Origin of the sequence: Thalassovita taeanensis (assembly GCF_900110775.1) — a bacterium.
Classification (GTDB): Bacteria; Pseudomonadota; Alphaproteobacteria; order Rhodobacterales; family Rhodobacteraceae; genus Litorimicrobium; species Litorimicrobium taeanense.
This window is the reverse complement of sequence record NZ_FOEP01000003.1, coordinates 288,118-400,138: the sequence shown is the minus strand read 5'-3', so window position 1 is coordinate 400,138 and position 112,021 is coordinate 288,118. Positions and strand designations below refer to the sequence as shown.

117 protein-coding genes, 2 tRNA genes and 1 other RNA gene (1 of these 120 cut by a window edge) are annotated in these 112,021 nt (G+C 61.3%); 58 read left to right on the top strand and 62 right to left on the bottom strand.

From position 1 onward, the window contains the following. From rpoB to pyk, 14 genes are all read right to left on the bottom strand, one after another. On the bottom strand, positions 1–947 hold the 5' end (the start) of the coding sequence (rpoB, locus tag BSF79_RS06695) for a DNA-directed RNA polymerase subunit beta (RefSeq protein WP_090269070.1). The gene continues 3,190 nt to the left of window position 1, outside the view; only the first 947 of its 4,137 coding nucleotides appear in the window; the start codon lies at positions 945–947; its stop codon lies off the left edge, out of view. 239 nt (positions 948–1,186) lie between these two features. Next, entirely contained in the window at positions 1,187–1,564 is a 378-nt protein-coding gene (gene rplL, locus BSF79_RS06690) for a 50S ribosomal protein L7/L12 (protein WP_090269069.1), read from the bottom strand. A 69-nt stretch (positions 1,565–1,633) separates the two neighbouring features. After that, complete coding sequence (gene rplJ / locus BSF79_RS06685; protein ID WP_090269068.1) at positions 1,634–2,149, bottom strand: 50S ribosomal protein L10; 516 nt, start codon at positions 2,147–2,149, stop codon at positions 1,634–1,636. 308 nt (positions 2,150–2,457) lie between these two features. Then, a complete protein-coding gene (gene rplA / locus BSF79_RS06680) occupies positions 2,458–3,156 on the bottom strand; it encodes a 50S ribosomal protein L1 (protein WP_090269067.1) in 699 nt (232 codons plus the stop codon). A gap of 1 nt (position 3,157) precedes the next feature. After that, positions 3,158–3,583 (bottom strand): 50S ribosomal protein L11, encoded by a 426-nt coding sequence (gene rplK / locus BSF79_RS06675; protein ID WP_090269066.1) that lies wholly within the window; start codon positions 3,581–3,583, stop codon positions 3,158–3,160. Between the two features lie 103 nt (positions 3,584–3,686). After that, the gene (gene nusG, locus BSF79_RS06670; protein WP_090269065.1) at positions 3,687–4,220 is read right to left on the bottom strand and encodes a transcription termination/antitermination protein NusG; all 534 of its coding nucleotides are present in this window, start codon (positions 4,218–4,220) and stop codon (positions 3,687–3,689) included. A gap of 216 nt (positions 4,221–4,436) precedes the next feature. After that, positions 4,437–4,634, bottom strand: coding sequence for a preprotein translocase subunit SecE (secE, locus tag BSF79_RS06665; RefSeq protein ID WP_090269064.1), 198 nt, complete (start codon positions 4,632–4,634; stop codon positions 4,437–4,439). 127 nt (positions 4,635–4,761) lie between these two features. Continuing rightward, complete coding sequence (gene pheT / locus BSF79_RS06660) at positions 4,762–7,173, bottom strand: phenylalanine--tRNA ligase subunit beta (RefSeq protein WP_090269063.1); 2,412 nt, start codon at positions 7,171–7,173, stop codon at positions 4,762–4,764. Then, on the bottom strand, positions 7,170–7,646 hold the full coding sequence (locus tag BSF79_RS06655; RefSeq protein ID WP_139246391.1) for a hypothetical protein: 477 nt from the start codon (positions 7,644–7,646) through the stop codon (positions 7,170–7,172). The genes pheT and BSF79_RS06655 overlap by 4 nt, the downstream gene beginning before the upstream one ends. Next, positions 7,643–8,716: a phenylalanine--tRNA ligase subunit alpha gene (pheS, locus tag BSF79_RS06650; RefSeq protein WP_090269061.1), complete on the bottom strand. Its 1,074-nt coding sequence runs from the start codon at positions 8,714–8,716 to the stop codon at positions 7,643–7,645. The genes BSF79_RS06655 and pheS overlap by 4 nt, the downstream gene beginning before the upstream one ends. Before the next feature lie 110 nt (positions 8,717–8,826). After that, entirely contained in the window at positions 8,827–9,189 is a 363-nt protein-coding gene (gene rplT / locus BSF79_RS06645; protein WP_090269060.1) for a 50S ribosomal protein L20, read from the bottom strand. A gap of 12 nt (positions 9,190–9,201) precedes the next feature. Continuing rightward, positions 9,202–9,402: a 50S ribosomal protein L35 gene (gene rpmI, locus BSF79_RS06640; RefSeq protein ID WP_090269059.1), complete on the bottom strand. Its 201-nt coding sequence runs from the start codon at positions 9,400–9,402 to the stop codon at positions 9,202–9,204. Positions 9,403–9,516: 114 nt separating this feature from the next. Beyond that, on the bottom strand, positions 9,517–9,741 hold the full coding sequence (locus tag BSF79_RS06635) for a hypothetical protein (protein ID WP_090269058.1): 225 nt from the start codon (positions 9,739–9,741) through the stop codon (positions 9,517–9,519). Positions 9,742–9,770: 29 nt separating this feature from the next. Then, on the bottom strand, positions 9,771–11,216 hold the full coding sequence (gene pyk, locus BSF79_RS06630; protein ID WP_090269057.1) for a pyruvate kinase: 1,446 nt from the start codon (positions 11,214–11,216) through the stop codon (positions 9,771–9,773). A 119-nt stretch (positions 11,217–11,335) separates the two neighbouring features. On the opposite strand from pyk, the gene BSF79_RS06625 reads away from it, so the two are divergent. The 3 genes from BSF79_RS06625 to BSF79_RS06615 are packed head-to-tail and all read left to right on the top strand — an operon-like array spanning position 11,336 to position 12,762. After that, complete coding sequence (locus tag BSF79_RS06625; RefSeq protein ID WP_090269113.1) at positions 11,336–12,076, top strand: N-formylglutamate amidohydrolase; 741 nt, start codon at positions 11,336–11,338, stop codon at positions 12,074–12,076. Between the two features lie 9 nt (positions 12,077–12,085). Then, positions 12,086–12,430, top strand: coding sequence for a 5-carboxymethyl-2-hydroxymuconate Delta-isomerase (locus BSF79_RS06620; RefSeq protein ID WP_090269056.1), 345 nt, complete (start codon positions 12,086–12,088; stop codon positions 12,428–12,430). Between the two features lie 14 nt (positions 12,431–12,444). Beyond that, on the top strand, positions 12,445–12,762 hold the full coding sequence (locus tag BSF79_RS06615) for a DUF1244 domain-containing protein (protein ID WP_090269055.1): 318 nt from the start codon (positions 12,445–12,447) through the stop codon (positions 12,760–12,762). Between the two features lie 24 nt (positions 12,763–12,786). On the opposite strand, the gene BSF79_RS06610 is transcribed toward BSF79_RS06615, so the two are convergent. The 5 genes from BSF79_RS06610 to dgcN form a co-directional block, all read right to left on the bottom strand. After that, entirely contained in the window at positions 12,787–13,443 is a 657-nt protein-coding gene (locus BSF79_RS06610; protein WP_090269112.1) for an NADH-quinone oxidoreductase subunit E, read from the bottom strand. 39 nt (positions 13,444–13,482) lie between these two features. Beyond that, the gene (locus BSF79_RS20210) at positions 13,483–15,642 is read right to left on the bottom strand and encodes an OmpA family protein (RefSeq protein WP_175545275.1); all 2,160 of its coding nucleotides are present in this window, start codon (positions 15,640–15,642) and stop codon (positions 13,483–13,485) included. Between the two features lie 124 nt (positions 15,643–15,766). Further along, entirely contained in the window at positions 15,767–16,630 is an 864-nt protein-coding gene (locus BSF79_RS06600; protein ID WP_090269053.1) for a D-amino-acid transaminase, read from the bottom strand. 10 nt (positions 16,631–16,640) lie between these two features. After that, positions 16,641–17,606: an N-acetyl-D-Glu racemase DgcA gene (gene dgcA, locus BSF79_RS06595; RefSeq protein WP_090269111.1), complete on the bottom strand. Its 966-nt coding sequence runs from the start codon at positions 17,604–17,606 to the stop codon at positions 16,641–16,643. Positions 17,607–17,682: 76 nt separating this feature from the next. Next, on the bottom strand, positions 17,683–18,684 hold the full coding sequence (dgcN, locus tag BSF79_RS06590; RefSeq protein ID WP_090269110.1) for an N-acetyltransferase DgcN: 1,002 nt from the start codon (positions 18,682–18,684) through the stop codon (positions 17,683–17,685). Positions 18,685–18,960: 276 nt separating this feature from the next. Here dgcN and BSF79_RS06585 point away from each other — a divergent pair, with 276 nt between their 5' ends. Further along, positions 18,961–19,917: an L-malyl-CoA/beta-methylmalyl-CoA lyase gene (locus BSF79_RS06585; RefSeq protein ID WP_090269052.1), complete on the top strand. Its 957-nt coding sequence runs from the start codon at positions 18,961–18,963 to the stop codon at positions 19,915–19,917. Between the two features lie 202 nt (positions 19,918–20,119). Here the strand turns inward: BSF79_RS06585 and BSF79_RS06580 are convergent, their stop codons facing one another. Then, entirely contained in the window at positions 20,120–20,572 is a 453-nt protein-coding gene (locus BSF79_RS06580) for an Lrp/AsnC family transcriptional regulator (protein ID WP_090269109.1), read from the bottom strand. 73 nt (positions 20,573–20,645) lie between these two features. Between BSF79_RS06580 and BSF79_RS06575 the strand changes: the two genes are divergently transcribed. The 3 genes from BSF79_RS06575 (at position 20,646) to BSF79_RS06565 (ending at position 22,393) form a co-directional block, all read left to right on the top strand. Continuing rightward, positions 20,646–21,248: a LysE family translocator gene (locus BSF79_RS06575; protein WP_090269051.1), complete on the top strand. Its 603-nt coding sequence runs from the start codon at positions 20,646–20,648 to the stop codon at positions 21,246–21,248. Further along, positions 21,245–21,871 carry a hypothetical protein gene (locus BSF79_RS06570; protein WP_090269050.1) on the top strand — a complete coding sequence of 209 codons (627 nt, stop codon included), beginning with the start codon at positions 21,245–21,247 and terminating at the stop codon, positions 21,869–21,871. The genes BSF79_RS06575 and BSF79_RS06570 overlap by 4 nt, the downstream gene beginning before the upstream one ends. Before the next feature lie 111 nt (positions 21,872–21,982). Then, positions 21,983–22,393, top strand: coding sequence for a hypothetical protein (locus BSF79_RS06565; protein ID WP_090269049.1), 411 nt, complete (start codon positions 21,983–21,985; stop codon positions 22,391–22,393). Positions 22,394–22,400: 7 nt separating this feature from the next. Here the strand turns inward: BSF79_RS06565 and BSF79_RS06560 are convergent, their stop codons facing one another. Further along, entirely contained in the window at positions 22,401–23,024 is a 624-nt protein-coding gene (locus BSF79_RS06560; RefSeq protein ID WP_090269048.1) for a GyrI-like domain-containing protein, read from the bottom strand. 252 nt (positions 23,025–23,276) lie between these two features. Here BSF79_RS06560 and BSF79_RS06555 point away from each other — a divergent pair, with 252 nt between their 5' ends. From BSF79_RS06555 to BSF79_RS06525, 7 genes are all read left to right on the top strand, one after another. Continuing rightward, positions 23,277–24,239, top strand: a complete 963-nt coding sequence (locus BSF79_RS06555; protein ID WP_090269108.1) for an acetyl-CoA carboxylase carboxyltransferase subunit alpha — start codon at positions 23,277–23,279, stop codon at positions 24,237–24,239. A 124-nt stretch (positions 24,240–24,363) separates the two neighbouring features. Further along, positions 24,364–25,260: a LysR family transcriptional regulator gene (locus tag BSF79_RS06550; protein ID WP_090269047.1), complete on the top strand. Its 897-nt coding sequence runs from the start codon at positions 24,364–24,366 to the stop codon at positions 25,258–25,260. Positions 25,261–25,350: 90 nt separating this feature from the next. Then, positions 25,351–25,827 carry a formate dehydrogenase subunit gamma gene (locus BSF79_RS06545; RefSeq protein ID WP_090269046.1) on the top strand — a complete coding sequence of 159 codons (477 nt, stop codon included), beginning with the start codon at positions 25,351–25,353 and terminating at the stop codon, positions 25,825–25,827. Beyond that, positions 25,824–27,350 carry a formate dehydrogenase beta subunit gene (locus tag BSF79_RS06540; RefSeq protein ID WP_090269045.1) on the top strand — a complete coding sequence of 509 codons (1,527 nt, stop codon included), beginning with the start codon at positions 25,824–25,826 and terminating at the stop codon, positions 27,348–27,350. The genes BSF79_RS06545 and BSF79_RS06540 overlap by 4 nt, the downstream gene beginning before the upstream one ends. A gap of 94 nt (positions 27,351–27,444) precedes the next feature. Continuing rightward, positions 27,445–30,324: a formate dehydrogenase subunit alpha gene (gene fdhF, locus BSF79_RS06535; protein ID WP_090269044.1), complete on the top strand. Its 2,880-nt coding sequence runs from the start codon at positions 27,445–27,447 to the stop codon at positions 30,322–30,324. A 4-nt stretch (positions 30,325–30,328) separates the two neighbouring features. Further along, positions 30,329–31,144, top strand: a complete 816-nt coding sequence (gene fdhD, locus BSF79_RS06530) for a formate dehydrogenase accessory sulfurtransferase FdhD (protein ID WP_425443230.1) — start codon at positions 30,329–30,331, stop codon at positions 31,142–31,144. Then, positions 31,141–31,365, top strand: a complete 225-nt coding sequence (locus BSF79_RS06525; RefSeq protein WP_090269043.1) for a formate dehydrogenase subunit delta — start codon at positions 31,141–31,143, stop codon at positions 31,363–31,365. The genes fdhD and BSF79_RS06525 overlap by 4 nt, the downstream gene beginning before the upstream one ends. 15 nt (positions 31,366–31,380) lie before the next feature. Here BSF79_RS06525 and BSF79_RS06520 read toward each other — a convergent pair whose 3' ends face one another. The 5 genes from BSF79_RS06520 to clpS form a co-directional block, all read right to left on the bottom strand. Then, positions 31,381–32,424 carry a cytochrome-c peroxidase gene (locus BSF79_RS06520; protein ID WP_090269042.1) on the bottom strand — a complete coding sequence of 348 codons (1,044 nt, stop codon included), beginning with the start codon at positions 32,422–32,424 and terminating at the stop codon, positions 31,381–31,383. Between the two features lie 155 nt (positions 32,425–32,579). Further along, the gene (hemF, locus tag BSF79_RS06515) at positions 32,580–33,473 is read right to left on the bottom strand and encodes an oxygen-dependent coproporphyrinogen oxidase (RefSeq protein WP_090269041.1); all 894 of its coding nucleotides are present in this window, start codon (positions 33,471–33,473) and stop codon (positions 32,580–32,582) included. Positions 33,474–33,577: 104 nt separating this feature from the next. Continuing rightward, positions 33,578–34,381 (bottom strand): SDR family NAD(P)-dependent oxidoreductase, encoded by an 804-nt coding sequence (locus BSF79_RS06510; RefSeq protein ID WP_090269040.1) that lies wholly within the window; start codon positions 34,379–34,381, stop codon positions 33,578–33,580. Between the two features lie 40 nt (positions 34,382–34,421). Further along, entirely contained in the window at positions 34,422–35,420 is a 999-nt protein-coding gene (locus BSF79_RS06505) for a class I SAM-dependent methyltransferase (RefSeq protein WP_090269039.1), read from the bottom strand. A gap of 36 nt (positions 35,421–35,456) precedes the next feature. Next, entirely contained in the window at positions 35,457–35,777 is a 321-nt protein-coding gene (clpS, locus tag BSF79_RS06500; RefSeq protein WP_342741847.1) for an ATP-dependent Clp protease adapter ClpS, read from the bottom strand. A 121-nt stretch (positions 35,778–35,898) separates the two neighbouring features. Here clpS and BSF79_RS06495 point away from each other — a divergent pair, with 121 nt between their 5' ends. The 4 genes from BSF79_RS06495 to BSF79_RS06480 all read left to right on the top strand — a co-directional run bounded on the left by BSF79_RS06495 (position 35,899) and on the right by BSF79_RS06480 (position 39,391). After that, positions 35,899–36,597, top strand: a complete 699-nt coding sequence (locus tag BSF79_RS06495; protein WP_090269037.1) for an HAD family hydrolase — start codon at positions 35,899–35,901, stop codon at positions 36,595–36,597. 72 nt (positions 36,598–36,669) lie between these two features. Beyond that, positions 36,670–37,218 (top strand): helix-turn-helix domain-containing protein, encoded by a 549-nt coding sequence (locus tag BSF79_RS06490; protein WP_090269036.1) that lies wholly within the window; start codon positions 36,670–36,672, stop codon positions 37,216–37,218. Between the two features lie 7 nt (positions 37,219–37,225). Beyond that, positions 37,226–37,741, top strand: coding sequence for a GNAT family N-acetyltransferase (locus tag BSF79_RS06485; RefSeq protein WP_090269035.1), 516 nt, complete (start codon positions 37,226–37,228; stop codon positions 37,739–37,741). Positions 37,742–38,056: 315 nt separating this feature from the next. Continuing rightward, positions 38,057–39,391, top strand: coding sequence for a D-alanyl-D-alanine carboxypeptidase family protein (locus BSF79_RS06480; RefSeq protein WP_090269034.1), 1,335 nt, complete (start codon positions 38,057–38,059; stop codon positions 39,389–39,391). A gap of 100 nt (positions 39,392–39,491) precedes the next feature. Here the strand turns inward: BSF79_RS06480 and ccoS are convergent, their stop codons facing one another. The 5 genes from ccoS to BSF79_RS06455 all read right to left on the bottom strand — a co-directional run bounded on the left by ccoS (position 39,492) and on the right by BSF79_RS06455 (position 44,711). Further along, complete coding sequence (ccoS, locus tag BSF79_RS06475) at positions 39,492–39,650, bottom strand: cbb3-type cytochrome oxidase assembly protein CcoS (RefSeq protein WP_090269033.1); 159 nt, start codon at positions 39,648–39,650, stop codon at positions 39,492–39,494. Between the two features lie 7 nt (positions 39,651–39,657). Continuing rightward, entirely contained in the window at positions 39,658–41,844 is a 2,187-nt protein-coding gene (locus BSF79_RS06470; RefSeq protein WP_090269032.1) for a heavy metal translocating P-type ATPase, read from the bottom strand. Positions 41,845–41,850: 6 nt separating this feature from the next. Next, positions 41,851–42,309 carry a FixH family protein gene (locus BSF79_RS06465; protein WP_175545274.1) on the bottom strand — a complete coding sequence of 153 codons (459 nt, stop codon included), beginning with the start codon at positions 42,307–42,309 and terminating at the stop codon, positions 41,851–41,853. Continuing rightward, positions 42,309–43,745, bottom strand: coding sequence for a cytochrome c oxidase accessory protein CcoG (gene ccoG, locus BSF79_RS06460; protein WP_090269030.1), 1,437 nt, complete (start codon positions 43,743–43,745; stop codon positions 42,309–42,311). The genes BSF79_RS06465 and ccoG overlap by 1 nt, the downstream gene beginning before the upstream one ends. Before the next feature lie 93 nt (positions 43,746–43,838). Next, positions 43,839–44,711 carry a LysR family transcriptional regulator gene (locus BSF79_RS06455; protein WP_090269029.1) on the bottom strand — a complete coding sequence of 291 codons (873 nt, stop codon included), beginning with the start codon at positions 44,709–44,711 and terminating at the stop codon, positions 43,839–43,841. A 129-nt stretch (positions 44,712–44,840) separates the two neighbouring features. Between BSF79_RS06455 and BSF79_RS20205 the strand changes: the two genes are divergently transcribed. Further along, a complete protein-coding gene (locus tag BSF79_RS20205) occupies positions 44,841–44,975 on the top strand; it encodes a hypothetical protein (protein ID WP_281248633.1) in 135 nt (44 codons plus the stop codon). Between the two features lie 148 nt (positions 44,976–45,123). Here BSF79_RS20205 and ccoP read toward each other — a convergent pair whose 3' ends face one another. The 4 genes from ccoP to ccoN are packed head-to-tail and all read right to left on the bottom strand — an operon-like array spanning position 45,124 to position 48,544. Next, entirely contained in the window at positions 45,124–45,990 is an 867-nt protein-coding gene (ccoP, locus tag BSF79_RS06450) for a cytochrome-c oxidase, cbb3-type subunit III (protein ID WP_090269028.1), read from the bottom strand. A gap of 4 nt (positions 45,991–45,994) precedes the next feature. Further along, positions 45,995–46,186, bottom strand: a complete 192-nt coding sequence (locus BSF79_RS06445) for a cbb3-type cytochrome c oxidase subunit 3 (protein ID WP_090269027.1) — start codon at positions 46,184–46,186, stop codon at positions 45,995–45,997. A gap of 14 nt (positions 46,187–46,200) precedes the next feature. Then, the gene (gene ccoO, locus BSF79_RS06440) at positions 46,201–46,926 is read right to left on the bottom strand and encodes a cytochrome-c oxidase, cbb3-type subunit II (protein WP_090269026.1); all 726 of its coding nucleotides are present in this window, start codon (positions 46,924–46,926) and stop codon (positions 46,201–46,203) included. Between the two features lie 13 nt (positions 46,927–46,939). Then, positions 46,940–48,544, bottom strand: a complete 1,605-nt coding sequence (gene ccoN / locus BSF79_RS06435; protein WP_090269025.1) for a cytochrome-c oxidase, cbb3-type subunit I — start codon at positions 48,542–48,544, stop codon at positions 46,940–46,942. Between the two features lie 202 nt (positions 48,545–48,746). Between ccoN and BSF79_RS06430 the strand changes: the two genes are divergently transcribed. Next, positions 48,747–49,586, top strand: a complete 840-nt coding sequence (locus tag BSF79_RS06430) for a universal stress protein (protein ID WP_090269106.1) — start codon at positions 48,747–48,749, stop codon at positions 49,584–49,586. A gap of 78 nt (positions 49,587–49,664) precedes the next feature. Beyond that, positions 49,665–49,820: a hypothetical protein gene (locus BSF79_RS19725; protein WP_175545272.1), complete on the top strand. Its 156-nt coding sequence runs from the start codon at positions 49,665–49,667 to the stop codon at positions 49,818–49,820. A gap of 22 nt (positions 49,821–49,842) precedes the next feature. Here the strand turns inward: BSF79_RS19725 and fnrL are convergent, their stop codons facing one another. Then, positions 49,843–50,589, bottom strand: coding sequence for a transcriptional regulator FnrL (fnrL, locus tag BSF79_RS06420; RefSeq protein ID WP_090269023.1), 747 nt, complete (start codon positions 50,587–50,589; stop codon positions 49,843–49,845). 67 nt (positions 50,590–50,656) lie between these two features. On the opposite strand from fnrL, the gene hemN reads away from it, so the two are divergent. Together hemN and BSF79_RS06410 are read left to right on the top strand one after the other, a co-directional pair. After that, positions 50,657–52,012, top strand: coding sequence for an oxygen-independent coproporphyrinogen III oxidase (gene hemN, locus BSF79_RS06415; protein WP_090269022.1), 1,356 nt, complete (start codon positions 50,657–50,659; stop codon positions 52,010–52,012). A gap of 41 nt (positions 52,013–52,053) precedes the next feature. After that, a complete protein-coding gene (locus BSF79_RS06410; protein ID WP_090269021.1) occupies positions 52,054–52,968 on the top strand; it encodes an endonuclease/exonuclease/phosphatase family protein in 915 nt (304 codons plus the stop codon). A 101-nt stretch (positions 52,969–53,069) separates the two neighbouring features. Here the strand turns inward: BSF79_RS06410 and BSF79_RS06405 are convergent, their stop codons facing one another. The 6 genes from BSF79_RS06405 to BSF79_RS06380 form a co-directional block, all read right to left on the bottom strand. Further along, a complete protein-coding gene (locus tag BSF79_RS06405; protein WP_090269020.1) occupies positions 53,070–54,683 on the bottom strand; it encodes an ABC transporter ATP-binding protein in 1,614 nt (537 codons plus the stop codon). Further along, a complete protein-coding gene (locus BSF79_RS06400; protein ID WP_090269019.1) occupies positions 54,680–54,979 on the bottom strand; it encodes a hypothetical protein in 300 nt (99 codons plus the stop codon). The genes BSF79_RS06405 and BSF79_RS06400 overlap by 4 nt, the downstream gene beginning before the upstream one ends. Beyond that, on the bottom strand, positions 54,976–56,085 hold the full coding sequence (locus BSF79_RS06395) for an ABC transporter permease (protein WP_090269018.1): 1,110 nt from the start codon (positions 56,083–56,085) through the stop codon (positions 54,976–54,978). The genes BSF79_RS06400 and BSF79_RS06395 overlap by 4 nt, the downstream gene beginning before the upstream one ends. Then, positions 56,085–57,167: a microcin C ABC transporter permease YejB gene (locus BSF79_RS06390; RefSeq protein ID WP_090269017.1), complete on the bottom strand. Its 1,083-nt coding sequence runs from the start codon at positions 57,165–57,167 to the stop codon at positions 56,085–56,087. The genes BSF79_RS06395 and BSF79_RS06390 overlap by 1 nt, the downstream gene beginning before the upstream one ends. Before the next feature lie 7 nt (positions 57,168–57,174). Further along, on the bottom strand, positions 57,175–59,058 hold the full coding sequence (locus BSF79_RS06385) for an extracellular solute-binding protein (protein ID WP_245776334.1): 1,884 nt from the start codon (positions 59,056–59,058) through the stop codon (positions 57,175–57,177). A gap of 244 nt (positions 59,059–59,302) precedes the next feature. After that, the gene (locus tag BSF79_RS06380) at positions 59,303–59,827 is read right to left on the bottom strand and encodes a c-type cytochrome (RefSeq protein ID WP_090269015.1); all 525 of its coding nucleotides are present in this window, start codon (positions 59,825–59,827) and stop codon (positions 59,303–59,305) included. Between the two features lie 120 nt (positions 59,828–59,947). Here BSF79_RS06380 and BSF79_RS06375 point away from each other — a divergent pair, with 120 nt between their 5' ends. Beyond that, positions 59,948–60,781, top strand: a complete 834-nt coding sequence (locus BSF79_RS06375; protein WP_090269014.1) for a prephenate dehydratase — start codon at positions 59,948–59,950, stop codon at positions 60,779–60,781. 253 nt (positions 60,782–61,034) lie between these two features. Here the strand turns inward: BSF79_RS06375 and BSF79_RS06370 are convergent, their stop codons facing one another. Continuing rightward, positions 61,035–61,502 (bottom strand): SRPBCC family protein, encoded by a 468-nt coding sequence (locus tag BSF79_RS06370; protein ID WP_090269013.1) that lies wholly within the window; start codon positions 61,500–61,502, stop codon positions 61,035–61,037. 51 nt (positions 61,503–61,553) lie between these two features. After that, positions 61,554–62,522 carry an NAD(+) diphosphatase gene (gene nudC, locus BSF79_RS06365; RefSeq protein ID WP_090269012.1) on the bottom strand — a complete coding sequence of 323 codons (969 nt, stop codon included), beginning with the start codon at positions 62,520–62,522 and terminating at the stop codon, positions 61,554–61,556. A 245-nt stretch (positions 62,523–62,767) separates the two neighbouring features. Between nudC and BSF79_RS06360 the strand changes: the two genes are divergently transcribed. The 4 genes from BSF79_RS06360 to BSF79_RS06345 all read left to right on the top strand — a co-directional run bounded on the left by BSF79_RS06360 (position 62,768) and on the right by BSF79_RS06345 (position 67,031). After that, on the top strand, positions 62,768–64,693 hold the full coding sequence (locus tag BSF79_RS06360; RefSeq protein ID WP_090269011.1) for a bifunctional 2',3'-cyclic-nucleotide 2'-phosphodiesterase/3'-nucleotidase: 1,926 nt from the start codon (positions 62,768–62,770) through the stop codon (positions 64,691–64,693). A 46-nt stretch (positions 64,694–64,739) separates the two neighbouring features. Further along, positions 64,740–64,838, top strand: an RNA gene (gene ffs, locus BSF79_RS06355) — signal recognition particle sRNA small type. Between the two features lie 150 nt (positions 64,839–64,988). After that, complete coding sequence (gene rsgA / locus BSF79_RS06350; RefSeq protein ID WP_245776332.1) at positions 64,989–66,053, top strand: ribosome small subunit-dependent GTPase A; 1,065 nt, start codon at positions 64,989–64,991, stop codon at positions 66,051–66,053. Between the two features lie 63 nt (positions 66,054–66,116). Beyond that, positions 66,117–67,031, top strand: coding sequence for an MBL fold metallo-hydrolase (locus tag BSF79_RS06345; protein ID WP_090269009.1), 915 nt, complete (start codon positions 66,117–66,119; stop codon positions 67,029–67,031). Here BSF79_RS06345 and BSF79_RS06340 read toward each other — a convergent pair. Beyond that, positions 67,009–67,503, bottom strand: coding sequence for a protein-tyrosine phosphatase family protein (locus BSF79_RS06340; RefSeq protein WP_090269008.1), 495 nt, complete (start codon positions 67,501–67,503; stop codon positions 67,009–67,011). The genes BSF79_RS06345 and BSF79_RS06340 overlap by 23 nt on opposite strands. Before the next feature lie 3 nt (positions 67,504–67,506). Beyond that, the gene (ypfJ, locus tag BSF79_RS06335; protein ID WP_090269007.1) at positions 67,507–68,340 is read right to left on the bottom strand and encodes a KPN_02809 family neutral zinc metallopeptidase; all 834 of its coding nucleotides are present in this window, start codon (positions 68,338–68,340) and stop codon (positions 67,507–67,509) included. 137 nt (positions 68,341–68,477) lie between these two features. Here ypfJ and BSF79_RS06330 point away from each other — a divergent pair, with 137 nt between their 5' ends. From BSF79_RS06330 to recR, 3 genes are all read left to right on the top strand, one after another. Then, positions 68,478–70,265, top strand: a complete 1,788-nt coding sequence (locus BSF79_RS06330; RefSeq protein WP_090269006.1) for a DNA polymerase III subunit gamma/tau — start codon at positions 68,478–68,480, stop codon at positions 70,263–70,265. A 69-nt stretch (positions 70,266–70,334) separates the two neighbouring features. Further along, positions 70,335–70,679 (top strand): YbaB/EbfC family nucleoid-associated protein, encoded by a 345-nt coding sequence (locus BSF79_RS06325; protein WP_090269005.1) that lies wholly within the window; start codon positions 70,335–70,337, stop codon positions 70,677–70,679. Positions 70,680–70,748: 69 nt separating this feature from the next. Beyond that, the gene (recR, locus tag BSF79_RS06320) at positions 70,749–71,342 is read left to right on the top strand and encodes a recombination mediator RecR (protein WP_090269004.1); all 594 of its coding nucleotides are present in this window, start codon (positions 70,749–70,751) and stop codon (positions 71,340–71,342) included. Between the two features lie 151 nt (positions 71,343–71,493). Here the strand turns inward: recR and BSF79_RS06315 are convergent. From BSF79_RS06315 to BSF79_RS06300, 4 genes are all read right to left on the bottom strand, one after another. After that, a tRNA-Arg gene (locus BSF79_RS06315) sits at positions 71,494–71,570 on the bottom strand. Positions 71,571–71,699: 129 nt separating this feature from the next. Continuing rightward, entirely contained in the window at positions 71,700–73,103 is a 1,404-nt protein-coding gene (locus tag BSF79_RS06310) for a sensor histidine kinase (protein ID WP_090269003.1), read from the bottom strand. Positions 73,104–73,122: 19 nt separating this feature from the next. Then, positions 73,123–74,538 carry a dihydrolipoyl dehydrogenase family protein gene (locus BSF79_RS06305; protein ID WP_090269002.1) on the bottom strand — a complete coding sequence of 472 codons (1,416 nt, stop codon included), beginning with the start codon at positions 74,536–74,538 and terminating at the stop codon, positions 73,123–73,125. Further along, positions 74,535–75,275, bottom strand: coding sequence for a TVP38/TMEM64 family protein (locus BSF79_RS06300; RefSeq protein ID WP_090269001.1), 741 nt, complete (start codon positions 75,273–75,275; stop codon positions 74,535–74,537). The genes BSF79_RS06305 and BSF79_RS06300 overlap by 4 nt, the downstream gene beginning before the upstream one ends. A 275-nt stretch (positions 75,276–75,550) precedes the next feature. Between BSF79_RS06300 and rpmH the strand changes: the two genes are divergently transcribed. The 3 genes from rpmH to yidD are packed head-to-tail and all read left to right on the top strand — an operon-like array spanning position 75,551 to position 76,359. Further along, the gene (gene rpmH / locus BSF79_RS06295; protein WP_090269000.1) at positions 75,551–75,685 is read left to right on the top strand and encodes a 50S ribosomal protein L34; all 135 of its coding nucleotides are present in this window, start codon (positions 75,551–75,553) and stop codon (positions 75,683–75,685) included. Between the two features lie 21 nt (positions 75,686–75,706). Further along, positions 75,707–76,123: a ribonuclease P protein component gene (gene rnpA, locus BSF79_RS06290; protein ID WP_090268999.1), complete on the top strand. Its 417-nt coding sequence runs from the start codon at positions 75,707–75,709 to the stop codon at positions 76,121–76,123. After that, a complete protein-coding gene (gene yidD / locus BSF79_RS06285; protein ID WP_090268998.1) occupies positions 76,123–76,359 on the top strand; it encodes a membrane protein insertion efficiency factor YidD in 237 nt (78 codons plus the stop codon). The genes rnpA and yidD overlap by 1 nt, the downstream gene beginning before the upstream one ends. 17 nt (positions 76,360–76,376) lie before the next feature. On the opposite strand, the gene BSF79_RS06280 is transcribed toward yidD, so the two are convergent. Further along, entirely contained in the window at positions 76,377–78,077 is a 1,701-nt protein-coding gene (locus tag BSF79_RS06280; RefSeq protein WP_090268997.1) for a pentapeptide repeat-containing protein, read from the bottom strand. 139 nt (positions 78,078–78,216) lie between these two features. On the opposite strand from BSF79_RS06280, the gene ttcA reads away from it, so the two are divergent. From ttcA to yihA, 5 genes are all read left to right on the top strand, one after another. Next, on the top strand, positions 78,217–79,086 hold the full coding sequence (ttcA, locus tag BSF79_RS06275; RefSeq protein WP_090268996.1) for a tRNA 2-thiocytidine(32) synthetase TtcA: 870 nt from the start codon (positions 78,217–78,219) through the stop codon (positions 79,084–79,086). Positions 79,087–79,147: 61 nt separating this feature from the next. Further along, positions 79,148–80,674, top strand: coding sequence for a putative bifunctional diguanylate cyclase/phosphodiesterase (locus BSF79_RS06270; protein WP_090268995.1), 1,527 nt, complete (start codon positions 79,148–79,150; stop codon positions 80,672–80,674). A 110-nt stretch (positions 80,675–80,784) separates the two neighbouring features. Beyond that, positions 80,785–82,584 carry a membrane protein insertase YidC gene (gene yidC / locus BSF79_RS06265; RefSeq protein WP_090268994.1) on the top strand — a complete coding sequence of 600 codons (1,800 nt, stop codon included), beginning with the start codon at positions 80,785–80,787 and terminating at the stop codon, positions 82,582–82,584. Beyond that, on the top strand, positions 82,581–83,330 hold the full coding sequence (locus tag BSF79_RS06260; protein ID WP_090268993.1) for an MOSC domain-containing protein: 750 nt from the start codon (positions 82,581–82,583) through the stop codon (positions 83,328–83,330). Before yidC ends, BSF79_RS06260 begins: the two co-directional genes overlap by 4 nt. Further along, positions 83,330–83,980, top strand: coding sequence for a ribosome biogenesis GTP-binding protein YihA/YsxC (gene yihA, locus BSF79_RS06255; RefSeq protein WP_090268992.1), 651 nt, complete (start codon positions 83,330–83,332; stop codon positions 83,978–83,980). Before BSF79_RS06260 ends, yihA begins: the two co-directional genes overlap by 1 nt. A 103-nt stretch (positions 83,981–84,083) precedes the next feature. Here yihA and fliP read toward each other — a convergent pair whose 3' ends face one another. From fliP to fliF, 4 genes are read right to left on the bottom strand one after another with little or no spacing between them, the layout of a single operon-like run. After that, entirely contained in the window at positions 84,084–84,821 is a 738-nt protein-coding gene (gene fliP / locus BSF79_RS06250) for a flagellar type III secretion system pore protein FliP (protein WP_090268991.1), read from the bottom strand. Beyond that, positions 84,818–85,117, bottom strand: coding sequence for a FliM/FliN family flagellar motor switch protein (locus BSF79_RS06245; protein WP_090268990.1), 300 nt, complete (start codon positions 85,115–85,117; stop codon positions 84,818–84,820). Before BSF79_RS06245 ends, fliP begins: the two co-directional genes overlap by 4 nt. After that, positions 85,110–85,706 carry a FliH/SctL family protein gene (locus BSF79_RS06240; RefSeq protein ID WP_090268989.1) on the bottom strand — a complete coding sequence of 199 codons (597 nt, stop codon included), beginning with the start codon at positions 85,704–85,706 and terminating at the stop codon, positions 85,110–85,112. The genes BSF79_RS06245 and BSF79_RS06240 overlap by 8 nt, the downstream gene beginning before the upstream one ends. After that, positions 85,706–87,325 (bottom strand): flagellar basal-body MS-ring/collar protein FliF, encoded by a 1,620-nt coding sequence (gene fliF, locus BSF79_RS06235; RefSeq protein WP_090268988.1) that lies wholly within the window; start codon positions 87,323–87,325, stop codon positions 85,706–85,708. The genes BSF79_RS06240 and fliF overlap by 1 nt, the downstream gene beginning before the upstream one ends. A gap of 124 nt (positions 87,326–87,449) precedes the next feature. Here fliF and BSF79_RS06230 point away from each other — a divergent pair, with 124 nt between their 5' ends. The 10 genes from BSF79_RS06230 to BSF79_RS06185 all read left to right on the top strand — a co-directional run bounded on the left by BSF79_RS06230 (position 87,450) and on the right by BSF79_RS06185 (position 97,313). Further along, positions 87,450–88,022 (top strand): flagellar basal body-associated FliL family protein, encoded by a 573-nt coding sequence (locus tag BSF79_RS06230; protein ID WP_090268987.1) that lies wholly within the window; start codon positions 87,450–87,452, stop codon positions 88,020–88,022. 12 nt (positions 88,023–88,034) lie between these two features. Further along, a complete protein-coding gene (locus BSF79_RS06225; protein WP_090268986.1) occupies positions 88,035–88,385 on the top strand; it encodes a hypothetical protein in 351 nt (116 codons plus the stop codon). Continuing rightward, entirely contained in the window at positions 88,382–88,978 is a 597-nt protein-coding gene (locus tag BSF79_RS06220; RefSeq protein WP_090268985.1) for a MotE family protein, read from the top strand. The genes BSF79_RS06225 and BSF79_RS06220 overlap by 4 nt, the downstream gene beginning before the upstream one ends. Positions 88,979–89,047: 69 nt before the next feature. Further along, entirely contained in the window at positions 89,048–89,917 is an 870-nt protein-coding gene (gene motA / locus BSF79_RS06215) for a flagellar motor stator protein MotA (RefSeq protein WP_090268984.1), read from the top strand. Next, a complete protein-coding gene (locus BSF79_RS06210; protein WP_090268983.1) occupies positions 89,914–92,154 on the top strand; it encodes a hypothetical protein in 2,241 nt (746 codons plus the stop codon). Before motA ends, BSF79_RS06210 begins: the two co-directional genes overlap by 4 nt. 72 nt (positions 92,155–92,226) lie before the next feature. Next, positions 92,227–93,009, top strand: a complete 783-nt coding sequence (locus BSF79_RS06205; protein ID WP_090268982.1) for a transglycosylase SLT domain-containing protein — start codon at positions 92,227–92,229, stop codon at positions 93,007–93,009. An 8-nt stretch (positions 93,010–93,017) separates the two neighbouring features. Beyond that, positions 93,018–95,096, top strand: coding sequence for a flagellar biosynthesis protein FlhA (gene flhA, locus BSF79_RS06200; RefSeq protein ID WP_090268981.1), 2,079 nt, complete (start codon positions 93,018–93,020; stop codon positions 95,094–95,096). Beyond that, positions 95,093–95,866, top strand: coding sequence for a flagellar biosynthetic protein FliR (locus tag BSF79_RS06195; RefSeq protein WP_090268980.1), 774 nt, complete (start codon positions 95,093–95,095; stop codon positions 95,864–95,866). The genes flhA and BSF79_RS06195 overlap by 4 nt, the downstream gene beginning before the upstream one ends. Next, on the top strand, positions 95,863–96,942 hold the full coding sequence (locus BSF79_RS06190) for an EscU/YscU/HrcU family type III secretion system export apparatus switch protein (protein WP_090268979.1): 1,080 nt from the start codon (positions 95,863–95,865) through the stop codon (positions 96,940–96,942). The genes BSF79_RS06195 and BSF79_RS06190 overlap by 4 nt, the downstream gene beginning before the upstream one ends. Next, positions 96,942–97,313 carry a hypothetical protein gene (locus BSF79_RS06185; protein ID WP_139246389.1) on the top strand — a complete coding sequence of 124 codons (372 nt, stop codon included), beginning with the start codon at positions 96,942–96,944 and terminating at the stop codon, positions 97,311–97,313. Before BSF79_RS06190 ends, BSF79_RS06185 begins: the two co-directional genes overlap by 1 nt. 68 nt (positions 97,314–97,381) lie before the next feature. On the opposite strand, the gene BSF79_RS06180 is transcribed toward BSF79_RS06185, so the two are convergent. Continuing rightward, positions 97,382–97,458: transfer RNA gene (locus BSF79_RS06180), tRNA-Arg, on the bottom strand. A 92-nt stretch (positions 97,459–97,550) separates the two neighbouring features. On the opposite strand from BSF79_RS06180, the gene BSF79_RS06175 reads away from it, so the two are divergent. Together BSF79_RS06175 and BSF79_RS06170 are read left to right on the top strand one after the other, a co-directional pair. Beyond that, positions 97,551–98,576 carry a LacI family DNA-binding transcriptional regulator gene (locus BSF79_RS06175; RefSeq protein ID WP_090268977.1) on the top strand — a complete coding sequence of 342 codons (1,026 nt, stop codon included), beginning with the start codon at positions 97,551–97,553 and terminating at the stop codon, positions 98,574–98,576. A gap of 4 nt (positions 98,577–98,580) precedes the next feature. Next, complete coding sequence (locus tag BSF79_RS06170; protein WP_425443229.1) at positions 98,581–99,792, top strand: winged helix-turn-helix domain-containing protein; 1,212 nt, start codon at positions 98,581–98,583, stop codon at positions 99,790–99,792. A 6-nt stretch (positions 99,793–99,798) separates the two neighbouring features. On the opposite strand, the gene BSF79_RS06165 is transcribed toward BSF79_RS06170, so the two are convergent. Continuing rightward, positions 99,799–100,473, bottom strand: coding sequence for a winged helix-turn-helix domain-containing protein (locus BSF79_RS06165; protein ID WP_090268975.1), 675 nt, complete (start codon positions 100,471–100,473; stop codon positions 99,799–99,801). Between the two features lies 1 nt (position 100,474). After that, on the bottom strand, positions 100,475–100,765 hold the full coding sequence (locus BSF79_RS06160) for a hypothetical protein (protein WP_090268974.1): 291 nt from the start codon (positions 100,763–100,765) through the stop codon (positions 100,475–100,477). Positions 100,766–100,949: 184 nt separating this feature from the next. Between BSF79_RS06160 and BSF79_RS06155 the strand changes: the two genes are divergently transcribed. The 3 genes from BSF79_RS06155 (at position 100,950) to BSF79_RS06145 (ending at position 103,356) form a co-directional block, all read left to right on the top strand. After that, complete coding sequence (locus tag BSF79_RS06155; RefSeq protein WP_090268973.1) at positions 100,950–101,426, top strand: hypothetical protein; 477 nt, start codon at positions 100,950–100,952, stop codon at positions 101,424–101,426. 99 nt (positions 101,427–101,525) lie between these two features. Then, complete coding sequence (locus tag BSF79_RS06150) at positions 101,526–102,158, top strand: ribonuclease HII (RefSeq protein WP_090268972.1); 633 nt, start codon at positions 101,526–101,528, stop codon at positions 102,156–102,158. A gap of 91 nt (positions 102,159–102,249) precedes the next feature. Then, positions 102,250–103,356, top strand: coding sequence for a site-specific DNA-methyltransferase (locus BSF79_RS06145; protein ID WP_090268971.1), 1,107 nt, complete (start codon positions 102,250–102,252; stop codon positions 103,354–103,356). 159 nt (positions 103,357–103,515) lie between these two features. On the opposite strand, the gene BSF79_RS06140 is transcribed toward BSF79_RS06145, so the two are convergent. Both BSF79_RS06140 and mutY read right to left on the bottom strand, forming a co-directional pair. Next, positions 103,516–104,652 carry an alkane 1-monooxygenase gene (locus BSF79_RS06140; RefSeq protein WP_090268970.1) on the bottom strand — a complete coding sequence of 379 codons (1,137 nt, stop codon included), beginning with the start codon at positions 104,650–104,652 and terminating at the stop codon, positions 103,516–103,518. 52 nt (positions 104,653–104,704) lie between these two features. Then, positions 104,705–105,790 carry an A/G-specific adenine glycosylase gene (gene mutY / locus BSF79_RS06135; RefSeq protein WP_281248632.1) on the bottom strand — a complete coding sequence of 362 codons (1,086 nt, stop codon included), beginning with the start codon at positions 105,788–105,790 and terminating at the stop codon, positions 104,705–104,707. An 82-nt stretch (positions 105,791–105,872) separates the two neighbouring features. Here mutY and BSF79_RS06130 point away from each other — a divergent pair, with 82 nt between their 5' ends. The 3 genes from BSF79_RS06130 to BSF79_RS06120 are packed head-to-tail and all read left to right on the top strand — an operon-like array spanning position 105,873 to position 108,168. Continuing rightward, the gene (locus tag BSF79_RS06130; protein WP_090269104.1) at positions 105,873–106,382 is read left to right on the top strand and encodes a DUF721 domain-containing protein; all 510 of its coding nucleotides are present in this window, start codon (positions 105,873–105,875) and stop codon (positions 106,380–106,382) included. 14 nt (positions 106,383–106,396) lie between these two features. Further along, positions 106,397–107,056, top strand: a complete 660-nt coding sequence (locus tag BSF79_RS06125; protein ID WP_090268969.1) for a DsbA family protein — start codon at positions 106,397–106,399, stop codon at positions 107,054–107,056. Continuing rightward, complete coding sequence (locus BSF79_RS06120; protein WP_090268968.1) at positions 107,053–108,168, top strand: CaiB/BaiF CoA transferase family protein; 1,116 nt, start codon at positions 107,053–107,055, stop codon at positions 108,166–108,168. Before BSF79_RS06125 ends, BSF79_RS06120 begins: the two co-directional genes overlap by 4 nt. Positions 108,169–108,456: 288 nt before the next feature. On the opposite strand, the gene BSF79_RS06115 is transcribed toward BSF79_RS06120, so the two are convergent. After that, on the bottom strand, positions 108,457–109,110 hold the full coding sequence (locus BSF79_RS06115) for a YggS family pyridoxal phosphate-dependent enzyme (RefSeq protein ID WP_090268967.1): 654 nt from the start codon (positions 109,108–109,110) through the stop codon (positions 108,457–108,459). Between the two features lie 138 nt (positions 109,111–109,248). Here BSF79_RS06115 and BSF79_RS06110 point away from each other — a divergent pair, with 138 nt between their 5' ends. After that, entirely contained in the window at positions 109,249–110,997 is a 1,749-nt protein-coding gene (locus tag BSF79_RS06110) for a sulfotransferase (RefSeq protein ID WP_090268966.1), read from the top strand. A gap of 106 nt (positions 110,998–111,103) precedes the next feature. On the opposite strand, the gene BSF79_RS06105 is transcribed toward BSF79_RS06110, so the two are convergent. Next, the gene (locus BSF79_RS06105; RefSeq protein ID WP_090268965.1) at positions 111,104–112,000 is read right to left on the bottom strand and encodes a porin; all 897 of its coding nucleotides are present in this window, start codon (positions 111,998–112,000) and stop codon (positions 111,104–111,106) included. Positions 112,001–112,021 lie beyond the last annotated feature (21 nt).

The following is a 112,021-nucleotide window of genomic DNA, read 5'->3' as shown; positions in this document are numbered from 1 at the left end:
GTTTCCTCGTTGATGATGTCCTTGGCGACAAATTTACCGACGATATGCTCGAAGGGCACCAGAAGATCGGTAACCTTGCCTTCGTCCTTGAGCTGCTTGACCGCGCGCGGCGTGACTTTCTTGCCAGCCTCGGCGATGATTTCGCCGGTGGCCGCATCAACCAGATCATAGGTGGGACGGGTGCCGCGTGCACGGTCGGGGAAGAACTTGGTAACCCAGCCCTTGTTCTTCTCCAGTTTGAAATCGATCGTGTCGTAATAGGCATCCATGATGGATTCCTGATCAAGACCCAGCGCATACAGCAGCGTCGTCACCGGCAGCTTGCGGCGGCGGTCGATCCGGCAGAACACGATATCTTTGGCGTCGAATTCAAAGTCGAGCCACGAGCCGCGATAGGGAATGATGCGGCAGGCGAACAACAGCTTGCCCGAGCTGTGTGTTTTACCTTTGTCGTGGTCGAAGAACACGCCCGGTGAACGGTGCATCTGGGACACGATCACACGCTCGGTGCCGTTCACAACGAACGTACCGTTGGGTGTCATCAAGGGCATGTCACCCATGAATACGTCCTGTTCTTTGATGTCTTTGACCGATTTCGCGCCGGTATCTTCGTCGATATCAAACACGATCAGACGCAGGGTGACCTTCAGCGGTGCCGCATAGGTCATGTCGCGCTGCATGCACTCTTCGACATCGTATTTCGGCTTTTCCAGATCGTATTTCACGAACTCCAGCACGCTGGTTTCGTTGAAATCCTTGATCGGGAAGACCGACTGGAAAACCCCCATGATGCCTTCGCCGTCAAGCGGCTGAAGCTGATCACCGGAGTTCAGGAACAGATCATACGAGGATTTCTGAACCTCGATCAGGTTCGGCATCTCCAGCACTTCGCGGATTTTGCCATAGTATTTACGCAAACGTTTCTGGCCAAGGAAGGATTGAGCCATGGTCGATGTCACCTTTCAGTTTCTCACCGGACGCGGATGCCGTCGGGCCCCGGCACCTCGCCCATACGAGACGGTCTGATTCTGATCCATTCACGGCCCCTGTCCCACCAGAGGCCTCCCGATCGTTGAACCGCACCTAAGAAAGGGTTTTGCACGAAAACCCTTGCTAAGACAGGTTCGGCTGGGCCCGGAAAAACCGGACCCAGCCTTCACTCAATTCCGGGTTGCCCCGGCAGAGATTACTTAACCTCGACTTCGGCGCCAGCTGCTTCCAGCTTGGCTTTGATGTCGTCAGCTTCGGCTTTGGAAACCTGCTCTTTAACAGCTTTGCCACCAGCATCGACCAGGTCTTTGGCTTCTTTCAGGCCCAGACCGGTGATCGAGCGGACTTCTTTGATCACGTTGATCTTGGAAGCGCCTGCCGATTTCAGGATGACGTCGAATTCGGTCTGCTCTTCAGCAGCCGCACCGCCGGCGTCCGCAGGACCAGCCATCATGACAGCGCCGCCAGCAGCGGGCTCGATGCCGTATTCGTCCTTCAGGATAGTTTTCAGTTCTTGTGCTTCAAGAAGCGTCAGGTTGACGATCTCTTCAGCCAGTTTTTTCAGATCAGCCATTGTACTGTTTCCGTCTCATTAGATGTGTTCCAACGTGCGAGCATTGCCCCACGCAGATCATTAGGTTGCTCAAGCGGCCGCCTTGTCCTCGATCGTGGACAAGATGGACGCAATATTCGAAGCAGGCGCGCCAATCGCACCGGCGATGTTGGAAGCAGGTGCGCCAATGCAGCCAACGATCGAAGCAATAAGCTCCTCGCGCGACGGCATTTTCGACACGGCTTCGACACCGGCCCGGTCCAGAGCCGTCTCACCCATTGCACCACCAAGAATTTCAAACTTCTTGTTGTCCTTGGCGAAGTCCTCGGCCACCTTGGCAGCTGCCACGGGGTCCTCGGAGTAGGTAAGTACGGTCATGCCCGTCAGAAGATTGCCGATGCTTTCGCAAGGCTTCCCTTCAAGGGCGATCTTGGCGAGCTTGTTCTTGGCGACGCGAACGGACCCGCCGACGGTACGCATACGCGCCCGAAGGTCCTGCATCTCAGCAACCGTAAGACCTGCGTAGTGGGCTACGACCACAACGCCAGAGCTTTCAAAGATCTGGCCGAGTTCTTCGACCAGTTTCTCTTTTTGTGCTCTATCCACAGTTTCACTCCAAATTTGGGGGTTGCCCCCCGGCTCAGTTAAGCCCCTCTGCCAAACGCGGCGTTGGGGCCGTTCGGGTCCAATTTCAGGGTCCCGAGGCCAGATCACCCGAGGGAACGGTCCCTGCGGTCAATTCGTCTCGCTCCCCATCTCAGGAAGGAATTATTCAGACTTTCGCCTGAACCCTCCGTCTCGGACAGGACAGGGCCTTGCGGCCCCGCCATTCTGCGGGAAACCCCGCGGAATTCTTTGACCGTGGCGAGACATGCCCGCCACCGGTCTGATCCGTCGCGATTGCGACCGACCGATTACTCGGCGGTTACGCTGCCCAGATCGATCGAGACACCCGGACCCATGGTCGAGGAGATCGCGACTTTCTTCATGTAGGCGCCTTTGGCACCAGTCGGGCGGGCGCGCGACACGGCGCCAACAAAGGCGCGAATGTTTTCGACCAGCTTGGCTTCGTCGAACGAGGCTTTGCCGACGCCAGCATGCACAACACCGGCCTTTTCAGCCTTGAACTGAACTTCGCCACCCTTGGCAGCTTCGATTGCAGCTTTGACATCCATGGTCACGGTGCCGACCTTGGGGTTCGGCATCAAGTTGCGCGGACCAAGGACTTTGCCGAGACGACCAACGACAGGCATCATATCCGGGGTGGCGATGCAGCGATCGAATTCGATCTTGCCGCCCAGAATGGTTTCCATCAGGTCTTCTGCGCCAACAATGTCTGCACCGGCGGCCAGAGCTTCGTCAGCTTTGGGGCCACGTGCGAACACGGCAACCCGAACGGTTTTGCCGGTGCCGTTGGGCAGACCAACCACGCCGCGAACCATCTGGTCAGCGTGACGCGGGTCGACACCCAGGTTCATGGCGATCTCGACGGTTTCGTCGAACTTGGATGTGGCATTTGCCTTGACCAGAGCAACGGCTTCTTCAACCGTCAGATCCTGCTTGCCAGCGAAAGCCTCACGAGCGGCGCGGGTGCGTTTTCCGAACTTTGCCATCTTACTTCACCTCAATGCCCATGGAGCGGGCCGAGCCCATAACAATCTGCATCGCCGCTTCAACGTCATTGGCGTTCAGGTCGGGCATCTTGGCTTCCGCGATCTCTTTGACCTGCTTGATGGTCACAGAACCTGCAACGTCGTGGCCGGGCTTTTTCGAGCCGCCCTTCAGTTTAGCAGCCTTCTTCAGGTAATACGACGCGGGCGGCGTCTTGATTTCCATCGTGAACGACTTGTCCTGATAGTAGGAAATCACGGTCGGGCACGGTGCGCCGGGCTCCATATCTGCAGTCTTGGCGTTGAACGCCTTGCAGAATTCCATAATGTTGATGCCGCGCTGACCCAGTGCGGGACCGACGGGCGGGGAGGGGTTGGCTTGCCCGGCTTTCACCTGGAGCTTCAGCTTCCCGATCAGTTTCTTGGCCATGTGGCCTCTCCTTTTTCCAACACCTGCGCGACGCGTCGGCAGGTTCGAGTTGTGCGGTCCGGTCCGGGGCGCGCGCGCCCCTCGCCTCCCGCAAGTTACACGCTCAGACCTGCTTGGTGACCTGAGCGAATTCCAGTTCGACCGGGGTTTCGCGACCAAAGATCGACACCGACACCTTGAGGCGCTGTGCGTCTTCGTCCACTTCCTCGATCATGCCGTCGAAATCTTCGAACGGGCCGTCGTTGACCTTGACCTTCTCACCCACTTCGAAGCGGATGAGCGTGCGGGGCTGATCCTCGCCTTCCTGCACACGGTTCAGGATCGCGTTTACTTCTGCATCGCGCATCGGCATCGGGCGACCTTGCGGGCCCAGAAACCCAGTAACGCGGTTGATCGAGTTGATCAGGTGGTAGCCACGGTCGCTCATCTCCATGCGGACCAGCACATAGCCGGGCATGAAGCGGCGCTCGGACGTGACCTTTTTGCCACGACGAATCTCAATCACCTCTTCGGTGGGCACCAAAACTTCTTCGATATCGTCCTCAAGACCGCTCTCGATAGCGGATTGCCTGATCTGTTCGGCGATTTTTTTCTCGAAGTTCGAGAGCACGCTCACCGAATACCACCGCTTCGCCATCTTGACCCAGTCCTTGCATCCTTCGACCCTAGGGCCGAAATTCTTAATTCTATCAGGCGATTAATCGCCATCTTCTGAAACAAAAAATCGGCGTGCAACACGAATCGCAGCACGCCATTTTCAGATCAGGCTTGTCACCTACCCCCGACTCAGACGGAATTCAAGAGTGAAGGTGTGATTTCGCCCTGCCTCGGCCAGTCCTGGCCGAGATCGGCCTTAGCCGAAAAAGGACAACAGGCCACGCAAGCCGCCCTTGATTGCCAGATCGACCAACGCGAAGAAAACCGCAGTTACTGCGGCCATCGCAAACACCATCACGGTCGTCAGCATGACCTCGCGGCGGGTCGGCCAAGCGACCTTGCCCACTTCGCTGCGGACCTGCTGAATGAATTGAAGCGGATTAGTGCGTGCCATGTAAGCTGTCTTCTCTGTCAGGAACAGGGGGCACATACGCGGATCAGTGCCCGATTTCAAGGGGAGTTGCGACGGGATTAGCCCTGTCGGCACGGGGCTGCGCCACAACGCCGCCCCGCAGGTTGGATCAGCCGCGCAACACACCGCCGGTCGCTTTGGCCACTTTTTCGACGACTTTTTTCGCCACGGCCTCGATCTCGGCCTCTTTCAGGGTTGCCTCGACCGGCTGCAGGCGCACTGTGATGGCGATGGATTTCTTGCCCTCGCCCATCTGCGCCTCGGCCTTATCGCCGGTGAACTGGTCGAAGACCCGCACCCCGTCGATCAGCGCCTTGTCTGCTCCGGCGGCGGCATTGACCAGCGTCAGCGCCTCGACCTTGCTGTCCACGACGAACGCGAAGTCACGCTCGACCGCTTGCAGATCGCGCAGCGCCAATGCCGGGCGGGTGGCCGATTTGCTGCGCGCCTCGGGGACTTGAGCGGGCCAGAGGGCGAAGGCCACGGCGGGGCCTTTCACATCCATGGCGTCCAGCACTTTCGGGTGCAATTCGCCAAACACGCCCAGCACCTTTTTCGGCCCCAGACAAATGCGGCCAGAGCGCCCCGGATGGAACCAGCCCGGCGCATCGCGCAGGATCTGCACCTTGGCAGGGGCACCGATGGCGGCCAGAACCGCCTCGGCGTCCGCCTTGGCATCATAGAGATCCACCGCGCGCGCGGTACCGTGCACGTCCTTGGGGCCAGTGCGCCCGATCAGAAGGCCCGCAACCTGCAACTGCTGCTCGCCAGGTTCACCACCGCTGAAAACGGGGCCCACCTCGAACAGGGCCAAATCGGCAAAGCCGCGGGCTTGATTGCGCGCCGCCGCCAGCAACAAACCGGCCAGAAGATCGGGGCGCATATGGCTCATTTCGCTGGAAATCGGGTTCTCCAGCATGGTCACATCAGTGCCGCCACCGAACAGCGCCGCGCTGTCCCGATCGATGAAGGAATAGGTCACACACTCATTATACCCCAACGCGGCCGTGGTCCGCCGGGCGATCTGTTCGCGCTTTTGTTGCGGTGACAGGATCGGCTTGGGCACGCCGGTGTGGGCGCGCGGCATCGGCTTGCCTTTGAGCTTGGTCAGCGACGCGATCCGCGCCACCTCTTCCACCAGATCAGCCTCGCCCAGCACATCGGGGCGCCACGACGGCACATGCGCCATGTTGCCCTCAAGCCGGAAGCCCAGCTTGGTCAGGGTCTGGCGCTGTTCGCTTTCGGGAATGTCCATGCCAACCAACGAGGACACGCGGCTTGCGTCCAGCTTGTAGGCACGGCTGACGTCGGGCACCTGCCCCGCCACGACCACATCCGAAGGTTCGCCGCCGCACAGGTCAAGGATCATCTGCGTCGCGTCATCCAGAGCCTGCATGTTATAGGCCGGGTCGATCCCGCGTTCGTTGCGATAGCGCGCGTCCGAGTTGATCTTCAGCGCGCGACCGGTCATGGCGATCTGTACCGGCTCCCAGACGGCAGCCTCGAGGAAGACATTGGTGGTCTCTAACGTGCAACCCGTGGCCAGCCCCCCCATGATCCCGGCGACGGACTCGATGCCCGCGTCATCCGAAATCACAACCTGCCCGGCACTGAACGTGTGTTCCTTTTCGTCCAGCCCCACCATGGTTTCGCCGCCCGCCGCGCGATGGATGCGCAGGCTGCCCTGCACCTTGTCGGCGTCAAAGACGTGCAAAGGCCGGTTGCGATCATAGGTGAAGAAGTTGGTCACATCGACCAGTGCCGAAATCGGCCGCAGCCCAAGCGCGCGCAGCTGAGTTTGCAGCCATTGCGGGCTGGGCACATTCGTGACGTTGCGGATCAGGCGACCGGCGAAAACCTCGCAACCGTCTTCCCGGGTGTCTTCGTCGATGCTGACGGCGATGGGACAGGAAAACTGCCCATCAATCTCGGCGGTTTTGGCAGGCTTCAGCGTGCCAAGGCCGCGCGCGGCCAGATCCAGCGCAATACCGCGCACGCCCAAAGCATCGGGGCGGTTGGGAGTGATGGCGATCTCGATCACCGGGTCGACGCGGGCGGGATCGTTTTTCGCCAGCCAATCAACGAAGCGCTGACCAACCTCGCCCGAGGGCAGTTCGATAATGCCGTCGTGCTCCTCTGACAGCTCCAGCTCGCGTTCGGAGGCCATCATGCCATGGCTTTCAACGCCGCGGATTTTGCCGACCGAGATAGTGATATCCAAACCGGGGATGTAGCTGCCGGGCTTGCACAGAACCACGGTGATGCCTTCGCGCGCGTTGGGCGCGCCGCAAACGATCTGCTTCTCGCCCTCGTCGGTATCAACCGTGCAGACGCGCAGCTTGTCGGCGTCGGGGTGTTTTTCGGCATGCGTGACCTTAGCGATGGTGAAGTCTTTGAGCTTCGCCGCCGGGTCTTCAACGCCTTCGACCTCCAGACCCAGATCGGTCAGGGCATAGAGGATTTCATCCAGAGTGGCCTGCGTATCCAGGTGCTCTTTCAGCCAGGAGAGAGTGAATTTCATAGCGATTTCCTTTTCGCCTCTTCGTACGCGTTGGCTGGCAGACGTGACTTTCCGTAGTAGCCGAACATTGATAAGCCAAGCGCATCTCGGCGCATTTCTAGAATGATATCATTGTGAGCTTTTGCCGCTTCTTTAAAAGCAGGATGCAGCGGCTCGCTTTCAGGTCCAAGCTCTATGTCTGCGGCATTCAAGAGATCAAGATACAGCGAAATGGCCAAAGTTACCGCAGGTGCCGCATACAACATCAGCTTGCCATAGACACTCTGAAAAGCTTCAGTGCGCTCCTGTTCACGCTCAGGTGTCCAAGCTTTGTAGGCATCATTCGGCATCGGACAAACTGTGAGGAACTCCTCATACACACGGCGTTTTTCAGCAAGAACTGCCTCTGATTGGCTGAATATACGTCCAAGCAGAAAGCTGAAACCTGCAAGGCACACCCCCCCAAGCCCCAAAAGCAGTTCACCAGTCGTCACCGCGACAACCCCCCATGCAGGGTCGGCTGATCCAGACTTGCAAACCCATAGTGCCGCAGCCAGCGCAGGTCGCTGTCAAAGAACGCGCGCAGGTCGGGGATGCCGTATTTCAGCATGGCGATCCGATCGATGCCCATTCCAAAGGCAAAGCCCTGATATTTGTCCGGGTCGATCCCGCCGGCCTGCAAGACCCTGGGGTGAACCATGCCCGAGCCCAAAATCTCCAGCCAATCGTCGCCCTCGCCCACTTTCAACGCGCCGTCCTGCCAAGAACAGCGGATGTCCACCTCGGCCGATGGCTCGGTGAAGGGGAAGTGCGACGCGCGGAAGCGCAGATCGACGTTGTCCACCTCAAAGAAGGCTTTGACGAACTCCTCCAGCACCCACTTGAGGTTGGCCATCGAGATATCGGTGTCGATCGCCAGCCCTTCGACCTGATGGAACATCGGGGTGTGGGTTTGGTCGTAATCGGCGCGGTAGACACCGCCGGGGCAGATGATGCGGATCGGCGCGCCCTGCGCCTCCATCGAGCGGATCTGCACCGGACTGGTGTGGGTGCGCAGGACATGCGGCGGACGATTGTCGCCCTCAGCGCGGTGCATATAGAAGGTGTCCATTTCCGCGCGCGCCGGGTGGTGGCCGGGAATGTTCAGCGCGTCGAAGTTATACCAATCGGTGTCGATGCGCGGACCTTCTGCGACGGAAAACCCCATGTCTGCGAAGATTGCGCTGACTTCCTCGGTCACTTGACTGACCGGGTGAATGGTCCCTTGGCGACGCTCGCGCCCCGGCAGCGTCACATCCAGCCATTCGGTGCGAAGGCGCTCATCAAGAGCTGCGTCGGACAGGGCAGCCTTCTTGGCGGCAAGGGCGCTGTTGATCTCGTCCTTGAGCGCGTTCAGCGCGGGGCCTGCAGTCTGGCGCTCTTCCGGGGTCATCTTGCCCAGTTCGCGCATTTTCAGCGCGACCTCACCTTTTTTACCGACGGCGGCCAGACGGATGTCTTCCAACGCAGCCTCGTTGCCCGCGCCAGCGATGGCACCCAGATATTTCTGCTTCAGATCGTCCATCCGACCCTCCAAATTCCGTTGTCCCCTGCTATCCAGCGGGGGGCCAAAACGCAAGAAGCCGCGAGACCCAAAAGGTCCGCGGCTTCCTAATTCAAACCCTGAGCAGGGTCTTACGCGAGCGCGGCCTTCGCCTGATCGACGATGGCGCTAAATGCGGCGGGTTCGTGCACGGCCAGATCGGCCAGAACCTTACGGTCCACTTCGATACCGGCCAGCGACAGACCGTTGATGAAGCGCGAGTATGTCAGCGCTTCGTCATGGGCACGCACAGCGGCGTTGATCCGCTGAATCCACAGGGCGCGGAAGTTCCGCTTGCGGACGCGACGGTCACGGGTTGCGTATTGGTTTGCCTTGTCGACCGCCTGCGTTGCGGTACGGAAGGTGTTCTTACGGCGGCCATAGTAACCTTTGGCTGCCTTGATGATTTTCTTGTGACGGGCGTGGGTAACCACACCACCTTTTACACGAGACATATCAGACCCTCCTTAGCGCGCGTAGGGCATCATCGACTTGATGATTTTCTCATCAGGAGCCGACAGCGTGGTGGTTCCGCGAGCAGTGCGGATGAATTTGGTGGAGCGTTTGATCATGCCATGGCGCTTACCGGCTTGACCGGCAACAACGCGGCCACTGGCCGTCACTTTGAACCGCTTTTTGCAGCTCGACTTCGTCTTCATCTTGGGCATTTCCGTCTCCTTAGTCTTTGGGTCGGTTTATGCGCGACTCGGCATGCCACTATCGGCCGGTCGCACAGATAGGGGGGTCCTATACGCGGGGTTCCTCAGGCTGGCAAGGGGGAATCAGTTGATCAAGCGCCCGATAACACCAACGATCACATCGGGGACCTGCTCCAGCCGGTAACCGCCGGGCTTTTGGGTAAGCGCCCAAACGATCATGGCGCAGCCGACCACCACCACAATTGCAGCGGTGCGCGGCACCCGCCTTTCGCTCCAGGCCGAGACGATCGACGGAATGGAAAACGCGGCCAGAACCAAGCCCACCACGAAAATCAGGTCCGTGTCCATTCTCTTTACTCCCAAGCTACAAAGGCAGCCTACTCCGGATCAGAGGCAAAAATCAAATGTTCGGCGCAGGGCGCGACACGCAGGATATTCGTCGTGCCCGGCATGTTGAACGGCACCCCGGCCACGACAACGATCTGATCCGCTTCCGTGGCATAGCCCCCAGTGCGTGCCGCACGCGCGGCATTGACCACCGCTTGCTTGAACCGCTCAAGCTCGCCGGTCATTACGCAGTGCGTGCCCCAACTGAGCACCAACCGCCGCGCGGTGCCGCGTTGCGAGGTCAGCGCGATAATCGGCACGCGCGGGCGTTCACGCGCCGTCAAAAGAGCGGTCGTGCCCGATTGCGTAAAACAGCAGATCGCCTTGATATCTGTCGTCTCGGCAATCTCACGCGCGGCGGCAACAATGCCGCCAGCAACCGACTTGCGGTTCGCGCTGCGCGATGCCTCGATCACCTCGCGGTAGGTCGGGTCGCCTTCCACTTCGATGGCGACATTGTCCATCGTCGTCACCGCCTCGATCGGATAATTACCTGCAGCGGATTCAGCCGACAGCATGATTGCATCCGCACCTTCATAGATGGCGGTGGCCACGTCAGACACTTCGGCGCGCGTCGGCATCGGCGATTCGATCATGCTTTCCAACATCTGGGTCGCCACAATCACCGGCTTGGCCGCGATCCGGCATTTGCGGATCAGACGCTTCTGGATCGGCGGCACGTTCTGCACCGGCAGTTCGACCCCCAGATCACCGCGCGCAACCATGATGCCGTCACTGACTGCCAAAATATCATCAAACTTGGCCACGGCCGAAGGTTTCTCGATTTTTGACAGGATCGCGGCGCGACCGTCCGCCAATGTGCGAGCCTCGTGCACATCCTCGGGGCGCTGCACGAAGGACAGCGCCAGCCAGTCCACGCCAAGCTGGCAGACAAACTCCAGATCACGGCGGTCTTTTTCCGACAGGGCGGCCAATGGCAACTCCACATCGGGAACGTTCACCCCCTTGCGATTGGAAATCGTGCCGCCATTCACAACGACGCAATCGGCGAAATCAGTACCACAGGCCGTGACCCGCAGACGGATTTTACCATCGTTGACCAGCAGGCTTGCGCCCTCTTCCAGCGCTGCAAAAATCTCGGGGTGCGGCAGGCAGACGCGGCTAGCATCGCCCTCAGCCTCGTCCAGATCCAGACGGAAGGCTGCGCCCTCAGCCAAGTCTTCCTCACCACGCGCAAAGGTTCCCACCCGCAACTTTGGCCCCTGAAGATCTGCCAGAATGGCGATCGGGCTATCCAAATCACGCTCGATCTGGCGGATGATCGCGTGGCGGGCGCGAATTTCGTCGTGGTCTCCGTGGCTCATGTTCAGACGAAACACGTCGGCTCCGGCCTCGTGCAGGGCGCGGATCATCGCATAGTCATTTGATGCCGGGCCCAGGGTGGCCACGATTTTTACATTGCGAAAGCGTCTCATCCGGCTCGTCCTCACTGTTTTTCTTAGGTTATTGTATTCATATCGCGTTCTGCGGGCGAACGACAATTCCATTTCCCGCTATTCTGTCCTAGAGCGTGGTCAAAGGAAATGACAACCGCATGACATACACCCCCTTTGAAATCATTGGGGCGGACCGCCCCTCGCGCTGGCTGATCACCTGCGATCATGCCGCCAATACGGTGCCGCCTTTTGTCGGCAATGGCCAGCTTGGTCTGGCACGCGGCGATATGGAGCGTCACATTGCCTATGATGTGGGCGCGGCAGGCGTCACACGCGCGCTGGCCGATGCGTTGGATGCGCCCGCAATCCTGTCGAATTTCTCGCGGTTGGTGATTGATCCAAACCGGGGCGAGGACGACCCGACCCTGCTGATGAAGCTCTACGATGGCACGATCATTCCCGCCAACCGCCATGCCGGACCGGACGAGCTGGAACAGCGGCTGAACGCCTGCTACCGGCCCTATCACACGGCGCTGAGCGAACTGGCCGCGCGGCGTGATGACACGGTGATCCTGTCGATCCACAGCTTCACCCGCCAGCTTCAGGGACGCGAGCCACGGCCTTGGCATATTGGCCTGCTCTATGCCGCTGACGCACGGCTGGCCAAGCCGCTGCTGCGACGGTTGGAGCAGGAGCACGACCTTTGCGTCGGCGAAAACGAACCCTACGGCGGCCACCTGCCCGGCGACGCGATTGCCCGGCACGCGCTTGCCTATCAGCGGCCAAATGTTCTGGTTGAGCTGCGCAATGACCTGATCGAAACCCCTCAGCATCAGCAGGATTGGGCCAAACGGCTGGCGCCGATCCTTGAACAGGCGCTGACCGACAGCGGAGTGTAACCCCAGCCCATGCCCCATATCGTGATCGACTATTCCGCCGGGCTTGAAACACGCCATGACATGCAGGCGCTATGCGACGCGCTTTTTGCCGCCATGGCAGCAGACCCAGCGATCCCCGATCCCACATCGCTGAAAATCCGCGCTCGCCCGCATGATTTTTTCCGCATCGGGACCGAGCCGCAGAGCTTTGCCCATGCCGAGTTGTTTTTGCTCGCAGGGCGAGACGATGCGACTAAAGCCGGGTTAACGGCCACGATCCTAGGCGTTATGGATCAGATGTTACCAGATGTCGGCAGCCTGTCGGTCGATGTGGCCGACATGGCCCGCGCCACCTATGCCAAACGCGTTCTTTGACCAAGGAGACCCCGATGGACGATCAGACCCGGATTGAAATAGAGGCCGCCGCCTTTCGCGCCCTGCGCGCGCATCTGATGGAAAAGCGGACCGATGTGCAGAATATCGACCTGATGAATCTGGCCGGGTTTTGCCGCAACTGCCTGTCGCGCTGGTATCAGGAGGCCGCCAACGCCCGTGGAATCGAGATGAGCAAGGACGAGGCGCGCGAGATCTACTATGGCATGCCCTATGACGACTGGAAGGCGCAAAGCCAGACCGAGGCCAGCCCGGAAAAGCAGGCCGAGTTCGAGGTCGCCTTCCGCGAAAACGTCACCGCCCCCAAGGACTGATCCGCCGGGGCCCGCATCGCGCCCTCAGTAGACATCTCCCTTGTCCACCCGGCGCGAAAACTCTGTTTCGCTGCCTGCGGCCAAGGCCTTTGCCTGCTCCATCCAGTTGTCGCGGCTGACCCGGCCTTTGAACCCGGTCAGATTGGCGTCGACCCACGTGATTTCCCGGTCGGTCCAGCCCGCGATCTGATCGAAATGAAAGAAGCCAAGGCTGTGGCACAGCTGTTCCAGCTTCGGACCGATCCCCCTGATCCGTTTCAGGTCATCCGGCTGTCCGCCACGCGCCTCAGCCAGCGCCGCCGGGCGATCCGCATCAGACAGCCCATCCACTTCGCCGTCGCCATCCAGATCCACGGGTGCCACATCGCCCTGCAATTCGGTCGCGGCCGGGGCCATGCTGTCGCCGCCGGGCACTGCCGCAAAGGCGGATGGGGTGCTGTCAGGCGTGGACACACGCGCCGCCAGCTCGGCCTCAAGCTCGGCAATCCGCGCCGCGCTTCGCTCTTGCGCCGTGCGACAGCGCGTCAGATCGTCTGACAGCTGCCGGTGCGCCACCGCGTCAGCCCCACCAGAGGAGACGACAGGCGCCGTCGCCCCATCCCGACCGCGCGCCCAGATCCACCAGCCCACCAGCAGCCCCAACAGCGCGGCAAGGATCAGCAGGCCGATCATTTCAGACATCAAGAAACCCCAGTTTCGAAACATATGACTTCTCCCGTTTTAATCGTCCGATAATGGCTTTGCTGCCCAGGCCACCGTGGTGCGGCGGTTGCTGGCGCGCCCCTCGTCGGTTGCGTTATCCGCCACCGGCTGACTTGCGCCATACCCCACAGCGCTCAACGCCTCTGCCGGAACACCCCGCGCAATCAGCGCCGCGCGCACCGCATCGGCGCGGGCCTGCGACAAGACAATATTGGCCGCATCGCTGCCCTGTGCATCGGTGTGCCCGCCCAGTTCCGCCACCAAACCCACATTGGCAATGCAGGCGGTCATCACGCTGGCCAAAGCATTCACCGCCCGGACCGACCCCGCATCAAGCCGCGCCGAGCCGGTCACGAAATTGACCCTGTGCTGCGCCAAAACAGCATCTGATTGCGCCGGGCAGCTTTGTTCTGACGGCTCAAACATCACCTCTGGCAACCAGAAGCCATCCAAGAACTGCTCTGCCGCGCCGGTCGCGGCATTCACCCGCGTCGTGCCCGCAACCGGCAAATCCCCGGACAGATTAACCGCCACAGTTGCCCCTTCGGGCAACGACCGGCTTAGGGCCGCAGTCAGCAATTCAACGTCAACACCGGGCGACGTCAGCCCCTGCACCACAGTCGCCTCTTCAGATATCTCGGCCTTCAGGGTCTCAAACTCGGGCAGCCACAGGGCGAGCGCGGCCAGCACCTCCTGCGCGATAGCCTTCTGAACAATCAGCCCTTCGGTGGCTGTACTGGGCACCTCTGCCAGCCCCAGAAGGCGGCTCACCTGCGCCGGGGTCAGACCCGCAGGCAGCTTGCCCGACAGGGTCGCCCCCGTTGCGGCGTTGTAATCCAAAGCCATCGCATAGGCTGTGCCGTCATCCAGAAAATCCATCACCACCACCGGTTCGATCCCGCCGGGCAGCGCCAAAAGCGCCTCTTCTGCCTGTGCCGCTTCGTGCGGTGTGCGTGCGGTGCCACTCAGGTGCAAAGCCTCTGCGGTGACCTCAAGCGTTCCATCCTCAAGCGCGCGCAGCGCCGCCAATCCGGCCCGAGCCGCCGCAGTGAACCGGTTGTCCTCATCGGAGATATAGGCCTGTGCCCACTCCGCGCCCGCCACGACGGACAAAGCCTCAGGTGTCAGCTCGGCGGGCAGCTTGCCTGTGGCCGTGATTGTGCCGTCCGACAGCTGCGCCGACATCGCAAAGGGCGCGCCGTCATCAAACAGCGTGATGACGCTGACCGCCAGCACCGAATTGGGCAACTTATCTAGAAGCGCCTCGGCCTTGACCTTGCCCTCGGGCGTTGCTTCGCCCGACAGGTGTAGCGCCACACCTTCGATCGCAAGGGCACCGTTTTCAAGTTGGGCCAGCGCCGCCAGACCCAGCTCAGCGATGCCGGGCCACAGTCCACTGTCATCGCGGATCTGCGCGTTGCTGGCCTCGCCTTCCAATCCCGGCAGGCCAGAGCCGCGCGCGAGTATTCCTGCGGCTATGCCCTTGGGCAGCTTTCCCTGCGCCACCGCCTTCTTGCCATCGAAACTGACGAACAGCGAAAGCGGTTTGCCATCGTCCTCGGTGTCGATCCGGGTTTCCGCCGAAAACCCCTCGGGCAACTCGGCCAAGACCGCTTCGGCTTTGCCCGCCTCAACCGGAGTTGCGGCCAACCCTGTCAGGGTCAGGTGCTGATCCGACACGGACAGATCGCCGGTTTTAAGCTGATCCAGTGCATCAAGGCCATGTTCCACAGCCTGAACCCACCCCACAGGGGCACCCGCCGCGACCGGAAGCCCCCCGGCCACTGTCGCGCCAATCCGCTCTGCCAGTGTGTCGCGGGCCGCCTCACTGGGCACAACCCCGTCATAGGTGACGCCCCCTGCCCCCCTTTGAGCGCGCAGGTGGAACGGCGTTACCACCTCAAGCACTATCAGATCATCATGAACGGCACGTCGCCCCGGCACCGCATCAAGCGCGGTCAAAAGCGCCTCATGTTCCTGCGGGCCATCCGCCAGACCGGCAACATAGATGTCGCGCCCGGCCACTTTGGTTTCCACGCCGTGCACGGAACTGGCCCCAACCGCCGCGGCGCCATCGGCCACGCGCGCCTGCATCCGGGTGGCCTGATGGTTGCTGCCCCACAGGCCCATCCCGGCCACGCCCAGCGCCAGTACCGCCAATCCGATCCATGTTCGCATGACTTCCCCCATACCCGCAAAGGTCTGCGGGTATTTGGACAAAGTCACAGGTCAAATTGCAAGCAGGAAGGTAAATGTGACAGGGCAGACACGCGTTAAAAGCGCATCCGCCGCGTTAAATCCTTCAGATCGCGGTCTTCAGGCTTTCTTCCAGATAGATCTCGCGCAGGCGCACGGCCACCGGACCCGGGGTGCCGGTGCCGATTTTTGCGCCGTCGATCTCGACCACGGGCATGACGAAGGCGCTGGCCGACGTTACAAAGGCCTCATCGGCAGCTTGCGCTTCCTCGATCGTGAAAGGGCGTTCTTCGACCTCCATCTGTGCCTCGCGGGCAAAGCGCAGAACCGCGGCACGGGTGATGCCGTGCAGGATGTCTTTGGTCAGGTTCCGGGTGATGATCTTGCCGCCCTTGACGATATAGGCATTGTTGCTGGTGCCTTCGGTCACAGAGCCGTCTTCGACCAGCCAAGCATCATCAGCACCGGCCTTCTTGGCCATCATCTTGCCCATCGACGGGTACAGCAACTGCACCGTCTTGATATCGCGGCGACCCCAGCGGATGTCCTCGATGGAAATCACCTTGAGGCCGACTTTGGCCGCCGGAGTATTGGCCATTCCGGGCTTGTTCTGAGTGAACAGAACGATGGTCGGCTTGGTGGTTTCGGGGTCGGGGAACACAAAGTCACGATCGCCCGGTGCGCCGCGGGTGATTTGCAGGTAAATCATCCCCTCGTCGATGTCGTTCAGCTTTACCAACTCGCGGTGGATCGCCAGCAGCTCGTCCATGGTGACGGGGCATCCCATGTCCAGCTCGGTCAGGGACCGTTCCAGCCGCGCAGCATGGCCGCCAAAATCAATCAGCTTGCCGCCCAGTACGCTGGTCACCTCATAGACGCCGTCCGCCATCAGGAACCCACGGTCGAAGATCGAGACTTTGGCCTCGGTTTCCGGCAGGTACTCTCCGTTTACGTAAACAGTGCGAGTCATGGGCGTCTCCTTATCCCCAAAGGGCTGCGACGGGCGGGTGCACACCCTGCGCGTCGAATTGCAATGCGTTTTCACGGTCTTCGGCCAACAGAAGCGGCCCGTCAAGGTCTGTTACCATCGCGCCCTGCGCCACCAGCGTGGCAGGCGCCATTGCCAGCGAGCTGCCAACCATGCAGCCGACCATGACCTTGTAACCATCCGCCAAAGCAGCATCCCGCAGCGCCAGCGCTTCGGTCAGGCCGCCGGTCTTGTCCAGCTTGATATTGACCACATCGTACTTGCCCTTCAGCCCGGCAAGCGACGCCCGGTCATGGCAGCTTTCATCGGCACAGACCGGCACCGGCCGCGCCATCCCGATCAGCGCCGCGTCATCGCTGGCGGGCAAGGGTTGCTCGACCAGCGCCACGCCCAGCCGCACCAGATGCGGTGCAAGGCTGGCATAAACCTCGGCCGACCAGCCCTCGTTGGCATCGACGATGATGGTTGACTGCGGCGCGCCTGCGCGCACGGCCTCCAGCCGGGGCATATCGTCGGGCGTGCCCAGCTTGATCTTCAGCAGCGGGCGAAACGCATTTTTCGCCGCCTGCGCGCGCATCGCCTCGGGCGAGGCCAGCGACAGTGTATAGGCGGTGATCTCGGGGCCAGGGGCGGCCAGACCGGCCAGTTCCCACACGCGCTTGCCGGTCTTTTTCGCCTCAAGATCCCACAACGCGCAGTCCAGCGCATTGCGCGCGGCGCCTGCGGGCAGCAGCCCCTGCAACGTGGTGCGATCAAACGATGTGCCCAGCGCCTCGATCTCTGCCGTCACGCTTTCCAACGTCTCGCCATAACGCGCATAGGGCACGCATTCGCCCCAACCGGTCACGCCACCATCGCTGATCCGCACGGTCAGAACCTGTGCCTCGGTCCGGGATCCACGGCTGATCGTGAAGACCTGTGCCAGACGGAAAATGTCTTTCTCAACGGTGATCTGCACGCGCTCGCCTCTTTTCATCTTGTCAAAAACACTCAAAAGTCGGGCTGTTTCCAACGGCAGCCCGGCCCGAGTTTGATCAGATCGCTTCCAGCGCGTCCACCAGATTAGCCGCGCCAAAGCGGAACGGATCGGTGGCAGGCAGGCCCAGTCGGCTTTCGACTTCGGCCAGATAGGCGCGGGCCTCGTCCTCGGCCATGTGCTGCGTGTTGATCGAGTAGCCGACTACCTGACAGGCCGGATTGGCCACACGCGCCAGCGTCAGCGCCATGTCGCGGACCTCTTCCAGCTGCGGCAGTTGGTATCCGGGCAGGCCGCGCATGTGGACACGGGTGGGTTCGTGACACACGATCAGCGCATCAGGTTGACCGCCGTGGATCAACGCCATGGTCACCCCGGAATATGAGACGTGGAACAGGCTGCCCTGACCTTCGATCAGATCCCAGTGATCAGCGTCATTGTCCGGGGTCAGCCACTCAACGGACCCCGCCATGAAATCGGCGATCACCGCATCCAGTGGCACACCGTTACCCGTGATCAGGATCCCGGTCTGACCGGTGGCGCGGAAATCGGCATTCATGCCACGCGCGCGCATTTCCTTTTCCATGCACAGCGCGGTGTACATCTTGCCGACCGAGCAATCTGTGCCCACGGCCAAGCAGCGCTTGCCGGTGCGCTTCACGCCATTGGCGATCGGGTATTCAACGCTGGGCACGCGCACGTCATGCAGCGTTTGGCCAGTGGCCTCGGCCACAGCGGCCAGTTCGGGTTCGTCGCGCAGCAGGTTGTGCAATCCAGACGCCAGATCGAACCCTTCTTCCAGCGCCATCACCAACACTTTCTTCCACGCGGGAGAGATGTATCCGCCCCGGTTGGCCACGCCGATGACCAGCGTTTTGACGCCTGCGGCCTTCGCTTCTTCCAGCGTCATGTCGGGCAGCTTCAGATCGGCCTTGCAGCCTTCCATGCGGAACTGACCCACAGCGAATTCAGGCCGCCAGTCCTTGATGCCCTGGGCAACCTTAGAGGACAGCATGTCGGGCGCATCGCCCAGAAACAGAAGATATGGGGTCTCGATCATCTTGGGGCCTTTCCACAGGTGTTGACGCACAGTGTCTAGGATTCGCGGCGGGATTGGATTGCAAATCCGTCATGCTGCACCCGCAGCACGCAAGATTCTTCGAGTGTTGCTGAATTTTTTCGCAGAACCTTCACGCGTCAGCGCGCGACGCCCAACAGTCTTCGCCGCATCGCAGCAGCCCTGCCGCAGACGCAAAATTGGCTTGCGAAGATATGCGCAATTTAATAACTCTCGCACCTAGAAAAACGCAATTTCCTTACACGAAGGACGCCACCCATGAGTTTTCGCATTCAACCCACCGCGCCTGCCCGTCCCAACCGTTGCCAGCTTTTCGGACCGGGGTCGCGCCCTGCGATTTTTGAGAAAATGGCGTCCAGTGCGGCGGATGTGATCAACCTTGATCTGGAAGATTCAGTGGCCCCGTCGGACAAGGACAGCGCGCGCGCCAATATCATCGAGGCGCTCAACACGCTGGATTGGGGCACGAAATATATGTCGGTGCGGATCAATGGGTTGGACACACCCTATTGGTATCGCGATGTGGTGGACCTGCTGGAACAGGCCGGCGACCGGCTGGACCAGATCATGATCCCGAAAGTGGGATGCGCCGCTGATGTATACGCCGTGGACGCGCTGGCCACTGCGGTCGAGCGTGCCAAGGGCCGGACCAAGCCGATCAGCTTTGAGGTGATCATCGAAAGTGCCGCAGGCATTGCCCACGTCGAGGAAATCGCCGCGTCGTCGCCGCGCCTGCAAGCTATGTCCTTGGGGGCCGCGGATTTTGCGGCTTCGATGGGCATGCAGACCACCGGGATCGGCGGGACGCAGGAAAACTATTATATGCTACACGACGGCACCAAGCACTGGTCCGACCCGTGGCATTGGGCGCAGACCGCGATCGTCGCTGCCTGCCGCACCCATGGCGTTCTGCCGGTCGATGGCCCTTATGGCGACTTCAGCGATGACGAAGGGTTCCGCGCACAGGCGCGCCGTTCGGCCACGCTGGGCATGGTTGGGAAATGGGCGATCCACCCAAAACAGATCGCGCTGGCCAACGAGGTTTTCACCCCGTCCGAGGAAGCAGTAGCCGAAGCGCGCGAGATTCTGGCTGCGATGGAAACGGCCAAAGCCAACGGCGAAGGTGCCACGGTTTACAAGGGCCGTCTGGTCGATATCGCCAGCATCAAGCAGGCCGAAGTGATCGTGCGCCAGTCGGAAATGATCAAAGGCTAAGGCCCCAAAAAGCGATGTGATTTGCATGCACATATCATGCACATCACATGCATATCGCAGATGCAGCAAAAACGGCGGGCCGATCTGATCGGCCCGCCGTTTTTTGTTCCGCCCAGACTGTGCACCGCGCCCTGTCCGCTTGCCATATCCTCAACCGCTGGGCGCGCGCCCTCCGCGCGCTCGTGCGCGTCGGGCGCAGTGCTCAGGCGCGGTCGTCCTTGGACGAGCCCATCACGACATAAGAGGTGATCGCATGCACCTGTGGCAGGGTGCCCAGCACATCGGTGTGAAAGCGTTTGTAGGCGGCCAGATCTGCGGCCTCGACCCGCAGCAGATATTCCACCGCGCCGGTGATGTTGTGGCATTCGCGCACCTCTGGCGCGCGCGAAATCGAGCGCTCGAACGCCTCTTGGCTGGCCTTGGTGTGGGTGTTGAGGCCGACGGTGATATAGGCAGTAAAGCCGGTGCCCATCGCAACCGGGTTCAGCACCGCGCGGTACCCGGAGATCACGCCGGAGCGTTCCAGCTCTTGCACCCGGCGCAGGCAGGCCGAGGGCGAGAGGCCGACGCGATCGGCCAGCTCGATATTGCTGATCCGGCCATCGCGGGTCAGCTCGTGCAATATACGGTGGTTTATGGGGTCAAGCTTGGTCATTTGTTGCAAACATAGATGACATCCGCACAAAATATCAATTTCAATGCGCAGGGTTTCGCATATTTCTGCGGACATGACATATGAAATCCTTACGGCCCTTGCGGCCTTTGCCTTTGTCGCGTCGATCACGCCGGGGCCGAACAATCTGATGCTCATGGCCTCGGGGGCCAATTTCGGCTTTCGCCGGTCGATCCCGCATATGCTGGGGATCGGGATCGGGTTTACCGTGATGATCATTCTGGTGGGGGTCGGGCTGATCCAGATTTTCGATGCGGTGCCGGTGACCCACACGATCCTGAAGGTGGTGGGCGTGCTGTATCTGCTGTGGCTGGCCTGGAAAATCGCCCATGCGGATATGCCGGACACGCGCGACTCCACCGGGCGGCCGATGACATTCATACAGGCGGCGCTGTTTCAATGGGTCAATCCCAAGGCCTGGCAGATGGCGCTGACGGCGATCACAATGTACGCGCCCGAGCGGTCAGTTCTGTCGATCCTGTGGGTGGCGCTGGCGTTCGGCCTGATCAACCTGCCGTGCATCAGCACCTGGACGGTGATGGGGCAGCAGATGCGGCGGCTGTTGTCGAACCGGCTGCGGTTGCGAGTGTTCAACTGGGGCATGGCGGCATTGCTGGTGGCCTCGTTGGTGCCGGTGGTTTATGCCGAGTTCGGATGAGCCTGACCCTGATCCATACTGCCGAGGTGCATCGCGCCACATTTGAGGCGCTGCGCGACCGGATTGCGCCGGGGGCGGTGCTGCGGCATGTGGTGCGGGCCGATTGGCTGGCGCGGGCGCAGGGCGGCATTGACGGTGCGCTGACCGCCGAGATTACCGAGGAGATCGCGGCGGCGGGCGGCAAGGTGCTGTGCAGTTGCACCACGTTGGGGCCAGTGGCCGGGGCGGCGGGGGCGATCCGGATTGATCAGCCAATGATGCAGGCCGCCGCCGAGGCGGGCGGCGCGGTGATGCTGGCCTATTGCCTGCGATCGACCGAAGGCCCGAGCTTGGCACTGTTGCGACACGAGATGGCGGCGGCAGGAAACAACAGCGCGGTGGTGCCGCTGTTCCTGGGCCAGCACTGGCCGTTGTTTGAAGCGGGTGATGGGGCGGGATTTGCCCACGCGCTGGCGGCCTCGCTGCGCGAGGCGATCCTTGCGGGGCAGCCGGGCTGTGTGGTTCCAGACTGTGTGGTTCTGGCGCAGGCGTCGATGGCGGGGGCGGCCGAGGTCTTGGGCGATCTTGGCGTGCCAGTGCTCAGCTCGCCCGCGTTGGCGTTGCGGGCGGGATTGGCGGTTTGATGCCGGGCTGTCAATACATTCCATTTACTTGATGTATATCAAAGCCCGGTTTCACCGCGCTTCTAGGGTCGGTCGCGCGCCACCATGGGCGCGACGATTTGGGAGAGCCTTATGAAACCGTTTATCCTGTTTGCTGCGCTGGTCTGCGCCATGGCCACGGGCGCCACTGCTGCGCCGCGATCCGAGCTGTCGGCGCCCATCGTCGCCTATACGCCGGTCATCGTGAAAAACGCCGAAGCGCTGGAGCTGACGGCGGAACAGCGCGCCGATCTGAAGGCGTGGATGGCGACGATGCCAGCCAAGCGCATGGCCAAGGAGGCCGAGGCCATTGCCTTGCGGGCGCAGTTGCGCGCGGCGATCAACACCGGGGCACTGGTGGCCGAGCGGCAAGCGCTGGCGGAACAGATCGGCACGGCGGAAACCGAGCTGTTGATGATGCGATCCGGCTGCGTTGATCATTGGCGCGAGGTTCTGAGCCCGGCGCAATTTGCCAAGGTTCTGGAAATCGCGGCACAACGCTGAGGCCGTTTCAAAGTGGGCGGACGGGCTGACGCAGCAGCGTTTTCAGCCGGCCCGGAGCCACGCGGCGGGGGTCGGAGAGATAGATCTCGTGATGTGGGCCGTTGAAGGTCAGCCCGAGGCCTGGCATCACCACGCAGTGCAGATCGACCAGCACCGGGGCCTCGGCGGTATATGGACCAATGTGCAGGGTTTGCAGGCAATCGCCTTCGTCCAGCGGCGCAAGGTGGACCTCTGCCAGCGCCTCGGGGTCGGCGGTCGTGCGGCGCTTGGACAGAGTGGCGGTGCGGGCTTGATCAAGCGCGGTTTGCGCGGTGTCGTCCGGAACGCGTAGACATGCAGCCCAGCGCCAGACGGCGCGATCGCCGGTGGTGAAGGCGGCGGGGTCATCGGCCCACCACAGCGCCTCGAGCGGGGGTACGGCGAAATCGGCGCCGCGCGCCTTGGCGGCGAATTTGATCCCGTAGGCCAGCGGATACAGCGCGGCAAGGGCACGGGCATAGGTCGGGCCGTTCGGATCGCCCTGCCCTTCGATGCGCAGCGTCAGGATCGGCGGAACGTTCAGCCGGGACCACTGCCCGGCTTTGGCGGCATAAAGCGCGCGGTCGCGTTTGCGGAAATCGAGCTTGTCCATGGCAATCACGTCAACGGTAGACAGATATGGGTTTCAGGATCAGCCGGGGTGGCGGCGGCATGGATGTGGCGCAGCATCTTGTCCGCGCAACTGCCGGATTCGGGGTTTTGCATTGCGATCCTCCACCTCGTGAAGAAATCATAACATGCCCGTGGGGGGATCATGGCATGTCTTGATGTCGCAAATCTTGCCGTGTTGCATCTGGACGCGCAGGGCGCCATATATTCAGCCAACCATGCTGGAGAGACGCGGATGACCAATTACCTCGACTTCGAACGCCCGCTTGCCGAGATTGAAGGCAAAGCCGAAGAACTGCGCGCCATGGCGCGACAGAATGAGGAGATGGATATCGAGGCCGAGGCGGTGGCGCTGGACAAGAAAGCCGCCGATCTGCTGCGCGATCTTTACAAGGGGCTGACGCCTTGGCGGAAATGTCAGGTGGCGCGCCACCCCGACCGGCCGCATTGCAAGGATTACATCGAGGCACTGTTCACGGAATACACGCCGCTGGCCGGGGACCGGAACTTTGCCGATGATCACGCGGTCATGGGCGGTTTGGCACGGTTCAACGATCAGCCGGTGATGGTGATCGGCCACGAGAAGGGCAATGACACCAAAAGCCGGATCGAGCGCAATTTCGGCATGGCGCGGCCCGAAGGATACCGCAAGGCGATCCGCCTGATGGAGATGGCCGACAAGTTTGGTCTGCCGATCATCACGCTGGTGGACACGCCCGGCGCCTATCCGGGTAAGGGCGCGGAGGAGCGCGGCCAGTCCGAGGCAATTGCGCGTTCGACCGAGAAATGTCTGCAGGTTGGGGTGCCGCTGATCAGCGTCATCATTGGCGAAGGCGGGTCGGGCGGTGCGGTGGCCTTTGCCACGGCGAACCGCGTGGCGATGCTGGAGCATTCGGTATATTCGGTGATCTCGCCAGAGGGCTGCGCCAGCATCCTGTGGAAGGATTCCGAAAAAATGCGCGAAGCCGCCGAGGCACTGCGGCTGACGGCGCAGGATCTGAAGAAGCTGGGTGTGGCCGACCGGATCATTCCCGAACCGATGGGCGGCGCGCATCGCGGCAAGGAGACTGCGATCAAGGCGGTGGGCGAGACGATCGCCTTGATGCTGGCCGAGATCAACGGACAGAAGCCCAAGAAGCTGGTCACGGACCGGCGCAAGAAATACCTTGAGATGGGATCGAAGGGGCTGGCGGCCTAACGCGCCGCCCTGCCCAGTTTTGATCCGAAGCAACGGGCGCTGTGGCGCCCGATCTGCTGTTGTGTGAGCGGTGCCGCTGTTGCGGCCCCTTTCCGAACCCGCCAAATGCGGCAATAGTCGCCGGATGATCGACAAGCTGGATATGTTCATCGCGCTGGCACGGGAGCAGCATTTTGGCCGCGCGGCAGAGGCCTGCGGCGTGACGCAACCGACGCTGTCGGCGGCGATCAAGCAGCTGGAGGAACAGCTGGGCGTGATGCTGGTGTGGCGCGGGTCGCGGTATCAGGGGCTGACGCCCGAGGGGCAGCGGGTGCTGGACTGGGCGCGGCGGATCGTGGGCGACGCCCGCACGATGAAAGAGGAAATGCGCGCGGCGCGGCAGGGCTTGTCGGGCAACCTGCGGCTGGCGGTAATCCCGACGGCGCTGACGCTGGTGGCCAAGCTGACGACGGGGTTCGCGCGCAGCCATCCGAATGTGCGGTTCACGGTGTTATCGCGCACCTCGGCCGAGATCCTGGCGCTGCTGGAGAACTTGCAGATCGACGCCGGTATTTCCTATTTGGATAACGAGCCGCTGGGGCGGGTGACGACGGTGCCGATCTATGCCGAGCGCTATGTTTTGGTGGTGCGGCGCGATCATCCGTTGGCGGGTCAGGCGCAGGTCAGCTGGGGCGATCTGGGCGCGCTGCCACTGTGCCTGCTGACGCCGGACATGCAGAACCGGCGGATCATCACGCAGCATCTTGAAGAAGCGGGCGTGGCGGTGGCGCCGACGGTCGAGGCCTCTTCCTTGATCGTGCTAATCAGCCATGTTCTGAGCGGCGGTTGGGTCACGATCCTGCCGGTGAAGGCGGCGGAAATCTTTCTTCAGGGCGGAGCGTTGGCAGCGGTTGCGATCCGCAATCCCGATGCTGTGCACAGTGTCGGGCTGATTGCGCCGCACCGCGAACCGCATACGCCGGTGCTGACGGCGCTTTTGGCGCAAGCGCAGTCGCTTTCGGAGATTGGCGACAAACGATAGGCTTTATCTATGACCTGACGGATCTGTGATATTGATTTGCCGTGCAAATCTGTCACGGATCAGAGCAGGATTTATAGGGAGGGCCGCGCAATGCCGACAGCATTGGCCGATACTGAGCGCGCGCAGCTGGAGGAGATACTGGCGCAGCATACCGGGGTCGAGGGACCTTTGCTGCCGATTTTGCACGATGTGCAGGCAGCGTTTGGCCATATCCCGCAAAGCGTCGTGCCGGTGATTGCGGCGCATCTGAACATCGGTCGGGCCGAGGTGCACGGGGTGGTCAGCTTTTACCATGATTTCCGCGAGGCCCCGGCGGGGCGGCATGTGGTTCGGATTTGCCGGGCCGAGGCCTGTCAGGCGATGGGCGCCAATGGGCTGGCCGATGCGGTTTTGGCGCGGTTGGGCGTGGAGTGGCACGGGACCACGGCGAATGGCGCGGTGACGATCGAGCCGGTGTATTGTCTGGGGCTGTGTGCCTGCGGACCTGCGGCGATGGTCGACGGCAAGGTGCTGGGCCGGGTCGATGAGGCGCGGATGGCCGCGGTTCTGGCGGAGGTGGGCGCATGAAGATTTACGTGCCGATGGATGCGGCGGCCAAGGCCGTCGGCGCCGATGAAGTTGCGGCAGGCATTTTGGCCGAGGCGGCAGCGCGCGGCATTGACGTGACGCTGGTGCGCAATGGCACGCGCGGGATGGTCTGGCTGGAGCCTTTGGTGGAGGTCGAGAGCGATCAGGGGCGGGTTGGATTCGGGCCGGTGACGCTGGCGGATGTGCCCGCGCTGTTTGGCGATCTGGGCGCGCATCCCAAGGCGGTGGGCGTGGTTGAGGAGATCCCGTTTTTTGCCGCGCAGACCCGGCTGACCTTTGCGCGCTGTGGCGTGACTGATCCGCTGTCCCTGAGCGAGTATGAGGCACATGGCGGGCTGGCAGGCTTGCGGCGCGCGATTGGCATGGGCCCGGCGGGGATCGTGCAGGAAGTGACCGACAGCGGGCTGCGCGGGCGCGGTGGTGCGGGCTTTCCCACCGGCATCAAGTGGCAGACGGTGGCGGGCGCGCAGGCGGCGCAGAAATACATCGTGTGCAATGCCGATGAGGGCGACAGCGGCACCTTCGCCGACCGGATGATCATGGAGGGCGATCCGTTTTGCCTGATCGAAGGCATGGTGATTGCCGGGCTGGGTGTCGGCGCGACACGCGGGTTTGTGTATCTGCGCAGCGAGTATCCCGATGCGATCGCGGCGATGCGGGCGGCCGTGGTGCGGGCGCGCGGGGCCGGGATTTTGGGCGCGGATGTGCTGGGGTCGGGTGCGGCGTTTGACATGGAGGTGCGGGTGGGTGCCGGGGCCTATGTGTGCGGCGAGGAAACCAGCCTGCTGAATTCGCTCGAAGGCAAGCGCGGCGTGGTGCGGGCCAAGCCGCCGCTGCCGGCGCTGCAAGGGTTCATGGGGCAGCCGACGGTGGTCAACAACGTGATCTCGCTGGCCACCGTGCCGGTGATTTTCGAGAAGGGCGCGGCGTTTTACGCGGGCTTTGGGCTGGGCCGGTCGAAGGGCACGATCCCGGTGCAGATCGCGGGCAACGTGCGGTTTGGCGGGCTGTTCGAGACCGCGTTTGGCATGACGCTGGGCAAGCTGGTGGACGAGATCGCGGGCGGCACCGGCAGTGGTCACCCGGTCAAGGCAGTACAAATCGGCGGGCCGCTGGGCGCATATTTCGGGCGCGAGAAGTTTGAGACGCCGTTTGGCTATGAGGAATTCGACGGTCAGGGCGGGTTGATCGGCCATGCTGGGCTGGCGGTGTTCGACAGTCACGTGAACATGCGCGAGATGGCACGGTTTGCAATGGAATTTTGCGCGGTGGAAAGCTGCGGCAAATGCACACCCTGCCGGATTGGTGCTGTGCGCGGGGTCGAGACCATCGACCGGATCGGGCGTGGCGATACGGCGGCGGTCGAGTTGTTGACGGACCTGTGCGACACGATGAAGGATAGCTCGCTTTGCGCGCTGGGGGGATTTACGCCCTATCCGGTGATGTCGGCGCTGAGCCATTTCCCGGAAGATTTCGGTCTGGCGCGGGAGGCTGCAGAATGAGCCGGTCTTTGGCGACGAGCGGCGGGAACGAGGGGCCAGCCCCTCGCGCTCCCCGGAGTATTTGCGTCAGAAAGAAGCGAATTGGGGGAGCGTCATGAAGGATTTCATCATTCCAACGGACCGGGACATGGGCACGCCTGCGTCAAGATCGGCGCAGATGGTGACGCTGACGGTGGACGGGTTCGAGGTGACGGTGCCCGAAGGCACGAGCGTGATGCGCGCCAGTGCCGAGGCGGGGATTTCGGTGCCCAAGCTGTGTGCGACGGATAGTTTGGAAGCGTTCGGGTCGTGTCGGCTGTGTGTGGTCGAGATCGAGGGACGGCGCGGCACGCCTGCATCCTGTACCACGCCGGTCGCGGCGGGGATGGTGGTGCATACGCAGAATGCCAAGCTGAAGAAGCTGCGGCGCGGGGTGATGGAGCTGTATATCTCTGATCATCCGCTGGATTGTCTGACCTGTTCGGCAAATGGCGATTGCGAGTTGCAGGACATGGCCGGGGCCGTGGGGCTGCGCGATGTGCGATACGAGGCGGTTGAGACGCATTTCGAGGTGCGCAAGGGGGGCGAGGCCAATCCGGCCTATATTCCGAAAGACGACAGCAACCCCTATTTCACCTATGACCCGGCCAAGTGCATCGTCTGTTCGCGCTGTGTGCGGGCCTGTGAAGAGGTGCAGGGCACCTTTGCGCTGACCATTGAGGGCAGCGGATTTGACAGCCGGGTGTCGGCGGGCATGGTCGGGGATGATTTCCTGTCGTCGGATTGCGTGAGCTGTGGCGCCTGTGTTCAGGCCTGCCCCACCGCGACGTTGCAGGAAAAGAGCGTGATCGAGATCGGCACGCCGGAGCGGTCGGTGATCACCACATGTGCCTATTGCGGGGTGGGGTGTTCGTTCAAGGCCGAGATGCGCGGCGATGAGGTGGTGCGGATGGTGCCGTGGAAGCACGGCAAGGCCAATCGCGGTCATAGCTGTGTGAAGGGGCGGTTCGCCTATGGCTATGCCAGCCACAGCGATCGGATTTTGAAGCCGATGATCCGCGAGCGGATCGAAGACCCTTGGCAGGAGGTGAGTTGGGACGAGGCGATGCGTTTTGCCGCTGACCGGATGCGCGGATTGCAGGAGGCGTATGGGCGGCGGTCAGTTGGGGTGATCACCTCGAGCCGGTGCACCAATGAAGAGACGTTTTTGGTGCAGAAGCTGACGCGGGCAGTGTTTGGCAACAACAACACCGACACCTGCGCGCGGGTGTGTCATTCACCCACCGGATACGGGTTGGGGCAGACATTCGGCACCTCTGCGGGCACGCAGGATTTCGACTCGGTCGAGGCAACGGATGTGGTGATCGTGATCGGGGCGAACCCGACGGACGGGCATCCGGTCTTTGCCAGCCGGTTGAAAAAGCGGCTGCGGGCGGGGGCGAAACTGATCGTGATTGATCCGCGCCGGACCGATCTGGTGAAATCAAGCCACATTGCGGCGGCGCATCATCTGGCGTTGCGGCCGGGCACCAATGTGGCGGTGGTGTCGGCGCTGGCGCATGTGATCGTGACCGAAGGCTTGATGGATGAGGCGTTTATCCGCACGCGCTGCGATTGGGAGGAATTCAGCGAATATGCCGAGTTCATCGCCGATCCGCGCCATTCGCCCGAGGCCACCGAGGCGCTGACCGGGGTGGCCGCCGAGGAGCTGCGCGGCGCGGCGCGGTTGTTTGCGACGGGCGGCAACGGCGCGATTTACTATGGGTTGGGGGTGACGGAGCATTCTCAGGGCTCGACCACAGTGATCGCGATTGCCAATCTGGCGATGCTGACCGGGAATTTGGGGCGCAATGGCGTGGGGGTGAACCCGCTGCGCGGGCAGAATAACGTGCAGGGCGCCTGCGATATGGGATCGTTCCCGCATGAATTGCCGGGGTATCGTCATGTGAAAAACCCCGATGTACGGGCGATTTTCGAGGAGCTTTGGGGGGCGAAGATCGACCCCGAACCGGGGTTGCGGATTCCCAACATGTTGGATGCGGCGGTCGATGGCACCTTCAAGGGGCTGTATTGTCAGGGCGAGGATATCCTGCAATCGGACCCTGACACCAAGCATGTGGCGGCAGGGCTGGCGGCGATGGAGTGTGTCATCGTGCATGACCTGTTCCTGAACGAAACGGCCAATTACGCGCATGTGTTCTTGCCGGGGTCCACCTTCCTTGAGAAGGACGGGACGTTCACCAACGCCGAGCGGCGGATCAATCGGGTGCGCAAGGTGATGGCGCCGCGCAATGGCTATGCCGATTGGGAAGTGACCCAGATGTTGGCCAATGCGATGGGGGCGGAGTGGCACTATACCCATCCGAGCCAGATCATGGCCGAGATTGCGGCGACCACGCCGAGCTTTTCACGCGTGACCTATGAGCTGTTGGAAGAGCATGGATCAATCCAGTGGCCGTGCAACGACAGCGCGCCAGAGGGCACGCCGCTTATGCATGTGGACGGGTTTGTGCGCGGCAAGGGGCGGTTCATCGTCACCGAATATGTGGCGACGGACGAGAAGACCGGGCCGCGGTTTCCGCTGTTGCTGACCACCGGGCGGATCTTGTCGCAGTATAACGTGGGCGCGCAGACGCGGCGGACCGAAAACGTGGTCTGGCACGATCAGGATGTGCTGGAGATCCATCCGCATGACGCAGAGGTGCGCGGTGTGAAGGATGGCGATTTTGTCCGGCTGGCCAGCCGGTCTGGCGAAACCGCGCTGCGGGCGACGGTGACGGACCGGGTGTCGCCGGGGGTGGTTTACACGACGTTCCATCACCCTGACACGCAGGCCAATGTGATCACCACGGATTTCAGCGATTGGGCGACCAATTGCCCGGAATACAAGGTGACGGCGGTGCAGGTCAGCCCGTCGAACGGGCCAAGCGACTGGCAGGAAGATTATGCGGCGCAGGCGGCTTTGGCGCGGCGCATTCTGCCGGCGGCGGAATAGGCCGATGCAACGCAGCACCCCGGTTCCGATGGCCCTGCCCGATCTGCATCCCGTAGGATCGCGCGCGCGGGCGCGCGCCTTGCCCGAGGAAGTGCCGGTGGCGCTGGTCTATAACGGGTCGACACTGGCGGTGATGATGGCCTCGCCCGTCGATCTGGAGGAGTTTGCGCTGGGGTTTTCCCTGACCGAGGGGATTGTCACTGCGCCCGGACAGCTGGGCGAGGTTGAGGTTGTGACGCACCCCAAGGGGATCGAGCTGCGGATGTGGCTTCAGGCGGATCGCGCCGGGGTGTTAGAGCAGCGGCGGCGGGCGCTTGCCGGGCCGGTGGGCTGCGGGCTGTGCGGGATCGACAGTCTGGATCAGGCACTGCGCACGCTGCCGCCGGTGTCCGGCGGGGCGATGCGGTTGACGTCAGCGGATATCGTCGCGGCGGTCGAGGGGTTGCGCGATTGTCAGCCGCTGCATGATGCGACCCACGCGGTACATGCGGCGGGGTTTTACCTGCCCGGCACCGGGATGATGTGTGCGCGCGAGGACGTCGGACGGCATAATGCGCTGGACAAGCTGGCCGGGGCGCTGGCGCAGGGCGGGATCGCGCCGGGGACCGGCGCCGTGGTGCTGACCAGCCGGGTTTCGGCGGATATGGTGCAGAAGGCGGCCGCGATCGGCGCGCCCTGCGTGATTGCCGTGTCGGCGCCAACCACGATGGGGGTTCAGGTGGCCGAAGAGACCGGGCTGACCCTGATCGCGCGGGCGCGTGGCGGCACCTATGAGGTGTTCGCCCATGCCCACCGGATTGATACAGGAGGCCCGCAATGAAGGCGGACAAGCTGATTTACATGGCCAACCAGATTGCCACGTTTTTCGAAAGCAAGCCGCATGATGAGGGCGTCACTGGCGTGGCCGATCACATCAGCGATTTCTGGGAGCCACGGATGCGGGTGCAGCTGTTTGAACTGCTGGAGCAGGGCGGCGCGGGGCTGAAGCCTTTGGTGCTTGAGGCTGCACCGTTCATTCGCCGCCCTGATATGGTCGATTGACCGGCGCTTGCCGGGTTACTTGATTTCGCCCGTCGGGCGCGGTGTCGCGGCAGTTTCAGCCGGAAGGACCGGATAGACCACGGGCGGTATCGTGCCGGTCAGGCTGCCGAGGAAGGCAACGATCTGGTCGGCTTCGCTGTCGCTCAGATCCTCGCCCAGTTGCGATTCACCCATGATCTGCACCGCGACCTTGAGATCCCAGACCTTGCCGGAATGGAAATACGGCGCGGTGATTGCGGTGTTGCGCAGGGGGGCGGCACGGAAGACGTAATCGTCGTCAGCGGTTTCGGTCACGGCAAAGCGGCCCCGGTCGCCCACGGGCAGCACCTCGGCCCCAGGTTTTTCGATCAGGCCGAAGGGATAGTAGTCGTGCCCACCGACGTTGACGCCGTTGTGGCAGGCAGCGCAGCCCTTATCCATGAACAGCTCAAGCCCGGCTTTCTGATCGGCGCTCAGCGCGTCTTCGTCGCCATTCAGGAAGGAATCGAACGGGGCGGGTGTGGTCAGGGTGGCCTCGTACGCCTCGATCGCTTTGGCGAAGTTGTCAAAGCTGACCGGATCGGCTTGATCCGGGAACGAGGCGTGGAACCATTCGACATACTGCGGCATCGAGTTCAGCGTGGCGACCACGTTGTCGGGGGTATTGGCCATCTCCACCCCGGCCTGCACCGGGCCTTTGGCCTGTTCGGCCAGATCGGCGGCGCGACCATCCCAGAACTGCGCCTCGTTGAAGACCGAGTTCAGCACCGTCGGCGCATTGCGCGGGCCTTTTTGCCAGCCGTGGCCGATCGAGGTTTCAAGGTTGTCGTCGCCGCCGGTCGCCAGATTGTGGCACGAGTTGCAGGAAAACACGCCAGAGGCCGACATGCGCGGATCAAAGAACAGCGCTTTGCCCAGATCAATCTTGGCCGGGGTGATCGGGTTGTCATTGACCGCAGGAACGGTCGAGGGCAGTGGCGCAAATACCTCGAGCGCGGTGTCGCGCAGGTCAGAGGCGAAAGCGGTGGAGGCGGTGAGCGCCGCCACGGAACTTAGCAGGAATGCACGGGCAAGTGTCATCAGTTCAGGACTCCTGATCCCCGGATTTTTCCGGGTCGGTTTGTCGCGCGCTTCATTCCGATATCTTGGTACTGCGGATCGGGCACCGCGCACATGACTTAGATCAATTCTAAGTGATGTGGCGGTGGAATTTCCGATTTATCAATCCTGCGGGGTCAGACCCATTTGGCCATGGGCGGCAGGCTCATCAGCACCGCGTTGGCGTCGTGGCCGGTTTCCAGACCAAACTTGGTGCCCCGGTCATAGACGAGGTTATATTCGGCATAGAGGCCGCGATGGATCAGTTGGGTATCTTTGTCCGCCTCGGTCCACGGGGTGTTGCGGCGTTTTTCGGTCACGGGCACGAAGGCCGGCAGGAAGGCGCGGCCAACGTCTTGAATGAAGCCGAAATCGGCCTGCCAATCACCGGTGTTGTGATCGTCAAGGAAGATGCCGCCAACTCCGCGCGCACGGCCCCGGTGCGGGATGAAGAAATACTCGTCCGCCCAGGCCTTGAGACGTGGATAATATGTGGCGTCGTGGCGGTCGCAGTGGTCTTTCTGGACCGCGTGGAAATGCGCGGTGTCTTCGGCATATTCAATGCAGGGGTTCAGGTCGGACCCGCCGCCGAACCACCAGGCGTGCGGGGTCCAGAACATGCGGGTGTTCATGTGCACGGCGGGGCTGTGCGGGTTTTGCATATGCGCCACCAAGCTGATGCCAGAGGCCCAGAACCGCGGGTCGTCCTTCATGCCCGGCAGGCCCTTGCGCGCGGCCATCGCCGCCTGCGCCCGCTCGCCCAGCGTGCCGTAAACGGTCGAAACATTGACCCCGACCTTTTCGAACACCCGGCCGCCGCGCATCACGCTCATCAACCCGCCGCCTGCGTCTGAACCGTCATCAGAGGCGCGAGTGGTTTCGGACACTTCGAAGCGGCCTGCGGGCTGATCGGCAAAGGGGCCGGTTGTCTGGCTGTCTTCCAGCGCCTCGAACGTTGCGACGATTTCATCGCGCAGGGTGCGGAACCATGCGCTGGCGCGCTGTTTTTCGGACTGGAAGTCTTCGGTCATGGGGGCCTCGGTGCGGTCTGGAAATATGGGTGTCGCGCAGGATTAACAGGCCCGGCGGGGCAAGGCCATGGACAAGACCGCGCAGAGCGATCAGGCGGAAGCGATCAGTGCGCCGGGGCCGAGACCGGATCAATCAGGGTGCGACCACCATCAAGGGTCATGATCTGCCCGGTCATGAAGGCCGACGCATCGGCGGCCAGATATTGCGCGGCGTGGGCCAGTTCGGACGGGGCGGCGATGCGGCCCAGCGGTGTGTGCGCTTCGATCTCAGAGCGGTATTCAGTATTGTCGCGCAGCGTTTGTTTCAGCGAATTCGACATCACCGACCCGAACGCCAACCCATTGACCCGGATCCGGTGCGGCGCCAGCGCCACCGCCAGCGAGCGGGTCATCTGATCCAGCGCGGCGGTCGAAACGGAATAGGCCAAAAGCTCGGGCGTGGTGCGGCGCGCGGCAATGCAGGACAGGTTGATGATCGCCCCGGCAGAACCTTCGGTCTGCTTGCCGGATTGCTTGATCATCCGCCGCGCCACCAGTTGCGACAGACGCAGGGCGGTCAGCAGGTTCTGCTGCAACAGCGTATCCACGGCATCGTCGACCACGTCGCTGAGCGGATCGGCGGCGATGACCTGCCGCGAGGCGTTGATCAGGATATCGACCCCGTCAAAGGCATCAAGCGCGGCGGACAGCAAATTGGCCTGTGTCAGCTTTTCGCGCAGATCCCCGGCGAAATAGCGAAAGCTTCGGCCCTCTTCATTGTCGCCCAGCTCTTTTTGCAGGCTGGCCTCGTCCATGTCGGCAAAGACGACGTTGGCCCCCTTGTCGACAAAGTGGCGGCCAATGGCCAGCCCGATCCCGTTGGCGCCGCCCGTGACGATGGCGGTCTTTCCGGTGATGGCAAAGGACATGAACAGACACTCCTGATTCTGATCTTGAAGGTAACCGGGCTTAGCGCCTGTGGCGAGAGGGACGCGCGGCGCAGAAGATTTTGAACCGGTTGTCGCCTGCGACCTCGGTCACATCGACGAAATGCTGTGCAAGCGCCGCCTCGTAGGGCAGGTGCCGGTTGGCCACCAGCCAGAGCCGCCCCGACGGGGTCAGCGCGGCGGCAGCGGCGGCAATGAAAGCGCGGCCAAGGTCGGGATCGGCGGCGCGTGCGGTGTGAAACGGTGGGTTCATCACCACGGTGTCCAGCTTGTGCGCTGGGGTCCAATGCGTGGCATCGGCCCAGTGAAAGCGCGCGCGCGGGTCGGTCACATTCAACCGGGCGCAAACCAGCGCGGCGTGGTCCGCCTCGATCAGATCAAGGGTTTTGATCGTGTCGCGGCGCAGCAGCCCGGCGGACAGAAAGCCCCAGCCCGCGCCGAAATCCGCGACACGCGCGCCCAGCTTTTCGGGCAGCGAGGCCAGAAGCAACGCCGATGCCGGATCAATCCCATCGGCGGAAAACACGCCGGGGGCGGTGACAAATCCGCCCTCGATCGCGGCGGGGCCTGCGGGGTGCCAGTCGCTGAACGCGGCGGCGGCGGGGGCGGTGAACCAGAAAATCTTGCCATGCGCCTTGGACAGGCTGCCAGAAACCTCGGCCCGTTTGCGGATATCCTTGAGCATGGAATCGACGCCATCGGTTTTTTGACCATCAACGATGATCACCCCGCCCGGCGTGGCCTGAACCGCCGCCGCGATCAGCGCGCGGGCCTGCGCTTTGGCGCGGGGCAGGAAAACCACGGCGGCGGCATATTTCTCGTCCGGGTCGGTGGCACAGTGGAAACCAGCGGCGGTGAAGCCGTCGAAGTCGGGCTTGAAGCCGGTGATCACCCGGCAGCGGTCCTGTGGCAGGGCCGACAGATCCATGCCAAGGCGCGGGGCGAATACGGCGACGAGCCCGGAATCGGGCAGGACAAGCCCTCCCTCGGAGAGGGCAAGCAACAGACGTGGGGTGTTCATCAGATCAGGCGCTTTCGGGCCGGGACGCGGAAAGGGTCATTCCTTTTCCATCGTACATTGCAGCGGGTGCTGGTTGCGGCGGGCGAAATCCATCACCTGCGTCACCTTGGTTTCCGCGATTTCATGGCTGAAGACGCCAACAACTGCCAGCCCCTTTTTATGAACGGTCAGCATGATCTCGAACGCTTGCGCGTGGGTCATGCCGAAAAACCGCTCCAACACATGAACGACGAATTCCATCGGGGTGAAATCATCGTTCAGCAGCATCACCTTGTACAGCGGCGGGCGCTTGGTCTTGGGACGCGTCTGTAGCACGACCGACACGTCGTTATCGTCGCCATCATTCTGATCAGACATTTTCAACGGCCAACCGTTCATTTGCACGCTTCTTTGGTTTTGACGTTTGGGGCTTAGAACGGTCTATATAACCTCTGGGACCGAATAGAAAAGAGCTCTGCGCAAGTAGAAGGGCGGGACAATGGCAAAACTGACCACGATCGGCTTCGATGCGGACGATACGCTGTGGCACAACGAGCGGTTTTTCCGGATCACACAAGAGCGATTCGCCCAACTGCTGGCGCAGTATGCCGACCCCGATCATCTGATGGAGCGGCTGCTGGAGGCGGAAAAGCGCAACATCAGCCACTATGGGTTCGGTATCAAGGGTTTCGTGCTGTCGATGATCGAAACCGCGCTGGACGTGACCGGCGACAAGGTGCCCGGCCCCGTCATCCGGTCATTGGTCGAGGCCGGGCAGGACATGCTGCGCCATCCGATCGAGCTGCTGCCGCATGCCCGCGACGCAATCGCGGCCGTGGCAGAGCAATATCGCGTTGTGTTGATCACCAAGGGCGATCTTCTGGACCAAGAACGCAAGCTGGCGCAATCGGGCTTGGGCGAGCTGTTCGACGGAGTCGAGATCGTTTCGGAGAAGACCACAGCGGTTTATGCCGGGATTTTCGACCGTCACGGCGACGGGGCCTCGTATGGTATGATGGTGGGCAATTCGATGAAATCCGACGTGGTGCCGATGGTACAGGCCGGGGGGTGGGGCGTGTATGTGCCGCATGGGCTGGAGTGGGAGATCGAGAAAGCCGATGCGCCCGAAGATGCGCCGCGGTTCCGTCAACTGACGGACCTGGGGGAATTGCCCGCACTGATCGCTGCCCTGCGCTGATTTCTGTTTACTTTGGCCCCAATTGCGCAAATTCTCGAATAAGGGAATCACTTCCAGATTTGAGAACTTGAAATGACCGACCCACAAACAGCCCTTGCCACGCATCTTGCCGCGCTGCGCGCCGGGCGCGGCTGGACGCTGGACCAGCTGGCCGAGCGTAGCGGTGTCAGCCGGGCCACGCTGTCGCGGATCGAAAAATCCGAAGTCAGCCCCACCACCGAGGTGCTGGGTCGACTGTGCACCGCGTATGATCTGACGATGTCGCGGGTGCTGGCCATGGTCGAGGATCAGTTCCGCCCGGTCCAGTCCGCCCGCGACCGCGTGACATGGGAGGACCGCAGCACAGGATTTCGGCGGCAGGTGGTATCAGGTGCCACGGGCGGGTTAGCGGGCGAGGTGCTGTCGTGCCATCTGCCGGCGCATCGGCATCTGAGCTATGACGCGCCACCGCGCGCGGGGTTGGAGCATCACCTGCTGGTGCAAACCGGCGCATTGCAGGTCACCGTGGATGGTGTCACCCATGATCTGCGCCCCGGCGATTGCCTGCGGTATCGGCTGCATGGCGGCTCGGACTTCCGCACCGGGGCCGAGGCCGCAGATTACCTGATGATCCTGATATGAGGGTACGATGATCACCATTGAGCAATGGAACGGCCAAACCGACGATATTGAAGCGCTGGCGCGGGTGCTGCATGGCTGCGTGCACGGTGGGGCCAGCGTGGGTTTTGTCCTGCCGCACCCGATGGCCGAGGCGCGGAGATTTTGGCGCGATACGATCCAGCCGCAGGTCACAGGCGGCGGGCGGGTGGTGTTGTTCGCGCGACGTGAAACGCAGATCGTCGGAACCGGCAGCCTTGTGATCGACACCCCCGCCAACCAACCGCACCGGGCCGAGGTGTCAAAGCTTCTGGTGCATCCCGACCACCGCAGGCAAGGCATCGCCCGCGCGCTGATGACCGCGCTTGAGGGCCACGCCCGGACGATCAACCGCCGTCTTCTGACGCTGGACACGCGCAGCGGCGACACCGCCGAACCGCTGTACGTGTCGCTGGGGTTTCAAGTGGCAGGGCGCATTCCCGGCTATTGCATGGACCCGACGGGCGCACGATTTGAGTCGACGACCTATATGTTCAAACCTCTCTGACGGCGGAACCTGGCCTGTGCGCCCGAAAAATGTGCACTTTTTACGCGAATTTTCCTGCCTTAGTTTTGCCTTATTGGCATCTATTGGGGCACGAACCGGACAACCCCCTAGATTTGCCAATTCTGCGCGCTTCAAGATCAAATACTATGGGAATGAAAGCTTTATTCGGTAATTTTCATGTGTTAGCGTTGGATTAATCAAGAAGTCAGACCGGAAAACCGGCGGCGTTGAGGCAGTGTAAGGGCAAAGATCGTGAGAGATCGGCAGTGGCGGCCGGCCCGTTTGGGCTTGCTTATTTTCGCAGCATTTTGGCTGATGGTGGTTATCCCCCTCAGCGCGATGGCAGCACCCTATGCGGCGCTGGTCATTGATGCACGCACCGGAGAGGTGCTGCATGCAACCAACGCGGATACGCGGTTGCATCCGGCCTCTCTGACAAAAATGATGACGCTTTATATCGCGTTCGAAGCGATCGAGAGGGGCGAAATCAGCCTCGACACGGTTGTGCGGGTCTCGGCCAAGGCGGCGGCAGAGCCGCCCTCGAAACTGGGGCTGAGGGCGGGGCAGCGGATCAAGCTGCGGTACCTGATCCGGGCGGCGGCGGTGAAATCGGCCAATGACGCGGCCACCGCGATTGGCGAAACGATCGCCGGATCCGAAGCGGCCTTTGCCCGGCGGATGAACCGCACGGCCAAGGCGCTTGGGATGACGCGCACCACCTTCAAGAACGCCAACGGGCTGACCGAAGAGGGGCATTTGTCGACAGCGCGCGACATGACCCAGCTGGGGCGGCATCTGCTGTATGATTACCCCGAGTATTACAATCTGTTCTCGCGGCGCACCACCGATGCGGGCATGCGCGAGGTCAGCAACACCAACCGCCGCCTGCTGGATGCATATCGCGGCGCGGATGGGATCAAGACCGGATATACCCGCGCGGCGGGGTTCAACCTTGTCGCCTCGGCCGAGCGCGGCAATGAACGTGTGATTGCCACGGTGTTTGGCGGGCGGTCCACCGCGACGCGCAACGCCAAAGTGGCCGAGCTGCTGGACCTTGGCTTTCGCCGGGCGCCCAGTTCTGCGCCACTGCGCAAGCCCTCTGCACCGCGCTATGTCGCGCCGCAGACTGCGGGCAAGACGATTCGCCTGATCACGGCGGTGAAGAAAAGCCTGCGGCCACAAGCGCGGCCGGGTCAGGCCGCACCGGCGCCGGTTCTGCTGGCGATGAAGGACGATATCAAGGATGCACTCGCCGAAGCGGCCGCCCCTGCCCCAGCGACAGAGGCACCCCCGGCGACAACGCCCAAGATGCGCCCCAGCGATCTGGTGATGGCCAGCGCAGGGAACGCGCAGGCCGATGCGGTGGAAGCCGTGGCCGAGCCGGAGGTCGTGACCCGCATCAGCACCTCGGGCGGGCGGCATTGGGGCATCAACGTGGGGCGCTATCCCAGCCGCTATGCGGCCGAGCGGATACTGCTGAAAACCGCGCTGACCGAGATGACGACGCTGGATGGCAGCCTGCGCAAGGTGGTGAACCGCAAAGGCGGGTTTGACGCCAACTTCATGGGGCTGAGCCGCGAGAGCGCCGATCTGGCCTGTCGCCGGTTGCAGGCGCGGCAGGTGATGTGCTTCATGATCGGGCCGGGCTGAGGCCCTGACGCACACGCCAGACGAACAGACCCCGGTGCCCTGTGCAGCGGGGTTTTTTCATGGGGTGCGGCGTGTGTGCTTTCGACCAGCGAAGGAACGGTCAGGGTTTGGGGTGATCGTCCCATTCATCGCTGAGGATGCGCTGGCTGTCGCCCTCGGGGTCGTCATACTGGTTCGAGCGAACGGTATAAACGAAGCCGAGCAGCCCGATCCCGCCAAGGATCAGGGAAATCGGGATCAGGTAGGTCAGGATGGACATGTGTGGGTCACCTTAGGCGCAGGGCATTGAGCGACACTGTAATCGAGCTGGCGGACATGGCCAAGGCAGCAACCAGCGGCGTGGCAAGACCAATCACCGCAATCGGCACGGCGATCACGTTGTAAAGCGTGGCGATGCGAAAGTTTTCGCGGATGCGCCGGGTGGCCGAGCGGGCAGTGTCCAGCGCCTCGGCAATCGGGGTAAGATCTCCGCCCAGCAGCACAATGTCAGACGCCACGCGCGCGGCATCAAGCGCAGAGGCCGGAGAGATCGAAACATCGGCAGCCGCCAGCGCGGCAGTGTCGTTCAGCCCATCGCCCACCATCAGCACATGTTTGCCCTGCTGGCTGAGGGCGGCGATGCGGTCGGATTTGTCGGCAGGCAGTGCTTCGGCCATCCAGTGGGTGATGCCAAGGCGGGTGGCCAGCGCCTCGACCGCGGCTGAGGTATCGCCCGAGATCAGGTAAACCTCTTTACCCGCATTTTGCAGGGCAAGCACGGCTTCGGCGGCGCCTTTGCGCAGGCGGTCGGTGAAGGTGAAGGCGCGCGGCGCCTCGTCCTCGATCGCCAACCAGGCAGAGGTTTCGGCACTGGCAGGCGCGCCAACCCAAGCGGCGCGGCCAAGGCGGATGCTGCGGCCCTGCCATATGGCCTGCGTGCCGTATCCGGGCACCTCGGTGATTTGATCGACCTGGGCCGGGGTGACGCCCGCGGCGCGGGCGGCAGCGGTCAACGACATGGACAGCGGGTGCGACGAGGCTTGCGCCAGCGCCAGCGCCAAAGACAGGTCGCGCGGGCTGTGATCGCTCAGGTTGGTCAGCTCGGGCGTGCCAGCGGTCAGGGTGCCGGTTTTGTCGAACACCACCGTATCGACCTGCGCCAGACGTTCCAGCGCGGTGGCGTGTTTGATCAGCATCCCCTTGCGGAACAGGCGGCCAGAGGCGGCGGTGGTCACGGCAGGCACGGCCAGACCCAGCGCACAGGGGCAGGTGATGATCAGAACGGCGGCGGCGATATTGACCGCCATCCGCAGATCGCCGGAATACAGCCACCAGCCAACAAAGCTGAGCGCCGACAGGATATGCACGCCGGGGGCGTAAAGCTGCGCCGCCTTGTCGGCCAGCGAAGTATAGCGCGAGCGCCCGGATTCAGCGATGGCGACCAGATCCGCCATACGGTGCAGCGATGTATCGCGACCAACGGCGCTGGCGCGGATCGTCAATGGCCCGGTCAGGTTGACCTCGCCCGCCGACACCGCCTGCCCCGGCTGGGCAAAGACCGGCAAAGTTTCCCCGGTCAGCAGCGAGCGGTCAATCTCGGACGTGCCATGGGTAATCTCGCCGTCCACGGGCATACGGCCACCGGGGCGGACCAGCACCAGATCGCCAACGCTCAGCTCGGCCACGGGCACCTGTGTCTCTGTGCCGTCTGTCAGGCGGATGGCGCGGGGCACCTCAAGGGCGGCCAGCTCCTCAGCGGCAGAGCGGGCAATGGCGCGGGTGCGGTGATCAAGATACCGCCCGGCCAGCAGAAAGAAGGTCAGCGCAAGCGCCGCGTCGAAATAGGCGTGATCGCCCGACAGCGTGGTTTCCCAGACCGAGGTGCCGACCGCCAGCACAATGGCCAGCGTGATCGGCACATCCATATTCAGCCGCCCGACGCGCAGCGCGGCCCAGGCGTTGCGGAAAAACGGCTGGCCCGAAAAGGCAATGGTCGGCAGGGTGATGGCCGCGGAAATCCAGTGGAACAGATCGCGGGTGGCATCGGCCGCCCCCGACCACACCGCCACCGACAGCAGCATCACGTTCATCGAGGCAAAGCCCGCAACCGCCAGCCGCATCAACAACTCGCGCCCGGACTTGTCGGTCTGCGTCGCCGAAAGCGTGCCCGCGTCCAGCTCGTGCGCCTCGTATCCGATGCCGTCCAGCACGCGGATCAGGTCGTCGGGCATGACATCTGGGTCCGCCTCGATGCTGGCGCGTTTCAGGGTCAGGTTGACACGAGCGGAATGAACACCGGGGGCGGCGGCCAGCGCCCGCTCCACCGTTGAAATGCAGGCGGCGCAATGCACCGCAGGCACCGACAGGGCAATCCGCGCCTCTTTGGGCAGTGCAAGTTCGGCCAAAGCCTCGGCCGCGGGGGCGGCGGCACAGGCGGGACAGGCAGAGGGCGCAGGGCGCATCGCGGCAGTCATCGTGGTTTACCTTTTGACGTGCAGAATAACCCGTTGGGTGAACTCGGTTCCGTTATCGGCCAGCGCGGTCATGCGAATGTTCCAATTCCCCCCCGCCAGTTCAAGTGGCGCGGTATAGGCGGCACCGTCAAAGGCGAAATCCGGCTCGACATCATCAGCGATCTGGGTGGCGCGCCCCACGATGGCATGCAGCTGTTTGACGCGCACCGGCTGCCCGGTGGCGTCGGTGATCTTCAGCACCACAACCCCGTCAGCCTCGTCTGCGCGCACGGTCCAGCCCAGTGCCTCTTGCGCGTCCTTGCGGACGTTGAACTCCTGACTGGCAACATAAGAGTTCTTCACCTCAAGCCCGGGGAACGTGCGCACCGCCTGCACCGCCAGCAGGATATTCACCCCGATGATGATGCCGAATGCGGCAACGAAGCCCATGAAGACATGACGCCCGGTAATTTCGCGCACAGCCATCAGTTTGTCCTTCCGTTAAACACAGTGTCCTTATAGGCGCGTTCGCCGCTTGCGGTATCTTCGACCCAGATGCGGAACTCGGTCCGCCGGTGTTCCGCAGGCGCCGATCCCTTGGGCGCAATCACATAGACCCGCTGCAAGTGGGTGCTGTCAGCAGGCACCGTGACCGAGCTATAGATCGTGCCTTCCAGCTCGACCCGCAAGGCCGGATCGCCCTTGAGCGAAATCAGGAAGGGCCGATCTTCGCCGTGCTTGTTGCGCAGACGCACGTCATAGGTGTTGCGCACCGACCCGTCAGACAGGGTAACAAAGGTGGGATTGCGCACCGGCGCCACGGTCAGGTCAATGTCGGGGCGGATAAACAGCGCCACCACCAGCCCGATTCCAACCAGCGACCACAGCGCAGTATACATCAGCGTGCGCGGTCGCAGGATATGCTTCATCACCGGCTTGACCGGTTTGCCCGCACGTTCCGCCGCCTCGTCCGTCAGCGCCATATAGTCGATCAGCCCGCGTGGCTTGCCGATTTTGTCCATCACTTCGTCACAGGCATCAATGCACAGGGCGCAGGTGATGCATTCCAACTGCTGACCATCGCGGATGTCGATCCCCATCGGGCAGACGTTGACGCAGGCCATGCAGTCGATGCAATCGCCCTGCGGCTCGGTGGTTTCGGCCTTGCGATGCTTGCCGCGCGGCTCGCCCCGCCAGCTGCGATAGCCAACGGTAAGGGTGTCCTCGTCCATCATCGCCGCCTGAATACGCGGCCACGGGCAGGCGTAAACGCAAATCTGTTCACGGAAGAACCCGCCAAACAGAAAGGTGGTCAGCGTCAGCGAGGCCACGAACATATAGGCGATCGGATGCGCCTGAAGCGTAAACAGATCAACCAGCAACGTGGGCGCATCGGCGAAATAGAACACCCAAGCGCCGCCCGTGGCCATGCCGATCAGCAGCCAGACAACCCACTTGGTCAGCCTGAGCCGCGCCTTGCGAAAATCCAGCTTTTTCTGTCGGTGCAGGCGCAGGCGCGCATTTCGGTCGCCCTCGATCCATCGCTCGACAAGAATGAACAGGTCGGTCCAGACGGTCTGCGGACAGGTATAGCCGCACCAGACCCGGCCAAGCGCCGAGGTGAACAGGAACAGCCCCAGCCCCGCCATCACCAGAAGCCCGGCGATGAAATAGAATTCATGCGGCCAGATCTCGATCCAGAAGAAAAAGAACCGGCGGTTGGCCATATCAATCAGAATCGCCTGATCCGGCAGTTGCGGGCCACGGTCCCATCTGATCCAGGGGGCAAGGTAATAAATCCCCAGCGTCACCGCCATGATAACCCACTTCAGCGACCGGAACTTGCCTTTGACGCGGCGGGGGAAAATCGGCTCGCGGGCCGCGTAAAGGCTTGGGGGGGCTTCGGGTTCGGTCTGCGACACGGAATCACTCCGGCTATGGTTCAATTTACGTTCTTGTCACAGGCTTGTGCTGGCCAGACCTTGACCTGCATCAAATCTGACTCTGAAAAACATCTATTCCGCCGCCTGCTTGCGCAGCCAGTTCACCATCGCGCGCAACGGCGGGCGCTGCACGCCGGGGCGCGTGACCACATAATACCCCTTGCGGCGATCATCTTGAAACAGCTGAATAAGGCGGCCCGCGTCAATATCTGCCGCGACAAAGACGCGGGCGACCACGCCGATGCCCTGCCCGTTTCTGGCGGCATCAATCATCAGATTGCCGGGCAGCGTGGTCATGCCCTTGGCCCGGTCCGGCGTGACCCCGTGCAGGTCCAGCCAATCGGTGGCCTCGCTGGTGCCAAGCTCTTGCAACCAATGGTAATTCCTCAGGTCCTCAGGCGCGTGTGGCCCCTCGCCATCGACAACGCCGGGGGCCGCGACAATCACAATGGGCGACGAGATCAACCGCTCGGCCTGCAGCCCCGGCCACTGCCCATTGCCATAGCGCAGGGCGATGTCGATCCCGCCGGGGGCCAGGGTTTTCACCTCGGACGTGGGATCGATCATCAGGTCGATCTGCGGGTGGTGGTGACGAAAATCAGCGAGGCGCGGCATCAGCCACCCCGAGGCAAAAGACGGCGTGACCGACAGCTGCAACGGGCGGTTCGCATCCGCCCCCGTCAGCTCGGCCACCGCGCGCGCGACGGTGTCGAACCCCTGCTCCAGCGCCTCGGCCAGGCGGGCGCCATCTGCGGTCAAACCCGGAAGCCGGGTTGACCGATCCAGCAACGTCACGCCCAGATGCGCCTCAAGCGCCTTGATCTGCTGCGAAATGGCCGCGTGGCTGACATTCAGCGCCGTCCCCGCCGCCGACATCGACCCGGCCTGATGAAAGGCGGAAAAGGCCCGAAGCGCGCTGAGCGAAGGAAGGCCGCGCCAATCCATTATGTAACCCCAGCTTACAGTACGGAATTATTCCTGAATCGCAGAATTGCAGGTTTTACGTCATGATAAAAGCACAATTCAGCAACTTGGAAAGGGAATGCCATGCTGGGAATTTATGCTCAATCTTTCATGACGGCCACGCGAACCAACACTGTGCAGCTGCGTGATGCGCCACGCCCCCAAGCGCGCAAACCGCGCCGTTGGTTGCCGCGGGGCAATTGGTGGGTCGATCCGATCCGCAATACCGATCCCTATGATCTGTAAGGCGTGACCCCGCAGACCGGGTTTGCTTGACAGCTCGGGGGGTCTTGCGGGAAAAAGGTGGCACCGGCCCTCCAGGAAACGCGCGAACAGGACGGAAGACCGGTGCCGACCCATGGGCGCAGGAAACGCCCATGGGTATTCTTGTAACTTACTCGCCGCCGCCCAACTGGTGGACGTATGCAGACACGGCGCGGATCTCGGCCTCGGACAGGCGCGTGTTCCAGTTTGGCATTACACCAAAGCGGGCGTTCGACACCGTGGTCTTGAGCGTGGCGAAATCACCACCATAGAGCCAGATCGCATCGGTCAGGTCCGGCGCACCCTGTGCACGATCCCCGGTGCCATCTTCCATATGGCAGGCGGCGCAGTTGTCCTCGAACACAACGGCACCTTCGGCGACCATCGTGGGATCCTGCGGCGTGTCGGACAGCGACATCACGAAGTTGACGACCTGATCAATCTGCACAGGCTCCAACAGCTCGTCACGACCGAATGCGGGCATTTGCGAGAACCGCGCATCGTCGTCGTCCGTGTTGCGGATCCCGTGGGTGACCGTGGTGTGGATCGCCTCGATATCCCCGCCCCAAAGCCAGTCGTCATCCAGCAGGTTGGGATAGCCCTTGGCCCCCGCGGCGCCCGAACCGTGGCACTGTGCGCACCAGGTTTTGAACACCGCACCACCTGCCGACGCGGCATAGGTTTGCAACTCGGGGTCACCGGCGATGGCTGTCAGATCCGCCGCCTCCAGCTTGACGTTCATCGGCGCCAACCGCGCTTCGGCCATGTCAATCTCGGTCTGAACATTGGCGCGGGTGGACCAGCCCAGCAGGCCCGGCGTGGCCGCCTTGATCCCCGGCCACGCCGGATAGGCGACCGAATACAGGATGGCCCAGACGATACAGGCGTACCATGTCCACAGCCACCAACGCGGCAGCGGTGTGTTCAGCTCTTCAATACCGTCCCATTCATGGCCGGTCGTGCCATGGTCTTGCTTCTTCTGAGGTTGTTTAGCCATATCCTCACGCCTCCTTGGCGGGACCGCCGTCTGCGGCGGGTTTGTCTTCATGCCGGAACGGGATGTCAGCAACGTCCTTATAGGTCTTGGTTCCGCCGGGGCGCATCACGAAGATGATCATGCCAACGAAAAAGCCAAACAAAAGCAGCAACATCCAGCTGTCGGCGAACTCTCTGAGCAGGGAATAGGTTTCCATATCCGTGCCCTCCCTTACCGGCTTGCGTCGGGGGTGAAGGTCGAGAAATCAACCAACGTGCCCAACATTTGGAGATAGGAGATCAGAGCATCCGCTTCGGAGATCCCGGCCTGACCGTCAAAGTTGCGAACCTGAGCACCGGGATAGCGTTCCAGCAGCGCATCGAAGTCGCTGTCCGGGTCAGATTGCGCGGTGAAATCAGCCTGCGCGTTTTCCAGCATCTCGTCGGTATAGGGCACACCAACCAAGCGGTGCGTGCTCATGAGATCCTGAATATACTTGCCGTCGATCATGCGGTTTTCAAGGAAACCGTATTTCGGCATGACCGATTCCGGCACAACCGATTGCGGGTTGCGCAGGTGATCAAGGTGCCAGTCATCCGAATAACGGCCACCGACGCGGGCCAGATCCGGCCCGGTCCGCTTGGACCCCCACTGAAACGGGTGGTCATACTGCGATTCCGCCGCCAGCGAGTAGTGGCCATAGCGTTCGACCTCGTCCCGCATCGGGCGGATCATCTGGCTATGGCACACATAGCAGCCTTCGCGCACATAGATGTCGCGCCCGGCCAGCTCGAGCGGGGCGTAGGGGCGCATGCCCTCTACGTCCTCGATCGTATTTTCCAGCCAGAACAGCGGGGCGATCTGTACGATCCCCCCGATGGTCACAACGAGGAAGGCAAAGATGGCCAGCAGCGTAACGTTGCGTTCAAGGATCGCGTGTTTGTCGAGAATTGCCATTGTCCGGCCCTCCTTATTCAGCCGGGACTGTGCTGTTCGTGGCTTCAACAGCCGGCGAACGTTTCACAGTCATCCAAAGGTTGTAGCACATGATCAATCCGCCCCCGAGGTACATCAGACCCCCGGTTCCACGCACCACATACATCGGGAACTTCGCGGCAACCGTGTCAGCGAACGAGTTCACAAGGAAACCGTTTGCGTCGACTTCGCGCCACATCAGGCCTTCCATGATCCCCGTCACCCACATCGAAGCGGCGTAGAGAATGATGCCGATGGTCGCGAGCCAGAAGTGCCAGGACACAAGGCTGAGCGAATAGAGCCGCTCACGGTTCCACAGCTTCGGCGTCAGGAAGTACAGCGCGCCAAAGGTGATCATACCGTTCCAGCCCAAGGCACCGGAATGAACGTGACCGATGGTCCAGTCGGTATAGTGCGACAGCGAGTTCACCGCGCGGATCGACATCATCGGACCCTCGAACGTGGACATGCCGTAAAAGCCAACCGAGATAACCATCATACGGATGATCGGATCGGTGCGCAGCTTGTCCCAAGCGCCCGACAGCGTCATCAGACCGTTGATCATGCCGCCCCAGCTGGGCATCCACAGAACGATCGAGAACACCATGCCGAGGGTCGAAGCCCAATCCGGCAACGCGGTATAATGCAAGTGGTGCGGCCCAGCCCAGATATAGATGAAGATCAGCGCCCAGAAGTGGATGATCGACAGCTTATAGGAATAGACGGGACGCTCGGCCTGTTTCGGCACGAAGTAATACATCATGCCCAGAAAACCCGCAGTCAGGAAGAAGCCCACGGCGTTGTGGCCATACCACCACTGCGTCATTGCGTCTTGCACGCCCGAAAAGACCTGAACCGACTTGGACCCGAAGACCGAAACCGGGATCGACAGGTTGTTCATCACATGCAGCATTGCCACGGTGATGATGAAGGACAGATAGAACCAGTTGGCGACGTAGATGTGCTTTTCTTTCCGCTTGACCAGCGTACCGACGAAAACCGCCAGATAGCTCAGCCAGACGACGGTCAGCCACAGGTCAACATACCATTCCGGCTCGGCGTATTCTTTCGACTGGGTCGCGCCCAGAAGATACCCGGTTGCGGCCAGCACGATGAACAGCTGATAGCCCCAGAACACGAACCACGCCAGATTGCCGCCCCAAAGCCGCGCGGCGCTGGTGCGTTGAACCACATAGAACGATGTTCCGATCAAAGCGTTGCCACCAAAGGCGAAAATCACCGCCGAGGTGTGAAGAGGGCGCAGGCGGCCAAAGTTGGCATAGCCCTGAGCCCAGTCGAAATTAAGCTGCGGAAAAGCCAATTGGAATGCGATTGTCACGCCTACCAAAAAGCCGACAACTCCCCAGAACGAGGTCGCGATCACGCCCGCGCGCACCACCCCATCCATGTATTCCCCGGACAAATCGACATCTGACGTTTCCTCGTCAGTATGGCGCAATGTCCACAGAAAAAAGCCTCCGGCGACCAGCGCGATTGTCAGCGCGTTCACCATGTAAGCCACATCGCGCGCATAGTTGGCCGCGATCATCGCCAGAAGCGTGATCAAGCCAAGCACGATCAGCTTGATATAATTACTCATTTTGCGTCCCTTCGTCTAATTCCTGAACGATTCGTATGCCGCTCAGGCGGTTCCAGACTGATTGTCTTAATGCGTGCCTGTGCGCCGCCCTGCCTTGATCTGTGTCAAAATTTGCGTTTCGATTTGTTGACACGTATCAAAGCCAAAGACCATTCCGCACCCTAACGTGATCTCAAGTCGTTTTAAGCGAATGGAGGGTGAAATGGCCTATAAGACTTTATTCTCGGTCCTGACCGATCCCAAGTTGGTGGATCCGGTTCTGGAACAGGGCATTGCCCTTGCGAATGCGGGTGATGCGCATCTTGATGTGCTGTGCATGGGCGTGGACCGGACACAGACCGGATATTACTATGCCGGGGCCAACGCGATGGTGCTGCAAGAAACCATCACGCGCGCCCATGAAGAGGCGCAGGCCGTCGAAGCCCGTGTCAAACATGTGCTTGACGCTTCGGGCATCCGGTGGAGTTCGGAAACCGGTGTGGCGCAACTGGCCGATATTGGTCGGCATGTGGCGATGCGGGCGCGCTTCTCGGATCTGGCTATTCTGCCGCAGCCATATGGCGAAAAACGCGGGGCCGAGCTTGAACCGATCCTGGAGGCGGCGATGTTTGACGGCAAAGTGCCGGTGATCATGCTGCCCGCCAAGGGCAAGCCCATCTCTGCCGCCAAGAACGTGTCGATCGCATGGAACGAAAGCAACGAGGCGATGGCCGCCGTGCGCGCTGCCTTGCCAATTCTGCAAGCCGCCGACACCGTGCGCGTGGTCGTGATTGATCCGCCAGTCCACGGCCCCAGCCGGTCGGATCCCGGTGGGCAATTGTCGCAATTTCTGGCACGTCATGACGTGAAAGTGGAAATTGACGTTCTGTCAAAAACCATGCCGCGGGTCTCGGATGTGCTGCTGCGCCATGCTGACGACACCAACGCCGATCTGGTGGTGATGGGGGCCTATGGCCATTCCCGCTTCCGCGAGGCCATTCTGGGCGGTGCAACCCGCTCGATGCTGGAACAGGCCGATCTGCCGGTGTTCATGGCGCACTGATCTAAATGCAGGGGGCCGTATGGCCCCCTTCCCCTTGGCCCGATGATTGCGAAACCATGGCAACAGGAGATCGCAAAGATGGGACTACACATTCTTGTACAGCTGGGAATTTTTCTGGCGCTGGTCTTTGGCGGCATCGGCGTGATGCTGGCGGGGCTGGGCCTGATGAAATGGGGAAATGGCCAAGAGAGCAAAGGCAAGGCCGCCGAAGCCGAGGCGCAGCGCAAATCCTAGCGCCAGCGCCCCTCTGTTTAACTTAGGCGAACATGCCGCCGTCGCTGTCGTCGCCCGCCTCGTCCAGCAACCGGTTGAAATCCGGCACTGTAATGTGGCGTTTGCCTTCCAGCACAATCACCCCGTCGCGTTTCAGCGCCGAAATCTGACGGCTGACCGTTTCCAGCGTCAGGCCCAGATAATCGGCCATCGCCTCGCGGGTCAGCGGCAGATCGAACACCAGCGCCCCCTGCGGCGTGCGCAGGTTCAGCGTGGCATCGCGCCGGGCGATGATCGACAACAGGCTGGCGATCTTTTCACGCGCAGTCTTGCGCCCCAGCACCAGCATCCATTCGCGTGCCGCATCCAGTTCGTCCAGCGTCATTTCCAACAGGCGCTGCGCCACATGCGGCGTGCGCTCCATCATCGTCTCGAACGGCTTCTTGCGGAAGCAGCACATCACCAGATCGGTTGTCGCCACCACGTCATAGGCCGATCCGTCACGCCCCGGACGCCCAACAAAATCGCTGGGCAGCAACAGGCCCACCATCTGGGTGCGCCCGTCTTCCATTGTCTGGGTCAATGTCGCGATTCCTGTCACGACGGAACCGACAAAATCCATCTTGTCGCCCGACCAGATCACTGTCTGGCCAGCCTGGAAGCTGCGATAATATTTAATCTCTTCCAACACCTCCAGCTCGTCGCTTTCGCAACGCGCGCAGACAGCCCGGTGTCGAATTGGGCATTCGGTGCAGTCGTGTGGTGTCGAAAGTGTTTCTTCTTTCAGCATGATTTCCGTCCGCGCGCTTGATCTGGGTCAAAGTAGGCCAGTCCTGTTCCTACTAAAGGCTAGGCTTATGAAGCCAAAAACGCAACTTGCAAAACTCGGTCTGTTCGATGCCAAAGTGCCTCGATATACCAGTTACCCCACAGCACCGCACTTCTCAAAGACGGTCGGTGCGGGTAAATTTTCTATATGGGTCAAGGAGATAGCGCCAAACTCCAACATATCCCTTTATGTGCATGTGCCCTTTTGTCGCCGGCTCTGCTGGTTCTGCGCTTGCCGGACTCAAGGCACGCAAACTCAAGCCCCGGTTGCCGCGTACCTAGAAACCCTGAAAGCCGAGTTGAAACTACTGGCAGCGATTCTCCCTGAAGGCGTGCGTCTTTCGCGGCTGCATTGGGGCGGCGGCACGCCCACGCTTTTGTCCGCCGAAATGATGACCGATCTGGCCGAAGCAATCGCCGAGGTCGCGCCTTTCGCCGAAAATGCCGAGTTTTCGGTCGAGATTGATCCGAACGAGATTGACGATGCCCGCCTGACCGCGCTCGCCGCCGCAGGCATGAACCGCGCCTCGATCGGGGTGCAGGATTTTGACGATCAGATTCAGCAGACCATTGGCCGGATTCAGGGCTATGAAGTAACCCGCGACGCGATCGAAGCGATTCGCGCGCATGGTGTCTACAGCCTGAATGCCGACATCCTGTTCGGCCTGCCGCATCAATCGCGCGAACGCATCACGGAAAGTGTGCAGAAACTGCTGTCGCTGAACCCGGACCGGGTTGCGCTTTATGGCTATGCGCATGTGCCGTGGATGGCCAAGCGTCAGCAGATGATCCCGTCAGAGACCCTGCCCACCCCGCAAGAGCGGCTGGAACTGTTCGAAACCGCCCGTCGGATGTTTCTGTGGGACAACTACGCCGAGGTCGGGATCGACCACTTCGCCGCCCCCTCTGACGGGCTGGCCATCGCGCAAAAAGCAGGCTCGTTGCGGCGCAACTTTCAGGGCTACACCGATGATACCTCTGATGTGCTGATCGGTGTCGGCGCCTCCTCGATCTCGCGCTTTCCGCAAGGCTATACCCAGAATGCACCGGCCACCGGGGCCCATACCGCCGCCATCCGCGATGGCCGTTTCTCGGTGTCCAAAGGGCATGTCTTTTCAGACGAAGACCGCCTGCGCAGCCGCATCATCGAAATGCTGATGTGCGATTTCCGTGTCGATACCCTCGAACTGCAACAGCGGTTTGCAGTCACGGCTGAGCGGATGACCGATATGTTCAACGACACGCTCAGCGCCTTTCCAGATACGCTTGAAGTGCACAACGGCGACCTGCATATCCCGCCAGACGCGCGCCCGCTGACCCGGATCGTCGCCCGCAGCTTTGACGCCTATGATCTCAGCAAGTCCGGGCATTCTTCGGCGATCTAAGCGCCCGACAGTTTTGGCCCCAGAGCAGACCGGAGGCGAGTGTGAGGATTGCCACCTTCAACCTGCAAAACCTGCGCCTGCGCGGCACCCATCTGGATGGCGCGCGCGACGGTGACATGCCCCGCGATCAGGGGCCTCAGGCCGCCCGGCTGGATAAGGCCGACCGACACCTGACCGCGCAGGTGATCCGCGAAACGCAGGCCGATGTTCTGGCACTGCAAGAGGTCTTCGATCAGGAGACGCTGGACCATTTCCACGACAACGTCCTTGCGCCGATCGGCGTGAATTACCCCTATCGCCACTGCTTGCCCGGCAACGACGGGCGCGGGCTCGACGTGGCCGTGTTGTCGCGTCGGCCGCTGGACAGCGTGCAAAGCCACGCCAGCCTGACCCCCGCGGATCTGGGGCTGACCCTGCCCGGCGCCGCTCCTGACCTGCCGGTGTTTCGCCGCGACGTGCTGCAGGTCGAAACGCGGGGGCTGACCCTGTTCATCTGCCACTTCAAGGCGCCCTACCCTGACACGCCACAAGTCTGGGCCACCCGCCACGCCGAAGCACAAGCCCTCCACCGCCTGATCACCCGCCGCTTTGCCGATCCTGCCCATGCGCTGTGGCTGGTGCTGGGGGATCTGAACGAACCCGCCCGCAGAAGCAGCTCAAAAAGCGCGCTCGCACCGTTGCTGGGTGATTTCTCGGTCAATCTGCTTGATCGCTTGCCGTCCGAGGACCGCTGGTCCTGGCACAATACGCACCAACAGCTTTACGGCCACCCCGACGCGATACTTGCCAGCCCCGCAGTCGCCCGCCGCTGGCCCGATGCCGTGCCGCAGGTGATCCGCTCAGGGATGAGCCTTGAAGCCCACCGTAACCCCGGCCCGCATCTGGCGCAGACCGGCCATCACCGCCCGCATGCCAGCGACCACGCCGCGCTGGTGCTGGACCTTCCCGGATTGTGATCCCCGGCTTCACATTTTGTCAAATACCCCCGCCGGAGGCACACAACCGTGCGAACAGAAGCCTCCGGCGGGGATATTTCCAAAATGTGAGATACGAGTTCTCAGCCAGCAGTGACCGGGGCGGGTACTGGCGTGGGTTCCAGCGCGGCGGACAGAAGCGCGCGGGTGTATTCGGTCTGCGGCGCGGAAAAGACGTCTTCCGCGCGCCCGGCTTCGATGACATCGCCCTGCTTCATCACCATCACCTTGTGGCTCATGGCGCGGACCACGTTCAGGTCGTGGCTGATGAACAGATAAGCCAGCCCATGTTTGACCTGCAACTGGCGCAGAAGATCGACGATCTGCACCTGAACCGTCATGTCCAGCGCCGAGGTCGGCTCGTCCAGCACCACAAGGCGCGGGCGCAGGATCATGGCGCGGGCAATGGCGATGCGTTGGCGCTGACCGCCCGAAAACTCATGCGGATAGCGGTGCATCGTGGCCGGGTCGAGGCCAGTTTCAGTCATCACTTCCGCCACCATATCGCGGCGGTTGCGCCCCGGATCGACCCCGTGCACGCCCAGCCCCTCGGCGATGATCTGTTCACAGGTCATGCGCGGCGACAGCGATCCGAACGGATCCTGAAACACGATCTGCATATCCTTGCGCAGGCTGCGCAGCTTGCGCGTGGACCAGCCGCGCACGTCCTGCCCGTCATAGGTGATCCCGCCTTCAGAGCCGATCAGCCGCATGATCGCCAGCGCCAGCGTTGTCTTGCCCGAGCCACTTTCACCGACGATCCCAAGCGTTTCGCCCGCACGCACGCTGATACTGGCGTCATTCACCGCCTTGACGTGGCCGACTACGGTTTTGAAAAACCCCCGCTGGATCGGGAACCAGACCTTGAGGTGGTCGGTGCGGATCAGCTCTGCCGCGCCCTCGGGCACCGGCGCGGGCTGCCCCACTGCGCGTGCTGCCAGCAATGTGCGCGTATAGGGATGCTGCGGGTTGGCAAATATCTGCTCCGTCGGGCCTGCCTCGACAATTTCGCCGTCCTTCATCACGCAGACCTTGTCGGCGATGCGTTTGACGATGCCCAGATCATGGGTGATGAACAGCAGCCCCATGTTTTCCTCGGCCTTCAGCTCGGCCAGCAGCTCCAGGATCTGCGCCTGAATGGTCACGTCCAGCGCCGTTGTCGGCTCGTCCGCAATCAGGACATCGGGCTTGTTGGCCAGCGCCATGGCGATCATCACCCGCTGGCGCTGCCCACCTGACAGCTGATGCGGATAGGCCCCCAGACGGCTTTCGGCATCACGAATGCCGACCTTTTGCAGCAGCTCTAATATTCGCGCCCGTGCCGCTGCCCCCACCAGCCCCTGATGCAGTGCCAGCGATTCCACCAGCTGCTTTTCGATCGTGTGCAGCGGGTTCAGGCTGGTCATCGGTTCTTGGAAAATAAAACTGATGTCGTTGCCGCGCACCTTGCGCAGCATCGTCTCATCCGCGCCGATCATCTGCTGCCCGTCATAGGTGACCGAGCCACCCACCTCGGCCGATCCGCCCAGCAGCGACACAGTGCTCAGCGCCGTGACCGATTTACCCGAGCCGCTTTCACCGACCAGCGCCACGGTCTCCCCGCGGTTCAGCGTAAAGCTCACGCCTTTGACGGCCTGATTCATCTTGCCATCCTGGCGGAAGGCCACGGTCAGGTTCTTGACCTCAAGCAGGCTCATAGGCGCTCCAGCATATTCAACATGATCACCGCCCAAACAGCACCGCCCGCAGCCGCTGCTAGTGCAAGCCAGCCCGGCGGACGCTGCATCACCCGCAGGATCACGGCCAGCCCCACCGCGCAACTCGTGGGCCACAGCGGCACGATCAGTAGCCCTAGCATCAGGCCAATCGACGCTCCCGAACTTAGACCCTCAAACACCACCCAGGCCAGCGCAGTGCCGCAGATCACAACCAGTGTCCCGAACAGACCCGTCAACTTGCATTGCAGGGACGATATGCAGACAGACCCGCTCATTGAAACGTCTTTCTGGGGTCAAACGCATCACGCACGCCCTCGAAGATGAACACCAAGAGCGACAGCATGATCGCAAAGGTGAAAAACGCGGTGAAGGCCAGCCAGGGCGCCTGCAGGTTCTGCTTCGCCTGAAGCGTCAGCTCGCCCAGCGAGGGCGCCGAACTGGGCAGGCCGAAGCCCAGAAAATCCAGGCTCGCCAGCGTGGCAATTGTGCCGGTCACGATGAAGGGCAGCATTGTCACCGTCGCCACCATCGCATTCGGCAGCATATGGCGGAACATGATCACCGTGTTGCCCACCCCCAGCGCCTTGGCCGCGCGGACATACTCCAGATTGCGCGCGCGCAGAAATTCCGCCCGCACCACCCCCACAAGCGAGGTCCAGCCAAACAGCACCGTGATAAAGACCAACAGCCAGAAACTGCGGCCCAGAATGGCAAACAGGATGATGATCACATACAGCGACGGCGTCGCACCCCAGATCTCGATTACGCGCTGGAAAATCAGGTCCAGCCAGCCGCCGAAATAGCCCTGCAACGCCCCCGCAACGATGCCCAGAACGCTGGCCAGCGTCGTTACGATCAGCGTGAACAGGATCGACAGCCGGAAGCCATAAATCACCCGCGCCACCACATCGCGTTTGGTGTCATCGGTGCCCAGCCAGTTCTGCGCATTCGGCGCCAGCGGCGCAGCCCCCGGTCGATCCACCGTGGTGCGGTAACTATAAGGGATTGGCGGCCAGATCGCCCAGCCCGCCTTGATCGCCTGACCATCCACGATCCCCGTTTGCTCGGCCTCGACCATAACCCCCTCGGGATCATCGAAACAGGCATCCAACCCGCCGCTGGCAATCAGGCATTTCACCTCGGGGTCGCGATACGCGGCCTCGGTCTGGAAATCGCCGCCAAAGGCGGTTTCAGGATAGAACCGGAAGATCGGCGTATAATATTCCCCGCGATAGCTGATCAGGATCGGCTTATCGTTGGCGATGAACTCGGCGAACAGCGACAGGCCGAACAGCACGCAGAAAATCACCAGCGACCACAGCGCCCGGCGATTGCGTTTGAAGTTGTTCCAGCGGCGCTGGTTGAGCGGTGACAGGGCCATCAGCCTTCCCTCCTCTCGAAGTCAATGCGTGGATCGACGACCACATACATGATGTCCGACAGAATGCCGACCACCAGCCCGATCAGACCAAAGATGAACAGCGTGCCGAAGATCACCGGGTAATCGCGCGCCACGGCGGCCTCGAACCCCAGACGACCAAGACCGTCGAGCGAAAAGATCGTCTCGATGATCAGCGAGCCGCCGAAAAACACGCCAATGAAAACCGCCGGAAACCCGGCAATCACGATCAGCATCGCGTTGCGGAACACATGGCCATACAGCACCTGATGCTCTGACAGGCCCTTGGCCCGCGCCGTCATCACATAGTGTTTCTTGATCTCGTCCAGAAAGCTGTTCTTGGTCAGCAACGTCAGCGTCGCAAACGCCGAGATGGTCGAGGCCACAACCGGCAGCGTGATATGCCACAGATAATCCGCCGCCTTGCCCAGCCACGACAGCTGTTCGAAATTATCCGACGTCAGACCGCGTAACGGGAAAATCTGCCAATATGACCCGCCCGCGAACAGCACCAGCAGCAGGATCGCAAACAGAAACCCCGGAATCGCATAGGCGACGATGATCACCGCACTGGTCCAGGTGTCGAACCCGCTGCCATCCTTCACCGCCTTGCGAATGCCCAACGGGATCGAAATCGCATAGGCAATCAGCGTTGACCACAGCCCCAGCGTGATCGACACCGGCATCTTTTCCAGCACCAGATCAATCACCGAAATCGACCGGAAATAACTGGTCCCGAAATCCAGCCGCGCATAGTTCCACAGCATCATCATGAACCGCTCCAACGGCGGTTTATCAAAGCCGAATTCCTTTTCCAGCTTGGCGATGAATTCCGGCGGAAGCCCCCGCGCGCCGATATATTGCTCTGGGCCCGCAACTGCCGCGCCTGCGTCATTGCCCCCGCCCGAAAATCCCTCGAACACATCGCCCTGCCCCTGCATCTGGGCAATAACCTGTTCGATCGGGCCACCTGGCACGAATTGCACAAGGGCGAAGTTGATGATCATAATCCCCAGCAAGGTCGGAATGATCAGCAGCAAACGCCTGAGAATATAGGCTCCCATGCGCAGCTTACCTCAGCGCGCCCGCGGTTTTCAACGCGGCGGCCTTGTCTGCGTTGAACCACCAGAAATCCAGCACACCCAGCGAATAGGTCGGCAATTCGGCGGGGTGTTCAAACATATCCCAATAGGCGACCCAATTCTTGTCGTTGTACCAGACCGGAATCATGAACCGCTCGTACCGCAGCACCCTGTCCAGCGCGGTCAGGGTCACGTCGCGATCCTCAACCGTGGTGGTTTCCAGCGATATATCGATCAGCTTGTCCACCAGCGGGCTGGCCAGCCCGGCGGGGTTGAACAGGCTGAACGCCGCCTCGCCCGATCCATACATCTGCATCAAGCCGGTGCCGGTATCCAGAAACGCGCGGTAGCCGTCGAAGACCAGGTCATAATCGCGATCCCGCGTGCGCAGCGTGAATTGCGAGGGGTCAACCTTTTCGGAATGCGCGTCGATCCCCATCGCCACCAGGTTTTTCACGAAGGTTTCCACCACCGCATCCATCGTCGCCGACCCGCTTGACGACATCGGAAAGTCGATGGTCAGCTTTTGCCCCTTGGCATTGCGACGAATGCCGTCGCTGCCCACGGGCCACCCGGCCGCGTCCAACAGCTTCATCGCCCGGCGCAGGTTGCGCCGATCCGTCAGCCGATCAGCGCTCGAAGTATGCGCCATGACAGCAGGTTCGGTCAGCAGTTCGGCAGGCACCAGATCGCCCAGCGATTTCAACAGCTCCAGCTCCGCCCCTTCGGGCACGCCCTTGGCCTCAAGATGCGACCCCTGCACAAAGGAATTCCGCTGCTTGAACAGCCCATATTGCAACGAGGCGTTGGTCCACTCGAAGTTGAACCCCAGCGCCACGGCCTCGCGGACCCGCTTGTCCTTGAAAATCTCGCGCCCCAGGTTGAACACGATCCCCGAAGGTTCGGGCGGCGTGCCATCCGGCAGCTCTTCGCGTTTGACATAGCCCTTCGTGACTGCCGGAAACTCGTACCCGGTGGCCCACTGCTTGGAATTGCCCTCGGCGCGGAAGGTGTATTCCCCGGCCTTGAATGCCTCGAACGCGGCGGAATCGTCGGCGAAATATTCGATGCGGATGCTGTCAAAGTTGTGCCGCCCCTGATTGATCGGCAGATGCCGCCCCCAGTAATCAGGGTTGCGGCGATACACGATCCGGCGGTTCACGTCATAGCTGTCAAGCACATAGGGCCCCGAACCGGGCGCCGCATCCAGACGCGGCTCGTCCAGGCGGGCGTCATTGTCCTCATACCACTTGCGCGGAAACACCGGGGTGCTGCCAACCTGATCAATCAGGCTGCGGCGCGAAATTCCGGTGGCGAAGGTGAATTTCACCGTGTGATCATCCAGCGCCTCGGCGGTCAGAACCCGCTTGGCCACGGCCTGCGCATAAGACGGCAGCCCCTGCTCCAGAAACAGGTTGTGGGTGAAAACCACGTCATGCGCCGTAACCGGGGTGCCATCGGAAAACCGCGCCTCGGGGCGCATGTGGAAAATCACCCAATCCTTGCTTTCAGGATATTCCAGCCGCTCGGCCAACAGCCCGTACATCTCGCCATTCACATCCGCAGGGGCACCGCCGCCGCTCGACGGCTCTTCGCCCAGCAGGCTTTCATACACCATCCAACTGTACCGCCCGGCCCGGCCCTTGCGGCTGTAGGGGTTCATTGAATCAAACGTCCCCGGCGCCCACAGCGCGATTTCGCCACCCTTGGGCGCCTCGGGATTCACATAGTCGAAATGCGGATAATCTGCCGGATACTTCAGATCACCGAAATAGGAATACCCATGACTGTCAATCATCTTGTCCTGCGCCAGCGCAGGCAGCGCCATCAGCGCCATGCCCAGCGCCATCAACGCGGTCAGGATCAGCCGCATCGCCTGTGGGGCGGCTTTTTCGGCAGCCTGTGCACGGGTCCGGGTGCGGTTCATTTGCTCATCCTCCTGCGACGGGCCGCTGCGGGCCTGCTCTTATGCGTTATGTAAGCTAAAGCGCAGCTTGGCCCATGTTCAAGTTGAGAATGCGTGAGATCGCCGTGATTGACACAATCATTGCCCCGCCCATGCAAAAGGCCGCTGCCCGGCGGGGAAGCGGCCCTCAAAAATCTCAGTACTGATCAGATCAGCCGTCGATGCTGTCGAGATAAGCAATCAGGTTGGCGCGATCTTCGATCTTTTTCAGACCGGCAAACGACATCTTGGTGCCCGGTGCAAACCCTTTGGGGTTGGCTAGGAACTCCTGAAGATTCTCGGGGTCCCAAACCTCGGCAACGGCTTCCAGCGCACCGGAATAGCCAAAGCCGGGAAGCGAATCAACCTTGCGGCCAACAACCCCGTACAGCGACGGGCCAGTGGCGTTCGCGCCCTCTTCCAGCTTGTGGCAGGCCTTGCACTTCGAAAACACCTTGGCGCCCCTTTCGACATCAGCCGAGGCCAGCAGGGTTGCGAAATCCGGGCCTTCTTCGGCTTCAGCAGCGCCGTGGCCGTCTGCTTCGCCGGTATCGATCACATAGGCCTGTTCCGCGTGGTCGCCGTGACCGCCGCCCGTGGTATAGAGCGTGTCCGCTGCCCAGCTGCCCAGCAGGAAGATCAAAAGCGTGCCGCAAAGTGCGCCAACGACCTTGGTGAATGTCATCGTGTCAAGCATGGTTCGCCCGTCCGTTTCATGTCCGTCGGCGCGTATGTATCCGCTTCACCTTGTCCTGCGCAAGGTGTAGTTTCCGCGACCAAACGCCCTTGGGGCGCAAACTGACAGGAAAACCACACTATGACCAATCGCATAGCATTTCAGGGCGAACCGGGCGCCTACTCCCATCAGGCCTGCCATCAGGCACGCCCCACGATGGAGGCACTGCCCTGCCGCACCTTCGAAGATGCAATCGATGCGGTCCGCAACGGCGATGCAGACCTTGCAATGCTGCCGGTCGAAAACTCCACCTATGGCCGCGTGGCCGATATCCACTCGCTGCTGCCCGATTCCGGCCTGCATATCATCGACGAGGCCTTCGTGCGGGTGCACATCAACCTGCTCGCCCTGCCCGGCACCCGGCTGGATCAGGTCAAAACCGCGATGAGCCACACTGTCCTGCTGGGTCAGTGCAAGAATTTCCTGCGCGACCACAACATTCACCGCATCGTCGGCGCCGACACCGCCGGCTCTGCCAAACATGTCGCCGAACAGCACGACCCGTCGCTCGCGGCGCTGGCCGGTGAACTGGCCGGTGAAATCTATGGTCTGGATGTGCTCGCCAAGCATATCGAGGATCAAGGCAACAACACCACCCGATTCCTGATCATGTCCCGCGAGGCCGATTACGCCCGCCGTGGCGCCGACGGCATGATGACCAGCCTCGTGTTTCAGGTCCGCAACATCCCTGCCGCGCTCTATAAGGCGATGGGCGGTTTTGCCACCAACGGCGTCAACATGACCAAGCTCGAAAGCTACATGGTCGGCGGCTCCTTCACCGCGACGCAATTCTATGCCGATATCGAAGGCCACCCCGAAGACGCCAACGTCAAACTGGCACTTGACGAACTCGCCTACTTCACCACCGAAACCTCCATCCTCGGCGTCTACCCGGCAGATTCGAAACGCTACTGATTTTGGCCCCACAAGGGTTCCCATCCAGCTGAAGCGCGAAAATCTTTGCACGCCCCTCTGGCCATCCTGACATGCCACGGTCAGGGGCCAGTGCCTGCGAAGACCTGCACACGGCTGGACCAAAGGCGGCGCGCATCTTCTGTGAAAATGCTGCACCTGCGATATGCATGGGATGTGCATGACGTGTGTATGGTTTGTGCAGGGGGTTAAACCGGCCAATTCAGGCCCGCACGCTTGCCCCAGACCTCAAACCTCAGCAGTTGCGTTTATAGCGTGCTTCCAACTCGGTCGCATAATCCGCGACCCGCAGATGGAACCGTTTGTTCAGCTTGTTGCGCGCCAGTTTCAGTGATTGCAACATCAGCCGCGCCGACAAAGTCGTCGCCTCCAATTCCATCTCCAGCGCCATCCGGGTGCGGGTGCGCGACATCGCCACCAGATCAACGGCCATCACCCCATTCAGCCCGGCCGACGCCGCCTGAAACACCATCGCATTCGCCGGATCATATTCCGCCAGAGTGATACGCAGATTGCGCAGCTTGCTGCGCATCATGAAGCTCACATCCCAAGCCATCCCAACGCCATTCGCCGTCATACCGTCGATCCGCTGCACCTCTGCGCCGCGGCGCAGAGCCGCACGCTCAAGCCCGTTGAAATCCGACACCATCAGAAAAACGCTTTGGATCGGGGCCTCGATATCTTCTTTTGTCGCGAATTTCATCAGGTTACTCGTATCTTGAGGGTCACATACAAAAGTAACCCATTTGTCGCCTCAATCCAACCGGTCCGCAAGCCAGTTCCGCAGAATAAACTGCGCAATTGCGCCTTTTCGCGCAGGCATAAGTATCGGATGTTGCCCGGAAAACGCCAAAGCGATCTCTTCACGGCTGAACCAACGGGCATCCTCGATCTCTTTGGGGTCAATGGTGATCTCGCGGCTTGTCGCCTGTCCCAGGCACCCGATCATCAACGAGGATGGAAACGCCCAGGGCTGACTGGCCAGATAACTGACCGCACCGACGCGCACGCCAGCCTCTTCCCAGACCTCGCGGCGCACGGCGGCCTCGATCGTCTCGCCGGGTTCCACAAAGCCCGCCAGCAGCGAATACATCCCCTCGGGCCACCCCGGCGAACGCCCCATCAGGATGTCGTTGCCATCGGTTATCGCCATGATCACCACCGGGTCGGTGCGCGGAAAATGATGCCCACCACAGGCGGCGCAATCGCGCTGCCATCCGGCCATCGCCACAGCGCTTTCCTGCCCGCACATCGCACAAAAGCGGTGGCTGCGGTGCCAGCTGAACAGCGCCCGCGCCGTCGCCGACAGCTCGGCATCGCGCGGGTTGATCCGCGTCATGAGACCGCGCAATTCCGCGAAACGCATCTCTGGCGGCAGGCTTGGATGATGCTGTTCGCTTCGATCCAGGAAACTGTTCAGCGCGGCCTCGTCCGTGTTCTCAGGCGTCCAGCCGGACAGGTCATGCGCAAAAACCGCTTTGCCGTCCTCTCGCCCCAGAAACAACGCCGCCTGCCCCGCTTCTGCCAGAACCGGATGATCCAGCGGCAAACGCACCACCACCGCGCTGCGGTCGGGGTGCGCCATCACAAGCGGCTTGCCGCGCCACAGCAGGATCGTGCTTGCGCCCGCGCGCATCGCCTCCAGCGCCACGGGATCCCCGCGCAATTCGGCGGCCCGGTCCAGTCCAGACCCCCCGAATGTGACCGTCTCGGCAATTCTCATGGCTTTCCCTTCCTCGGCACCTCGTGTATCCGCAAAATGTTCCCTGCGGCCATTGTCGGACCGGTTATGGGGAAAAACGTCTTGGGATTCATCTGTATTTTTTACGGATCCCTTGTGTGGTTACATTTTAGTCGAATGACCCTGTGGCTTTTTTGTTCACATTCTTTTTGTCGATAAAGTGCTTATTTCTTATCGCAATTCCACCCCAAGTTGATAATTTAGAATTTCTCGTATTCCTCAACTCAATGCCAAGGCCCGCTTTGCACCAGTCTCAGCCCCCCTTCTTTGCGACAGCAAAGACGCAAATCCATTTGCGAATTTTGCAAACGACAGACATTCATGTCCATCTGCTGCCCTATGATTACTTCGCGGACCGCCCAAATGACATGATGGGCCTGTCGCGCACCGCATCGCTGATCGAAACAGCCCGAGCCGAGGCCGCGAATACCCTGCTGCTCGACACCGGCGATTTCCTTCAGGGCAATCCGATGGGCGACCATTTTTCCAACGTCCAGACCGCAACCGACGCGCCGCACCCGATGATCGCCGCGATGAACGCGCTTGATTATGATGCGGGCACCTTGGGCAATCACGAGTTCAACTATGGATTGCCTTTCCTGCTGGGTGCGCTGGCCTCTGCCGCGTTTCCTGTTGTGCTGGCAAATGTCGCCCGTCGCCTTGGCCCCACCCCGACCGAGGACGAACCGCTGCTTCCGCCCTACCGAATCGAGACGCGCCAGCTGCGTGACGGCAACGGCCAAAGCCGCAGCCTCAACATCGGCCTGATCGGCTTTGTGCCGCCACAGATCGAGATCTGGGATCACCGCCATATCGCGGGGCAACTGGGCGTGCGCGACATTCTGGAAACCGCCCGCGCCTATGTTCCGAAAATGAAGGCAGAAGGCGCGGATATCATTATCGCGCTGAATCACTCCGGCATCGGGGCCGCGCAGGAAAGCCCGCATATGGAAAATGCAGGTATTCCGCTGGCTGCAATTCCCGGCATTGACGTCGTGTTGTGCGGACATCAGCACCTGACCTTTCCCGGCCCCCGGTTCGAAGGCATCGACAATGTTGATTCGCGGGCCGGCACGATTCACGGCAAACCGGCGGTAATGGCCGGTTTCTGGGGCTCGCATCTGGGTGTGATCGATCTGGCGCTTGAGCAAGACAGCACCGGGAGCTGGCGCGCACATCACCACGCCACCCACCTGCGCCCGATCTATATCCGCAACGACAGGGACGACATTGTTCCCACAACCCCGGAATCACCGCTGATTCTACGCACTGTGCAAGATCACCACCGTCGTACGCTGAACCATATCCGCAAGCCCGTCGGCGAAACCGCGCAGCCGCTACACAGCTATTTCTCGATGGTGGCCGATGATCCCTCGGTGCAGATCGTCGCGCAGGCACAGGCCTGGCGTGTGGCCGATCTGCTGCGCGGCACGCCGCATGCCAACCTCCCGCTGCTGTCGGCCGCTGCGCCATTCAAGGCTGGGGGCCATGCCGGGCCAGAGCATTTCACCGATGTGCCCGCCGGTCCGCTTAGCCTGCGCAATCTGGCCGATCTTTACCTGTTTCCCAACGATCTGCGCGCCGTGCGCTGCAGCGGGGCAGAGCTTGCCTTTTGGTTGGAGCGATCAGTCGGCCTGTTCAACCAGATGACGCCCGGCGCGCAGGACCAGCCCCTTCTTAACTCATTGTTTCCTTGTTACAACTTCGATGTCATCCACGGCCTCAGCTATGATATCGATCTGTCCAGACCTTCACGCTATAGCATTGAAGGCGCCCTTGTCGCGCCCGGCGCACAGCGCATATCGCGGCTGATGTGGCAGGGGCGCGCCGTCGATCCGGCGCAGGAATTCATCGTGGCCACCAACAGTTATCGCGCGGGCGGCGGCGGGGGCTTTGCCGGGACCGGCCCCAACCGGATTGTGCTGGACGTCCCGCAAAGCAACCGCGAGGTGCTTCAGGATTACGTCGCCCATACCGGCCGGATCGACATGCCGCCCACCCCCGTCTGGCACTTTGCCCCACTGCCCGACACCACCGCGACGTTCGACAGCGCCCCGCGTGCGCTGAGCCACCTGCCAAATGTCGCCAACCGCCGGATCACAGCCGCCGGGCGGGGGCCGGGTGGCCATGCCCGGTTCCGCCTGCACCTGTAACAACGCCCCACTTGCATCTCTGCGCGCCCCGCCATATATCCCCGGTTGAGAGGTTGGCGCGGGCAGGCACCTCGCCAACCCGGTCAGATCCGGAAGGAAGCAGCCGTAACGAGCCCCGCTTGGGTCGTTGTCCAGCCTCTCACCTTACCCCCAAAGCTGCGCCCGAATGGGCCACATCGCGGATCTCAGTCTGCAACAGCGGGCAGAATTCCGCGTGCGCCCCCTTGCCCTACGGGGCAAAAGGCGCGATCTCTCGCAATATGAAGCACACCTCGCCGCCCTTTCGGTCACCGCTTTGACCGGTACGTCCTTTGATGCCCCCGACCCGCTTGCCGCGCTGGGGTGGTCGCCGCATTTCGCAGCACAGCTGACCGACGAGGATGCCGAGCTGACGCCGCTGCGCATCGCCTCGGTGCAACGCAACAAGGCCACCGGCCTTGGCCCCGACGGGCCTCAACGGTTGAGCTATAGCAACGACCTCAGTGCTGCGGATGTTGCCGTTGGTGACTGGGTGGTGGCCAACACCACAACCACGCAAATCATGCGCATCCTGCCGCGCACGTCGCAGCTTAGCCGTCGCGCGGCGGGGGTCGAGGCCAAGGCCCAGCTGCTGGCCGCCAATGTCGACACGCTGTTCATCACCACCTCGTGCAACGCCGATTTCAACCTTGCACGGCTGGAGCGCTATGTGGTGCTGGCGCTTGATGCGGGCATTCACCCCGCGATCCTGCTGACCAAGGCCGATCAGTGCGACGACCCGGCCGCCTATGTGGCGCAGGCCACCGCGTTGTCGGATAAAATCATCGCCGTTCTGGCGATCAACGCCAAAGATCCCGCGCAGGTCGATCAGCTGCGCGCGTGGTGCGGGCCGGGGCAGACTGTGGCCTTTGTAGGCTCCTCTGGTGTCGGCAAATCAACGATCATCAACACGCTGACCGGCGCTGATCAGACCACGGCCGACATCCGCGCTGATGATGCCAAAGGTCGCCACACCACCACCGCGCGGTCGCTGCATCTGCTGGCGGGCGGCGGGTTGGTGATCGACATGCCGGGGATGCGCGAACTGGGACTGCATGATGTGGCGGGCGGCATTGATGTGCTGTTTGACGACATTTTCAAGCTGGCAGGCCAATGCCGGTTCCGCGATTGCGCCCATGTCAGCGAGCCCGGCTGTGCGGTCAAGGCCGCCATTGATGCGGGCACCGTCAGCGCCGAGCGTGTCGAGCGTTGGCGCAAGCTCAAGTCCGAGGATAAGCTGAACACCACCACCATGGGCATGGACCGGAAACGCGCCCGTGCCCTTACCCGCAGCCACCGCGCCATTCAGGCCGAACAGCGCGGCAAGAAGGGCGACAAATAGAGCCATTGCCAAGGGGACACTGCCGCCACCATTCTGACCACTCCCAAAGACAAAGGTCACACAATGCTGCGCATCCTGCTTCTGATCGCCTCCGTCTTCGCTGCCCCGCTGGCCGCCGCGCCCGTGTTGGAGCCTCAGCAGATCACCCCCGACGCCTGGGCGATCGTCGGCCCCACGACACAGCGCGACCCGCAAAATCTTGGCAACAACTCAACCCACGGATTGATCGTCACACCGGACGGGGCCGTGTTGATTGACGCTGGCGGCAGCTATGCCGGAGCCGCCGCGCTGCACGCTGTGATCCAAGACCTTACCGATCAACCCGTGCGCTTCGTCATCAACACCGGCGGGCAGGATCATCGCTGGCTTGGCAACGGCTATTGGCAAGAACACGGCGCGCAAATCATTGCCTCTGCCGATGCGGTGGCGGACCAAACCACCCGCGCGTCGATGCAACTGACCGCGCTGTCGGTGCTGATCGGTGCTGAGGCGTTGGCGGGGACCAGTCCCACCTATGCCGACATCCGCTTTGACACCGACTATGAATTGACCCTTGGTGGCACCACACTGTACCTCAGCCATCTGCACGGTGCCCATACCCCCGGCGACGCCTTTGTCTGGCATCCCGCCGCCGCGACCATGTTCACTGGGGACATCGTCTATGTTGGGCGAATCCTTGGGGTGATGGAGTTTTCCAATTCCGCCCATTGGCTCGACACCTTCGATGCCATGGCAGCACTTAACCCGGCCCATATCGTGCCCGGCCACGGGCCTGTTACCGATCTGGCCACCGCAACCCATGATACGCGCGATTACCTTGCCAACCTGCGCCAGCAGATCGCAGCCTATATCGAGGAGGGCGGCGATATCTTCGGTGCCGTCGATGTGGATCAATCCGCCTTCGCCAGCCTTGAAAATTTCGACACTCTGGCGCGGCGCAACGCGCAGGAAGTCTTTAGCCAGATGGAGTGGGAATAAGCGCCCAGTCCATCTGCGCCTGAGTTTCCACAGCGCAGGGGCGCCGCGCGCGCAAGCGCTTCAGCGCCGTTTGCGGCTCTTCACCCGCCTCGACCATCAACCGCAGAACCACCATACCCGACCGACCACAGCCGCCCTTGCAGTGCACCAATACGCGCCCGCCGCCGCGCAAGGCTGACAGGGCCGCACGGCTGACCTCCGGCCAGCGCCCCCGAACCTCTGGCCCGGGCGTTCCAAAATCCTCGACCGGCAGATGCACCCAACGGGTTCCGTGTTCCTGCATATCGGGGCCCAGCGTCCCGGCGCCTCTGGCTTCCATCTCGGCCTTCGTGGTCAACGAGATCAGCATCGCCGGACGCCACTCCAGCAAATGCTCCAGATCTTCGGCATAGCGCCCGCCCTGCCCCGGCAGCGGCGATAGCGCCAATATCCCATCGGCCACATGCAGCGCGTGCAGGACCAGGTCCGACATCTGTCAAAGCTTCCTGGCGCTGAACGTGTCGCATTGATTGACGTCACCGCTTTTGTACCCGGTCGCAAACCAGCGTGACCGCTGCTCTGAGGTGCCATGGGTAAAGGTATGCGGCTGCGGCACGCGCCCCGCCTGCCGTTGCAACCGGTCATCCCCGATCATCCGGGCAGCGTTCAACGCCTCGTCGATGTCGCCGGGCTCCAGCAAGCCATCCACCGCCTGCGCCCAGACGCCCGACAGACAATCCGCCTGCAATTCCAACCGCACCGTCAATGCGTTGGCCTGCGCCTCGCCTACGGCCTGACGGCGCTGATTCACCTGCCCCAGAATGCCCAGCTCGTTCTGCACGTGATGCGCGACCTCATGAGCAATCACATAGGCCGCAGCGAAATCACCTTTCGCCCCCAGCTGCCGCGACAGCGTGGCGAAAAATTCGGTATCCAGATAGGCCTTCTTGTCCGCCGGGCAATAGAACGGCCCGGTTGCCCCGCTGGCGCCACCACAAGGGCTCTGCGTCACCCCGGAATAGAGCACCAGAACCGGCGGCGTATATTGCCGCCCCAAGTGCTCCGGAAACACCTGCCCCCAGACCTGCTCGGTCGTGGCCAGCACCCGCGACGAGAACTCTGCCGCCCGCTCTTCCTCGGCGCTCAACTCGCGCGGCGCGCTTTGCTGCCCGCCCTGCCCCTCAAGCAAAGGTGTCACATCAACCCCGGCGAAATATCCGATGGCCAGCACAATCAGCAATCCGACCCCGCCAATCTGTGCCCCGGCGCGGCCGCCGGTCCGGCGGCGATCCTCAACATTGCGGCTGGCCCGCACATTCTTCAATCGCATCACTGTCCCCTTCGTCGGAATGCCAATCAGACCTTACAGCAGTTCCACCGGCATTAAAGTCTGGAAATCCTGCCCACGCGCTGGACGCGGACGCAACCGCAGCTTAGGTTGCCCGCGACACCCGAAAAGAGGCCCACATGAGCGACGCACCCAAGACAGGCTATCAGGTACTGGCGCGGAAATACCGGCCGGAAACCTTTGCCGATCTGGTCGGACAAGACGCCATGGTGCGCACCCTGAAAAACGCGTTCGAGGCTGATCGCATTGCTCAGGCCTTTATCATGACAGGGATTCGCGGGACCGGCAAAACCACCACCGCGCGAATCATCGCCAAAGGCATGAATTGCATCGGCCCCGATGGCACCAGTGGCCCCACCACCGAGCCCTGCGGCCAGTGTGAACATTGCGTGGCCATCATGGAAGGCCGCCATGTTGATGTGATGGAGATGGACGCGGCCTCGAACACTGGCGTCGCCAACATCCGCGAGATCATCGATTCGGTGCATTACCGCGCTGCCTCGGCCCGGTTCAAAGTCTATATCATCGACGAAGTGCACATGCTCTCGACCGGTGCGTTTAACGCGCTGCTGAAAACGCTGGAAGAGCCGCCCGCCCACGTCAAATTCATCTTCGCCACGACCGAGATCCGCAAAGTTCCCGTCACCGTTCTTTCGCGCTGCCAGCGGTTCGACCTGCGCCGGATTGAGCCCGAGGTGATGATCGCGCTGCTGCGCAAAATTGCCACCGCCGAAGGTGCTGATATCACCGATGATGCGCTAGCCTTGATCACCCGCGCCGCCGAAGGCTCGGCCCGTGATGCCACCTCGCTGCTGGATCAGGCAATCAGCCACGGGGCCGGCGAAACTACCGCCGATCAGGTCCGCGCCATGCTTGGCCTGGCCGATCGGGGCCGCGTGCTTGACCTCTTTGACATGATCATGCGCGGCGATGCCGGGGCTGCACTTTCAGAGCTCGGCGCGCAATATGCCGATGGGGCCGACCCCATGGCAGTGCTGCGCGATCTGGCCGAAATCACCCATTGGATCAGCGTGGTGAAAATCACTCCCGAAGCCGCTGATGATCCCACCGTGTCGCCCGACGAACGCGCCCGCGGGCAGGGCATGGCCGAAAAACTTCCCATGCGCCCGCTGACCCGGATGTGGCAAATGTTGCTCAAGGCGCTGGATGAAGTCGCAAACGCCCCCAACGCGATGATGGCCGCCGAAATGGCCGTGATCCGCCTGACCCACGTCGCCGACCTGCCCAGCCCCGAAGAGCTGGTGCGTAAACTGCAGGACATGCCACCACCCTCCGGCCCCGCCGACGGCGGCGGCGGAGGTCTTGCACATGGCGCAAGCTCGCCTGCGGCGGGCGGGAGGACAACCTCTGGAGCGGGGTCTGCTCACGCCTCGCCGACCCTCGGACAGGCAGGCCAGCCTCAGGCCAACGGGGCGGCAACCGCACTTGCCCAAGCGCCCGATCAGGTGTTGGCACACTTTCCCACATTCGACCACGTCGTCGAGCTGATCCGCGCCCACCGCGACATGCGCCTTCTGGTCGAAGTCGAAACAACCCTGCGCCTGGCCGCTTTTCAGCCTGGTCGGATCGAGTTCCAGCCCACGGATAGCGCCCCCGCCGATCTCGCTCAGCGCCTCGGCAGTCGTTTGCAGCTCTGGACAGGCAGCCGCTGGGCCGTCACGCTCGTCAATGCCGGCGGCGGCGAAACCATCGACGAAAAACGCAACGCCCGCGAAACTTCGCTGCGCACTCAGGCGGAAACCCATCCGCTGGTGCAGGCCGTGCTTACCACGTTCCCTAAGGCCCGCATCACCCAGATCCGAACCCCACAAGACCTCGCGGCCGAAGCTCAGGCCGACGCCCTGCAAGAGGTCGAAGACGAATGGGATCCCTTCGAGGACACCTAACAGCGCCCCTTGTCGCGCCCTCACGCGCTCCATATCTCTACCTCACAACAGACACCCAGGAGAAATCAGATGCTCAAAGGCTTAGGTGGCCTTGGCGATATGGCCAAGATGATGAAAGCAGCTCAGGAAATGCAGACCAAGATGGCGTCCCTCACAGAGGAAATGCACGCCATGACCGTCACGGGTGAATCCGGCGCCGGGCTGGTCAAAGCCACTTGTTCCGTCAAGGGCGAGCTCAAGAGCCTCGACATTGACCCGTCGATCTTCTCGGCGGACGATAAGGAAGTCGTCGAAGACCTGATCCTCGCCGCGATCAAGGACGCACAGCAAAAAGCCAATGAAAAGGCCCAGACCGAAATGGGAAAACTGACCGAAGGCATGGGCCTGCCCAAAGACATGAAGCTGCCGTTCTGACCCGAACCCTTCATTCACATTTCCCAAATATCCCCGCCGGAGGCCCCCGGTCAACACAGGCACCGCCCCTTGAGCAGCACCCGAGACATTGATGCCCTGATCGCGATGATGGCCAAACTGCCCGGTCTCGGCCCGCGCTCGGCCCGTCGCGCTGTGCTGCACATGATCCGCAAACGGGCACTGCTGCTGACCCCGCTGGCCGACTTGATGCAGACCGTCGCCGCCACTGCCCGCGAATGCCTGAACTGCGGCAATGTCGGCACGAGTGACATCTGCGACATCTGCGCTTCAGAAAAACGCGCCAACGGCATCCTGTGCGTGGTCGAGGACGTGGCCGACCTTTGGGCGATGGAGCGTTCAGGCACCTTCAAAGGCCGCTATCACGTTCTGGGCGGCACGCTTTCGGCGCTGGATCAGGTCGGTCCGTCACAGCTTCGCATTCCCAAACTGATCGACCGCGTTGCGACTGAAGGCATCACCGAGGTCATCCTCGCGCTGAACGCCACCGTGGACGGCCAGACCACCGCGCATTACATCGCAGACGAGCTTGGTGGTCGCGCAGCCCTCAGCTCTCTGGCGCAGGGCGTACCGATCGGTGGCGAGCTGGATTATCTGGATGACGGCACCATCACCGCGGCTCTGAACGCTCGGAAGCGGCTCTGACTAGGGCGAAAGCGCTTTCCTCAACCAGTGCTGACGAAGCGGAATGCCAATGATGTCATTGGCAGAGCTTCACTCAAAGGGGGATATTTTCCACCAACAGACGGGCCTGCGTCGCGTCGCAAGTCATCTGTCGTCGTATATCAAGGGTAAGTGGTGGACTGGGGAGGATTCGAACCCCCGACCCCTTGATTCGTAGTCAAGTGCTCTATCCAACTGAGCTACCAATCCATCGACGCGGGGTTTAGCCCCTACCCCAGTGCAATGCAAGCGCAAAAGTTACAGAAAGTTCACATCCGGTCGCTTGCGGGGAAATATTGTTATTTTTCAAACTCGTAACATCAAAACCCCGAACCGCCATCACGCCAAGTGGGGGATATCTTCGACGGCGCTGCCCCGCGGCAGGCAGATGGCGAAAACCGTGCCATCGGGGCCAGTCTGTTCAAGCGTGAGCGTACCGCCATGACCACGGACAAGCTCTTGGGAAATCGTCAACCCCAGCCCCGAACCACCTTTGGTGGCGCCGCCCTGAAACGGGGTGAACAGGTGCGCGCGCGCCTTGGTCGGCAGGCCGGGACCGGTATCAGAGACGCGGATGATCCATTGAGTTTCATCCTCGGTGGCGCTGACGCTGATTTCGCCGGGCTCGCCCGATTGCATGATCGCCTGGCGCGCATTGCGCACGAGGTTGAAGATCACACGGTACAGCTGCTCGGAATCCGCGCGTACGATCAGGGTCGAAGGTATGTCTTCGGCGAAGGAAATATCATGCTCGCCCACCGACAGCCGTTCGCTGTCGATCACATCACTGACCACATCGGCAAGGAAGACGCGGGACAGTCGCGGGGCGGGTTCTTCGGCCTTACCAAACGCCAGTGTGGATTCGCACAGGTGGACGGCGCGGGTGATCGAGTTGACCAACTTGGGCGCAAGCCGCTTGACCGACGGGTCCTCTGACATCTCGATCCGATCGGTGAAAAGCTGTGCGCTGGTCAGCATGTTGCGCAGGTCATGACTGACCTTGGCGACGGCACCACCAAGTTGCGCCAACCGCTCTTTTTGCTTGAGCGCGCCGGTCATCTGCGTTTGCAACGAGGCAAGCGCCTCTTCGGCTTCGCGCAACTCGCGCACGCTGGCGGTGGGCATGATGATACGGCGCGCGTCTTCGGGGTTGGCAGCATAGGACTGCATGTGGCGGACCACACCCTTGATCGGTTTGACCAGAAACGCCCGCACCGCCATGAACAGCAGAACCGCCGTGAAGCTGGAAATGACCGCCGACAGCAACAGAATACGCAGGCCATAGTCGATCATCGCCATGCGCAGGGGCTGAGTTTCCATCGTGATCTCGATCAGCAGACCGGCCTCGCGCACCGGGTTGCCGATGACGCGGATCACGCGCGGTTCGGGGTTGAACAGCTCGGACATGGCGTCGCGGATCAGGGCAAAGGCCGGGGCATCGCGCAGATCGAACGTTGCGTCGATCGGGCGCGGCATCGGCGACGACAGGATCAACTGGCGGGCCTCGTCGCGGCGCAGCACGACGTTGAACACCTCGGCATTGCGCAGCAGTTCCTCTTCGAGGTCGGGCGAGATCATATCATCGGCCAGCAGCGCAAGGCTGGCGATCTGCGCGCGCTCAAGCCGCGACAGCAGGTAATCCTCGCGGAAGCGGGCGATGGAGGGCACAAAGATCAGAACCTCGGCCAGCATCACGAAGATGACAGTCAGGATCAGGAATCGGCCCGAAAGCGAGTTCAGCATTTGCTCTCCATCACACGGGTCAGGGCAGCAGGCGTTGCACCAGCCGCACGACCCGTTTGACCATCATATTATCAAACAGTCTGGGAGAGAAATAGGCACCCGCAGCCCTCTTGTTAAGCTCTGCGATGGTCGGATAAGGCGCAATCATGTTGGTAAGGGCCGAAATCTTAAGGTTATTGGCGATGGCCAGCGACCATGGCGTGATCAGTTCGCCTGCCTGCGCACCAACGATTGAGGCCCCGACAGGACGCCCCTTGACGAGCATCACCTTGATCAGACCGGTGGTCTGCCCGGTGGCGATGGCGCGGTCGTTGTGGTGATAGTCAGCGCGGACAACCTCAAGCTTGTCGCCGTATGTCTCGCGGGCCTGCGCCTCGGTCAGGCCAATCTGGGCCAGCTCGGGGTCGGTATAGGTGGCCCACGGGATATGCGCGGTTTGGACCTTGGCGGGCAAGCCAAACAGCACCTGCCGGATGATCAGCCCGGCATGATAGCCCGCGACATGGGTGAATTGCAGCCCGCCCGCCACATCTCCGATGGCATAGACATGTTTATCGGTGGTGCGCAGGCGGGCGTCGGTTGTGATGCCCTGTTTCGTGGCCGCAATCCCGGCGGCGGCAAGGTTGAGCCGGTCGATATTGGGTTTACGCCCCACGGCGATCAGCAAGTGGGTCCCGGTAAAGCTGCCAGCCGAGGTTTCGACAGTAATCGCACCGCCCTGCCCGGTGATGTGCTGGGCCAGCGCGTTTTCCGCGATGGTGACGCCTTCGGCGCGCAGGCGCTCAAGCACGATAGCGGTCAGTTCGGGGTCGTCTTTGGCAAGCGCTGTCGCACCTTCGATCACAGTGACCTTACAGCCGAGGCGGACATGGGCCTGCGCCATTTCCATTCCAATCGGACCGCCGCCGATGATCAGCAGATGTTCGGGCTTTTCGCGCAACTCGAACAAGGTCTCATTGGTCAGGTACGGCACATCGGCAAGGCCGGGGATCGGCGGCACCAGCGGCGACGATCCGGTGGCGACAACGATCCGACGGGCGGTGATGGTGGTGTCGCCCGCCTGCACGATGCGCGGGCCAGTGAAGGCGCCGAACTCGCGGATGACGCGGACGCCCAGCCCCTCGAACCGTTCTTGGCTATCGACGGGGGCGATGGTGGCAATGACGCGGGCGACGTGATCCTTGGCGGCGGCATAGTCGATTTCTGGCACGGTCGGGGTGATACCCATCGCGGCACCCTGCGTCATGGCATGGGCGGCGTGACCTGCGGCCAGCAGCGCCTTGGACGGAACGCAGCCATAGTTCAGGCAATCCCCCCCCATCTTGTGCCCCTCAAGCAGGGTGACATCGGCCCCCATCTGGGCAGCGCCTGCGGCGACGGACAACCCGCCCGAGCCTGCGCCGATCACCAGAAGGTCAGTTTTGATCCGGGTCATACGATGCCTTTCCGGCCCTTCAGGACCTTGATGACGATAGGAAGCGCTGACAGCGCGCAAAGGCCAAGCAGCGGCAACAGGATGTGTGGCTCGAAGATCAGCCCCAGATCGGGGGTTTCGCCCCGCTCGAACACCTCTCCCAGGCCCGCGCCGACCGAGGTGAAGACCAGGCCGCCGGGGATGATGCCCAAAAAGGTCGAAATCACGAAGCGCGACAAGGGAACCCCCACAAGCGCGGGCACGAGATTGGCAACAAAGAACGGCACGGCAGGCACGAGGCGGATCAGGAACAGCATCGGCCACTGATTGTTGTCGATGCCGTCTTTTAGGCGCTTGATCGCGCCCGTGCCATTGTCCATCCGCGCAGCAAGGCGCACGCCCAGACCCCAGCGCGCCGCGAGAAATATCAGCACCGCCCCCAGCGTGGCGGCGGTAATATTGATCAGCACGCCGGGCCATGTGGCAAACAGGAACCCGCCGGTCAGGGTGGTGACCGCCGACCCCGGCAGCGAAAAAGCAACGATCGCAGTATAGGCCAGCATGAACAGCGCCACGCTAAGGGGGTAATTTTGATCCCGGAAGCTGATCAGCTCGGCCCGGTGGTCACGCAGGGTTTCGAAGCTGAGCCAATCGCCAAGGGTCACGGCCCCGATCGCCGCCGCGACCAGAATCAACAGCAGAGGCAGGTGCCGGATCAGGCTGCGGCGGGGCGTAGGCGGAGGTAAGGGGCTTTGCATCGGGTGTCCTGTTGCTGTGACGGTCAAGATGCGGGTTTGGCCGCCGATTTGACAGGCCCATCACAGCGGGTTGATCATGGGTGACCAATCCCGCAAGGTTTTCGCTGTTCCCCGGTGTGAATGAAACATATCGCGGGGTGCTGCGGGATTTTTGTTGCAAAACCGTCATGGGGTGTTTGACTTGTCAGAGACTCCCCCCTATAGACCGGGCTTCGGATAGCACGGGCACCGACGATTCCGTTCGGCGTGGCCCCAGATAACTTGGAGACGGAGCGATGAAACGCACCTACCAACCCTCGAACTTGGTTCGCAAGCGGCGTCACGGTTTTCGTGCACGCATGGCCACCAAAGCAGGTCGTAAGATTCTGAACGCACGTCGCGCACGTGGCCGCAAGGATCTGAGCGCGTAAGCGCCAGACCAAGACGGATAGATGACACCGCCGGAGGCACCCGTGGATGGCACCAATGCCAGACAAAGGGACACGCCCCCGGCGGTTTCCGTTTGCCTGACGGTTCTTCAGAACCGATCAGATTTCCTGCTCGCGGCACGCGCCGAGCGGCAGGGAACCCGTGGCATGATGGTGCAGGCGCGAAAGCGCCGCGCAGACGAGTTGCCCGTGGGCATACGTGTGGGGTTCACCTGTTCCAAAAAGGTCGGCAACGCCGTGGCACGCAACCGTGCCAAGCGTCGCCTGCGCGAGGTCGCACGGATGATTCTTCCCATCCATGGGCGCGCCGGGTGGGACTATGTGCTGATCGGCCGCGCCAACGCGACGGCCGAGCGCCCCTTTGAAGATCTGAAAACAGATCTTATCTATGCGCTGAAGAAGCTGCATCAGGAGGGGTAATGTCCCCGCTGGCCCATATCCTTGCCATACCCGTCCGCGCCTATCGGTTGATTTTTTCGCCGTGGGTCGGGTTCAATTGCCGGTTTCAGCCGACATGCAGCGCCTATGCGCTGGAGGCGTTGGAAAAACACGGCGCGGTGCGCGGCAGTTGGCTTGCGGCGCGGCGAATCGGGCGGTGCCATCCGTTGGGGTCAGACGGGTATGACCCGGTGCCCGATCCGAAAAAGCCCAAATAGGCACCTGCTGCCCTGAATTAGTCAGCTTCAAACGGTTTGACCCGACGCAGCCGCCAGACATCCCGAGCACCAGTTTGCGCCAGAATCGCCTCTTCGGTGAGAAACAGAAATGCCGAATGCACTTGGAACACATCCTCCAGCGTTGCAGGGACCTGTTCATACCGGTCGACGCGAAAGCTGCCGGGCGCGGCCTGATCTGCCAGTTGGCTCAACGCATCGGCGGCGAACACGAAAGCCCCATCAAAATCGACCGAGCGCAGATCAGCTCCGTCGAAATCAGTGCCCAGAAGGACGGCGTTTAAGAACGTCGCCGCGCCCAACTGTGCCCCGGAAAACGCACCACCGCTGAAGGTTGCGCCATCGAAGTTGGCGGCCCCTGCATTTGCCCCCGAAAAATCACAGCGCAACAGGAAGGCGTTTGAGAAATCCACCCCCGCCAAAGCGGTGGGATATATTCCCTCTGCCAGCTGGTAGGGCGGTTTGGCCTCGTTGGCAGAGATTGCAGAAAACAGGCTGTCGCGCAGCACCGCCTTGCGGAACGAGGCATTTTCAAGCGCCGCACTGCGGAAGTCGCTTTCCATCACCTGCGCGCGATCAAACCGGGCATAGCTGAGCTGCCCACCCTGCATCGAGATCCCCAGCAAGTCCGTATCCTCGGCGTAGGCAAAGGACAAATCCAACCCGAACCAATTCAGCGCCTCGTAATCCCGCAGGCCCGCCCGGATCAGCGTTTGCAACAGTTGCGCACGCTCGGGGCTGGCCGGGCGCGGGATCAGGCGATCCTCGGGCGGGGGTTCGGTCCAGTCGAAGACCCCCTGCAGCGTGCTGAAAGCCACGGGCAGCGCGGCCCGCCGCCGCTCCATCGCGACGCGGATCTTGTCGGCATCGTCATGGGCGCGCAGGCGAGGGTCCAGAAACCGGTAAGGCTTTACCGCCCGCGAGGCGGAGGTAATCCGCATCACCAACTGCGGATCAAGATCACGCAACGGATCCAGCACCGGCACACGCGCGCCCCATCCGTCATCCGGCTGCGGGGGGCCACCATCGCGCGCAACGGCGCGCGTCATGGCCTGTCCCAGCAGATCGGCGATATTGGTGATCTCGACCGCGAGTTCGGCATTTCGTGCAGCCTCGGCCAGCTGAACATCCTGCGCCAAATAGGCCGATTGAGCCTGCAGCTTGTCGTTCTGCTCCTGCATCAGCCGTGACTGCACCGCCAGCAGCTCGTTCTGCTTGAACAGCAGCGCCGTGCCCGCCAGCGCCGCCATCGCGGCGATCAGCCCGGTCAGCGAAGCGATGATCCAGCGCCGGGTCGACAACCACGCATAGCGCGCCAACGCCAGCCGCACCAATTGGCGGGCGGCGGCGGTGGCACGGTGCGGGTCGCGGTCAACGGCACCCTCAGCGACCTGCGCCAGCGGATCAGCGAAGCGTTGCAGCTGAGTATCGGCGATACCGAAAACCCGCCGCAGCAAGGGTTTTCGCAACAGAATCGCCAGCGACCCGAGCAGCCCAATCACAAAAATCGCCGACAAAAACACCGTAACGATCAGCCCGGCACTGTCTTGCAGAATGCTATACCCGGAAAACGCCAGCAGAAACCCCGCCGCCAGCCCAAAACCAAACAGCAGCGCACCAAAAGCAACCGGCGCGCCGCGCGCCTCGTCAAACTCCGCGCGATCAGTGGTTTCGGGCGGATCGGGCGGGTCCACGTCCATGATAATCCCTTTGGGTAAATGCAGTCAGAGTGGCAAAGCCTGCCCTGTCAGGCAAGGGTTAAGGCTGTTTTGCGGTTTTCTGCGCCGCCGCCGCATCTGCCCCCTTCCCCCGTGCCTCGCGATTTGGCATAGGAGCGGGATGCTTGATGATGCTGACGATATTCACCCGCTGTTCCACGGCGCGCCCTCCTCGACCGAGTTCCGCAAGCTGCGGAAACGGATCGTGCGGCATACGCGTGAGGCGATCGAACAATACGGCATGATTGAACGCGGCACGCGCTGGCTGGTCTGCCTGTCAGGCGGCAAGGACAGCTATACCTTGTTGGCGGTGCTTCACGAGCTGAAATGGCGCGGGTTGCTGCCGGTCGATCTGCTGGCGTGCAATCTGGATCAGGGTCAGCCGGGCTTTCCGGCGACGGTCCTGCCGGAGTTCCTTGAGCGGATGGGCGTACCGCACCGGATCGAATATCAGGACACCTATAGCATTGTGATGGATAAGGTGCCTGCGGGACGGACCTTCTGCGCACTGTGTTCGCGTTTGCGGCGTGGGAATCTCTATCGGATTGCCCGCGAAGAAGGCTGCAGCGCGGTTGTTCTGGGTCACCACCGCGATGATATCCTTGAGACATTTTTCATGAACCTGTTCCACGGCGGGCGCTTGGCAACGATGCCGCCGAAACTGGTGAATGAAGAGGGGGATCTGTTTGTCTATCGCCCTCTGGCCCATGTCGCCGAAGAAGATTGCGAAAAGTTCGCCCGCGCGATGCAGTATCCGATCATCCCGTGCGACCTGTGCGGCTCGCAGGATGGGCTGCAACGTCAGCAGGTGAAGCAGATTCTGGACGGCTGGGAGAAGAACAGCCCCGGTCGCCGTCAAGTGATGTTCCGGGCGCTGATGAATGCGCGCCCTTCGCACCTTCTGGACCCGAAATTGTTCGATTTCGCCGGGTTGGCCCGTGGATCTGTCGAATTTGAACAAATCCCTGACGAGATTCCCAAGCTGCGTTAAGTCCCTCTTGAGACTCTGCCCCTAGCCTCCGGTCAAGACCCGCGAGAAAGGTGGCAAAGCCATGAATGATCAAAGCCCTCCAGCCATGGACCGGTTGCGCCGCAAACTCAGACAAGCGCTGACAGGGCCGCATATTCTGGCGTTTCTTCCTGCCGTCGTCCTGGGGTCGTTCTGGATCGGGGGCGAAGCGTGGCTGCTCGCTGTTTCTCTCGGCTTACCAGTCCTCTATGCGTTTGCGGGCGGGTTCAGCCAATGGCAGCCAGACGGCGAAAATCGCCCACCGCTGCCCCCTCTGGATCAGATCCTAGACACGCGACTGGAAGAGAGCGTGCAAAAAGGCATGGGATTCGGCTGTTTCCTGATTGCTCTTGATGACTTCGAGGAGTTGCGCGAACGCCATGGCGTATCCGCGGCGCGGCGCGTTGTTGCGCGCGTGACCGACCGTATCGGTTCAGCTCTGCGTCAGGGCGATTTGGTGCTAACCCCCGACGACGGTGTCTTTGTTGTGATCCTGGCCCCGGTGCGCCATCTTGACCTCGAGGCCGCCATTCAACTGTCTCGCCGGATGCAATACGCAGTGGAAGAGCCTATTTCCATGGACGCAACCAGCGTTTTCATCTCGTGTTCGATCGGGTTTTGCCTGAGCCAGCAAAGTGTCAGTACGACCGGCCTCCAGATGCTGGACGGGGCCACGACCGCCCTCAGCGAAGCCCGCGCGAACGGCCCATCAGCCATACGTGCCTTCACCGAAGGCATGAAAGCCGCCAATATCAGCCGTACCGCCTTGAGTGACGAAGTGTCTCTTGCCTTGGAAAGCGGGCAGATCCACCCTTGGTATCAGCCCCAGATTTCGACCGATACCGGGCACATCACTGGGTTCGAGGCGCTGGCACGTTGGATCCACCCCAGTCGGGGCGTCGTTCCGCCTGCCGACTTCCTGCCCGTCCTCGAACGCGCCGGGCTGATGGAACGATTGGGCGAGGTCATGCTTGCACGCGCGCTCGATGCTCTCAGGGATTGGGACCAAGCCGGGGCAATTGTCCCACGCGTAGGCGTCAACTTCACCCCCGAAGAGCTGCGCAATCCCAAACTTCTGGAGAAAATCACATGGGAACTGGACCGATATGACCTGAGCGCCGACCGCCTGTCCGTAGAAGTTTTGGAAACGGTGGTCGCGGCGTCACCTGACGATGTTGTTGCACGCAATATCAACGGGTTGTCCAAACTGGGCTGCGCGATTGATCTGGACGATTTCGGAACCGGTCATGCCTCGATCTCGTCCATCCGCCGCTTTGCAATTCAGCGAATCAAAATCGACCGGTCCTTCGTTATGAAAGTGGATCGAGACCCGGATCAGCAGCGCATGGTCGCCGCAATATTGACAATGGCCGAGCGGTTGAATCTGGAGACATTGGCCGAGGGCGTCGAAACAGTCGGCGAACATGCGATGCTGGCGCAGCTGGGGTGCGGCCATGTCCAAGGCTTTGGCATCGCGCGCCCAATGCCATTCGAGCAAACACTGGATTGGATTCGCGCCCATGAAGCGAAGTTGCAAAACACCCCCTGCATCGGTCGCAGTACCGGCTGAACCCCTGCGAAGTGCCGCCGAACCGTCGCTTTTCCGGGATTCCGCTTGACCTTTCGGGCCGCACTCTGTTGAACCAGCCTGAAGTTTACCAGGACAGGCAGCGACCCCCGATGAACGATCAGAACAAGAATCTCATTTTGGCAACAGCCCTCAGCTTTGTCGTTATTCTGGTATGGTTCACACTGTTCCCGCCACCTGAACCGACACCGGCAGATCCGAATGCACCCGTCGCCTCGACTCAGATGCAGGCCCCCACAGCGCCAACCCCGGAAAACACTGCCACTTCGCCTTCGATGGCGATGGAAGCAGGCGCCGACGTACCGCGGGTTGTCATCGACACTCCGCGTGTCAAAGGCTCGATCTCTTTGCTGGGCGGCCGGATTGATGAACTGGCCCTGAAAGACTACCGCGAAACATTGGAGCCCGACTCGGATATCGTGACGGTACTGTCTCCTCTGGGCAGCGCCGACGCGTATTATGCCGTTTTCGGATGGGCTCCTGGTCAAGGCACCGAAATTAACGATGTGCCCGGCGCCAACACGCAGTGGACCGTGGAACGGGGGCAGACCCTGACACCCGAGACGCCTGTCAGCTTGGTATGGGACAATGGCAAGGGGCTGACCTTTCGGCGGGAAATTGCAATTGATGGGGACTTCATGTTCTCGATCACGCAATCTGTCGAAAATGCCAGCGGTGCCCCGGTCACGCTTGCGCCCTACGGTGTTCTGACCCGCCACGGCGAGCCGTCCAATGCGAAGAAGTTCTTCATCCTGCATGAAGGCGTCGTTGGTATGGCGGACGGTAAACTGACCGAGACCAGCTATAAGAACGCGGCTGATCTGGGATATAATGAACGCGAAGGTGCCCGGGCCGAGGTTGCGCAAGTAGCCGAGTCGGGCTGGATCGGCTTCACCGACCACTACTGGATGTCGACGCTGGTTCCCGCCCCCGGAACGCCGTTCAAATCCGTTACAAAATATGACGAGCGGCGTGATATCTTCCAAACTGAAGCTGTGCTTCAAACGCTGACCGTCGCGCCCGGCGCCACTATCAGCGCCGACATGCAACTGTTTGCTGGCGCCAAGGAATGGGAAGCCATTCGCCACTATCAGAACGAGGGCGGCGTCGCAGGCTTCGTTGACTCGATCGATTGGGGCTGGTTCTTCTTCATCACCAAACCGATGTTCTGGCTGCTGCACACGCTGCATGGCCTGATCGGCAACATGGGCTGGGCGATTATCGCGCTGACCATCACAATCAAAGCGCTGGTCTTTCCGCTGGCCTATAAATCCTACGCCTCAATGGCGAAAATGAAAGAGCTTCAGCCCAAGATGGAGGAGCTGAAGAAAGCTGCTGGCGACGACCGTCAGAAAACCCAGCAGGCGATCATGGAGCTGTACAAGAAGGAAAAGGTGAACCCGGCGTCGGGGTGTCTGCCGATCCTGATCCAGATCCCGATCTTCTTCTCGCTCTACAAGGTTATTTTTGTCACGCTGGAACTGCGGCATGCGCCTTGGATCGGCTGGATCCGCGACCTCAGCTCTCCCGATCCGTCCTCGATCCTGAACCTGTTTGGTCTGCTACCCTATGCAGCGCCCGAACCGGGTTCGCTTCTGGCGATCCTGTCACTTGGGGTTCTGCCGATCCTTCTCGGGATCTCGATGTGGTTGCAACAAAAGCTGAATCCGGCCCCCACCGACCCGGTCCAGGCCCAGATCTTTGCCTTCATGCCTTGGGTGTTCATGTTTATGCTCGGCTCGTTCGCCAGCGGGTTGGTCGTTTACTGGATCGCCAACAATACGATCACCTTTACGCAGCAATACCTGATCATGCGTAGCCACGGATATCACCCCGACGTGTTTGGCAATATCAAGGCCAGCTTCAAACGAAAGAAGCAGACGCCAAAATGACACGGCTTACCCATATCCTTCGGCACCCGGTCAAGGCGATCGGGTACGAAGAAATTAGCGGCGCGTCCCTGACAAAGGGGCGCGCTTTGCCCTTTGATCGGCACTGGGCTGTGGCCCATGCCGCAGCGAAATTCTCGGGGCAACCAGAGGCTTGGCATGCCAAGATGAATTTCCTGCGCGGCGTCGCTGGCCCCGACCTTATGGCTGTGCAGACACGTTTAGACGAAGCGAAGGGCGTTTTGACCCTGACGCATCCGCGCGCGGCCACGATCACCGTGGACCCTGCGCGCGATGAGGCTGAATTGCTGGCGTGGCTGGCATCGCTTTGGCCCAAGACGCGCCCCGCGCCGTCGCATGTGGTTTCGGTGCCGGAACAGGCCATGACTGACATGCCCGAGCCGTTCATCGCACTGCTAGGGCTCGCGTCAAATCGGGCACTGTCACAACGGATGGGGCGCGATCTGTCGATCCACCGCTGGCGCGGGAACCTATGGATCGATGGCTGGGCGCCGTTTGAGGAATTCGACCTGATCGGCAGGCGCGTCCGTATTGGCGCGGCCGAACTGAACATTGTGCAGCGGATCACCCGCTGCGGAGCAACGCGCGCCAACCCCAAGACCGGGCGCGAAGATGCGGATACATTGGGCACGCTGAACAAGGCCTATGGCCATCAGGATTTCGGCGTTTATGCTCTGGTCACAAAAGAAGGCCCCATCGCCACAGGCGACCGGGTGGAGATATTGTAATGCAACTACCCTTTCCACTGACCGAAGAACCTGATGCGTTCACCCGCGAAAAAGGCCGCCTTCTGTTTGCGGGCCAGACTGATTTCCTCAAAGGGGTGGTGGCCATGTCCGGCCTGCCGCCGTCTGACCGGATCGAGGTCTGCTTCGCCGGGCGCTCAAATGTCGGAAAATCCAGCCTGATCAATGCGCTGACTGGGCGCAAGGGGCTGGCGCGGGCGTCGAACACGCCGGGCCGTACACAAGAGATCAACTTTTTTACGCTGGCAGACAGCCATTATCTGGTCGACCTTCCCGGCTATGGCTATGCCAATGCGCCGCTGGCCGTGGTCGAAAAGTGGCAGAAACTTCTGAAGCAATACCTGTCGGGGCGGCAGAACCTGCGCCGGGCCTTCGTCTTGGTTGACGCCCGGCACGGGATCAAGGCCGTGGACGAGGAAATCCTCAGCCTGCTCGACAGCGCCGCCGTTACCTTTCAATGTGTTCTGACCAAGGCCGACAAGGTGAAGGGCGCCGACCGTGATGCGGTACTGGCCCAAGTGCGCGGTGCGCTGGCCAAACACCCGGCAGCCTTCCCCGAGATCATTCTGACCTCCAGCGAAAAAGCCGAAGGCATCGCCACCCTGCGCGCCACGATTGCCACGCTGATTTAGCCTGCGGTTCGGCTCAGACGTTCCTCCCCTCACCGGGGGGCATCATGTGCCCACCCAGCACAGCGGAGCGATACGCCCGCCAAACCCTATGCTTGTGCGGGGCCTAGAAATACCCGCGGACCAATGCCCCCGCGATTAAACTCCAGCCGTCCGCGATAACAAAAAAGGCCAACTTGAACGGCAGCGATACAATCGCGGGTGGGACCATCATCATACCCATCGACATCAAAATCGCCGCCACGACCAAGTCGATGATCAAAAAGGGTAAAAAGACAAGAAACCCGATTTGAAATGCCCGAGAAACCTCGGACAACAGGAAACTTGGGATCAATACCGAAAGCGGAGCATCCGCGTTCATTTGAATTGCGTCTGCGTTTGGCCGCAAGGCTGCCATCGCCTCAAATGTGTCCACATCCACCCGCGCTGACATAAAGATACGAAACGGCTCCAATGTTTCGAAAAATGCGGTCTCAGCGTCGATTGTTTCAGCAAGAAGCGGAGATATGCCGTTGGTCCAGGCAGCCGTAAACACCGGATCCATAACAAAATAGGTAAGGAACAACGCGAGGCTTACGATCAGCATATTCGGAGGAGATTGCTGCAGACCAATGGCTTGCCGCAGAATCGACAGCACAGTCACAATAAACGGAAAACAAGTCACCATGATTGCAATGCCGGGGGCGATGCTGAGCAGAGTGACGAGCGTGATCAACTGCAGACTGCGCGCGGTCAGAGAGCCGCCGTCCCCCAGCGAGACCGAAAACTCCTGCGCGGCAGCAAACTCGGGCAGAAACGAAAGCGCGGTCGCGATAGCCAGAGCAGAAATATGGCTGCGGTTCATCCAAGACCATCCGAGAGGTTTGCAATCTCTGTCAGACGCACCGCAAGTTGGCCGCGTTGATCGCCATCCAGTTCTTCCAGTTCACCCCGAGCGATCAGGCGGTCCCCGACGAACAACTCCACCAAGTCATCCACCCGGCTGTCCAGCGGAAGGATGGCATTTTCGGTCAGCTTCAGAAGCTCGCGAACCAAGGGGCGCGCTCTTCCGACCGAGACCGTGATTTCAATCGGAACCGCTGCGAAAGGATTGTTGGACCCAGCCTGCGCTGTCGAATTTGGTGCATCTGTTTTACCCATGTGCCGTATCCTTTTGGAGGTCATCAAAAAACCCATCGAAGGCCTGCGAAATGCCTGCGAGCACCTCATCAAGATCGACTCTGCGCTCAGCCTGTCCGAACTTCAGCTCAATTTGGCCGCCCGCAAGTGCGTCGTTTTCCTCAATTGTGAATGGGGTCGTGAATTTCTTAACCAGCATATCTTCAAGGACAGCGCGATTAGAGGGCGCAATACAAAGGATCATCCCCGAGGAGCTGTGCCCGCGCGCCATCTCTGTCATTTGCTCGGTGATATGAAGGGCAAGAGATTTGCGCGCGATATCTGGAAGCAGCTTTTCCGATATTTGCGCCATAAGCGGCTGTAATCCCCGCATGATATGGCCATACGCCTCGTGGTACGTGAACGAAATGTCCTGCAGGCTTTTTGCAAACTCACTTGTGACATTCTGCTGGTCTTCCGCATGTGCTTTGGCGGCATCGTCCCAACCAGCTTTGTATCCTTGCTCGAAGGCTTCCAGCTGATGCTCCTCCAGCGTCGCATCCGACATCACGGCCCCGGCTTTGGAGCCATGGTATTGACCGAAATCATGCAATAGATGGGCAATCGACATCAGGCATTTTCCTCCCGATCTTCCAACCAGCTTCGCAGTATTTCGACCGTTTCCTCTTTGCGATCGCTGATCAAACCTCTGAGCCGCTCCACCGGGTCACCGTTTTTCTGGCCGAGATGGGCCGGTAGTTCAGCATTGTCAGTGTTTTGCGAAATCACCGAGAGATCGGGCAAATCGACGTCGTTATCGGCGATTTCACCTGTCAGAGCCGTCAGGGGAACATCAGATTCGCGTCGTGCCTTCTCCCCCGTACCCTGCGGAGAGGGCAATTCCATCACTGCGGGCTGTTTGGACAGAAGCGGGCGTATTACAAACAGGCCAAGGATCAACGCAACAAGCGCCAACACCGCCATCTGAATAATCGACATCAGATCCAGCGCGGGCATGGTTAACATGCTCGAGGAGGCTTCAGTGCCCTGTGGCAAAATTGGCTCGAAAGACATGGATTTGAGGGTGATGACATCGCCACGGTCTTCGTCGAAGCCAACAGTTGAGGCCACCAGTTCACGCAAAGCCTCAAGCTCTTCGGACGGGCGCGGCTGAAGTGATTGCGCTCCGTCTTCCGTGGTGGTGAGAACCCCGTTCACCAACACCGCGACCGTCACGCGCTTGACTGCACCGGGCGCACGCACAACCTCTCTTTGCGTTTCAGAGACCTCATAGTTAACGCGCTCACGGCTTTGACTGTTTTGCGCGCTTGCACTTTCGTTGCCTGCGGCATCCCCGGCCGGGATGTTCGAGGCAACAGTGACGTCACCTCCCGCACCATTCTTCGAATTGTTTGTACTTTCTTCAGTGTCGGAACTGACCACCACGCGCCCTGTCGGGTCAAAACGCCGCTCAACAATCGATTCGCTTTCCGTCACCGTCTCGACGCTCAGCTCGACGACAGCATTTCCACGGCCCACACGTGCTTCCAGGATGCGCTGGACACGGTCCCGCAAAGTATCGTTCCGATCCTCTCCTGTGGCGGGGGAAGCGACCTCATCGGCGCTGATCAACCCACCCGACCCGTCAATAACGGCAACATCGTTTGGTCGCAGGCCCGTTACCGCCGAAGCGATCAAAAACCGCAGGGCGCGGGCCTGGTTGGGCGACAGCCCCCCCCCAACGGTGGTGACAGAGACTGATGCCGTCGGTCGCACCTCACGCTGAAATGGGTTCGAGCCAGAGTTGGCGATGTGCACGCGCGCCTGCGTTATATGCGGGCTAGCGACAATCGTACGGGCAAGCTCGCCCTCTTTTGCCCGCCAATAAGCCGCATCAAACATCTGCGACGTCGTGCCAAACCCAGAGAGGTTGTCGAGCAATTCATATCCACTGTTTCCGTTGGTTGGCAGCCCTTCGCTTGCCAGTGTCATGCGCAACTCATCCCGTTGTGCGGACTCGACGAAAATCGACCCGCCGCGGATGCTGTACCGGACACCGCGCTGCTCCAGTGACTGGACCACATCACCCGCCGCGCCACTTTCCAGTCCAGCATAGAGCAGGCTCATACTTGGTGTGGCGGCCTGTCTTGAAAGCGCCAGAACCGCCGCAAAAACGGCCACCGTCGCCAATATGACAAAAACACGTTTGCGCGGGTCCAAAGCGGACCAGAGTTGCACGATCTGCTTCACGTTAAGCCTCCGTCAGACCGGACTTTCTGCCCGGCGTCGAAAGCATGTTTCCTTGATGAGCCTTAACAATCGGTTAGCTCCTGCCGGGTTATAGACGTTTTGTCAAAAAGTTCGGGAACATCCTATGGCTGTAGCAGAAGCGACCCAGGCCCAAGCGCCGAAGAAAACGTCAAAAACGCCTATTTTCATTGGGCTGGTGCTGGCACTTGTTGGCGGCGGCGGCGGGTATTACGCGGCAACATCGGGTTTGCTGGGAATCGGGGAATCGCAGGCCGAGGCACCTCATGGTGAAGAAACCGATCATGAGGCACCCGATCATTCTGGGGCCGCGTCTGATCCGCATGATGATGGCACGGCAACCGATCACGGCGACGGCAGCTCCACTACGGCCGTGGGTGATTTGGCCTTCGTTCCGGTTGACCCGTTGGTGATCTCGCTTGGTCCCCGCTCTGCCGCGCACTACCTGCGGTTCCGGGCGCAATTGGAAACCCCGAAGAAGTACCGCGCCGAAGTTCAGACCCTGATGCCAAGGGTGGTGGACGTGCTGAACAGCTATCTGCGCGCGATTGAGGTGGCAGATCTGCAAGAGCCGACAATTCTGGTGCGCTTGCGGGCCCAGATGTTGCGCAGAGTTCAGATTGTTACCGGACCGGGACGCGTGAACGATCTTCTGATCATGGAATTCGTATTGAACTAGGAGAGATCTGAGATGGATATGATCGCAGACATATTATTGGTGGCCGGCGCCCTAGGGGCTGGGCTTTATTGCTACATACTTGCGCGGCGTTTGAGCCGGTTCAACGACCTTGAGAATGGGGTTGGCGGAGCCGTGGCTGTTCTCTCGTCGCAGGTGGATGATTTGACGCGCACGTTGAGTGCCGCGCAACAAACCGCCTCCGCATCGACCAGTTCGCTGGATGGGCTGACCGATCGGGCAGAGAATGTCGCAAAGAGACTGGAGCTATTGGTTGCCTCTATGCACGACCTTCCCGACGCGGCGCCTGAGCCGACATCACACCCGGAGCCAATGTTCGTGCGCCACGCCGGGCCACGCCAATGAGTAAAAGACTCAAAACACGCTCAAGACGCCCCGGAAAGGGCGCCTTGTCCCTCATCGCTTGCCTGCTGCTGGGGTCCGCCCTGATCCGGCTTGGGATGGGGGCCGGACAAGCACTGGCAAAGGCTGATCCCGCGCCACATACGCCCACCGCTGCGCCTGTCGTGCAGGAAACATGTGAAACACCAGAAGATTATCGCGCGATGATCGAGGCATTTCAGGTGCGTAAGATACGCCTAGATAGACAAGAAACCCAGATGCGCGACCGGATGCAAGCCTTGGCAATTGCAGATCGTGAAATCGAAACCCGCATGTCAGCGTTGCAGCAGGCCGAGGAAAATCTAAGGGCAACATTGGCTTTGGCGGATCAGGCCGCCGAGGGCGACATCACGCGTCTGGTGGCCGTCTACGAGACAATGAAGCCCAAGGATGCTGCGGCATTGTTTGAGGAAATGGACCCAGATTTTGCTGCAGGTTTTCTGGCGCGCATGGCACCAGAGGCCGCAGCGGGCGTCATGGCCGGGCTCAGCCCACAAAGCGCCTATACAATTTCTGTGGTGTTGGCGGGCAGAAACGCGAACGTGCCCAAAGAATAGCGCGACGCTCGACGGTTTCTTAACCCTTCGCGGCCAATATGACCGAAAGAGTTTTCTGGAGCAGATATCATGTTCGGACTGATCGGAATTGTCGTCATCTTTGTGATGGTTTTTGGTGGATATCTGGCAGCCGGCGGAAAGCTGGGCATCATCATGAAGTCACTGCCTTTCGAGATGATGATGATTGGCGGCGCAGCTGTCGGAGCCTTTCTGATCAGCAATGATCTGCGTGCTATAAAACATACAACGAAAGACATCGGGAAGGTGTTCAAGGGCCCGAAATGGAAACCTGGTGACTATCGCGATTTGCTGTGCCTTCTGTTCGAACTCATCCGCCTGGCGCGTGCCAACCCTGTGGCTGTGGAAGAGCATATTGAAACGCCTCAGGACTCATCTATTTTCTCCAAATACCCCAAAATCCTGACTGACAAAGAAGCCGTAAACCTGATTTGCGACACAATGCGCGCGGCCTCGATGAACTACGACGACCCCCATCAGGTCGAAGAGGTTTTGGAAAAGCGTATCGAGGCGAACCTGCACCACGCCCTGCACTCCAGCCATGCCTTGCAAACAGTTGCAGATGGCCTTCCCGCGCTTGGCATTGTCGCCGCGGTTCTGGGCGTAATCAAAACGATGGGGTCCATCGATCAACCGCCAGAGATCTTGGGAAAGATGATCGGCGGCGCGCTTGTCGGCACGTTTCTTGGTGTTTTTCTTGCCTATGGATTGGTCGCGCCATTTGCCACAAAGGTGAAAGCAGTGGTTGAGGAAGATGGGCACTTCTATCAATTGATCCGCGAAGTGCTTGTGGCAAACCTCTATGCTCACCCGACAAACATGTGCATCGAAGTTGGGCGACAAAACACGCCCTCGCACCATCGGCCCAGCTTTTCCGAATTGGAAGACGCCTTGAAAGCGACGAAACAGGAAGCGGCATGAAGCGCCTAATCTTCTGCGCCCTATTGTTGCTCATCTGTGCGCGCGGAGCTCTTGCTGCTACAGCCGAAGTGCGATCCGGCGAGCATGTCGAATTCACCCGGCTGGTCGTCGACCTGCCAACCCCCGCGCAATGGACGATCAGGAAAGATGACCGCAGTCTGGTTCTCGATGTGTCAGGACCGAAGCTGGCTTTTGATCTCAGGCACGCGTTTGATCGAATTGATCGCAGCCGCGTCGCGTCTTTGAAAGATGTCCAAGGCCAACTGCATATTGGGCTTGCATGCGACTGCGCCTATGAAAGCTATATCCTGGGCAGCCGGATGCTGGTCATAGATGTGTCTTCGGAAATCAATCCGCTCCCCTCCCATCCCCCCGAACATCTGACCAAAGCAAATTTTGAACGCCTCGGCTTTGGGCAATACTTAATGGTCGAACCGCTCGATCTGGGCGTTCCGGTTGACGCAACAGAGACGCCGTTGTTCGGTCCCGCACCTCAGACTTTGCCCGCGCTTCGGGGCGGCCCCCCGTCGCCCCCGAAAACCGTAGGGGCCGCTGAAAAGAGATTGTTGATGCAACTCGGGCGCGCCGCATCGCAAGGTTTGCTGGACGTGAAAACGCGCGCGCCGATCAATTCCCCAAAGGAAAAGCCGCTAAAAAGCACCCAAAGCGTCGTTGACCCCAAACGGAGCGGCAAAAATATCAACCTTCGCGCTCAGACAAGCATCGACCGAGAGCTTCGGCCAAGTATGCGGCTTCGTGAAACGGCGCCGAGTGGCGCTGAATGTTTGAGCGATGATGATCTCGACATTGCGAATTGGCGCCACGGAGGCGACTTCGCTTCTGGCCAAGCTGAACTGCGTCTACATCTCGGGGACGAGATTGAACAAATCGACCCGAATGTGGCCCTGAAGTTGGCGCGCCATTACCTCCACTTCGGAATTGGAGCTGAGGCAACGCAGGTCTTGAGGTTTGCGGACGAGACTTCAGAAACCGACGTTCTCTTTGCTATCGCGAATATATTTGATGGTGAGCCTGATCCTCAAGCATCTGCTTTGCGATATCAAATCGGGTGCGACACCTCAGCCGCATTGTGGGCTCTCTTGGCCTCAAAGGCCCCGACGGGGGAGCTCACGCCGAACATTGATGCCATATTGCGCGCATTTTCAGCTTTTCCCGAGCATTTGAAACAATTAACGGCCCCAGAGTTGAGCGAAAAACTTCTTGCTGCGGGTGAAATGGAAGCGGCACAATCCGTTTTAAGGATTAACAAGCGCTCAAGTACGATTGAGCCGACGGCCAACCAAATCGTCTCAGCGAAAATAGACGCGCAGAATGGAGAGCTAGAAAAGGCCTCGCAGACATATGAAAATGTTCTCGAGGATACAAAACAGCTCCCCCCAGAAAGCCTGCTCGCTATGGTCGATACTTATTTGAGCCTTGGCCAGCCGATTTCACCGGCAATGGCCGATCTGATTTCCAGCTATGCATACGAGTACCAGAAAGACACGATTGGTCCGGCCCTATCTCGCGCCTCAATTCTGGCCCGTGCAGACTCAGGGCAGTTCGACGCAGCATATTCGGAGCTTGGTCATGTCCCTTCGCCGGACCACGATCCTCAAGGCCGCCCAACCTACGATGGGTTCCTCGATATCCTCACTCGCAAGGCAGAGCCGTTTGAATTTGTGAAATACTCCAGCAGCCTCGCGGAACACGCCGCTGAATTCGACCGCAATTATTCCAACCACGCGGCGCGGCGGCTTGTGAAACTCGGCTTTCCCGAAACGGCGTTGAAGTTTCTCGTTGCGGGCGTGGAAGGTCCCGATGCCCGTGACAGGCGGATATTGCGCGCGCTTGCTGCGCTTGAAATGGCCGACGCCCAACAAGCCGAGGCTGATGTCCTTGGCCTCAACGGTCCGGACGTCGAAGCCATAAGGGCAAAGGCGAAATCAATTCTCGGCCAACACGATGCGGCTTATCACTCGTTCATCGCGCTACAGGATCAGGATGCCGCACAGCAAGAAGCCTGGCTCGCCGGAAACTGGCAGGGGCTGGCGCAGGCAGGTCAGGATGAGGTTTCCGAACTGGCGCATCATCTTTTGACTGAAAAGCAGCAGCTGCCAACGCATGAAAAAACTTCACTCGCGCACAGCAAACAGTTGCTTGGGGAAAGCGTGAAAGCCCGCACGCTTTTGGAAGCAGTGCTTGCGTCCAAAGACGTTAAAACGGCCCCCCCCTAACTGACGCTTACCAAAAATAAATAAATGCCTTCTAGAAAGGTGGTAGCAACAGAAGGTGCTGAGAAGATCAATATGCACGAACCATCATCTAGCAGAGCGCATTTCTATGGCGGGCGATCGAACGCATATGCCGTTTGGGATATCCAAAACCTTTTCGCCTCGGTTTGCAAAAGGCTCTGCCTCCTCGTTGCACTCGTCACGCTTGGCTCTATCGGTGCACATGCACGCGGAACGCAAGTGTGCGACGACGCCGCCAGACTGGCCGCAAAAGAAACAGGCGTGCCGCTTTCCATATTGCGCGCAATAACCCGCACAGAAACTGGCCGCAGGCAAAACGGTGCCGTCTCGCCGTGGCCCTGGACTGTAAATATGGAAGGTAAGGGCGTCTGGTTCGATTCAGAGGATGAAGCCCTCTCATATGTCTTTCAGCACTTCAAACGTGGCGCACGCAGCTTTGATGTCGGGTGTTTTCAAATCAACTACAAATGGCACGGGCACGCATTCAACTCGATTGATGAAATGTTCGCCCCCGAGATGAACGCGCAGTATGCCGCTCGTTTTCTTGCTCGCCTTTTTCAAGAAACCGGCGATTGGGACGCCGCCGCAGGCGCATTCCATTCCAGAACGCCAGAGTACGCGCAAAAATATCTTGCACGCTACAATACAATAAAATCGTCTCTGATCAGCACGTCAGACGATGCGGACGCACCTGAACGAGGGCCCACAATCACAACGAAACACAACGGTTTTCCGTTGTTGAAGCGGGGTACGACCTCTGCCGCCCTCGGCTCATTGGTCATCCTGCCAGACACCCCAAACCGCACGATCTTCGCCCGCATCAATCCTGAAGGTTGAGTGTTTACATGACCCTTGGATCCATATTTCGCCCAACCGTGCTCTTCGCCTTTGCACTGATGACGGTCATCGTGATGATGATCCTCCCGGTCCCTGCCTTTGTGTTGGACATTGGGCTTGCGACATCCTTCGCGCTCGCGATCTTGATCTTCACAGTCACGCTGTTTATCGAACGACCGCTCGATTTCTCGGCTTTTCCGACAATCCTCTTGGCGTCGCTGATGCTCCGCCTGTCGCTCAATGTGTCGTCCACCAAATTGATTATCGGACAAGGTCACACAGGGACGCGGGCAGCGGGCGATGTAATCGAAGGCTTTGCCAGCTTTGTCATGTCTGGCAGCGTTTTCCTGGGGCTGGTTGTCTTCGGCGTTTTGCTGATCGTCAACTTCATGGTGATAACCAAAGGTGCCGCGCGCATGGCCGAGGTCGGTGCGCGCTTTGCACTGGATGCCATGCCGGGCAAGCAGCTCGCAATTGACAGCGATATGTCCGCCGGCGCGATCGACCATGCTGAAGCAAAATCAAGGCGTGAAAGAGAACAACAAGAGACAACCTTTTTCGGCTCGCTGGACGGCGCCTCGAAATTTGTAAAAGGGGATGCTGTTGCAGGGTTGTTGATCACACTTCTAAACTTGATCATGGGCTTGATTATGGGGGTTGTCGTCCATGACATGCCGATACAGTCGGCATTTGAGACATATGCGATTCTGACCGTCGGTGATGGGTTGGTAACGCAAATACCCGCAGTCATCATTTCGATCGCTTCCGCTCTATTGCTCGCGCGTGGGGGGGCGACAGGATCGACGGATCTGACCCTCCTGACACAGCTTGGAAAATATCCGCCTGCCCTGGCCACGGTTGCGGCTTTGATGGTTGTGTTTGCACTGATCCCCGGCCTCCCCTTCATCCCGTTTCTGGCAGGCGGGCTTGTGCTGGGCTTCGCAGCGTTCGTTCTGAACCGAAATACGATAGCCAAAGACGGGGCAGAACAGGCACAATGCGACGCCCCCGGACCCGAACCCGCAAAGCAACTGGGTGACGTACTCGACCTTGACGACATTCATGTCGAATTCTCTCCGGATCTTGTGAGCATGGTCCTCGACCCCGGAACGGGCCTCGATGTTCGGATCACGAATATGCGGCTGCATGTGGCCAAGGTTTTTGGCCTCATCCTGCCAGAAATCAGGTTGACCGATGAACCTAGCCTGCCCCCCGGCACCTATGCCGTTCGTATTCAGGGCGTTGAACAAGCCCGCGCGCGCTTGCGCCCGGAAAAGGTACTGGCGCTGATCCCCGATGGCGGGGGCACTGTTCCCCCGGGCGAGGACGTCCGGGAGCCCGTGTATCAGGCGCCCGCCCGCTGGATCAATGCGACGGACCAGGATCAAACGGTCCTCGCGGGCGTCACAATCGTCAGCCCCGCCGAAGTGCTGGCAACGCATTTGCTTGAGGTGATCAAACAAAACTTCGGGCGTCTTCTGACCCTCAAAACACTGCGCCGGTTGCTCGACGAGATGGTAAAACTCTCTGATCCGACGCGCGCAGAAGCAAACCGTAGGCTGCTGGACGAGTTGATTCCGGATCGTGTGCCAATCGATGCCCTTCACGCGGTTCTACGGCTGTTGCTGGAGGAGCAGGTGTCGATCCGCAACATGCCGCTGATCCTGGAATCCGTGGCCGAGGGCCGAATGATCAGCGCCAATACAGAGACGATCTGTGAACATGTTCGGCAGCGCCTTGGCTTCCAACTGGTTGCGGCGATGCGACGCGAGGATGGCACGATCCCCCTGATCCAGCTAGCGCCGGAATGGGAAGACTCCTTTGCAACCTATCAAATCGACAGCGATCGTGGCGGGTTGGATGTCGCGCTGCCACCGGATCTGTTCAACAAGCTTGCGAATGCTGTGTCAGAAAGGGTCGGCGAAGCCGCGGAACGCGGAATTTTCCCCGCCCTAGTCACGTCCACGCGGCGGCGGCGTTTCCTGCGCACGGTCCTAAGTGCAAAAAGTATCTCAGCTCCGGTGCTATCCTTCGAAGAAATCGGGCTGGAAGCAAAACCCTCACTGGTCGGACTGGTTCAGGCATGACGGGGCTGGCGGCCCTGACCGGCTGGGCCGAGGAAGGGCTTTGGCACATATTTCTAGTGTTTTTCAGAGTTGGCGCGGTGGTCTCGCTTTTGCCCGCATTTGGCGAGCATTCGGTGCCAGCGCGGGTAAAACTCGCCGCAGCTTTGGCGTTTACGCTGATCGTCGCACCTTCCATCCCCCTCTTTGCCCCCGAGGTCTGGGCGCTTCCGGCGCTCATTCACTATTTGTTAACCGAAACGCTAAGCGGCTTGGTCTTGGGCATGGGGTTTCGCCTTTTCGTACTGGCGCTGCAAACTGCGGGTTCGATTGCCGCGCAGTCCACCTCGCTTGCGCAAGTCTTCGGAAACGCCGGGGCAGAGCCGATGCCCGCCATTGGGCATATTCTGGTGGTTTCTGGCCTTGCTCTGGCCGTGATGACTGGCCTGCATGTGCGGGGCGCGGCGCTGATGATACTGTCCTACGAGATGCTCCCGCCCGGCACCTTTCCGGATCCCACGCATATGATGGTGTGGGGCGTTGGCCACATTTCGATGGCGTTTTCTCTGGCTTTCACCCTCGCCGCCCCGTTCTTGATTATCTCGTTGCTGTATAATTTAACGCTCGGCGTCATCAATCGCGCCATGCCACAACTCATGGTCGCTTTTGTCGGTGCTCCGGCGATCACAGCAGGCGGGCTTGCATTGCTGCTCGTGTTGTCGCCGCTGATGTTGACGGTCTGGATGTCAGCTTTCAACGCCTTCATGGCGGCTCCCACCTCGGTCCTGCCATGAGCGGCGACGACGACAGTGAAAAGTCCCACGAACCAAGTCAGCGCAAGCTCGACGAGGCCAGAAAAAAGGGTGAAGTTCCACGCTCGAACGATTTGGCAACCACGGCCGGCTACGGCGGCTTGCTTCTGGCCCTTATGGCCACGGGGCAGGCTGGCGTAACACACATGGGCGAAGCGATGATGGCTTTGATCGCACGGTCAGACCGCCTTGCGATTGAGCTGTTCGACGGCGGCGCACGCGTGGGTACAGGCACCATCATGTCAGCCGTTTTTCGCGCCATTGCTCCGTGGTTCGCTTTACCCGCACTTGCCGTCGTGCTGGTGATCTTGGCGCAGCGCGCCTTTTTGTTCACCCCGTCCAAACTCGCCCCGAAGCTGTCCCGCGTGTCGCCCATGTCGAATGCCAAGAACAAATTCGGGCGCAGCGGCCTGTTCGAATTTGCAAAAAGCTTTGCCAAGTTGGTGATTTACTCCGCCTGTCTTGGCATTTTTCTGAATACCCGCCTGCCCCAAATGACCGAGATCGTTTGGACAACCCCAATGATCGCGATGACAATTCTCGCGCGCTTGGCGATCGAGTTTCTGGCGGTTGTTTTCATCGTCTCGATGACAATTGGCGGCTTGGACTATCTATGGCAATATCAAGAACATATGCGGAAAAACCGCATGTCCCTCAAAGAGCTGAAAGACGAACACAAAGACTCCGAGGGCGATCCGCACATGAAGCAGAAACGCCGTCAGCGCGGGCAGGAAATCGCGGCCAATCAAATGATGGCAAATGCGGCGGGCGCGGATGTCGTTATCGTCAACCCGACCCACTACTCAGTTGCGCTGAAATGGAGCCGCAAGAAGGGCGAGGCCCCGATCTGCGTGGCCAAAGGCGTTGACGAAATCGCACTGCGCATCCGCGAGATCGCGCAAGAAAACGGCATCCCGATCCACAGCGATCCCCCCACCGCGCGCGCGCTTTATGCGACGACCGAACTCGGGTGGCAAATTGCGCCCGAGCATTACATGGCCGTGGCTGCGGCTATCCGGTTTTCCGAAGCAATGCGGAAACGAGCAAGGAAATGGTGATGAAAAAGAAGTTGCAGGAGCTTGCACAGATCACGGAAACGATTTTTGCGGCTCAGTCCACAACGATGCAGCAACTGCGCACCCAGGAAGCAAAGCTTCGAAACGACTTGGCCACTCTGATCGCAAACGCAAAACAGGCCGAAGCCGATTTCAATTCCGACCTGTCACTGAAGGCGACTGGCGCGGATATCCTGTGGCAAGGCTGGGCCGGGCGCAACCGCGCGGAGTTGCAAACCCGTTTGGCCAATATTCTGGTGTCCAAAGCGGAAGAGGCCGAAAACTTGAAACAGGCCTTTGGCCGCAAAGAAGTCGCCGCAGAACTGGTTCAACGCGACATCCAGGATCGCCGCAAGATGACCTCAAGGTATTGAGCCCCGCCTGCCCAAACCGACCCGATTTTGCGCTCTCAAGGTCCGGCGTCGATGCACCCCAGCGAAAATGGTGACCCCGACTGGATTCGAACCAGTAACCTGCCCCTTAGGAGGGGGCTGCTCTATCCAGTTGAGCCACGGGGCCACGCTCTCGCGTCATAGCCCGACGCAGTGACTTGAACAAGCCCGTGGGTTCGCGCTAACACTTGACGACCGAAGTTTTCAGGATCCAGCCTATTGAGCCGAAATGAGAACCGCCCCCTGACCCTGCGCGACGTGTCCGAAGCCTCGGGTGTGTCCGAGATGACTGTCAGCCGTGTCCTGCGCAACCGCACGGACGTGTCCCAAGCCACCCGCGAAAAGGTGCTGAAGGCCGCCAAGCAGCTTGGCTATGTCCCCAACAAGATCGCAGGCGCATTGGCCAGCCAGCGGGTCAATCTGGTCGCGGTCATCATCCCGTCGCTGTCAAACATGGTCTTCCCCGATGTGATGACCGGTATCAGCGGCGTTTTGGAAAATACCGGGCTTCAGCCGGTTGTCGGCGTCACTGACTATCTGCCTGAAAAAGAAGAAAAAGTTCTCTACGAAATGCTGTCGTGGCGCCCCTCTGGCGTCATCATCGCCGGGCTGGAACACTCTGACGCCTCGCGCGCCATGCTGCGTGCTGCCGGTATCCCCGTGGTCGAAATCATGGATGTCGACGGCACCCCGATCGATACCATGGTCGGTATCTCGCACCGCCGCGCCGGGCGTGAAATCGGTAATGCCATCGTCAAGGCGGGCTACAAGCGGATCGGCTTCATGGGCACCAAAATGCCCCTCGATCACCGCGCCCGCAAACGGTTCGAGGGCTTTACCCAAGCGCTCGCCAAAGGCGGGATCGAGGTCGCCGATCAAGAGTTCTACTCCGGCGGCTCCGCCCTCGCCAAGGGCCGCGAGATGACCGAAGCGATGCTCAAACGCACGCCGGATCTGGATTTTCTCTACTATTCTAACGATATGATTGGCGCTGGTGGGCTGCTCTACCTGCTTGAACAGGGCCGCGACATACCGGCACAGATCGGCCTGGCCGGCTTCAACGGGGTCGAGCTGCTGCAAGGCCTGCCCACGCAGCTGGCCACGATGGATGCCTGCCGCACCGAAATCGGCCGCCGCGCCGCCGAAATCATCGTCGCCCGCATTCAAACCCCCGACGACGACATCCCCACCCGGATCGAGCTGACCCCGACCCTCAGCTATGGCGACACCTTGCGGCGGGGCTAGGCGCGTGGCCACCCCCACCCTGTCAAACGCGCGCGCCCGGCGGCTGTTCCTGCAAACCCACGGCCTCAGCGGCCTGCCCCCCGGCCCCGGCAAAGGCGCCGATCTGGCCGGGGTGATCGCGCATCTGGGCTTTGTTCAGCTTGACAGCATCAACACCGTGGCCCGCGCCCACGACCTGATTCTGTTCGCGCGCCGCCCCTCATACCGCCCCCGAAATCTTGAACTGCTGCTGGACCGGGACCGCGCGATATTCGAGCACTGGACCCACGACGCCTCAGTCATCCCGATGCAATTCTACCCACATTGGAAACTGAAATTCGCCCGCGACGCCGACCGCCTGCGCGATCGCTGGAAAGCCTGGCAACGCCACGGGTTCGAGGGGAAGTTTGACGAAATCCTGACCCGCATCCGCGACACCGGCCCGCTGTGTTCCAGCGACGTCGGCACGGACGAGGTGAAAAAAGGCGACGGCTGGTGGGATTGGCACCCGTCGAAAACCGCGCTCGAATTCCTCTGGCGGCGCGGCGATCTGGCGGTGGCGCGACGGGTTGCGTTTCAAAAACACTATGACCTCAGCACGCGGGTGATCGCCCCTGATATGCTGGTCCACCTTCCCGATCCGCAAGACACGATAAACTGGGCCTGCGCCGAGGCCCTGAGCCGCCTTGGCTTCGCGACATCGGGCGAACTTGCCGCCTTCTGGGATCTCGTGACCCCGGCCGAGGCGCGCGCATGGTGCGCATCCGAACAGGCCAGCGGCAAGCTGATCGAGGTCGACATCACCAGCGCCGACGGCAGCCTCCGGCGCAGTTTTGCCCGCCCCGATATCTTCGATCAGGCCGCCACCGCCGCCGACCCCACCGGGCGTATTCGCGTGCTCAGCCCCTTCGACCCGGCGCTGCGCGACCGCAAACGCGCCGAACGCCTGTTCGGCTTCTTCTACCGGATCGAGGTGTTCACCCCTGCCGCAAAACGCCAATACGGCTACTATGTCTTTCCGCTTCTCGAAGGCGACCGGCTGATCGGGCGGATCGACATGAAATCGCACCGGGCCGAGGGCACCCTGCGCGTGACCGCCCTTTGGCCGGAACCCGGCGTGCGTTTTGGCAAGGGCCGCCTGACCCGGCTCGAGGCAGAGCTCGACCGCGTCGCCCGGTTCAGCGGTTGCGACCGGGTGGAATTCGCCGACGGCTGGCTGCGCGAAACACAGCCCTAACCCCGCTCAAAGCATCTTGATCACGTCCCGATCAACCGCCAGCATATACCCCTTGCGCGCGATGTTCTTCACCAACAGCTCGCTGATCATCTGATTGCCCAGCGTATCGCGCAATCGCTTGATCCGCGTCGCCCCGGCCGCCTCGTCGCAATCGGCGGCATTCCGACCAGACACCACCGCCTCGATCTCGGCCCCCGACAGCACGTCGTCATCCATTCGCGCCTCGGCCAGCACCGACAGCGTTTCCATCGCTGCCGCCGTCAGGCGGAACCCCATGTTGTTCAGATAAACCGTGCTCTCGTCCCGGCTGATCAACAACGACGAAACCTGAATCCCCGAATGTTCAATCTGCGCCATCCGCCGGTTCATCGCCGCCAGCATCACCAGAAACACCAGCGCGGCAATCAACAGCGCCGTGGCAAACACCAGCAGCACAAAAATCACCATCCGGTAACTGTTCAGCGTCGCCGAAAACGCGGTGCCCGATTGCGCCAGAATCTCCAGCAACTTGATCTCGGCCTGCGCCGTCAGATCGTTGTTGTCGATAAACAGCTGCTCGACCCGCGCATTGAACGCGTTGGCATCGGGCAGGTTCACGAACAACAGCACTGCCGCCAGCAGCAGGATCAGAAAAATCGCCGCCAGCCCGAAACCGACCAGTCGCCCCCCCGAGCGGCGCATCTCAGAAGCGGAGGAAGTAACGTCCTGCACTGTCCTGCCTTTCCTTCAAACCATCCTTGCCGAAGACCGACATCACATTCAGCAACGTCCAGCCATTGGGTTTCAACCGCGCCGCAACCTCGGATCGCGCCGCCGCGACCGAACACGGCCCCGACAGTTCAACCACACCGTAATGTAGCTTTAGCGGATTGTCGCGCTTGGCTTTGTAGTCGGCATAGCAGCTCTCCGCCGAGGCCGCAGACGCGACCGACAGAACCAGCACCGACGCAAGAGAGAGGAGGATATGTTTCATGTACCCAGAATGCGCAGTCTGTCGCTGTTATTCAATAACCAAAGGGGTTTGGCCTGCGTGTTATCCGATAACAGGCCGGTGTTATTGCCTGACTCGCCGTTCGGACCCAGTTTGATCCCACACCGCTCGGCGACACATGAGCCCGGGCATCTTCCATCACGCTCACCCCGAAAGGATCACGCTTATGTCCCGCAAATTCATCGCAACAATTCTGGCCGCATCGCTGGCGATCACTGGCTTCAGCACCGCCCCCGCCCAGGCCGGAAATGACGACCTGGCAAAGTTCCTCGCCGGGGCCGCTGCTCTGGTCATCATCGGCTCGGCCATCGACGATAACAAAAACCGCAAGGTCGTGACGCGCCGCTATGACGACAACCGCTACTATGGCACCACCAACCAGCATCAACATCGGTATCAGCACCAGTACGAACGCCGCTCTGCCCCGCTGCCCCGCTACGACGACAAACGTTACAATGACCGTGGCCGGAACCAAGCCAAGTCGCGCGATCACCGCCCGTCCGGCGCGAATGACCGCCACGCGGCCCGCACTCACCCCCGTGCCCGCGCTCTGCCCGAACAGTGCCGCCTGCCGGGTCGCGGCAAAGCGGCCTACTCCGCCAAATGCCTGAATCGCTACGGTTATCGCGCAGACCGCCAGTAACCTGATCGCGCCAAACGCGCTCCACATTGCCCCGCGTCCGCCCCCGGACGCGGGGTTTTGGCTTGATCCGCCGCCGCAACTGCGCTTTGTCCCACCGGCATGAGCACACCTGATTTCTCCTTCGAGACCGAATCCCAGATGCAGGGGTTCACCCGCGTCGCAGGCGTCGATGAAGTGGGCCGCGGCCCGCTGGCCGGACCGGTCACCGCCGCCGCCGTCGTTCTGGACCCCGCCCATATCCCGCCGGGGCTGAACGATTCCAAGAAGCTCACCGCGAAACGCAGGCAGGCGCTGATCGCGCTGCTGCTCGAACACGCCGATGTCTCGATCGCCCATGCCAGTGTCGAAGAGATCGACGAAATCAACATCCTGCGCGCCAGCCATCTGGCGATGGAACGCGCCATCGCCGGTCTGCGCACCCCGCCCGACTTTGCCCTGATCGACGGCAATCTGATCCCGCGCGGCCTGACCCTTCCCGCCCGCGCCATCATCAAAGGCGACGCGCTTTCGCTCTCCATTGCGGCGGCCTCAATTGCGGCAAAAACAAGGCGCGATCAGATGATGTGGGATTTAGCGCAACAGTTTCCCGGCTATGGCTGGGACTCAAACGCCGGATATCCGACAAAACAGCACCGCGAGGCGCTGCAAAATCTTGGTGTCACCCCTCACCATAGACGTTCGTTCAAACCGGTCCACAACATCTTGTATCAACATAAAAATCTAAGTGACTGATTCAAAAAAGAAATTGACCGCGAATCAGCTTTGACTCATCTTTGTACCTAACCAAAGAGCGCACTAATGCGCCGTGGAACCGAGGCAGAGAATGACGACAATGACCAAAACAAAGAGCGCAAACGCGCTCCCTCTCAACACGATTCTGGCAGGCGATTGCATCGAGGTGATGAACAGTCTCCCCGAGGCGTCGGTGGACCTGATCTTTGCTGATCCGCCCTATAACCTCCAGCTCAGAGGCGACCTGCATCGCCCCGACAACTCCAAGGTCGATGCCGTCGATGACGCATGGGACCAGTTTTCCTCCTTCGCGGCCTATGACAGATTTACCCAAGACTGGCTGGCCGCGGCGCGTCGTTTGCTCAAACCCAATGGGGCCATTTGGGTGATCGGCAGCTATCACAACATCTTCCGGGTCGGCGCCGCGTTGCAAAACGAAGGCTACTGGATCCTGAACGATGTGGTCTGGCGCAAAGCCAACCCGATGCCGAACTTCCGCGGCAAACGCTTCACCAACGCCCATGAAACCATGATCTGGGCCTCCAAGGCCGAAGGCGCAAAATACACCTTCAACTACGAAGCGCTGAAATCCCTGAACGAGGGCATTCAGATGCGCTCTGATTGGGTTCTGCCGATCTGTAACGGCGGCGAGCGGCTCAAGGACGATAACGGCGACAAGGCCCACCCGACCCAAAAACCCGAAAGCCTGCTGCACCGCGTACTGGTCGGCTCGACCAACCCCGGCGATGTGGTCCTCGATCCGTTCTTTGGCACCGGCACCACCGGCGCCGTCGCCAAGATGCTCGGCCGCGATTACATCGGGATCGAGCGCGAAGAGGCCTACCGCAAAGTCGCCGAAAAGCGCCTCGCCAACACCCGCAAATACGACCGCGAGGCGCTGATGGTCAGCACCTCCAAACGCGCCGAACCGCGCGTGCCCTTCGGCCAGCTGGTCGAACGTGGCATGCTGCGCCCCGGCGAGGAACTGCTCAGCATGAATGGCCGCCACAAGGCCAAGGTCCGCGCCGACGGCACCCTGATCGGCGATGATGTCAAAGGCTCGATCCATCAGGTCGGCGCCGCCCTCGAAGGCGCGCCCAGCTGCAATGGCTGGACCTATTGGTGCTTCAAGCGCGACGGCAAAGTGGTCCCCATCGACCTTCTGCGCCAACAGATCCGCGCCGAAATGGCCAACTAAGCCACACCCCATAAATACAGTTACCGCCGATGCCTGTGGCCTGACCACAAGGTATTACCTTGGCCCCGCCTTCACCGGCGGGGCTTTTTTACGCGCCAAACCGCCAAGGCTTCTTTCTGACCAAAATACTCGCGCCGCAGGCCCCCGCCCTCAAAGCCCTCAAAGCCGGGGCAGCGGGTTGACCCCCTTGTTATAGGCCACCCAATCGGTGATCTCGGGATAATACATCTCGCGCCACTTGCGCACCCGTGGGTTCATCCGCGCGCGCCACAACGGCGGGATCATCGCCACCGCCGCCATCAAAGGATAGCCAAACGGCAACTGCGGCGCCTCATCCGCGCCGACATTCTGCAACAACGGAAACCGCCGGTCAGGCTTGTAATGATGGTCCGAGTGTCGCTGCAAATTGATCAGCAACCAGTTGGTCGCCTTATGCGCCGCATTCCATGAATGATGCGGTTTCACATGCTCGTATTTGCCACCGCCCAGATGTTTGCGCGTCAGGCCATAGTGCTCAACATAATTCGTCAGTTCCAGCTGCCACACCGCACTCAGCGCCTGCACCAGAAACAGCACCACGCCTTCCCAGCCGCCAACCAGCAGCGCCAGCACCAGCGCCCCCAGCTGCAACGCGCCATAGCGCCAGAACGGATTGCTCATATCCCCCGCAGGCAGAGACTTGCGCTCCAGCATCGCCGCCTCCGCCGCCCAGGCCGACGCCGGGCACTCGCGCACCACACGCAGAAAATACCGATGGAACCCTTCGTTATACCGCGCCGTCACCGCATCACGCGGCGTGCCGACATGGCGGTGATGCACCAGCAAATGCTCGGACCGGAAATGCGAATACAACACCGTCGCCAGCAGCAAATCCCCCAACCAGCGCTCCAGCTTGTTTTTCTGATGCATCAGCTCGTGGCTGTAAACGATCCCGATCGTGCCCGAAATCACCCCCACCCCGGCAAACAGCACCAGCTTTTCCAGCCCGCCCAAGTGCGCCGCCCGCGTGGCATAGAAAATCATCCCGTAAATCATCACCGCCTGCACCGGAAACCAGATCAGCGTGATCAGCCGATACCAGAACAGATCCTCCTCGGGCGTTTCCGGGTCGGCGTTTTCGACATTCAGCCCCAGCACCGCATCCAGCAACGTGAACAGCCACCACGCCCACAGCGGCAACAGCAGCGTCGCCCAGCCGCCAACCCCGGCACTGATCATCGCCACCGGGATCAGGCTCAGCGACAACCAGAACGGCGCGGCGCGGCGAAAATGGGAAAAATCGGCAGCAAGGGGCATCAGGCTACTCCGTATCGGATCACAACCATATCAGGCACAACTTAAGACAAGCTTACCCATCATTGTCGAACGTGCTTTGCGCAAGGTCAAACGCCTTTCGCATCACCGTCGGCAGATCCGATGGCCGAAACTCCCCCGCGGGCAGAAACGCCCCCGCCTCAGGTGCCGCCTCAATGGCCACCTCGGCCACATGAACCCGCAACCGCAGGTGAAAATGCGTGAACGTGTGCAGCGCCTCGGCGGGCACCTCGGACCACTCGGCCTGCATCGGCGGAGCCGCCTCTGGCACGGCCTCAATCCACTCCGACCCCGGCCAGCCCAGCATCCCGCCCAGCAACCCCTTGTCGGGCCGCCGCTCCAGCAACCACGCCCCATCGGCCCGCCGCACGACATAGGCAATGCCGAACCGTACCGGCTTGGGCTTTTTCGGCAGCTTTTTCGGCAGCATCGCCGCCGTCCCACGCACCCGCGCCAAACACGGCGCCCGCCACGGGCAAATCCCGCAGGCGGGGCTTTTGGGTGTGCAGATCGTCGCCCCCAGATCCATCACCGCCTGCGCATAATCCCCCGGTCGCACCTCGGGCGTCAGCGCCGCCGCCAGTACCGTCAGCTCGGGCTTGGCGGTGGGCAGCGGGGTGTGCACGTCATACACCCGCGCCATCACCCGCTCCACATTGCCATCCACCACCACCTCGGCCCGGTCAAACGCAATCGAAGCAACGGCTGCCGCCGTATAAGGCCCGATTCCCGGCAGGCTCAGCAATCCCTCGCGCGTGTCGGGAAACACCCCGCCATGATCCGCCACCACCGCCCGCGCGCATTTCAACAGGTTGCGGGCGCGGGCGTAATACCCCAGCCCGGCCCACTCCCCCATCACATCGCCATCCGCCGCCGCAGCCAGCGCCGCCACATTCGGCCAACGCGCAGTGAACCGTCGGAAATACTCCGTTACCGCCGCCACGGTCGTCTGCTGCAACATCACCTCGGACAACCACACACGATAGGGGTCGGGGCGCAGCTGCGCCGCGCGATCCTTCGGACCCACCCGCCATGGCATGTCGCGGGCGTGGTCATCATACCACGCCAGCAGATCCGCTGCCGCCGGTCCCGCCGCCCTGTCGCCACTGTCGTCACGCAATGTTTATCCCTCCGAAGTGCCCAATTCGCTGGCGTCCCGCCACCGCCCCACTAGAATAGCGCCCAGTTCAGGGATGCAAGACATGGCCTATCGACCCAGCACAACAAAAGGGTTCGCCCGAACCTCTGCCCTGCTTCAGGGCCAGATCCGCCGCGCTGGCGAAACCCGTGGCTTTGCCGTCACCCGCCTGCTCACCCACTGGCCCGAGATCGTCGGCGAGGACATGGCCAACATCGCCCGCCCCGTCGACGTGAAATACGGCCGCCAGGGCTTTGGCGCCACCCTGACCGTGCTGACCACCGGCGCACAGGCCCCGATGCTGGAAATGCAAAAGGAAAAGCTGCGCGAGAAGGTCAACGCCGTCTACGGCTACAGCGCCATTTCCCGGATTCGCATTACCCAAACTGCCCCCACCGGCTTTGCCGAAGGGCAGGCCAGCTTTACCCACCGCTCGCGCACACCTGCGCCGCAAGCCCCCGACCCGCAAATCGCCCGCGCCGCCACAGCCGTGGCCGCAGGCATCGGCGATGAAAATTTACGTGATGCGCTTGAAGCCTTGGCGCAGAACGTTCTATCCAAGTCAAAACGTTAGGAAGGGATTCCAATATGAACCGCAGATATGCTCTGGGCGTGATCGGCGCCGCCGCCGTCGCCGGAGGCGCGTTTACGTTGACCAACCGCACTGGCGGCCTGCCGGAACTGGGCGCCGCCTATGCCGCAGGCGCCGAAGCCGATACCTCGGGTGTCCTTGAAATGACCATGGGCGCCGTCGATGCCCCCATCACGCTGGTCGAATACGCCTCGTTCACCTGCCCGCACTGTGCCAACTTCCACAACGGCCCGCTCAAACAGCTCAAGGCCGACTATATCGAAACCGGCAAAGTGCGCTTCATCTACCGCGATGTCTATTTCGACCGCTTCGGCCTCTGGGCCTCGATGATCGCACGCTGCGACCCCAACCGGTTCTTCGGCATCTCCGATCTGCTCTATAACGATCAGAAAAGCTGGATCGGCAGCGGCGACCCCAGCGAAATCGCCGAAAACCTGCGCAAGGTCGGCCGCATCGCCGGGCTGACCAACGAACAGCTCGAAACCTGCCTGTCCGACAATGACAACGCCAAGGCCCTCGTCGCCTGGTACGAGGAAAACAGCACCCGCGATGAGGTCACCTCGACCCCGACCCTGATCATCGACGGCGACAAGCACTCGAACATGACCTACGCCGAGCTGCAAACCCTCCTCGACAAGAAACTGGGGACGGAATGACAACCCCGCTTGCCGGACTGAAAGTCGTCGAACTCGCGCGCATCCTGGCCGGCCCCTGGGCCGGTCAAACCCTCTCCGACCTCGGCGCCGACGTGATCAAAGTCGAATCCCCCCAGGGCGACGATACCCGCCAATGGGGCCCGCCGTTCATCCAGCACGAGGGCGAAACGACCGCAGCCTATTTTCACTCCTGCAACCGTGGCAAATCCAGCGTCACCATCGATTTCCGCACCTCCGAGGGCCAGCAACAGGTCCGGGACCTGATCCGCGACGCCGATATCCTGATCGAGAATTTCAAGGTCGGCGGGCTGGCCAAATACGGGCTGGACTACGACAGCCTGCACGCGCTCAACCCGCGCCTGATCTACTGCTCGATCACCGGCTTCGGCCAAACCGGCCCCTACGCCCACCGCGCCGGGTACGACTATATCATTCAGGGCATGTCGGGCCTGATGTCGATCACCGGCGACCCCGATGGCCAGCCCCAGCGCACAGGCGTCGCCGTCACCGACCTCTTCACCGGGATCTATTCCGTCACCGGCATCCTCGCCGCGCTCTATCAGCGTGAAAAAACCGGGCTGGGCCAACAGATCGACATGGCCCTGCTCGATGTCGCCGTCTCTGTCACCGCCAATCAGGCGATGAACTATTTCGCCACCGGCACCCCGCCGGGGCGCACCGGCAATTATCACCCCAACCTGACGCCCTATCAGGTGTTCGATTGCGCCGATGGCCATATCATCATCGCCACCGGCAACGATGGCCAATACCACCGCCTGTGCACCCTGCTGGGCCTCGACTGGATGGCCCAAGCCCCCGAATACCTCACCAATGCCGACCGCGTTGCCAACCGCGCCGCGATGATCGACCTGCTGATGGCCGCAACCCGTCAGCGCACCAAAGCCGATCTTCTGACCGGCTGCGAGGCCAACGGCATCCCCGCCGGTCCGATCAATGACATGGCCGATGTGTTCGCCGACCCTCAGGTAACCGCCCGCGGCCTGCGGATCGACCCCGAGGGCGTTCCCGGCATCCGCGCCCCCTTCCGCTTTTCCGAGGCAGAACTGAACCTTGCTTGCGCCTCGCCAAAACTCGGACGAAACAACAGCTGAGCATCACGCCTCCCGCAGGCGCTCAGCCGCGCCTGCCCCCTGCGCCCGGTTTCTTTCTGACCAAAATACTCCCGCCGGAGGCGGAAAACCCTGCGACGCAAAACCGCCGCAACCGGTTAAGCCCGCCCCGTTAACCCGCTCCCTTGCCCGTCACGATGTGCATCAGATGTGCATGGTCTGTGCATGTGTTTCACATGCCCCAAAACCACCGCATCGCCCTTGTTAACCTGCACGAACCGCGCCCGGCGCGCGCAGCCCCCCGCACACGCCCGAACGCCCGGTTAACCCTCAGCCGTAATCGCGCTCGCCAAAAATCGCCGAGCCGACCCGCACATGCGTCGCCCCCAGCGCGATCGCGCTCTCGAAATCGCTGCTCATGCCCATCGACAGCCCCGTCAACCCGTTGCGTGCCGCGATCTTGCCCAGCAACGCAAAGTGCAGCGATGGCTCCTCGTCGACCGGCGGGATGCACATCAACCCCTTGACCGGCAGATCCAAGCCCCGACATTCTGAAACGAAATCATCAGCTTGCGCAGGCAGGACCCCGGCCTTCTGCTCCTCCTCGCCGGTGTTGACCTGAATGAACAGGTCGGGGCACTGCCCGATGTCCTGCGCCAGCCGCGCCAGCGTCGTCGCCAGCTTGGGCCGGTCCAGCGAATGGATCGCCTCGAACAGCTCCATCGCCTGACGCGCCTTGTTGGTCTGCAACGGCCCGATCAGATGCACCTCAACACCCTGAAAACGTGTGCGAAACTCTGGCCACTTGCCTGCCGCCTCCTGCACCTTGTTTTCACCAAACACCCGGTGTCCCTGTTCCAGAACCGCCTCGACCCGTGCATTCGGCTGTACCTTCGACACCGCAATCAACGTCACGCTGCCCGCCGCCCGTCCGGCCGCCCGCTCCGCCTTTGCGACCCGCTCCTTGATCTCTGAAAGTGCCATCCCGACCCCCTTTTTTCCTTTGCCGCAAAGAACACCACCGCGCCGCAAAAGAAAACCCCCGCCCCTGCCCGCGCAACGCCCATTGATGCCACTTTGCCCCCTGCCTATAGTCCCGCAACCCGACACGGAGCAGACAAAATGGCATACAACCCGCACGCCGATGCCGACCGGATCATGGCCCATCTCAACGCGGGCCAGTTCAAACAGGCCTTCAAAGCCGCCAAAGCCGCCACCAAAGCCTACCCGCGCGAGGCGTATTTCGCCAACCTTGCAGGCACGGCACAGGCCCAGATGGGCGAGGAGCGCGAGGCGATCACCTGGTTCCAGAAGGCGCTGAAACTCAACCCCGCCCACCCTGATGCACAGAACAACCTGATCCAGGCGCTGATTTCGACCGGGCAGGCCAAGCGTGCCCTCGACCTGATCACCCGGCTGCTGCCCAAGCGCCCGGACCGCGCCAATATGCTGTATTTTCAGGGCCTTGCTCAGATGAACGCCGGGCTGCCCGACGCCGCCCTTGCCTCGCTCGATCAAGCGCTCAGCCTTGATCCCCGCCAGCCCCGCACCCTCACCCTGCGCGGTGTCCTGCGCTCTGAGGCCGGGGACGAAGACGGCGCGATCACCGATTATCAGGCCGCTCTGGCACTCAATCCCAAGGCGCCCGACACCCTGTCGAACCTGTCGACCGTGCTGGGCCGCAAACACCGGATGGACGATGCGCTTGCCGCTGTCGAAAAGGCGCTTGCCCTCAGCCCCAACCATATCGCTTCGCTACAGCGCCACGCCGTTGTGCTCAATGAACTTGGCCGCCGCACTGATGCCATCACCGCCTATCGCCGACTGCTCATCGCCGCCCCCAACCACCCCGAGGCCCTGCTGGAACTGGCACTCCTCTCGCCTGCCGAAGACCGACCCGCGCTTCTGAACACGGTCGACGCGGCCCTGCGCAGCACGCCCAAAGCCGCCCCCGCCGCGCCCTTTCTGGCGCTGGCCAAAGCCAACCTGCTGATGAAATCCGCCGACGGCGACGGCACTGACGCTGACCGCTGGTTCCAGACCGCGAACGAGGGCTTCGCCCGCCAGCGTCCCTTCGATCCCGCGCTGGCGCAGGCCGAATTCGCCGCGATCACCGCGCGCTTCGCCAATGCCACCGACCTGCCGCCCGCCGCGGCACCAGAACAGCCCGCGCCGGTCTTCGTGCTTGGCCTGCCGCGCTCTGGCACCACGCTTACCGAACAGATCCTCACCTCGCACCCAGCGCTGTTTGGCTGCGGTGAACTGGCCACCGCCGGGCGCCTTGTCCGCCCCCTGCTTGAGGCTGACACCGACTTTGACCCCACACAATTCGCGCAAAGCTATCGCGCCGCCCTGCCGCCGATGCCCGAGGACACACAGGGGTTCATCGACAAGATGCCCGCGAATTATCGCTATATCGGGTTCCTGCTGACAGCGTTTCCGAACGCGACAATCCTGCATATCACCCGCGATCCGCGCGACGTGGCCCTGTCGATGTGGCGCACGTATTTCTCCAGCCCGGCGATGGCCTTTACCTATGACCAGCGCGCCATGGCGGCGCAGATCAACATATATCGTCGCTATATGGCCCACTGGCAGGCACTGTTCGGCGGCCGGATCACCGATATTTCCTATGAAACACTGGTGCGCGATACTGAAAACACCAGCCGCACATTGGCGCAGGCCTGCGGCGTGGACTGGCACCCCGACATGGCTTTGCCGGAACGCAACACAGCCCCAGTGCTGACCGCCAGCGTCGCGCAGGTCCGCGAGGGCGTGCATGACCGCTCGCTCGGCGGCTGGGTGCGGCACAAACAGGCTCTGTCACAGGTGATCGACAACCTTGATCCCGCTCTCTGGCCTGATCTCTGATCCCAGAACGTAAAAAGGGCCCGCAGGCCCGCACGTCATATCAGACAAAAAGAAAGGGCAGGTCAAATGACCTGCCCTTCTTTTAGGATCGTCTGGTTCTAAGATATTAGAACGAGAACTTCAGACCCAGGTCGGCACGTGTTGTGCTGCCGGCCAGGCCGCCGAGCGAAACAACGCCGCCTTCGATCGAAGCGCCGCCACCCAGCTTGTGCTTGACGCCAACACCGTAGTTTTCGTCATCGATTGCTTCGTCATGGTTGACGTAGCCGATGATGGTGGTTGCTGCGCCAGCTTCGAAGGAAGCCGAAACGCCGTACTTCATGTCGCCATCGTTGTCAGCAACCTGCAGAGTAACTGCGGCGGGGCCGAAGTTGCCCGATGCGGTCAGCGCCCAAGTGGTGTCGCCAACGATATCGCTGTCCTGACCAGCCACGGCGACGGAGTAGTCACCCATGGTGTAAGCAACAACCAGAGCGGTACGGTCGAAGTTGCCGTTGTAGGCGTTGTCGAACGAGTGCGACAGGTGAGCCGAGAAGGCGCCTGCAGCGTATTTCACGTCAACACCCTGACGGCCGGGAGCACCGGAAGTGTAATTGTCGGCGGCGTAGTTATAAACAATGTCGCGGTAGCCCAGGCCGGTCAGGCCAACGCTGCCAGCATACATGCCGGGCATGTACTCGAGTGCACCCTGAACGTGACCCATCGAGATTTCCAGACCACCGGTCGAAACCCAGAAACGGGGAGCGTTGAAACCGGCGTTGCCGGCGTAGCCATTCGACATCTCGTTCGCTTGGTAACGAGTCTGTGCACCGAACGACAGGCCGTTGTCGGCTTCTGCAGTTGCGGTCACGATCAGACGGAGACGGCTTTCCATCGTGGTTTCTTCAGCTGCGTTTTCGATGTAGATCGCGCCAAAGCGGGCGTAGCCGCCGAACGAAACGTCTGCAGCTGCAACACCAGCGGTTGCGACCAGAGCAGTCGTAGCGAAGAGAACTTTTTTCATCTTTTTTCCCTCGGTTTTCCA

Bases quoted from the DNA above. Each gene is read 5' to 3' on its own strand.
- ttcA (WP_090268996.1), top strand. From the start codon at position 78,217: ATGCTTGATGATGCTGACGATATTCACCCGCTGTTCCACGGCGCGCCC.
- BSF79_RS06445 (WP_090269027.1), bottom strand. From the start codon at position 46,186: ATGGAAACCTATTCCCTGCTCAGAGAGTTCGCCGACAGCTGGATGTTG.
- BSF79_RS06185 (WP_139246389.1), top strand. From the start codon at position 96,942: ATGAAAAAGAAGTTGCAGGAGCTTGCACAGATCACGGAAACGATTTTT.
- motA (WP_090268984.1), top strand. From the start codon at position 89,048: ATGTTCGGACTGATCGGAATTGTCGTCATCTTTGTGATGGTTTTTGGT.
- hemN (WP_090269022.1), top strand. From the start codon at position 50,657: ATGAAGCCAAAAACGCAACTTGCAAAACTCGGTCTGTTCGATGCCAAA.
- ypfJ (WP_090269007.1), bottom strand. From the start codon at position 68,340: ATGCGATTGAAGAATGTGCGGGCCAGCCGCAATGTTGAGGATCGCCGC.
- BSF79_RS06325 (WP_090269005.1), top strand. From the start codon at position 70,335: ATGCTCAAAGGCTTAGGTGGCCTTGGCGATATGGCCAAGATGATGAAA.
- BSF79_RS06525 (WP_090269043.1), top strand. From the start codon at position 31,141: ATGAAGGCGGACAAGCTGATTTACATGGCCAACCAGATTGCCACGTTT.
- BSF79_RS06485 (WP_090269035.1), top strand. From the start codon at position 37,226: ATGATCACCATTGAGCAATGGAACGGCCAAACCGACGATATTGAAGCG.
- BSF79_RS06205 (WP_090268982.1), top strand. From the start codon at position 92,227: ATGCACGAACCATCATCTAGCAGAGCGCATTTCTATGGCGGGCGATCG.
- nudC (WP_090269012.1), bottom strand. From the start codon at position 62,522: ATGAGAATTGCCGAGACGGTCACATTCGGGGGGTCTGGACTGGACCGG.
- yidC (WP_090268994.1), top strand. From the start codon at position 80,785: ATGAACGATCAGAACAAGAATCTCATTTTGGCAACAGCCCTCAGCTTT.
- hemF (WP_090269041.1), bottom strand. From the start codon at position 33,473: ATGACCGAAGACTTCCAGTCCGAAAAACAGCGCGCCAGCGCATGGTTC.
- BSF79_RS06380 (WP_090269015.1), bottom strand. From the start codon at position 59,827: ATGCTTGACACGATGACATTCACCAAGGTCGTTGGCGCACTTTGCGGC.
- BSF79_RS06560 (WP_090269048.1), bottom strand. From the start codon at position 23,024: ATGGACAAGCTCGATTTCCGCAAACGCGACCGCGCGCTTTATGCCGCC.
- BSF79_RS06600 (WP_090269053.1), bottom strand. From the start codon at position 16,630: ATGACTCGCACTGTTTACGTAAACGGAGAGTACCTGCCGGAAACCGAG.
- BSF79_RS06635 (WP_090269058.1), bottom strand. From the start codon at position 9,741: ATGGACACGGACCTGATTTTCGTGGTGGGCTTGGTTCTGGCCGCGTTT.
- rplL (WP_090269069.1), bottom strand. From the start codon at position 1,564: ATGGCTGATCTGAAAAAACTGGCTGAAGAGATCGTCAACCTGACGCTT.
- BSF79_RS06430 (WP_090269106.1), top strand. From the start codon at position 48,747: ATGGCCTATAAGACTTTATTCTCGGTCCTGACCGATCCCAAGTTGGTG.
- BSF79_RS06570 (WP_090269050.1), top strand. From the start codon at position 21,245: ATGAGCCTGACCCTGATCCATACTGCCGAGGTGCATCGCGCCACATTT.
- BSF79_RS06110 (WP_090268966.1), top strand. From the start codon at position 109,249: ATGGCATACAACCCGCACGCCGATGCCGACCGGATCATGGCCCATCTC.
- BSF79_RS06140 (WP_090268970.1), bottom strand. From the start codon at position 104,652: ATGCCCCTTGCTGCCGATTTTTCCCATTTTCGCCGCGCCGCGCCGTTC.
- BSF79_RS06490 (WP_090269036.1), top strand. From the start codon at position 36,670: ATGACCGACCCACAAACAGCCCTTGCCACGCATCTTGCCGCGCTGCGC.
- pheS (WP_090269061.1), bottom strand. From the start codon at position 8,716: ATGGACGATCTGAAGCAGAAATATCTGGGTGCCATCGCTGGCGCGGGC.
- BSF79_RS06565 (WP_090269049.1), top strand. From the start codon at position 21,983: ATGAAACCGTTTATCCTGTTTGCTGCGCTGGTCTGCGCCATGGCCACG.
- BSF79_RS06260 (WP_090268993.1), top strand. From the start codon at position 82,581: ATGACACGGCTTACCCATATCCTTCGGCACCCGGTCAAGGCGATCGGG.
- BSF79_RS06105 (WP_090268965.1), bottom strand. From the start codon at position 112,000: ATGAAAAAAGTTCTCTTCGCTACGACTGCTCTGGTCGCAACCGCTGGT.
- BSF79_RS06375 (WP_090269014.1), top strand. From the start codon at position 59,948: ATGACCAATCGCATAGCATTTCAGGGCGAACCGGGCGCCTACTCCCAT.
- ccoP (WP_090269028.1), bottom strand. From the start codon at position 45,990: ATGGCTAAACAACCTCAGAAGAAGCAAGACCATGGCACGACCGGCCAT.
- ccoS (WP_090269033.1), bottom strand. From the start codon at position 39,650: ATGTCCATCCTGACCTACCTGATCCCGATTTCCCTGATCCTTGGCGGG.
- BSF79_RS06545 (WP_090269046.1), top strand. From the start codon at position 25,351: ATGCCGACAGCATTGGCCGATACTGAGCGCGCGCAGCTGGAGGAGATA.
- rpmH (WP_090269000.1), top strand. From the start codon at position 75,551: ATGAAACGCACCTACCAACCCTCGAACTTGGTTCGCAAGCGGCGTCAC.
- BSF79_RS06210 (WP_090268983.1), top strand. From the start codon at position 89,914: ATGAAGCGCCTAATCTTCTGCGCCCTATTGTTGCTCATCTGTGCGCGC.
- BSF79_RS06245 (WP_090268990.1), bottom strand. From the start codon at position 85,117: ATGGGTAAAACAGATGCACCAAATTCGACAGCGCAGGCTGGGTCCAAC.
- BSF79_RS06330 (WP_090269006.1), top strand. From the start codon at position 68,478: ATGAGCGACGCACCCAAGACAGGCTATCAGGTACTGGCGCGGAAATAC.
- rplT (WP_090269060.1), bottom strand. From the start codon at position 9,189: ATGTCTCGTGTAAAAGGTGGTGTGGTTACCCACGCCCGTCACAAGAAA.
- BSF79_RS06470 (WP_090269032.1), bottom strand. From the start codon at position 41,844: ATGACTGCCGCGATGCGCCCTGCGCCCTCTGCCTGTCCCGCCTGTGCC.
- BSF79_RS06455 (WP_090269029.1), bottom strand. From the start codon at position 44,711: ATGGATTGGCGCGGCCTTCCTTCGCTCAGCGCGCTTCGGGCCTTTTCC.
- BSF79_RS06190 (WP_090268979.1), top strand. From the start codon at position 95,863: ATGAGCGGCGACGACGACAGTGAAAAGTCCCACGAACCAAGTCAGCGC.
- BSF79_RS06240 (WP_090268989.1), bottom strand. From the start codon at position 85,706: ATGTCGATTGCCCATCTATTGCATGATTTCGGTCAATACCATGGCTCC.
- yidD (WP_090268998.1), top strand. From the start codon at position 76,123: ATGTCCCCGCTGGCCCATATCCTTGCCATACCCGTCCGCGCCTATCGG.
- BSF79_RS06195 (WP_090268980.1), top strand. From the start codon at position 95,093: ATGACGGGGCTGGCGGCCCTGACCGGCTGGGCCGAGGAAGGGCTTTGG.
- BSF79_RS06130 (WP_090269104.1), top strand. From the start codon at position 105,873: ATGGCCTATCGACCCAGCACAACAAAAGGGTTCGCCCGAACCTCTGCC.
- BSF79_RS20205 (WP_281248633.1), top strand. From the start codon at position 44,841: ATGACGGCCACGCGAACCAACACTGTGCAGCTGCGTGATGCGCCACGC.
- ccoO (WP_090269026.1), bottom strand. From the start codon at position 46,926: ATGGCAATTCTCGACAAACACGCGATCCTTGAACGCAACGTTACGCTG.
- rpmI (WP_090269059.1), bottom strand. From the start codon at position 9,402: ATGCCCAAGATGAAGACGAAGTCGAGCTGCAAAAAGCGGTTCAAAGTG.
- BSF79_RS06155 (WP_090268973.1), top strand. From the start codon at position 100,950: ATGTCCCGCAAATTCATCGCAACAATTCTGGCCGCATCGCTGGCGATC.
- BSF79_RS06310 (WP_090269003.1), bottom strand. From the start codon at position 73,103: ATGCTGAACTCGCTTTCGGGCCGATTCCTGATCCTGACTGTCATCTTC.
- BSF79_RS06505 (WP_090269039.1), bottom strand. From the start codon at position 35,420: ATGAACACCCCACGTCTGTTGCTTGCCCTCTCCGAGGGAGGGCTTGTC.
- yihA (WP_090268992.1), top strand. From the start codon at position 83,330: ATGCAACTACCCTTTCCACTGACCGAAGAACCTGATGCGTTCACCCGC.
- BSF79_RS06270 (WP_090268995.1), top strand. From the start codon at position 79,148: ATGAATGATCAAAGCCCTCCAGCCATGGACCGGTTGCGCCGCAAACTC.
- rplA (WP_090269067.1), bottom strand. From the start codon at position 3,156: ATGGCAAAGTTCGGAAAACGCACCCGCGCCGCTCGTGAGGCTTTCGCT.
- rnpA (WP_090268999.1), top strand. From the start codon at position 75,707: ATGACACCGCCGGAGGCACCCGTGGATGGCACCAATGCCAGACAAAGG.
- secE (WP_090269064.1), bottom strand. From the start codon at position 4,634: ATGGCACGCACTAATCCGCTTCAATTCATTCAGCAGGTCCGCAGCGAA.
- fdhF (WP_090269044.1), top strand. From the start codon at position 27,445: ATGAAGGATTTCATCATTCCAACGGACCGGGACATGGGCACGCCTGCG.
- BSF79_RS06610 (WP_090269112.1), bottom strand. From the start codon at position 13,443: ATGTCTGAAATGATCGGCCTGCTGATCCTTGCCGCGCTGTTGGGGCTG.
- pyk (WP_090269057.1), bottom strand. From the start codon at position 11,216: ATGAGACGCTTTCGCAATGTAAAAATCGTGGCCACCCTGGGCCCGGCA.
- BSF79_RS06390 (WP_090269017.1), bottom strand. From the start codon at position 57,167: ATGGGAGCCTATATTCTCAGGCGTTTGCTGCTGATCATTCCGACCTTG.
- BSF79_RS06305 (WP_090269002.1), bottom strand. From the start codon at position 74,538: ATGACCCGGATCAAAACTGACCTTCTGGTGATCGGCGCAGGCTCGGGC.
- BSF79_RS06510 (WP_090269040.1), bottom strand. From the start codon at position 34,381: ATGTCCTTTGCCATCACCGGAAAGACCGCCATCGTCACGGGCGGCGCC.
- BSF79_RS06625 (WP_090269113.1), top strand. From the start codon at position 11,336: ATGACATACACCCCCTTTGAAATCATTGGGGCGGACCGCCCCTCGCGC.
- BSF79_RS06585 (WP_090269052.1), top strand. From the start codon at position 18,961: ATGAGTTTTCGCATTCAACCCACCGCGCCTGCCCGTCCCAACCGTTGC.
- fnrL (WP_090269023.1), bottom strand. From the start codon at position 50,589: ATGCTGAAAGAAGAAACACTTTCGACACCACACGACTGCACCGAATGC.
- BSF79_RS06115 (WP_090268967.1), bottom strand. From the start codon at position 109,110: ATGGCACTTTCAGAGATCAAGGAGCGGGTCGCAAAGGCGGAGCGGGCG.
- BSF79_RS06165 (WP_090268975.1), bottom strand. From the start codon at position 100,473: ATGCGCCGCTCGGGGGGGCGACTGGTCGGTTTCGGGCTGGCGGCGATT.
- fliP (WP_090268991.1), bottom strand. From the start codon at position 84,821: ATGAACCGCAGCCATATTTCTGCTCTGGCTATCGCGACCGCGCTTTCG.
- clpS (WP_342741847.1), bottom strand. From the start codon at position 35,777: ATGTCTGATCAGAATGATGGCGACGATAACGACGTGTCGGTCGTGCTA.
- BSF79_RS06360 (WP_090269011.1), top strand. From the start codon at position 62,768: ATGCCAAGGCCCGCTTTGCACCAGTCTCAGCCCCCCTTCTTTGCGACA.
- BSF79_RS06575 (WP_090269051.1), top strand. From the start codon at position 20,646: ATGACATATGAAATCCTTACGGCCCTTGCGGCCTTTGCCTTTGTCGCG.
- BSF79_RS06540 (WP_090269045.1), top strand. From the start codon at position 25,824: ATGAAGATTTACGTGCCGATGGATGCGGCGGCCAAGGCCGTCGGCGCC.
- BSF79_RS06555 (WP_090269108.1), top strand. From the start codon at position 23,277: ATGACCAATTACCTCGACTTCGAACGCCCGCTTGCCGAGATTGAAGGC.
- BSF79_RS06120 (WP_090268968.1), top strand. From the start codon at position 107,053: ATGACAACCCCGCTTGCCGGACTGAAAGTCGTCGAACTCGCGCGCATC.
- BSF79_RS06620 (WP_090269056.1), top strand. From the start codon at position 12,086: ATGCCCCATATCGTGATCGACTATTCCGCCGGGCTTGAAACACGCCAT.
- BSF79_RS06520 (WP_090269042.1), bottom strand. From the start codon at position 32,424: ATGACACTTGCCCGTGCATTCCTGCTAAGTTCCGTGGCGGCGCTCACC.
- BSF79_RS06280 (WP_090268997.1), bottom strand. From the start codon at position 78,077: ATGGACGTGGACCCGCCCGATCCGCCCGAAACCACTGATCGCGCGGAG.
- BSF79_RS06405 (WP_090269020.1), bottom strand. From the start codon at position 54,683: ATGAGCCTGCTTGAGGTCAAGAACCTGACCGTGGCCTTCCGCCAGGAT.
- BSF79_RS06400 (WP_090269019.1), bottom strand. From the start codon at position 54,979: ATGAGCGGGTCTGTCTGCATATCGTCCCTGCAATGCAAGTTGACGGGT.
- BSF79_RS06225 (WP_090268986.1), top strand. From the start codon at position 88,035: ATGGATATGATCGCAGACATATTATTGGTGGCCGGCGCCCTAGGGGCT.
- dgcN (WP_090269110.1), bottom strand. From the start codon at position 18,684: ATGATCGAGACCCCATATCTTCTGTTTCTGGGCGATGCGCCCGACATG.
- BSF79_RS19725 (WP_175545272.1), top strand. From the start codon at position 49,665: ATGGGACTACACATTCTTGTACAGCTGGGAATTTTTCTGGCGCTGGTC.
- BSF79_RS20210 (WP_175545275.1), bottom strand. From the start codon at position 15,642: ATGCGAACATGGATCGGATTGGCGGTACTGGCGCTGGGCGTGGCCGGG.
- BSF79_RS06395 (WP_090269018.1), bottom strand. From the start codon at position 56,085: ATGGCCCTGTCACCGCTCAACCAGCGCCGCTGGAACAACTTCAAACGC.
- ccoN (WP_090269025.1), bottom strand. From the start codon at position 48,544: ATGAGTAATTATATCAAGCTGATCGTGCTTGGCTTGATCACGCTTCTG.
- BSF79_RS06230 (WP_090268987.1), top strand. From the start codon at position 87,450: ATGGCTGTAGCAGAAGCGACCCAGGCCCAAGCGCCGAAGAAAACGTCA.
- BSF79_RS06340 (WP_090269008.1), bottom strand. From the start codon at position 67,503: ATGTCGGACCTGGTCCTGCACGCGCTGCATGTGGCCGATGGGATATTG.
- BSF79_RS06300 (WP_090269001.1), bottom strand. From the start codon at position 75,275: ATGCAAAGCCCCTTACCTCCGCCTACGCCCCGCCGCAGCCTGATCCGG.
- pheT (WP_090269063.1), bottom strand. From the start codon at position 7,173: ATGAAATTCACTCTCTCCTGGCTGAAAGAGCACCTGGATACGCAGGCC.
- BSF79_RS06150 (WP_090268972.1), top strand. From the start codon at position 101,526: ATGAGCACACCTGATTTCTCCTTCGAGACCGAATCCCAGATGCAGGGG.
- rplK (WP_090269066.1), bottom strand. From the start codon at position 3,583: ATGGCCAAGAAACTGATCGGGAAGCTGAAGCTCCAGGTGAAAGCCGGG.
- BSF79_RS06480 (WP_090269034.1), top strand. From the start codon at position 38,057: ATGGTGGTTATCCCCCTCAGCGCGATGGCAGCACCCTATGCGGCGCTG.
- nusG (WP_090269065.1), bottom strand. From the start codon at position 4,220: ATGGCGAAGCGGTGGTATTCGGTGAGCGTGCTCTCGAACTTCGAGAAA.
- BSF79_RS06125 (WP_090268969.1), top strand. From the start codon at position 106,397: ATGAACCGCAGATATGCTCTGGGCGTGATCGGCGCCGCCGCCGTCGCC.
- BSF79_RS06145 (WP_090268971.1), top strand. From the start codon at position 102,250: ATGACGACAATGACCAAAACAAAGAGCGCAAACGCGCTCCCTCTCAAC.
- BSF79_RS06385 (WP_245776334.1), bottom strand. From the start codon at position 59,058: ATGCGGCTGATCCTGACCGCGTTGATGGCGCTGGGCATGGCGCTGATG.
- BSF79_RS06220 (WP_090268985.1), top strand. From the start codon at position 88,382: ATGAGTAAAAGACTCAAAACACGCTCAAGACGCCCCGGAAAGGGCGCC.
- flhA (WP_090268981.1), top strand. From the start codon at position 93,018: ATGACCCTTGGATCCATATTTCGCCCAACCGTGCTCTTCGCCTTTGCA.
- BSF79_RS06550 (WP_090269047.1), top strand. From the start codon at position 24,364: ATGATCGACAAGCTGGATATGTTCATCGCGCTGGCACGGGAGCAGCAT.
- BSF79_RS06160 (WP_090268974.1), bottom strand. From the start codon at position 100,765: ATGAAACATATCCTCCTCTCTCTTGCGTCGGTGCTGGTTCTGTCGGTC.
- BSF79_RS06580 (WP_090269109.1), bottom strand. From the start codon at position 20,572: ATGACCAAGCTTGACCCCATAAACCACCGTATATTGCACGAGCTGACC.
- BSF79_RS06370 (WP_090269013.1), bottom strand. From the start codon at position 61,502: ATGAAATTCGCGACAAAAGAAGATATCGAGGCCCCGATCCAAAGCGTT.
- fdhD (WP_425443230.1), top strand. From the start codon at position 30,329: ATGCAACGCAGCACCCCGGTTCCGATGGCCCTGCCCGATCTGCATCCC.
- BSF79_RS06495 (WP_090269037.1), top strand. From the start codon at position 35,899: ATGGCAAAACTGACCACGATCGGCTTCGATGCGGACGATACGCTGTGG.
- BSF79_RS06345 (WP_090269009.1), top strand. From the start codon at position 66,117: ATGCTGCGCATCCTGCTTCTGATCGCCTCCGTCTTCGCTGCCCCGCTG.
- BSF79_RS06465 (WP_175545274.1), bottom strand. From the start codon at position 42,309: ATGGCTGTGCGCGAAATTACCGGGCGTCATGTCTTCATGGGCTTCGTT.
- BSF79_RS06615 (WP_090269055.1), top strand. From the start codon at position 12,445: ATGGACGATCAGACCCGGATTGAAATAGAGGCCGCCGCCTTTCGCGCC.